This is a genomic window from Xanthomonas sp. 4461, from assembly GCF_024806475.1.
Taxonomy (GTDB): Bacteria; Pseudomonadota; Gammaproteobacteria; order Xanthomonadales; family Xanthomonadaceae; genus Xanthomonas; species Xanthomonas arboricola_F.
In genome coordinates this window covers 1-115,343 of record NZ_JANTYV010000006.1, presented here as the reverse complement: position 1 = coordinate 115,343, position 115,343 = coordinate 1, and the positions used below count along the sequence as shown (strand labels likewise).

Here is a 115,343-nt window from a genome sequence, read left to right as displayed (position 1 = left end):
CTTCGGGCAGGTCCGTGCGCAGTTCATGATGGTGTGGCAGCGATACAACTTGAACGGGTCCTCGAGATCGTCCAGCCGCGCACCGGTGTCCTCGTCGCGCGAGTCGATGATCCAGCGGTACGCCTGCAGCAGGATTGCCGGACCCAGGTAACGCTCGCCATTCCACCAGTAGCTCGGGCAGCTGGTCGAGCAGCACGCGCACAGGATGCACTCGTACAGGCCATCGAGCTTGCGGCGGTCTTCCGGCGACTGCAGCCGCTCGCGATCCGGCGGCGGCGGGGTCTGGGTGCGGATCCACGGCTTGATCGACGCGTACTGCGCATAGAAGTGGGTCAGATCCGGAACCAGATCCTTGATCACATCCATATGCGGCAGCGGGTAGATCGGCACTTCGGCCTTGCCGCAGGCATCGATCGCCTTGGTGCAGGCCAGCGTATTGGTGCCGTCGATGTTCATCGCGCACGAGCCGCAGATGCCCTCGCGGCACGAACGACGGAACGCCAATGTCGGGTCGATCTCGTTCTTGATCTTGATCAGCGCGTCCAGCACCATCGGGCCGCACTTGTCGAGATCGATCTCATAGCTATCGGTGCGCGGGTTGGCGTCGCCATCCGGATCCCAGCGGTAGACCTTGAAGGTGCGCGTGTTCTTGGCGCCCTGCGCAGGGTAATGCTTACCCTTGCCGATCTTTGAATTCTTGGGGAGGGTGAACTCTGCCATAGCTGCTCTCGTTGGCTCAGGCGGTGCGCGGTGCGAACGACAGCCGCACCGTGCGCATGAAGGTAAAGACGATGGATGCCGCCACCGAAGCGGCGGTGCAGCGACCGGCCTGTTGCCGGCGCTGCTCCTGCGTGGTCGAACGCTCCGGCCGCTGCAAGCACCTGCCGCGGCGCCAGGACAACCCGGCGACCGGCTTCGTTACAGCGAGGGAGCCTTGTATGCGCATCGATCAGTAAACGCGCGGCTTCGGTGGGACGACGTCCACGTCCTTGCTCAGCGTGTACATGTGCACCGGGCGATACTCGAACTCGCACTTGCCCTTGTCGTCGACGGTGACCAGCGTGTGCTTCTGCCAGTTGACGTCGTCGCGGTCCGGGAAGTCCTCGTGCGAATGCGCGCCGCGGCTTTCCTTGCGCTGCTCGGCCGAGTTGATCGTCGCCACTGCGTTGAGCAGCAGGTTGTTCAACTCGTAGGTCTCGATCAGATCCGAGTTCCAGACCAGCGAGCGGTCGGACACCTTGACGTCTTCGAAGGTGGCGAAGATCTCGGCCATCTTGTCCACGCCTTCCTTCAAGGTCTTGCTGGTGCGGAACACTGCGGCGTCGGACTGCATGGTGCGCTGCATGTTGTCGCGGATCACCGAGGTCGGCGTGGAGCCGTTGGCATAGCGCAACTTGTCCAGCAGCCCCAGTGCCTTGTCGCAGGCATCGGACTGCAGCGTCTTGTGCGGCTGGTTGGGCTTGACCGTCTCGGCGCAGCGGTTTGCCACCGCACGGCCGAACACCACCAGATCCAGCAGCGAGTTGGAACCCAGGCGGTTGGCACCGTGCACCGACACGCAGGCGGCTTCGCCGATCGCGTACAGGCCAGGCACCACCGCATCCGGGTCGTCGCCCTGCTTGCGCACCACTTCGCCGTAGAAATTGGTCGGAATGCCGCCCATGTTGTAGTGCACGGTCGGCAGCACCGGGATCGGCTGCTTGGTCACGTCCACACCGGCAAAGATGTGGGCGCTTTCGGCGATGCCGGGCAGCTTTTCGTTGATGACTTCCGGGCCGAGGTGGGTCAGGTCGAGCAGGATGTGATCCTTGTGCTCGCCAACGCCGCGGCCTTCGCGGATCTCCACCGTCATCGAACGCGACACCACATCGCGCGATGCCAGATCCTTGTAGTGCGGTGCATAGCGCTCCATGAAGCGCTCGCCGTTGCTGTTGCGCAGAATGCCGCCTTCGCCGCGTACGCCCTCGGTGATCAGGCAGCCCGCACCGTAGATGCCGGTGGGATGGAACTGCACGAACTCCATGTCCTGCACCGGCAGGCCGGCACGCATCACCAGGCCGCCGCCATCACCGGTACAGGTGTGCGCGGAGGTGGCGCTGAAGTAGGCACGGCCGTAGCCGCCGGTGGCCAGCACCACGCCGTGGGCGCGGAACAGATGCAGCGAGCCTTCGGCCATGTCCAGGGCCAGCACGCCACGGCAGACACCTTCTTCGTCGAAGATCAGGTCCAGCGCGAAGTACTCGATCATGAAGCGCGCGTTGTGCGCCAGCGACTGCTGATACAGCGTGTGCAGCATCGCGTGGCCGGTACGGTCGGCTGCCGCGCAGGTGCGCTGCGCCGACGGGCCTTCGCCGTACTTGGTGGTCATGCCACCGAACGGGCGCTGGTAGATCTTGCCCTCTTCGGTGCGCGAGAACGGCACGCCGTAGTGCTCCAGCTCGATGATGGCCGGAATCGCTTCGCGGCACATGTACTCGATCGCGTCCTGATCGCCCAGCCAATCGGAGCCCTTGATGGTGTCGTAGAAGTGGTAGCGCCAATCGTCTTCGCCCATGTTGCCGAGCGCGGCGGAAATACCGCCCTGCGCTGCGACGGTATGCGACCGGGTCGGGAAGACCTTGGTCAGGCAGACCGTCTGCAGGCCTTTCTGGGCCAAGCCGAACGTGGCACGCAGGCCGGCGCCGCCGGCACCCACCACGACCATGTCGTACTTGTGTTCAGTGATCTTGTAAGCGGACATCTAATCTGGATTCCTGTTCTGTGTGCCCGATGACTCAGGCACCGCCCAGCGCGATGCGCGCCACTGCGAAAATGCTGACGATCGCGCCAAGCACGGCGATGAACTTCACCGTCGTCTGCAACGCCAGCGCCAGCAACGAATTGTGGATGTAGTCCTCGAGCACGACCTGCAGGCCAAGCTGCGCATGCCAGAACATCGCCACCAGGAAACCGACCAGCAATACGGCGTTCCATGGCTTGGACACCGCGGTGACTGCCGTCATGTAGTCGGAACCGAGCAGGCTCAGCACGAACGCCACGAACCAGATCGCCAGCACGACCAAGGCGGTCGCGGTCAGCCGCTGCATCACGAAATGTTCGGTGCCGGTCTTGGCCGCGCCCAGCCCGCGTACGTTCTTCAACGGGGTGCGATAGCGGCTCATGCGGAAGCTCCAGTGAGGACATACGCCCAGATCGCAGCGGTCAGCACCAGGCTGGCGATCACCGACGTCCAGCTGCTGCGGATGAAGGCGGGAATGCTGAAGCCGCGGCCGAAATCCTGGACGATGTGGCGGATGCCGTTGGACAGGTGATAGGTGAAGGCCCATGACCAGGCGAACAGGAACAACTGGCCGTACCAGGCACCCAGATGCTGGGTGAGGCAATTCCAGTGGTCCTCACCGAGCATCAGCAACAACAGCGAGACGGCGATGACCAGCGCGCCTCCGGAAAGGATGACGCCGGTGGCTCGATGCAGGATCGAGGTCGCCATCTGGATCTGCCAGCGATATACCTGCAGATGTGGAGAAGTGGGACGTTCGCGGATCGCCATTCGCTGGGCTCGTTTTCTCGGCTGGGCGGCACTAGGCCGCTGTGGCTAGAAGCTGCTCAAAAATCGATGCAGCGTCCATTTTTTTCCCAGTCGCCGTAGCGCGTTGGCTCGGGGCCGTCGCGTCCACCAATCTCCTTCGGCAGTGGCTTCTTCTCGGGAATATGCTCCTGAGGGGAAGGCTGCGTCTCGGAATCCTGCGCTGGGGTGGGGGTTGGATGGCCTATCATAGTGGTCTCACAACGTTGCGATTTTAGTCCTCCCCATCCATGGCTGACAACCTGAATCTTATTCCACAGGGTTTTGGCTCCCTGCACGATATGCAATACGTCCGACTCGTTGGCGCGGATGCAGTGGCGTTTGCGCATGCCCAATTCGCCAATGACGTGCAGGCGCTGGCGATCGGGCAGTGGCAGTGGAACGCGTGGTTGACGGCGAAGGGGCGCGTGATCGCCATCTTCGCACTCCTGCGTGAGGACGACACCAATGTGCTCATGCTGTTGCCTGACGGCAACGCCGGCGAGATCGCCGCGCAGCTCGGCCGCTTCGTGTTCCGGCGCAAGCTGAAAATCAACGCCGTCGCGCTTGTGGCGTATGGCGGCTTCCAGGCACCCGAGCACGCGCGAGGCGCGCAGGCCGATATCGAAGCGCAGCGTGTCGCGCTGGATATGGGCAGCGCCGGCTTGCCGCGCACGCTCTTGCTCATCAGCGACCACGCATTGGCGGCGCCTATCGAATTGCCCAACATGGACGTGCAATGGCGCCGTGCGGATCTGCAACTGGGCCTGGTTCGGCTGCCGGATGCACAGCGCGAACAATGGACCCCGCAGCAACTGGCACTGGACCGCCTGCAGGCTTTCAGCGTCAAGAAGGGCTGCTACCCGGGTCAGGAGATCGTTGCGCGCACGCATTTCCTGGGCAAGGCCAAGCGTGCGTTGCAGCTCCTGGAGACTGGAGAGGCCGCCCAGGCAGGCGATAGCGTCGAACTGGACGGTACCGCCATCGGCACGCTGGTCAGCGTTGCCGGCGATCTGGCGCTGGCGGTGTTGCCACTGGACTTGGCCGTGGACGCGGCTATCGCCCTCAACGTGGGCGCGCACGCCGCGCACCCGCGCGCCATCGTTCCCGGGCTGGAGCGTTAAGCCGGCTCCAGCCGCTGCCCGGTTGCCGGGTCGAAGAAATGCAACGCGTCGCTGCGCAATGCCAGGCGCAGCGGTTGCCCGACCGCCGGCAGCGCCTGCGGCGCCACGCGGATCACCAGCGGCTGCCCGCCGCGATCGAGATTGAGGAAGATCTCGTTGCCGACCGGCTCGATGACCTCTACCTGCGCATCGAAACCCAGGTGCGCATCGCTGGACGGCTGCAGATGCTCGGGGCGTACACCGACAATGACGTCCTGGCCGAACCAGCGGCGATCAACGCGTGCGGCGCCCAGCGGCACCCGCCAGCCGTCGGCCATCACCAGATGCAGGCCGTCCTGCTCATCCAGCCGACCCTGCAGCACATTCATCGCCGGGCTGCCCAAGAAACCGGCGACAAACAGGTTGGCCGGACGATCGTACAGCGCCATCGGGCTGTCGATCTGCTGGATCACGCCGTCCTTGAGCACCACGATGCGCTGGCCCAGCGTCATCGCTTCGACCTGGTCGTGGGTGACGTAGATCATGGTGGTGCCGAGCTTGCGGTGCAGCTGTGCGATCTCGGTGCGCACGCTGTGGCGCAACTTGGCGTCCAGATTGGACAGCGGTTCGTCGAGCAGGAACACCGACGATTCGCGCACCATCGCCCGCCCCAGCGCCACGCGCTGGCGCTGGCCGCCGGACATCGCCTTGGGCAGCTTGTCGAGCATCGGGGTCAGGCCCAGCAGCTCGGCGGCGTTATTGACGCGCTCGGCGATGACCTGCTTCGGGTGACCACGCAGCTTGAGGCCGAAGGCCAGATTTTCCGCCACGGTCATGTGCGGATACAGCGCATAGCTCTGGAACACCATGGCGATGTCGCGGTCCTTCGGTGCCACGTCGTTGACCACGCGCTCGCCGATCTTGAGCGTGCCCGCGCTGATGTCCTCGAGCCCTGCGATCATGCGCAGCAAGGTCGACTTGCCGCAGCCTGACGGTCCGACCAGCACCATCAGCTCGCCATCGGCCACCTCGAAGCTTGCGCCCTGCACCGCCACCTGGCCGTTTTCATAGACCTTGCGGACACCTTCCAACTGCACTTTCGCCATCGTTCGGCCTCAACGTGTTGTATGCGCCCTGCCCTCGGCCCTCCCGATGGCAATGACGACCGACCCGTCTGCGAGGAAATCCCCTGCAAACGAATGCATTGGTTTATTCTGACATGTAATCGTTTTCACATGGCAACATCGATCTCGGAGGAACCATGCCGCTACCGACCCACGCCGCTGTTTCCGGCCACGTTACCTGCGCCGCGCGGGCGGGCATTCCGCCACGCATGTGCAGGTATGCCGCCCAGGCGCTAACCGCTGACCACCAGTTGCTGCAACAATCGGGGATTGGGCGTCAGCGTCCATCCCCCGCTGCGCGCACGCAAGTGTCGCCCAGGAACAGACGTACCGACCGCCGGGTATCCGGCGCCTTTCCGACAAGCCGCTGATAACGATGTCCCCAGAATCTGAAACTCGGTCCATGCACAACACCCTGATCCTGTTCGGCGCCACCGGCGACCTCGCCCAGCGCTATCTCTTCCCCTCCCTGCTGCGCCTGTTCGTCGACGGCCTGCTGCCGGAGGACTTCCGTATCCGCGCGCTGGCATTGTCGCCGCACGATACCGAGGCCTTCCGTGAAGTGCTGCGTCCCCGCCTGACCGAAGCGCTGCCGATTGCCACCCAGGAGCAGATCCAGACCCTGCTGCAGCGCGTGGACTACCGCTCGGTGGACCTGCGCAATGCCGAATCGGTGGCCGATGCGGTCCGCGAGCTTGCGTCCCGCCAGATCGTAAGCTACCTGGCGATCCCGCCGGGGCTTTACATCAGCACCTGCCAGGGTCTGGCCCTGGGTGGCGCGCTGGCCGCACCGCACCGGCTGATGCTGGAGAAGCCGATCGGCCACGACTCGGACAGCGCCCGCGAGATCCTGCAGTCGATCGGCGCGCTGATCGACGAAGACCGCGTATTCCGTCTGGACCATTACCTGGGCAAGGCGGCGGTGCAGAACCTGATCGCGCTGCGCTTCGGCAACACCCTGCTGGAGGCGGTCTGGAACCGCACCTATATCGAGTCGGTGCAGATCCTGGTTGCCGAAAGCGAAGGGGTCGACGGGCGCGATGCCTATTACGCCCGCTCCGGCGCGCTGCGCGATATGGTGCAGAGCCATATCCTGCAGCTGCTGTGTCTGGTGGCGATGGAGCCGCCGGCCGCGCTGGATGCCGACCGCATCCGCGACGAAAAGGTCAAGGTGCTGCGTGCGCTGCGTCCGATGACCGCCGAGCACGCCGCCCATGACAGCGTGCGCGGCCGCTACACCGCCGGCACCATCAATGGCCAGCCGGCGCAGGCCTACCACCCGCCGGAAGGCAGCGACGTGGAAACCTTCGTCGCGGTGACCGCGCATATCGATAATTGGCGCTGGGCCGGGGTGCCGTTCCATCTGTGCACCGGCAAGCGCCTGGCCGAGCGTTCCACCCGTATCGTGGTGACGCTCAAGCCGGTGACGCATTGGTTGTTCGAGCGCCCGGACCGGCAGAACGCAGTGCCCAACCGGCTGACCTTCCAGCTGCAACCGCAGGAAAACATCGAGCTCGGCCTGATGAGCAGCCTGGCCGGCCCGGAATGGGGTGCGATCGAGCTGCAGCCGCTGGAACTGGAATTGTCGGTGCCGACCGGCCTGCACCGTCGCATCGCCTACGAGCGCCTGTTCGTGGATGCCTTCAACGGCAACCCGGCGCTGTTCGTACGCGACGACGAGGTCAAGGCAGCCTGGTCCTGGATCGACAGCGTCAGCGACGCCTGGGCCGCGGCGCAATTGCCGCTGCAGCCCTACCCCGCCGGTAGCTGGGGCCCGGACACCGCCACACCGTTCCTGCCTCCTGCCACCGACGCACAGGGAAACAACGCATGACCGCTCCTTCCAAGCCGGTGCTGGTTGCCGATATCGGCGGAACCAATGCGCGCTTCGCGCTGGCCGATGTCGACGCCTCGGTGCCGCTGCTGGACGACACCTCGCGTGAGTTCGCGGTGGTGGAGTTCGCTTCGCTCGGCGAGGCCGCGCGGTATTACCTCGACCAGATCGGCGTGCAGGCCACCCAGGGCGTGTTCGCCGTCGCCGGCCGCGTCGATGGCGACGAAGCGCGCATCACCAACCATCCGTGGGTGATCTCGCGCACGCGCACCGCCAGCATGCTCGGTTTCAGCACCCTGCACCTGATCAACGATTTTGCCGCGCAGGCCATGGCGATCAGCCTGCTGCGCCCGCAGGACGTGGTGCAGGTGGGCGGCGCCAGCTGGCGCCCGGCGCCGATCGATCAACCGCGCAACTACGGCGTGATCGGCCCCGGCACCGGCCTGGGCGTGGGCGGGCTGATCATCCGCAACGGGCGCTGTTTTCCGCTGGAGACCGAAGGTGGCCACGTCAGCTTTCCTCCCGGTACGCCGGAAGAAATCCGTGTGCTGGAAATCCTCTCCGAGCAGTTCGGCCGGGTGTCCAACGAGCGGCTGATCTGCGGCCCCGGCCTGGTCAACATCCACCGCGCATTGAGCGAGATCGCCGGCATCGACCCGGGCCCGCTGGAACCCAAGGACATCACCGCACGCGCTGCTGCAGGCGACCCGCGCTCGGCGCGCACCATCGATCTGTTCTGCGCCATCTTCGGCGCGATCGCCGGCGACATGGTGTTGATGCAGGGCGCCTGGGATGGCGTGTTCCTCACCGGCGGGCTGGTGCCCAAGGTGCTGGATTCGCTGCAGCATTCGGGCTTTCGCCAGCGTTTCGAGCACAAGGGCAGGTTCTCCGCAATCATGTCGCGGGTGCCGTCGCTGGCGGTCATGCATCCGCATGCCGGCCTGCTGGGCGCGGCAGCGTATGCGGTGGATGCGCAGCGTCAGCATCCGGGAGAGCAGCGATGAACCTGCAGGACAACCCGCGCATCACACTGGTGCGCTACGAAGACCCGGCCGAATGGACCGAAGCGGTCGCCAGCGAGATGGCCGATCTGCTGGAACAGGAAATCTCGCGCCGCGGGCAGGCCCGCATGTTGCTCTCCGGCGGCACCACGCCGGCGCCAGTCTATGAATCGCTGGCACATCGCCCGCTGGATTGGTCGCGGGTGGAAGTGGGCCTGGTCGATGAGCGCTGGCTCTCGCCGCAGGATCAGGACAGCAATGCCTGGCTGGTCAACCACAGCTTCCTGACCCATGCGCCGGCTGCGACCTTCATCCCGTTGGTGCGTCCGGGCAAGCAGTTGCCCGAGTGCGTGCACACCGCCAACCTGCAGGCCACGCATGCCGAGCCGGCTTGCCTGGCGGTGCTGGGAATGGGCGGCGACGGACACACCGCTTCGTTGTTCCCCGGTTCGACCGATCTGCCCAAGGCGCTGACCAGCCCACAGCCGTATGCGTCGCTGGACGCGACCGGTTGCCCAGGCGCGAACCAGTGGCCGCTGCGGATCACGCTGACACCTGCCGGGCTCGCCGCGGTCCCTACGCGCCTGCTGCTGTTGCGCGGCAAGCAGAAGCTCGACGTGCTGCAAGCCGCGCTCGCCGGCGAAGACATCGGCGAGTACCCGATTCGCGTTGCGCTCCAGCAGCCCGGGCCGCGTCTGCGGGTGCATTGGTGTGCGTGAATGCGAGTCCCTCGCAACAACCCGCACATCCTTGTGCGGGGATTCTAACGTGCGAGTCCCTCGCAACAGCCGATTTTGTGCGAATCCCTCGCAACAGCCCGCACATCCATGTGCGGGTATCTAAGAAAAGAACAGCGTGATTACCTTCCCCGTTTCTCATAGCCGGTAGCCAATGAGCCTGCATCCGAACATCCAAGCTGTCACCGACCGTATCCGCAAGCGCAGCGCGCCGTCGCGCGCGGCGTATCTGGCCGGTCTCGATGCCGCCCTGCGTGAGGGTCCGTTCCGTAGCCGTCTGAGCTGCGGCAATCTTGCGCACGGCTTTGCGGCCTCCGAGCCGACCGACAAGTCGCGCCTGCGCGGTGCGGCCACCCCCAATCTGGGCATCATCACCGCCTACAACGACATGCTGTCGGCGCATCAGCCGTTCGAGCATTACCCGCAACTGATTCGCGATGCCGCGCGTACGCTCGGCGCCACCGCGCAAGTGGCCGGCGGTGTGCCGGCGATGTGCGACGGCGTCACCCAGGGCCGCGCGGGCATGGAGCTGTCGTTGTTCTCGCGCGACAACATCGCCCAGGCTGCAGCGATCGGGCTCAGCCACGACATGTTCGACAGCGTGGTGTACCTGGGCGTGTGCGACAAGATCGTGCCTGGCCTGTTGATCGGCGCGCTGGCGTTCGGCCATCTGCCGGCGATCTTCATGCCGGCCGGCCCGATGACGCCGGGTATCCCGAACAAGCAAAAGGCCGAAGTGCGCGAGCGCTATGCCGCCGGCGAAGCCACGCGCGCGGAGTTGCTGGAGGCCGAGTCGTCGTCGTACCACTCGGCCGGCACCTGCACCTTCTACGGCACCGCCAATTCCAACCAGGTGCTGCTCGAAGCGATGGGCGTGCAGTTGCCCGGCGCCTCGTTCGTCAACCCGGAATTGCCGCTGCGCGATGCGCTGACCCGCGAGGGCACCGCACGGGCCCTGGCGATCTCGGCGCTGGGCAATGACTTCCGCCCGTTCGGCCGCCTGATCGACGAGCGCGCCATCGTCAATGCCGTGGTCGCGCTGATGGCGACCGGCGGCTCGACCAACCACACGATTCACTGGATCGCAGTGGCGCGTGCCGCCGGCATCGTGCTGACCTGGGACGACATGGATCTGATCTCGCAGACCGTGCCGCTGCTGACCCGCATCTACCCGAATGGCGAGGCCGACGTAAACCGCTTCCAGGCCGCAGGCGGCACCGCGTTCGTGTTCCGCGAGCTGATGGACGCCGGCTACATGCACGACGATCTGCCGACCGTGGTCGAAGGCGGCATGCGTGCCTACGTCAACGAGCCACGCCTGCAGGACGGCAAGGTCACCTATGTGCCAGGTACAGCGACGACCGCCGACGACAGCGTGGCGCGGCCGGTCGGCGATGCATTCGAATCGCAAGGCGGCCTGCGCCTGCTGCGCGGCAACCTGGGGCGCTCGCTGATCAAGCTGTCGGCGGTCAAGCCGCAGCACCGCAAGATCGAAGCGCCTGCGGTGGTGATAGACACCCCGCAGGTGCTCAACAAGCTGCATGCGGCCGGCGTGTTGCCGCACGATTTCGTGGTGGTGCTGCGTTACCAGGGCCCGCGCGCCAACGGCATGCCCGAACTGCACTCGATGGCCCCGTTGCTCGGCCTGCTGCAGAACCAGGGCCGCCGCGTGGCGCTGGTTACCGACGGCCGCTTGTCCGGTGCCTCGGGCAAGTTCCCCGCCGCAATCCACATGACGCCGGAAGCCGCGCGTGGCGGCCCGATCGGGCGCGTCCGCGAAGGCGACATGGTGCGCCTGGACGGCGAAGCCGGCACGCTGGAAGTGCTGGTCTCGGCCGAGGAATGGGCATCGCGCGAGGTTGCCCCCAACACCGCCGTGGCCGGCAACGACCTTGGCCGCAACCTGTTTGCGATCAACCGCCAGGTCGTCGGCCCGGCCGACCAGGGCGCCATCTCGATTTCCTGCGGCCCGACCCATCCGGACGGTGCGCTTTGGAGCTACGACGCCGAGTACGAACTCGGCGCGGATGCTGCTGCAGCCGCTGCGCCACACGAGTCCAAGGACGCCTGACCCTTTTCCCTCTCAGCGGCCGCCCCGACGGTCGCCGTCTAACGGAGTTGCAATGACGATTGCCCAGACCCAGAACACCGCCGAAAAGCTGCTGCGCGACGCCGGCATCCTGCCGGTGGTCACCGTGGACACGCTGGACCAGGCGCGCCGCGTCGCCGATGCGCTACTCGAAGGCGGCCTGCCCGCGATCGAACTGACCCTGCGCACCCCGATCGCGCTGGAAGCGCTGGCCATGCTCAAGCGCGAGCTGCCCAACATCGTGATCGGCGCCGGCACCGTGCTGAGCGAGCTGCAACTGCGTCAGTCGGTGGATGCCGGTGCGGACTTCCTGGTCACCCCGGGCACGCCGGCACCGCTGGCGCGGCTGCTGGCCGATGCGCCAATCCCGGCCGTGCCCGGCGCGGCCACCCCGACCGAACTACTGACGCTGATGGGCCTGGGCTTCCGGGTCTGCAAGCTGTTCCCGGCCACCGCCGTGGGTGGTCTGCAAATGCTCAAGGGCCTGGCTGGCCCGTTGTCCGAGCTCAAGCTATGCCCCACCGGCGGCATCAGCGAAGCCAACGCGGCGGAGTTTCTGTCGCAGCCGAACGTGGTCTGCATCGGCGGCTCGTGGATGGTGCCCAAGGACTGGCTGGCACAGGGTCAGTGGGACAAGGTCAAGGAAAGCTCGGCCAAGGCGGCGGCGATCGTGCGGCAGGTGCGTGCGGGCTGATTTCTGAGCGCCGCATCCAGCGAGTTGAAAAGCCGAGCTGCGTTGGAAAGCTGATTTGGTGACAAAACGCTGGTTGGCTGAGGAAAGCCTGGTTGGTCAGCGCTTTCAGGTGATTGAGTAAAAGCGCAGTCTGGTTACGCTTTGAATTTGGCTGAGGAAGCCTGATTCGCTGGCGCCTTGATCTTGTGCGTGGGAGCGGCCCGCGGGCGCCGGGGCAGGACACGCCGTGAACCCATCCATGGGGGCTCTTACACGCGCCTTGTCGTGTAAGGTCCTGCCCCGGCGCCCGCGGACCACTCTTCGAATGTTCCTGTGTTGGCGGAACGGAGAGCAGAGATCGCCGCAGGGCATGCTCGACCTAGGCTTTGATCGTTGCCTCGGCTATCGAGGCAAAGGCCTCTTCGCATCCCTCTTGAAGGCGGCGGATTGAGAGAGTAGTAGAAACCGTGTGCTTCTAAGTGGTTGGCGTCAGGGCGGTTTATCTGAGAGCTGCGAAGTCGAAGGCCCAGAAGACGTGCAGCGAACCTGGCGGATGATTGGCATGTACCAAATCGAGCACTGAATCGGCTGTCGTTGTTCGTCGCTCAAAGTCACGGCAACGACTCGCCGGGGCGGCAGCGTGGCCGGGGATTGGCGGAGAGCGGCACATGGATGTGCCGCGGCGGCGAGTCAGACAGGATGTCTGACCGAGCCGAGGAGCCGATCCCCGGACGCGCTGTCGCTCTCACCGAAGCCAGCGAATAACAGCCGGCTGATTGGCAGTGCCCGGAGAACCCGTACCCTTTCCCCCAACCCCCGCTCCGCGCCCCGGCCCGCGCTTGCGGCGCGGGCGCTCCAAGACACGCGCGCCCATGGCGCGCAAGCTGTGCCTCCTCGCCCCGACGGGAGAGGGGCTGAGGCGGCCCGTGACGTTCAAGACACAAGCACTACAAGCACTGGCGTCTTAGGCGCACCGTGACACGCCAGCAGATCCCTGCTCTGCTTGCTGGTGTTATCGAGAATCGCGGGCCGCTGAAAATAAGACGGACAATTCGCTTGCCTTGACTAGGTCGTGGCAACGACATGACGAGGCGGCAGTGCGGCCGGGGATCGGCGGAGAGCGGCACTCAGGATGTACCGCGCGGCGAGTCAGACAGGATGTCTGACCGAGCCGAGGAGCCGATCCCCGGCCGCGCTGTCGCTCTCACCGAAGCCAGCGAATGACAGGCGCGTACTTGGCGACCCGTACCCTCACCCCCATCCTCCGCTCCGCGCCCCGGCTCGCGCTTGCGGCGCGGGCGCTCCAAGGCACGCGTGCCCATGGCGCCCACGCTGTGCCTCCTCGCTCCGGCGGGAGAGGGGCGTCAGGCGGCTCATGAGGTTCAAGGCCCGAGCACGACGTGACAGCGGCGCCGTCGGCGCACCGCGACAAACTTCAGCCAGGTTGAATGATCAAGACTCCAGCGCTGCGCTCGCCGGGGGCGTGTGCGGCATCCCGCGCGCACGTCGTACCAGCGCTGCTGCGCCGCTGCTCATGTCGTCGAGAATCGCGTAGATCGTCGGCAGAAACAGCAGGCTCACCACCGTGGAAAACGCCAGGCCGCCGGCGATGGCGCGCGCCATCGGGAAATACGGCGGGCCGTCGCTGAACATCGTGGTGCTGGTCAGCGAGATCGGCACCATCGCCAGGATCGCGGTTCCCATCGTCATCATGATCGGGCGCAAGCGCTCGCGTGAGCCTTCCACCAGCGCCTGCGTGCGGCCCATGCCACGGCGACGCAAATTGTTGATGTGCTCGATCATCACGATGCCGTTGTTCACCACCACGCCCATCAGCACCAGGATGCCGATGAAGGACATGATGCCGAACGAGGTGCCGGTGATCCAGAACAGCCAGAACACGCCAAAGATCGAAAACAGCACGCCGCTCATGATGGCTGCCGGGAACAGCAGCGACTCGAACACCGCCGCCATCACCACGTAGATCATCACCAACGCGATTATCAGATTGAATACCATCTGGCCCATCGCCTCGCCGTCGTTCTGGTAATCGCCGCCGTCGAAGGTGTAACTGTAGCCGGCCGGGAAACTCATCGCCTTGAGCGGCTTTTCCATCGCCGCACGTGCTTCCGGCACGGTGACTTTTTCGGCCAGATTGGCCTTGATGGTCACTGTGGTCTGACGATTGGTACGCCCGATCTGGGTGGCGGCCGGGCGAATCTGCACGTCCACCAGGCTCAGCAACGGCACGCTGCGGCCATCTTTTGTGCGCACGGTGAAGCCGGCCAGGTCTTCGGGCTTGCTTTGCTCGGCGCCGGCAAAACGCACCCACACCGGCACTTCATTGTCGCCACGACGGAATTCGCGCAACGGCGTACCGCGCAATGCCAGACCCACGAAACTGGCCACCTGCTCCGCACTGAAGCCGAATGCAGCCGCGCGTTCGCGGTCTACCCGAATCGCCAACTCGCTGGTGCGGTCGCCGGTATCCACATGCACGTCGCGCAATTCCTTGCGTTGCGCCAGCAGCGGAATGACGTCGTCGGCCAGCGACTTGAGCGCTTCGGTGGAGTCGCCAACCAACTGCACCTGCACGCCCTGGTTGCCGCTGCCGCCATCGCCCTGGTTGCCGATGCTGTAGTCGGCGCGCGCAGAGCGCGGCAGTTCCTTGCGAATCTTTTCCAGCAACGGCGGCAGATCCTTCACCTTGCTCGCGTCGAAGGTCACCACCGTATTGCTGCCTTCCACTTCGCTGAACCACGAATAGATCTGCGTGATGTGGTACTTGGCGCGATTGGCTTCGAGATAATTTTCCACACGGCCGATCTCTTCGCCCAACTGCTCACGGGTGTAGGAGCCTTTCCACTGATACTGGATGAAGGCCTCGTTACCCCCATCGCCGCCGAACATGTCCACCTTGGTCAGCTTCATCGGCACCAGGCTGATGGCGCTCACCAGGATGATGCCGGTCACGCTCCAGCCGCGATGGGCCAGCGTCCACGCCAGTACCCGCGCATAGCGGCGTTGCAGTCTGGCGATCACGCCATGGTCGGAAGTCACCATGGGCGGCGTCTTCATGCGCGCGGACAACATCGGAATCAGGCTGATCGCCACCAGCCACGACGCCAACAGCGACACCGAAATGGTGATCGCGATCTGCGCCATGAAGATGGAGATGTTGTTGGTCTCGCCGAACAGGTTCGGCACGAAGACGATGCAATGGCACAAGGTGCCGGCGCTGAGCGCGATCGCCACGCTGCGGGTGCCGAGCAGCGCCGCCAGTTGCGGCTGCCCGGGCATGCGCTCGCGTTCCTGGTAGATGCTTTCCACCACCACCACCGCGTTGTCCACCAGCATGCCGACCGCCAGCAACAAGCCCATCATGGTCAGGATGTTGAGCGTGACGCCGACGAAATACATGAAGCCCAGCGTGATCGCAAAGCAGATCGGGATCGCCAGCGTCACCATCAGCGTCGATGGCCAGTGGCGCAGGAAGAAGAACAGCACCGTGATCGACAACAACAGGCCCACCGCGCCGGCTTCGGCCAGTTCGGCCAGCGACGAGGTCACCGCCTTGCCCTGGTTGTCGATCACCTTGATCTGCACGTCGCGCATCGCAGGCTCGGCGCGAATGTCTTCGACCTCTTTCAGCGCAGCCTTGGACACTTCCACCAGATTGGCACTGCGCTCCTTGTAGACATCCAGGCCGATCGCCGGGCGCCCGTCCAGCCGCCGCCCGTAGTTCATGCGCGTGGGCTTGAGGCGTACCTGTGCAATATCGCCCAGGCGCAAGCCCTTGGCATTGAGTACGAGCTCACGCAGCTCCTGCAGATCGCGCAACTCGCCGATCGGCTGCACGCGGATGCGCTGCCCGTTGTCGTCGATCTGCCCGGCGGACACCGAGAAATTGAGCTTGCCCAGCCGCTCGCTCAGGTCATTGAGGCTGAGATCGTGCGCGGTCAGGCGATCCGGCGCGATGGCGATCTCCACCTCGTTGGGCGGAGCCCCGGAAATTTCGACCTTCGCCACGCCGGGAATGCGTTCGATGCGCCGCTTGAACTCGCGGTCGAGCATGTCGTACGCACCGGTCAGGTCGGTCTGGCTGGCCAGGCGCACCTTGAGCACCGGCTCGTCGCTGCTGGACCACTTGAAGATATGGAAGCGCTGCAGATCGTCCGGAAAATCGTCGCGAATGGCATCCAGCCGCTCGCGGGCATCCGATGCGGCGATGGCGATATCGCGGTCCCAGTCGGAGAACTCGATGAAGATGTTGGCACCGTCGGCGGTAGCGGTGGAGCGCATGCGCTTGATGCCGGTCATCGTGGCCAAGGCTTCTTCGGCCGGCCGCACCAGGTTGCGCTCCACCTCGTCCGGGGTGGAGCCGGTATACGGCAACTGCACGAACAGGAACGGCGCCGAGATATCCGGCAACGCCTCCAACGGCAATCGGAAGGCGGCGATCAAGCCCACCACCACCAACGACACGAAGCACATGATGGTGGTGACCGGACGACGAATGCTGAAAGCCGCAACGCTCATAGCGCCTCCAGCCCGTCGGTGGTCTCGTGTGCCCGCGCCTGCTGCCGCGCCATGCGCCGCCCGCGCTCCAGGTAGTAGGCATCGGCGCGGCGATCCAGCAGGTCGTACACCACCGGAATCACCAGCAGCGTCAGCAGCGTGGACACCAACAAGCCGCCGATCACGGTGATCGCCATCGGTGCGCGCACTTCCGCGCCCTCGCCCATCGCCACCGCCAGCGGCAGGAAGCCGAACAGGGTGCACAGCGTGGTCATGATGATCGGCCGCAAACGCGAACGCGCCCCCTCGATCAGCGCCTCGCGCTTGGGCACGCCCTCTTCGCGCAACTGGTTGACCTTGTCGATCAGGATGATGGCGTTCTTGGTCACCAGGCCCACCAGCAGGATCAAGCCGATGAACACCACCACCGACACCGGCTTGCCGGTCATCAGCAGCGCCAGCACCGCGCCCACCATCGCCAGCGGAATGGTGAACAGGATGACGAACGGATGCAGCAGCGATTCGAACTGCGACGCCATCACCAGATAGACCAGGAAGATCGCCAGCCCGAACGCGAACAGCAGCGACTTCACGGACTGCGCCAGCTCCTCGCCCTGCCCGCCGATATGCATGCCCACACCCGCAGCCAACGGGTCCTTGCGCACCAGCGTCTCCACTTCGCGCACCGCACCGCCCAGGTCGATGTCCTTCAGGCTGGCCGACACGATGGCCACGCGGGTCTGATCGGCGCGATGGATCTCGCTCGGGCCGGTCGTCGCCAGCACCTCGGCCACCGCAGCCAGACGTACCGGCCGGCTGCTGCCCGGATTGACGATCAGCTGGCGAATCGCATCCACACTCGCACGGTCGCTGTGCTGCGCACGCACCAGCACATCGATCTTGCGATCACGGAAGCTGTAGCGCGTGGCGACATCGCCACGCACCTTCTTGACGATGACATCGGCGATCTGGCGCGTGGTCAGCCCCAGCGCACCGGCGCGCTCCTGATCGAAGCGGATCTGGATTTCCGGAAAGCCCTCTTCCACCGTCGACTTGACGTCGGCGTAGTGTCCATTGGCGCGCAGCATCGCGGCCAGTTTTTGCCCTGCACGCTCCAGCTCGCCCAGATCCTGCCCGCGCAATTCCACTTCCAGCGGCGTGGAGAAGCTGAACAACGCCGGCCGTGCGAAATCCACCTGCGCGCCGGGATGCCCGACCATGCTGCTGCGCAACCGCTGCGTCGCCGCCGCTTCCACTTCCGGGCTCCCGCCGCCAGCCATCACCACGGTGAGCTTGCCGATGTTCTCCCCGCTTTCGGTGGGGTTGGCATCCAACCGCGTACCACTGCCGCTCACGCCATACAACGAGGCGATGCCCGGGTCCTTGTCGTGCGCCAGCTGCAACTCGCGCACCAAGGCATCGGTCTGCGCCAACGGCGTGCCGGATGGCAGCTTCACCGTCATTTCGAAGCGATCCTGCGCCAGCTGCGGGATCAGGTCCGCGCCCAGCATCGGCACCAGCAACACAGTGCCGACAAACGCCGCCGCCGCCAGTCCCAGCACCAGACCGGGCCGCCGCAACGCCGCCGGCAGCATCTCCAGATAGCCGCGTTCGGCACGGCCGTACGGCGCCATCGCCAGGTCGCTGGCCTTGCGCATCACCGGCGACACCACCCGCGCGAGGCCACGCCATAGCTTGACCACTGCCCACGCTGCACCGAAGAACGCATAGCGCACGCTTGCGCCCGCACCGCGCCGACCGGCAGCCATCGGCTTGAGCCAGCGTTGTTCGGGCTTCCAGTCCGGATGGCCTGGCTCATCCGGGAACGCCATTGGCGGAGCGCCCTTGAGCGAACTCAGCATCGGGATCAGCGTCATCGACACCACCAGCGAGATCGCGATCGCGATCGCCACGGTCATCGCCTGGTCGCGGAACAGCTGCCCGGCAATGCCCTCCACGAACACCAGCGGCAGAAACACCGCAATCGTGGTCAGCGTGGAGGCCATCACCGCCATGCTCACTTCGCGGGTGCCGGCGATCGCCGCATCCAGCACGCTCAAGCCACGTTCGCGCGCCTTGGCGATGCTTTCCAGCACCACGATCGAATCGTCCACCACCAGGCCGGTGGCCAGTGCCAGCCCACCCAGCGACATCACGTTGAGACTCAGGCCCAACTGGCCCATGAAGAAGAACGTGGTGATGATCGACACCGGCAGCGACAGGCTGATCACGAAGGTGCTCCAGCCATCGCGCAGGAACAGGAAGATGATCAGGATCGCCAGCACGCCGCCGATTACCGCATCCTTCTTGACGTCGCTGATCGCGTGCTCGATGAAGTGCGACTGGTCCTCGATGGTGGTGATCTCCACATCGCCGGGCACGCTCGCCTGCAACTGCTCCAGCCGCTTGCGCAGCGCTGCGGCGGTGGAGACGGTGTTGGCGTCGCCTTCCTTGTAGATCGCCAGCTCCACCGCCTCCTTGCCGCCCAGGCGGATGATCGCCTCGCGCTCCTTGTAGCCCTGGCGCACGTCGGCCACATCCTTCAGCCGCACCGGCATGCCGCCGGCGATGCTGCTGCTGGACGCCGACGAGGTGCTCTGCACTTCGGCCGCCGCCGCCAGGGCCGCCTGCGAACCGGTGGATGCGGCAATCGCATACATCTGCTGCATCGCCGCCTGCGCCGCGCTGCTGCTGCTGCTCTGCGTGGTGACCAGCATGTTGCGGATCTCGTCCAGATCCACGAACTGGTTGACCGTGCGCACCAGGTAGCGCTGCGAACCTTCTTCCAGCCGGCCGCCGGAGATGTTGACGTTCTCTTCCTTGAGCCGGGTGATCACGTTGTCGATCGGCAGGTTGAGCTGGGCGAGTTTTTGCTGATCGATATCGACCTGGATCTCGTCTTCCAGGCCACCGCCGACCTTGACCGCCGCCACACCGGCCACCGGTTCGAGCTTCTTTTTCAGGTCTTCGTCGGCATAGCGGCGCAGGCCGGTGAGCTGACGGATGGCATCGGTGTCCGACGCCGGCGCCTGTTTGGGCGACAACGCCAGGCGCATGATCGGTTCGGTGGAGGGATTGAAGCGCAGCAGCACCGGCGGCTTGGTTTCCAGCGGCAGCGACAGCGCTTCCATCTTGTCGCGCACTTCCAGGCTGGCCTGGTCCATGTTGGTGCCCCAGGCGAACTCCAGCACCACATCGCTCTGCCCGGTGCGCGAGATCGACTTGAGCTTGCGCAGGTTCTTGACCACACCGACGGCTTCTTCCACCGGCTCGGTCACCAGCGTTTCGATTTCCGCCGGCGCCGCGCCGGTGTATTCGGTGCGTACGGTCAGCGTGGGATAGCTCAGATCCGGCAGCAGATTGACCTTGAGGCTGCGCAGTGCGATCAGGCCGAACAACAGCATGGTCACGGTGATCATCGCGATGGTCACCCGCCGTCGTGTGGCGAAGACCACCAGCCCGCCGCCGGGCAATGGCGCATGCGGGTCGTGCACGGGTCCGTGCGGGTTGCCGTGATCGCTCATGAGCGCTTCCCGTCGCTGCCGGTTGCCGGCGCCGCAGCCGCCACCGGCTTGCGGTCGGGCTGGCCGATGACCTGCACCGCAGTGCCGTCGCGCAGCGCCACCTTGCCGGCGGTCACCACCTGGTCGCCTTCCTTCAGGCCCTGCCGCACTTCCAGCCACGGGCCTTCGGCGTAACCGAGTTTCACCGGCACCCGCGCTGCCTTGCCGTTGCGCACCACGAATACCGCCGGCTCGCCGTCGTCCAGCAACGCCAGACGCGGGATCACCAGGGCATCCTTGCGCTGGTCGTAATCGATGCGGATGCGCCCGAACATGCCCGGCTGCAGCGACTCGGCGCCCTTGCCGAACGCACACACCACGCGGAACGTCCCGCTCCCCGAATCCACCACCGGCGCAATGCGATCCACCTTGCCCACGAACTGCTGGCCCGGCAGCGCATCGGCCAGCAGGGTCACCGGCTGGCCGGATTTCAATGTCGCCAGTTCGCGTTCGGGCACGTTGAGCGTGGCTTCCAGCTGCGAGTCGTCGACGATGCGAAAGATCGGTGTATTGATCTGCACGAAGTTGCCGGTCTTGATCGACCGCGAGGCGATCACGCCGGAAATCGGCGCCTGCACCGTGGTGTAGGACAGCTCCAGCGATGCCAGGCGATGCTGCGCACGGCTGTTTTCCACATCGAACTTGAGCTGGTCCACATCGGCCGCGCTCACCAGCTGCTGGCCGACCAGTTGCGTCGCACGGCGGTAGCTGTTTTCCAGCTTGCGCAGCTGCGCTTCGCTCTGTGCGACGGCCAGATGCGCGCGGTCCGGGTCCAGTCGCACCAGCGCCTGGCCGGCCGACACCTTCTGGCCTTCTTCCACCATCACCGCCAATGCCACGCCGGACGTCTTGGCCACCACCTGCGCCTCGGCGCGTGGCTCCAGCGCGGCGGTACCCGTATAGCTGGCAGCCACAGCGCGACGCGCTGCCTTGGCGGTTTCCACCGGCACCGCGTCCACGGCCTTTTTTTCTTCTGCGGCCTTGGCCTCTCCATCGCCGGTCTTGCAGCCGCCCAACAGCAGGCTGGAGATCAATACTGCGGCGCAGATTCCGCTGCGGCCGGGCAAGAAGAAGAGTGGCGACATCGTCGTGTCCTAGTGGATGCGTGAACAGGTGTTGTAGGCAAGTAGACCACCCGAACATGCATGTCGCCAATGCGCCAAAGGTCATGGTCTGTTCAACTTCGCGTATTCACCCCGTTTGCGCCACGCCAAATCGCAGGCATACTCGGTCCGGTTCCGTCACGCCCCCACGTGCGGACGCTCAATCAGTCTTCCGGATACGAAACCATGCGCCCGCAGCCGCTCGCCGCTTGTCTCGCTCTGGTCGTCTTCCTGCCGTTTGGGGGCGCATCAGCGACACCGTCAGTCACGCCAGCAGTCCCGGCCACGCCGGCGCCTGCCGCCGCACCTGCTGCCTCCGCGCCCGCAGCCCCGACCGGCAATCCCTCCAATGGCCGTCTGCTGGCGTATACCTGCCAGGGCTGCCACGGCGTGACCGGCTACAAGAACGCCTATCCCAGTTACCGCGTGCCCAAGATCGGCGGCCAGTCCAGTCAGTATCTGACCCAGGCATTGACCGAGTACCGCCAGGGCAAGCGCAAACACCCGACCATGCAGGCGCAGGCGCAGAGTTTCTCCGAGCAGGACATCGCCGACATCTCCGCCTTCCTGTCCACCCTCAAGTAAGCGCCCACATGCCGAACGCCCTGCACGCTCCGCGTCTAGCCATCGTCCTGGTCGCTGCCCTGATGATGGCGGCCTGTTCCCAATCCCAGGTCGAATCCACCGATCACTCCGCCGGCGATGCCGGCCATGCCAGCGGCGAACACGGCTCTGGCTCCTCTGCCGGCCTGCCCACCGGTCGCGCCGACGCTGGCGACAAACTCGCGCATGCCAAGGGCAAGGCTACCGGCCAGAGCTGCGTGGATTGCCATGGTGCCGATGGCAATGCGCCGATCGACCCCAGTTATCCCAAGCTCGGTGGCCAGTACGGCGACTATCTTGCGCATGCGCTGCAGGCCTATCGCAGCGGCGATCGCCAGCACCCGCTGATGACTGCGCAGGCCACCGCATTGAGCGATCAGGACATCGCCGACCTCGCCGCCTACTTCGGCGCTCGGCCGACGCAGCTGCGCGATCTGCATGGCGTCAAGTAAGTGGCAGGCAGCGCTGCCGAGCGCACGCGCCGTCTCAACCGGAATGAAAAAGCGCTTGCGCGAACATTAACAGGTCGCTATCATTTCGTTCTCAGTTTCGTGGGGCCATAGCTCAGCTGGGAGAGCGCCTGCATGGCATGCAGGAGGTCGGCGGTTCGATCCCGCCTGGCTCCACCACTTCAGACATTAGGCCGTCTGAAATGACAACTCAGGTTTTGATACGCGTCCCCATCGTCTAGAGGCCTAGGACACCACCCTTTCACGGTGGACACCGGGGTTCGAATCCCCGTGGGGACGCCAATCATCCAAAAGCCCCGGTCATGCCGGGGCTTTTTCTTTGCATGATGCCTGGTCGGTACGCGCATGCGTCGCCCCTCTGCCCCGTGTCGCGCAAAGCCTCATGATTGCGACACCTCGCATCACGACCAACACAGCGATACGCCTGGATGCATTCGTAAAAAGACAGGCAAGTTCGCGGGTTGTACTGACGAAGAAGTCATGCAGTTGGCACACACTTTTGCCGCGAAGCGCGGCGGGTGGCCGAAGTCGCGCCCGGCCATCGCACCTGTTGAATGCAGCCCGCACAGGCAAGGACGCGCTGCATGATGTGCAGCACGCTTTGCCACGAATACCCACGCCCGGCGAATCGCAACCCTGGCGCGCAGGGCGTTTCGCCAAAGTGCCGGCGCGGTCGCATGCACTCGTATACGCCCATTGCGGTGCTGGAATGCGCAAGGAGTGCTTCGCCGTCTCTTCCCATCCAGGCGCAGACCTCTCAGAAGCCCCGTCACCGAGGCTCACCCCGTACGAAAAAAGTTGCCGCATCGCTTTGCAAACGACGATGAGTTCGCTATGATTGCCGGCTCGCAGCAACGCGGGGCCATAGCTCAGCTGGGAGAGCGCCTGCATGGCATGCAGGAGGTCGGCGGTTCGATCCCGCCTGGCTCCACCACTTCAGACATTAGGCCGTCTGGAATGGACAACGAGGTTTTGATACGCGTCCCCATCGTCTAGAGGCCTAGGACACCACCCTTTCACGGTGGACACCGGGGTTCGAATCCCCGTGGGGACGCCAATCATCCAAAAACCCCGGCTTTCCCGGGGTTTTTTTATGCATTGCTGTTCACAGCATACGCAAGACAGCGTTCGGCTGAAGCGGGTTATTCAACCCCTGCAAGTGCGGCTGGGTGCGTGCATGCGACACGCGCATGCTCATCACCATCCAGCACGCTCAGGCCTGCCCGTCGTCCAACGCCTTGCGACCCTCGTGGGTCAGATCGATATCTCCGTCCTCGGCTTGCGTGGCATAGCCCGCACGTACCGCCCAGTTGCCCTCCTCGTCGGATACCGGCTTGGTGTCGTGGATGTCGCGAAGAATGCGCAACTGCTGCGAAGAATCGAAATCCATGAGGGCCATCCGCTTGAAAGAGACCTCCACGGTACGCACCGGGCGTGATGACTGCGTGCCTGCAACGTCATCCGGTACCACTGTTACGCGCAGCGAAAACTTGGTTCGGTGAGGCATGACGACTGCCACCAAACGATGGATCGATACCGACGACAGACAACGCAACGACGCCTGCGCAACGGGGCAACGTTGATGCCGCCCACCACGGACGGACGCTTCACCAGTACTCGTCGCGCACTTCGCGACAGGGTGAAAGCGCTCGCCTGCAAGGCAAGCCGGCATACAGCAAAAAGCCCCTCCGGATTGCGCCGGAAGGGCTTTGCTATTACTGCAACATCTTGGTGCCGAAGGTGGGACTCGAACCCACACGCTTTTAAGGGCGGCGGATTTTGAGTCCGCTGCGTCTACCGATTCCGCCACTTCGGCGTGGCCGCGCAGTATAGCGGCTTGCGAATGAAACGAACAGTGTCAGGACGCTCCTGACGAATTCAGGTGCAAGCGGCATCGGCAGCGCCGTGACCGACCAGCCCCGATATACTGGCCGACTTGGTGAAGGAGTAAGCAATGTCGGTGTTGCGTGGAGTTCGGGTACTCGTGGTCGAAAACGATGACATGAATGCCATGCTGCTCGAGTTGCAGCTTGTCCACGCCGGTGCGGCTGTGGTCGGTCCTGTCGGCGAGGTGCAGGACGCGCTGCAGTTGATTCAGGACGATGCGCCGGATATCGCCGTGCTGGACTATCGCCTGGGCAATGGCCAGACCAGCGAGCCGGTTGCCCGCCTGCTGTCGGAGCGCGGCATTCCCTTTGTACTGGCAACCGGCGTTGCCAGCGGCAGCATTCCCAGTGGCTTCGAACGCGGCGTCATTCTGACCAAGCCCTATCTGTCCGAAGAACTTGTCGGTGCGCTGTCGCGTGCGCGGCAGCTGAGCGGCGCCAGCAGCTGACCGTCCCTGGTTGCCTGGTCGCCATCTGACCGGGTGTCGGCTGCAGTTGCCAGCTGAGCGGTTGTCACTAGAATCAGGCATCGAAGATTTGCAGGTGGTTGCTGGATGGAGAATGCCGCCTCGCCGTTTGCCGGTCTGTTACCGCAGACGAGCGAAACCGCAGCATTGGTCAGGGCATCGGCATGCGTGGCCGACCCACTGCTCTGCAGCAGTCAGGCACTGCGCACCGCGCTGTCGGTGTGCCTGCACGCAGCGCACCCGATGCTGCTGGTCTGGGGCGAGCACGCACACTGCATCTATAACGACGCCTGCATCGCTTCGTTCGGCCCACGGCACCCTGCTGCATTCGGCCAGCCGCTTGCCGAGCTGACGACAAGCGACAGCCCCGGCAACACGCCCGGCGGCGCGGGCACTGCATTGAATCTGTCGACATGGTCGTGCAGTCCGATCCTGGATGCCGGCCAGCAGGTAGGTGCGTTGTATGTGGCCACTGCGTCCGCACGCAGTGCGCCCGAGTGGCGTAGCGCTGCGGTGTCGCTTGCAGCGCCACCAGCGCTCGACCAATCGCCGGCCTTCATGGCGGTGCTGCGGGGGCCCGACTACATCATCGAGAACGTCAACCAACGCTTCCACGATCTCGTCGGCGAGCGCCCATTGCTGGGCCGCCCCTTGCTGGAGGCGATGCCGGAGATCGCCGATCAAGGCTATCTCGGCCTGCTCGACGAGGTGCGTCGTAGCGGCCGGCCCTTCATCGGCGAATCGATGACGGCCTATCTGCAGCGCACACCCGGCAGCATGCTCGACGAAACCTTCGTGGACTTTCTGTACCAGCCGATGCGCGACAGCGACGGCCGCGTCGATGCGATCCTGGTGCACGGGTTTGATGTCACCGCGCAGCGGCGCGTGGAAGGGCGCGACAGTTTTCTGCTGATGCTCGAAGACGCCTTGCAACACGTCTCCGACCCACGGCACGTCATCGACACCAGCGTGCGCCTTCTGGGCGAACATCTGCAGGCCAACCGCTGCGCATTCGGACTGGCGACCGAAGACGGCAGCATCATGCGTGTCATCAGCGACCATGTGCAGGCCATGCCGAGCCTGCAAGGCGACTTTCCGATGGAAGTGGCCCAAGGTCTGCGCGATGCACTGCTGGCAAACCGGCCCTGGTTCACCACCGATGCGATGGCACCGGGTGCGCCGGACTATGTGGCCGAGCAGTATCGCCACTCCGGCCTGCGCGCATCGTTGGCGATACCGCTGCATAAACATGGCCGTCTGGTCGCGGCGATCGGGGTGCATCAACGCGCACCGCGACGTTGGTTGTCGAGCGAGATCGAGCTGGTGCGGCTGGTGGCGGCACGCTGCTGGGAGTCGATGCAGCGGGCCAAGGCGCAGCAGCAACTGGCGGCCAACGAAGCGCGTCTGCGTCGGCTTGCCGACACCTTGCCGCAGATCATCTTCATCGCCGGACCGGATGGGCAGCCGCACTACTTCAATCAACGCTGGTACGAGTACACCGGGCTGGATCCGGCCAACAACGAGAGCGCGGCATGGCATCGGGCCCACACCGCCGATGGCCTGCGGTTGTCTGTGAAAACGTGGCAGGACGCACTGCTCGACACCCGTGCCTACGAGATCGAATGCGAATTGCTGCGGCACGACGGCCAGGCGCGTTGGCATCTGGCACGCGCCCTGCCCGTCCGTGGCGACGACGGCCGCATCAGCGAATGGATCGGCACCTATACCGACATCCACGATCGCCGCACCTTCGAGCAGCAATTGCGCGAGAGCGAAATCCGCTTCCGTGCGCTGTGCGAGACGGTGCCGGCAATGATCTGGATGTCCGATGCGCAAGGCGCCTGCGTGTACTGGAACCCGCGCTGGTACCACTTCACCGGACAAGCCGAAGACCAGGCGCTGGATCAGGGCTGGTGGGACGTGATGCACCCGGACGATGCCGGGCGCGTACGGTTGGCGTTCGAACAGGCACTGGAACGGCGCGGCGAATTCCTGGCCGAGTACCGCGTACGCCGCCACGACGGTCAGTACCGCTGGTGCATCGATACCGCCTCGCCGCATTTCGCCACCGATGGGCGTTTTCTCGGGCATATCGGCTCGCTCACCGATATCTCCGAACGCAAGCATATCGAAGATGCCACCGCGTCCGACCGCGCGATCCTTAGCCTGATCACCACCGGCGCGCCGTTGCCGGTGGTGCTGGATGCGATTGCATTGAGCGTGGAGGCGCGCGGTGAGATCGGCTTGTATTGCTCGGTGATGGTGCTGGACGAAGTGCGGCACACCTTGAGCTTCGGCTCAGCGCCGCACTTCCCAATCGCGTATCACGGCAACTTCGAGCCGGTCCCGATCGGTCCGGTTGGCCCGCCCTGCTCCCGCGCCGCGCATCTTGGCCGGCAGGTCATCTGCGCCGATCTCCAGGCCGAGCCAAGTTTCGGCCCTCATCATGCGGTGTCGGCGATGCTGGGCATCGTGGCGTGCTGCGTGACGCCGATCTTGTCCAGCGATGGTCAGGTGTTGGGCACGCTCAACATCTACTACGACCGCCCATATCTGCCGTCGCTGCGCGAACAGGCGATGGCGCGCTCTGCATCACACCTGGCCGGCATCGTGATCGAACGCACGCGCGTGGATGCCAAGCTCAAGCTGTCGCTGCAGGCGGAAACCGCTGCGCGCGGTCAGGCCGAACACGCCAGCCGGGTCAAGGACGAATTCCTGGCCACGCTCAGCCACGAATTGCGCACGCCGCTCAACGCGATTTTGGGGTGGTCGCGACTGATGCAGTCGCAGAGCTTCGCGCCGGAGAATCTGGCAAAGGGCCTGGTCATCATCGAGCGGAGCGCGCGTGCGCAGACGCAGATCATCGACGACCTGCTGGACATGAGCGCGATCCTGTCCGGCAAGATTCGTCTGCAGTCCGCGCATTTCGACATTGCCGGATTGGCGCACAGCACCGTGGAACTGATGCAGCCGGCCGCACTGGCGCGCGACATCGCGTTGGAACTGGACGCACCGGCTGGTAGCGAGCTGTGGTTCTTTGGCGATGCCGGGCGCGTGCAGCAGGTGCTCACCAACCTGCTCAGCAATGCGCTCAAGTTCACCGCACCCGGTGGCAGCGTGCGCGTGGGCCTGGATGTGGAGGACGGGCGTCTGCGGCTATGCGTGCAGGACAGCGGGATCGGCATTGCGCCGGACTTCCTGCCGCACGTGTTCGATCGGTTTCGGCAGGCAGATGCCGGCACCACACGCCGGGTTGGCGGCCTCGGGCTGGGGTTGTCGATTTCTCGCCAGTTGGTGGATCTGCACGGCGGCAGCCTTGGCGCCTCCAGCGCCGGTGAAGGCAAGGGGGCGACATTCACCATCGTGCTGCCGTTCCAGCATGGGGTCAGTGGCCTGCGCCCGCAATCGGTGGATTCGAGCCAGCATGGGCCGCTTCCGGCCGATTGCCATGGGCGGCTGGACGGCGTGCGGGTGCTGCTGGTCGACGACGATCAGGATTCGCGCGAGGCGGTGCTGCAGTTTCTGTTACTTGCCGGCGCACAGGTGCAGGCGGCCGGCTCGGTGGATGCGGCCGAACACTGTCTGGCCGCTGCGGCCTTCGACGTGCTGGTCAGCGACATCGCGATGCCGCTGCGCGATGGTTACGATCTGATCCGCAGCGTGCGTGCCGGTCGCGCCGATCTGCCGCGGCATATCCCGGCAATCGCACTGACTGCCTACGTGCACGAAGAAGACCGCGACCGTGCGGTGGCGGCCGGTTTCGATGCGCATATGGGCAAGCCGGTGGAGCCGCCCGGACTGGTCGATCTGATCGAAGGCTTGGTGGTGCCGATGCGCGCGGTGCCGTGAGCGGCGTGAGATCGCCCGACAGCGGCTGACTAAAAGAATGCAGGCAGGGAGAAGGAAGAATGCCAACGCCCTGATCGCGAGTGCACACTATCTTGCGGGAGCGCACCGCCTGGCAGCCGGCACGTTTCAATTGCCGCCCGACTGCATTGCAGGCTGCATGTGCACAACGTGATTCGAGTCGTAGCGTCGCTCGTTGGATGCAGTCAAAAGCGCAGGTCGTCGAGGGTGCGGTGCCCTCGCCGCTCGCGGGACACGCCGTGAATCCATCCATGGGACTCCGTGGCGGCATCCATGCCGCCACGGAGTTCCGCAAGCGACGAGGACACCGCAGCAACGAGTTGGCTGGTCGCGTTATTGAAAACAATGCGCACAGACCATCTCGACTGGTCCTTAGTCCGCCCACCGTCGTGGGACCTTATGCGACATGGATGCCGCAGAAGAGCCTTATCTGCTCGGATTCTGGCGTTTGGGTGTCGAGAGCCGGCGTAGGCAACTTTGAGCAACTGGATCGTTACCGATCGTCGTGTAGCTGGGTGCCCCCGCCGGTTTCTCCCCTGTGTCGCCCGAACGGTTGCCAGAGTTGCAACGCGTGGATGTAAGGCTGGGCAGGGGCGAGTCACAGGGACGTGTGTCCCGCGATGGTGGGCGGGCAAGGCCCCTGCAGTCACGTTGCACTCAGCCGCTCACGACTGATCTGCAACGTTGCTGCCCCATCACTTCAAGCCAGTCGCCACGCTAGGCAGCACGACTCAGGTGCGCTTGGCGCGGGCGAATGCGGCAGCCAGTGCGTTATCGGCCGGGGGAGCGGTGGTGCGCGGCTTGCTGTTGCCCTGCGCCGGTCCACGTCCACCACCACCACCGTCGCGACGGCCCTGCCCCGGCCCGCCATTGCCGCGCGTATCGCGCGACTGCGCCGCGCCATCGGCCGCCGGCGGCGTGTCGGACAGACGGCAGGTCAGTGCGATGCGCTTGCGCGCCACGTCCACTTCCAGCACCTTGACCTTGACGATGTCGCCGGCCTTGACCACATCGCGCGGATCCTTGACGAAGGTATCCGACAACGCCGAGATATGCACCAGCCCATCCTGGTGCACACCGATATCGACGAAGGCGCCGAACGCGGCCACGTTGCTCACCACACCTTCCAGCACCATGCCCGGCTTGAGGTGCTTGATGTCCTCGATGCCTTCGGCAAACTGCGCGGCCTTGAACTCCGGGCGCGGGTCGCGGCCGGGTTTTTCCAGCTCCTTGAGGATGTCGCGCACGGTCGGTACGCCGAACTGGTCGTCGGTGAACAACTCCGGCTTGAGGCCGCGCAGGAAGCTGCCGTCGCCCAGCAACGCCTTGATCGGCTTGCCGGTGTTGGCCACGATGCGCTCCACCACCGGATAGGCTTCCGGATGCACCGCCGACACGTCCAGCGGCTCGTCGCCATCGGCGATGCGCAGGAAACCGGCGCATTGTTCGAAGGTCTTGTCGCCCAGACGCGGCACCTTCAGCAGGTCCTTGCGGCGCTTGAACGGGCCGTTGTCGTCGCGATGGCGCACGATATTCTCCGCCACCGTGCCGGACAGGCCGGACACGCGCGACAGCAGCGCCGCCGAAGCAGTGTTGACGTAAACGCCCACCGCGTTGACGCAGTCTTCCACCCGCGCCTCCAGCGCCTTGGCCAGGCGGTACTGATCCACGTCGTGCTGGTACTGGCCCACACCGATCGCCTTGGGCTCGATCTTGACCAGCTCGGCCAGCGGGTCCTGCAGGCGCCGCGCGATGGACACCGCGCCGCGCAGCGAGACATCCAGCTCGGGGAATTCCTTGGCGGCGAACTCGGACGCCGAATACACCGACGCACCCGCCTCGCTGACCACGACCTTCTGCAACTTGGTCGCCCCGCACAACGCAATCGCCTCGCCGGCCAGTTTGTCGGTCTCGCGGCTGGCGGTGCCGTTGCCTATCGCGATCAGCTCCACGTTGTGCTGCATGCACAATTTCTTGATGGTCTGCAGCGACTGGTCCCACTGCCGCTTGGGCTCATGCGGATAGATCGTCTCGGTGGCCACCAGCTTGCCGGTGGCATCGACCACGGCGATCTTGCAGCCGGTGCGGATGCCCGGATCCAGTCCCAGCACCACGCGTGGACCGGCGGGCGCGGCCAGCATCAGGTCCTTGAGGTTGTCGCCGAACACGGCAATTGCCTCGGCCTCGGCTTTTTCGCGCGCCTGGTTGAACAGGTCCAGCAGCAGGTGCATGTGCAGCTTGGCGCGCCAGGTCAGCCGGCAGGCGTCCAGCAACCAGCGGTCGGCCGGGCGGCCCTGGTTGGAAATGCCGGCGCTGCGCGCCACGCGGCCTTCGGCATACTGATGCCCGGCTTCGGCATCGGTACCCGGGTCCAGATCCAGGTACAAAAACTCCTCGCGGCGCGCGCGAAACAGCGCCAGCAACCGGTGCGAGGGAATCTTTGCCAGCGACTCGGCATGGTCGAAGTAATCGCGATACTTGGCCCCGGCCTCTTCCTTGCCCTCGGCCACGCGCGCGCGGATCACCCCGTTGTCGTTGAGCCAGCTGCGCAGTTCGCCGACCAGCGCGGCATCTTCGCCCCAGCGCTCCATCAGGATCGCGCGCGCGCCCTCCAGCGCAGCCTTGCCGTCTGCCACACCCTTGTCGGCGTCGATGAATGCGGCAGCGGCGACGTCCGGTGTCTGCGTCGGATCGGCCAGCAAACCATCGGCCAACGGCTCCAGCCCGGCTTCACGCGCGATCTGCGCGCGCGTGCGGCGCTTGGGCTTGTAGGGCAGATACAGGTCTTCCAGCCGCGACTTGGTGTCGGCAGCGGCGATCTCGTTGCGTAGTTCGTCGCTGAGTTTGCCCTGCTCGCCAATGCTGGACAGGATCGCCGCGCGGCGGTCTTCCAGCTCGCGCAGATAGGTCAGGCGCGTTTCCAGGTTACGGAGCTGGGTATCGTCCAGGCCGCCAGTGACTTCCTTTCGGTAGCGGGCGATGAACGGCACGCTGGCGCCTTCGTCGAGGAGGGCGATGGCGGCGCGCGCCTGGGCGGGTTGGGCACCGATCTCATCGGCGATGGTGCGAGCAATCTGCTGGGCAAGCTGGCTATCGTGCATGACGGCGCGGCATGAACCGCTTCACTGAAAAAAAGCATTTTCGCAGTGCGGGCCCGTCACGGAAACCCGTTGACAGCGCCGTCGTAAACCTATGCCGCCGCGCTCAGCTGGCGCGGTGCGCGTAATGGGTGGCGGCGCGTTCGACCAGAATGCTTTCGTGCAGGGATTCCAGTGCCATGACGCGGATCTTGCCGACGTCCTTCAGCGGCACCATCCGTTCCACATAGACCTCCGGGCCGGCGTCGGTCATCGCCCGCGACTTGCTGAACCCGTAAGGCACAACGCCCTTGTCGCCATCTTTGCTGCCACCGACGTACAGGACAATCGACATGCCACACCCTCTTGTTGCAGTTGCTGCGTTGGGGCGCGAGCATAACGAGCGCGCCGTGAGGAGCTTTCCACGCACGTTAACGCCGGCTGTTTGCGGTTTGGTGACGGCCTCCAGGCAAGGCTCGCCTCACGGCGACTTCACCGCGCTCGGCTGTCCAATCGCGATCCCCAGTTCTCACGACATCGCATGGACCTCAAAAGTGGCTACCCGTTCTGGTCGATCCGAAACGGATTGATGCGTGCCTATCCACGCCTGGAGCAAGACATCCACAGCGAGGTGGTGATTGTGGGCGGCGGAGTGACCGCGGCGCTGATCGCGCACGAACTGCTGCGCAATGGCCATGAAGTGGTGGTGGTCGAACAACGCGAAATCGGCTGGGGCAGTACCTCGGCCAGCACGGCGCTGCTGCAGTATGAAATCGATACGCCACTGATCGACCTGGCCAAACAGCATGGCATGCCGGCTGCCGCGCTTGCCTACGGCGCCTGCGCGCAGGCCATCGTCGATCTGCAGGATCTGTGCGACAGCGTTGGCGGTTGCGATTTCACCCGCCAGGACAGCCTGTATTACGCCAGCCGTGCACGCGATCTGAGCGACCTGCGTGACGAGCTCGACGCACGCCAGACGCATCGGCTGCCGGTGGAATGGGTCGACCGCGAGGCGTTATGGCACGATTACGGCGTGCGCTCGGACGGCGCAATCCTCAGCCGCCTTGCCGCCAGCGTCGACCCGTATCGCCTCTGCTACCGCCTGTTTGCCGAATGCGAGCAATACGGCGCACGCATCTTTGATCGCACCACCATCGCCGCCATCATCCCGCACGATCAACACGTCCAGTTGCGCACGCGCGATGGCATCGTGCTGCACGCCAAGCACGTGATCCTGGCTGCAGGCTATGGCAACCAGCAGTGGCTGTCGCAGCGCGTGGCACGCAATCGCAGCAGCTATGCCTTCGTGACCGACCCGCTGCACGACAGCGAGATCGGCGCACTCAAGCACACCATGATGTGGGAGACCGCACGCCCGTATCTGTACATGCGCAGCACCCCCGATGGCCGTGTGGTGGCCGGTGGCGAAGACGACAACGTGGACATCCCCGCACGCCGCGATGCGCGCGTGCAGGGCAAATTGAAGACGCTGCTGAAAAAGATCAGCAAGACCATGCCGGACGCGCGTCTACGCCCGGTGTTTTCGTGGGGCGGCACGTTTGCCGAAACCGCGGACGGCCTGCCCTTCTTCGGCACGCATGCCGAGCAAGGCCCACGCGTATCGTTCGCGATGGCCTACGGCGGCAACGGCATCACCTACAGCGCAATCGGCGCCGGCTTGCTGCGTGCGCAACTGGAAGGAAAGCCGCACCCGTTGTCGGAACTGTTCGGATTTTCGCGCTTGGGTTGAGAGGGGATGCCGTCTTGCAGCGCAGCCGCTGAGTGTGTGGCTGTCACCACGAGGGACTGACACAGATCGCGAGCAGTCGGCAGGCGGGCATGGATGGCGCACTCATGACCAGGATGGGCGCAGGCCTGGCGGTGAGCGCGGAAGCGTTGCCAGCCACTGCAGATCCATTGCAGTGCCTAAGACCACCACGGCCACCAACCGCGGCCGTGCATTGCATAAGCGTCGGCCGCCCGCTCCAGCGGATTGCGCACATGGATGCCGCCGCAGATGAGATACACCGGCAGGAACAGCGGCCCGAGCAGCATGTATTGATAGACATGTGCACGCTCGTGATCGCCCAGGCGCACCGGCGGATGCTCGCAGCGGCCGGCCGCGTGCGCATAGGTGCTGCATTGCAGATCCAGCGATGCGCCCTTGAGCAGGATCACATTGCCCAGCGTCATCGCCCCGCCCGGCCCCCAGGGCCAGCCATGAAAAACAAGCGCGAGCTCGTGGCCCGACCAGCGCGGACGCGCGCCAAAACAACTGCCGACCGCACCGATCAATAGGCCAAGCACGGTGTTGGGCAGCGTCCACAACGCGCCCAGCAGCAGCCATGCCGATCGTGCCTGCCGCAACCGGCTCAGTCGGCCTGATTGGGGATCAGCAGCCACAGGATCAGGTAGACCAGGATGCCGGGAAACGCAGCCGAGGCGATCGAGACGATCACGAACAGGATGCGCAGCAGCGTTGAGCTCCAACCGAGACGGCGCGCGATGCCGCCGACGACGCCGGCGATCATGCGGTCATTGAGGGAGCGGGACAGTGCAGTGGTGGCCATGGGAAGGCTCCTCGAAACGTAGCGCGCAGTCTAAAAAACCGCGCGGCAGCGGGCCGTGATGGGCGGCGATCGCACACGGATCGGCGGTTGCACGCGGCGCGTCAGGCGCTGCGGTCGCGCTCCTGCAACCAGCGATGGATCGCCACCGGCACCTCGCGCTGGGCACGTCCGGACACGTAGATCCCGATGTGCCCGCCGCGAAAACTCAGCTCGCTGTAGTCGTCGCTGCCAACCAGCCCACGCAGTGCACGCGAGGCATCGGGCGGCACCAGATGGTCGTGTTCGGCGTAGATGTTGAGCACCGGCATGTCCACGTCCTGCAGATCCACCGCCTGCCCGCCGATGCTCACCTGGCCGGTGACCAGCCCGTTGCGCTGGTAGAACAACGTCACGAATTCGCGGAACGCTTCGCCCGCCAGATCCGGCGAATCGAAGATCCACTTTTCCATGCGCAAGAAGTCCTCCAGCGCCTGCTTGTCGTCGAGGATGTCGAGCAAGCCGACGTATTTCTGCAGGTTGAGCCGGAACGGCTTGAGCATCAGGTAACTGGCGTTCATCAGATCGGCCGGCACGTTGCCCATGGTGTCCACGAACAGATCCACATCGACCATGCGCGCCCAGTTGGACAGCATGTTGTCGGGCGTGTGGAAATCCACCGGCGTCACCATGGTGATCAGGTTGCGCACCTTGTGCCGTTGCAGCGCGGCGTAGCACAGCGAAAAGGTGCCGCCCTGGCAGATGCCCAGCACGTCCACCGCATCCAGCCCCGATTGCGCACGCAGGTGATCCACCGCGCCATCGATGTAGCGAAGCAGATAGTCTTCGAGCGTGAGGTAGCGCTCGGAGCGATCCGGGTAGCCCCAGTCCAGCACATACACGTCCTGGCCGTGACTCAGCAGGCCCTTGACCAGCGATCGATCGGCCTGCAGATCCACCATGTACGGGCGATTGACCAACGCGTACACGATCAGCAGCGGCGTCTTGGCCACCGGCGCCTGCTCGCCGACAAAGCGATACAGCACCACCTTGCCGTCGCGCCAGATTTCCTCGCGCTCGGTCACCCCGTAGTCGACGTCTTCCACACCGGGCAGCAGTTTCAGGCCTTCGCGCAGCTTGCGTTGCAGCGACAGGGTTTCCTGCATCAGGTCTTCGGCGCTGAATCCCAACGGCCCTTTCATGCCTTGGCTCCACGTGGCGGGCGTGCGGACGGCTTACCGGCGGACGCCTTGCCGGACGAGGGTTTCGATGCGGCTTTCGCTGTCGCGGGCTTTTTGGCCGCAGCTGCTGCAGCTGCGGTCTTCCTGGCCGCAGGTTTCCTGGGGGCGGTCGTCTTTGCTGCATCGGTTGCAGCGGCCGGCTTGCGCGCAGCGGCGGATTTGGGCGCCGCTGCGCGCCTTGGCGGGCGCGCGGCCTGCGGCTCGTCCGGGGTGGCGTCGGCAGGCTTGCCCGCCGTCCGGGTGCTGGCGGCGGCGGTACGCAGCATCCGTCGCACCGCGCGCTCCAGTTCTGCGATACGGCGATGGGCGGCATCCATCTCCGAGCGCGTCGGCATCCCGAAGCGCTCGCTGAGTTGCTCTACTTCCTCCTGCAAGGCCGCGCGCAAGCGCATATGCGCGTTGGCGAAACCGCCGTACACGTCGCGGAACTGATCCGACAACGCGACATCGGCATAGGATTCTTCGGCCGCCTCGATCCACAGATCGAACAGGGCGCGCGCGCTGGTCAGCTGGCTGCCGCTGCTTTCGTGCTCGCTCAACTTGGTGGTGAACCGGGTGAAGGCCTGCTCGATCGCGGCCTTGAGTTGCTCGCCATAGGCCTGCGACTGCGCCTGATAGTCCTGTTGCGCGCGCGCCAGTTTCTGCAGGCGCGCCTGATGATTGCGGTTCAAGCCGAAGGCTGGCATGTCCAGCCACGGCGCGTTTTCCTCGCGCCATTTGCCCAGGGTCTGTGCCGCCTCCTGCAACCACGGGTCGAAGCCACCCGGGCCGCCGCCGCGCAGCGAGCCCAGCGTCCACTGCATCAGTTGTTCGCCCTGCCCTTGCACCGCACGCCGCCAGGCATCGGAGACTTCATTGGCGGAGGTATCGCGGCCCGCGAACTGCCCGGCCACCTGTTGCATGGTGCCGAACCAGCCGCCAGCCTGGGTCCGAAAGCGATCGATGGCTTCCTGCGCCTGCGGCGCGGCCTGGGTGGGCAGCAACTGCGACCACCAGTCCACCGCCTTGCGCCAGTCCTGCGGGGCGTCGCCGCCGGGCGCCGGCGGTGGCTGCGCGGCGGACCCGGACTGGCCGTGGCGCATGGCGTCTCCCCAGGCGGCCCAATACTGGCGAGCCTTGTCCTCGACATTGCCGTTGTCCGAACCGCTGCTAGCCATCATGCCCTCCTGTGACGATCCACCGAGCCATCCTACCGCGTGAGACCAGGCGTGCCGCTCAGGGTTTGGGAATCCGCAACGTCTTGCTGATCATCAGCGAGCCGGAGATGGCGAACAGCAGCACCAACGGATGGAACTGCCATGGCCCGAGCTGCCACTGGCCCCACCACAGGGATTGGCCGATGTGGCCGGTGCTGGCGGCGACCGCGAGCAGGATCACCAGCACCAGACTGGTCGGAATCGGCGTGCCTTCGAAGTACGGCACCTTGTCGGCCTCGCCGGCGATCTCTTCGGCGGTCACGTTGTAGCGCGCCAGCCGGCTCACGCCGCAGCAGACGAAATAGCTCAGGACCAGCCAGTCCCAGCCGCCACGCATGCCGCAGGCGTAACCAAGCGCCGCCGGCGCCACGCCGAAGGAGATCACGTCGGCCAGCGAATCCAGCTCACGGCCAAGGGTGGAGGACGCCTTGCGCCAACGCGCGACGTGCCCGTCCAGCGCGTCGAAGACGAATGCCAGCGGAATCAACGCCATGCCCAGCAACAGGTCGCCCCGGTGTCCTTCCTGCAGGAACCGCATCGCGGCGAAAACCGCCCCGGTCCCGCAGAAGGCGTTGGCGAGCGTGAACCAGTCCGCAAGTTGGAAATCGCGCAGCATCGAAAAATGGCGTTTCATGCGGAACCTGATCAGAGCGAGGCGCAAAGGGTAACGCGCGCGCGCCATGCAGGCGATCGTTTCGCCCTCGTCCGCTAGGCTGGCGATCAGCGTGGCCGCTCCTGGCCGCGCATCACAGAGAAGGACTCCCGATGCGCAGCATCCTGATCACCGGCGCGGGCAGCGGCATTGGCGCCGGCATCGCCACCCACCTGGCAAGCGACGGCCACCATCTGCTGGTCAGCGACATGGACCAGACCGCTGCCGGGCACACGGCCCAGCGCATACGGAACGCGGGCGGCTCGGCCGAGGCCCTTGTGCTGGATGTCACCGACGACGACAGCATCGCGCGTGCGCTGTCCAGCGCCTCGCAGCCCCCGCAGGTGCTGGTGAACAACGCCGGCCTGCAGCAGGTGGCTGCGCTGGAAGACTTCCCGATGCAGCGTTGGGCGCTGCTGGTCGAGGTCATGCTGACCGGTGCGGCTCGGCTCAGCCGTGCAGTGCTGCCGGGCATGCGCGCGGCAGGCTATGGCCGTATCGTCAACGTCGGCAGCATCCATTCGCTGGTCGCCAGCCCCTACAAGAGCGCGTATGTGGCCGCCAAGCATGGCCTGGTCGGCCTGTCCAAGGTGATCGCGCTGGAAACCGCCGACTGCGACATCACCGTCAACACGCTCTGCCCCAGCTATGTGCGCACGCCGTTGGTGGAGCGCCAGATCGCCGACCAGGCGCGCACGCGTGGCATTGCCGAAGAGGCGGTGATCCGCGATGTCATGCTCAAGCCGATGCCCAAGGGCGCCTTCATCGAGTACGACGAGCTGGCCGGCACGGTAGCGTTCCTGATGTCGCATGCGGCCCGCAACATCACCGGGCAATCCATCGCCATCGATGGCGGCTGGACCGCCCAATAAACGCACTGGCGAAATTTTGACCAGCCAGCGCAAGCGTGTTGCGCCGCAAGGGGGCTGCGCACTTGTCCACAGACTTGCGCAGCGTCCATCCACAGGGCATGTGGAAAACTGTGCGGGCAATCGCGCCTTGCTGATGACGAAGATCGCCGACGGCACCGGTGAGCCCGGCGAGCGCGACGTGGCATGCCGGCGGCCCGACGCGCGGCGGCCGTGCAGGACAGCCCAACGGCAATCGATCAGACCCGCGAATAGCTCCACGATTGCATGCGCCCGTCGCGATACGGCATCACCCCATGGAAGGGGCGCGGGTCGCCATCGAACACCAGCGGCAGGAAGTTGCGGTCGCCCTCCCACATCGGCACCTGGTCCATCTGCGCAAGCGGCACCCATTCCAGCGTGCCTTCCGGATTGGAGGTCTGAGGGGTGCCGTCGAAGCTGCGGATCAGGAACACGAACCCCAACCAATCCTCGCCCTGCTTGCCGAACCCGGGCCAGCTGATGGTGCCGCGCAATTGCATGTCACCGCACTCCACGCCGGCTTCTTCGCGGATCTCGCGCCGCATGCAGGCCAGCACGTCTTCGTCCGGCTCCACCTTGCCGCCGAGCCCGTTGTATTTGCCCAGGTGTTGATCGCCGGGGCGGGCATTGCGGTGGATCATCAGCACCTGCGTGCCGTCCGTCGACAACAGATAGCCAAGCGTGGCGACAATCGGGGTATAGGGCATGGCGCGCGATCTGCAACGAAGCGCATCAGTATGACCGATGCCACGCATCCCGCGTGGCGCAGGCAGCGACCGGCTGGCGTGTTGTCGTGGCACAGGTGCATCGGCTGCGCTTGGCGCGGGCCGCCAGGCCCGACCCGCTTGCAGACGACTTGCCCCCCCTAGCCAACGGCCGCGCTCGCTGACGACGGGCAGGCACCCGCTGCTGATTGCGCTTAACCGACAATTGCCTGCGCGCTGGGCCGCGGCGGCGCCACGTAGTCGGTGTCCAGCCGCAGGGTGGCAACTCCATGGCCGCGTTCGGCCAGGTATTCCAGCCACTTGCCCAGGAAGGTATTCATGCGCATGCGATGGCTGATCAGCTCGGCCGGCGGCGGAAACATGCCCATCACGTCCTGCCAGCGACGGCCCACGTAGCAATGGGTGGTCTCGGCCTGGCGTGCATCGCGGTACAGACGCACATATGCAGACGGGTCCGGCTCACCGGTCACCGGATCGCACAGGTCGTAGGTCAGGCGCAGCTCGACGGTGTAGCGATGGCATTCGATCACGTCCAGCCGCAGGTTCAGCCCATCGCCGATCGACGACACATATGACCCAGGCGCCAGATCGGCCGGCGCAAACAGGCGGGTGAGATGCTGGAAGTTTTCTGCGTACAACCCCATCAGCCAGCCGAAACGGCTCAGACGGGGGATGATTTCGAGTTTGCTCAATGCTTGGGCCATGCACCGATCCTACACGCTGCGCTGCCGCACGGGCAGCATTGACGAGAGCCCAATGACAGGCCTACCTTGGCGGAGCACTGCCCCGCCCGCTTGATTTCCATCGCACTGCCAGCAAGCCGTCAGCGGCGTCGCGGCAGCACCCGGATGGTGGACGCCGCCCGGTTGCCCAACCCCTTGCCCAGCCCGCAAGCCCGCCGCGCCAATCCGGGCTCAGAACATCTCGCGCTGCAGCCCCAGGGTCGACAACACCTTGCTGGAGATTTCTTCGATCGACGTGTTGGTGGTGCTGAGCGTGGGAATGCGCTCCATCTGGAACATGCGCTCGGCAGTTGCAACCTCGCGTCGGCAGGTCTCGGCCGCGCTGTAGCGCGAGTTGGCACGACGCTCCTGGCGGATCTGCTGCAGACGCTCCGGGTCGATGGTCAGGCCGAACAACTTGTTGCGGTAGTTGCGCAAGCGCGGCGGCAGGCGTTCGTTTTCCAGATCTTCTTCGGTCAACGGATAGTTGGCGGCGCGGATGCCGTAATGCAAGGCCAGATAGATGCACGTTGGCGTCTTGCCTGCACGCGATACCGCTACCAGAATCACATCGGCCTCGTCGTAGTTGAGCGCAATACCGTCGTCGTGGCTCAACGCGAAGTTCATTGCATTGATGCGGCGATGATAGGTCTCGAAATCGACCATGCCGTGCGCGCGGCCCACGCGCGAGTGCCGCGGCGCGTTGAGCTCGCGCTCCAGCGGCTCGATGAAGGGCGCAAACACATCCAGCATCAGCGCACCGCTTTCGGCCAGGATCATGCTCAGCTGCGGATCGACGCAGGAATTGACCACCACCGGACGCACCTGGTAACGCTCGCCGGCAGCGCGCACCCGCATCGCGGCGTCGCGCGCTTTTTCTGCATCGTCAATGAACGACATGCGGTCGGTGACGAAGTTGAATCCGCTGAACTGGGTGAGCAGGCTATGCCCAATCGTTTCAGCGGTGATACCGGTTCCATCGGAGACGTAAAACACCGGCCGAATTGTTGACATCAAGACCACCTCTTTGAACTGGTGTCCAAAAGTTACGGGTTCATGCTTGTGCAGGCTCCGCTGTGCACTGCATCATAGCGGCTTCTTCCTACGGTCGCGGCCATTCAGCCCGCTCGGGCGATGGCCTTACGGAGCATCGCGCTTGAACGAGAATATCCTGTGGTTGCATGAGCTACGCCTGGCCGACCTGGCCCGCGTAGGCGGTAAGAACTCCTCGCTCGGCGAGATGATCGGCAACCTGGCCGGGCTGGGCGTTTCGGTTCCCGGTGGATATGCGACCACTGCCGAAGCGTTCAAGGACTTCATCGCGCACAACGATCTGTCCAAGCGCATTTTCGACAAGCTCGCAACGCTGGACGTCGAAGACGTCACCGCACTCACCGCGGCCGGCAAGGAAATCCGCGGCTGGGTGATCGATGCACCGCTGCAGCCGGAACTGGACCGCGACATCCGCACCGCCTACGAGCAGTTGTGCGCAGAAAATGGCGGCGGCGACGTCGCGGTGGCCGTGCGTTCTTCTGCCACTGCAGAAGACCTGCCGGACGCCTCGTTCGCCGGCCAGCAGGAAACCTTCCTCAACGTGACCGGCGCCGACGATGTCGTGCACAAGGTCAAGGAAGTGTTCGCCAGCCTCTACAACGATCGCGCGATCGCCTATCGCGTGCACCACGGCTTCAAGCACGAAGACGTGTTCCTGTCGGCCGGCGTGCAGTTGATGGTGCGCTCGGGCGTGGGCGCGGCCGGCGTGTTGTTCACGCTGGACACCGAATCGGGCTTCCGCGACGTGGTGTTCGTCACCTCCAGCTTCGGCCTGGGCGAGATGGTCGTGCAGGGCGCGGTCAACCCGGACGAGTTCTATGTCTACAAGCCCACGCTCACTGCAGGCAAGCCGGCGATCCTGCGCCGCTCGCTCGGTAGCAAGGCGATCCGCATGGTGTACTCGGATGTGCCCGGCGAGCGCGTGCGTACCGAAGACACACCGGTGGAGCTGCGCAGCACCTTCTCGATCAGCGACGAAGACGTGCAGGAGCTCTCCAAGCAGGCGCTGGTGATCGAAAAGCATTACGGCCGCCCGATGGATATCGAGTGGGCCAAGGATGGCGTGAGCGGCAAGCTGTTCATCGTGCAGGCGCGCCCGGAAACCGTGAAGTCGCGCAGCCATGCCACCCAGATCGAGCGTTTCTCGCTGGAAGCCAAGGACGCCAAGATCCTGGTCGAGGGCCGTGCGGTGGGCGCCAAGATCGGCAGCGGCGTGGCCCGGGTGGTGCGCTCGCTGGACGACATGAATCGCGTGCAGGCCGGCGACGTGTTGATCGCCGACATGACCGACCCCGATTGGGAGCCGGTGATGAAGCGTGCCTCGGCCATCGTCACCAACCGTGGCGGCCGCACCTGCCACGCGGCGATCATCGCGCGCGAACTCGGCGTGCCGGCCGTGGTCGGCTCGGGCAACGCCACCGATGTAATCAGCGACGGCCAGGAAGTGACGGTCAGCTGCGCCGAAGGCGACACCGGCTTCATCTACGACGGCCTGCTGCCGTTCGAGCGCACCACCACCGACCTGGGCAACATGCCGCCTGCCCCGCTCAAGATCATGATGAACGTGGCCAACCCGGAGCGCGCGTTCGACTTCGGCCAGCTGCCCAACGCCGGCATCGGCCTGGCGCGTCTGGAAATGATCATCGCCGCGCATATCGGCATCCATCCCAACGCGCTGCTGGAATACGACAAGCAGGACGCCGACGTCCGCAAGAAGATCGACGCCAAGACCGCCGGCTATGGCGACCCGGTGAGCTTCTACGTCAACCGCCTGGCCGAGGGCATCGCCACGCTGACCGCCTCGGTGGCGCCGAACACGGTGATCGTGCGTCTGTCGGACTTCAAGTCCAACGAGTACGCCAACTTGATCGGCGGTTCGCGCTACGAGCCGCATGAAGAGAACCCGATGATCGGCTTCCGTGGCGCCAGCCGCTATGTCGATCCGTCCTTCACCAAGGCCTTCGCGCTGGAGTGCAAGGCGGTGCTGAAGGTGCGCAACGAGATGGGCCTGGACAACCTCTGGGTGATGATCCCGTTCGTGCGTACGCTGGAAGAAGGCCGCAAGGTGATCGAGGTGCTTGAGCAGAACGGGCTCAAGCAGGGCGAGAACGGCCTGAAGATCATCATGATGTGCGAGCTGCCGTCCAATGCGTTGCTGGCCGACGAGTTCCTGGAGATCTTCGACGGTTTCTCGATCGGCTCCAACGACCTGACCCAGCTGACCCTGGGCCTGGACCGCGATTCGTCGATCGTGGCGCACCTGTTCGACGAGCGGAATCCGGCGGTCAAGAAGCTGCTGTCGATGGCGATCAAGTCGGCGCGCGCCAAGGGCAAGTATGTGGGCATCTGCGGCCAGGGGCCGTCGGATCACCCAGAGCTGGCCGAGTGGCTGATGCAGGAAGGGATCGAGTCGGTGTCGCTGAATCCTGACACCGTGGTCGATACCTGGCTGCGTCTGGCCAAGCTGAAGAGCGAGGGCTGATGGGTATGTTGGGTGCGGTACTGGCGGCAGCAGCGGGAGCTGCTGCAGCAACCACCAAGACGGTAGTCGCTGTCCCGAAGCAACCGACGGGCTGGGATAAGGTCGACTGGGCGCAAATCCTGCTGAACTGGGGAGTTGCGCTTGTCATTCTGGTCGTGGGCATGTGGCTGGCAAAGCAGCTCAGCCAATGGCTGCACCGCGCTTTGACCCGCGCCCGCATCGAGATCACGCTGACCAACTTCCTGCGCAATGTGGTCTACGCATTGCTGCTGGTCCTGGTGTTCGTCAGTGCGCTGAGCAAGATCGGCGTACCGCCAACCTCGTTGATTGCGGTGCTCGGTGCGGCAGGCCTGGCGGTCGGTCTGGCGTTGAAGGATTCGCTGTCCAACATCGCAGCAGGTGTGATGCTGATCGTGCTGCGGCCGATGCGCGACGGCGACCACGTGGTGATCGCCGGCCAGGAAGGCATCGTGGACGAGATCCGGATCTTCCAGACCCGGCTGCGTAGCTTCGACGAACGCATGATCACCCTGCCCAACAGCACCATCACCACCGCGCCCATCGTCAACTACAGCACCCTGCCCAACCGTCGCCTGGAAGTGACCGTGGGCGTGGGCTACGGCGATGACCTGAAGAAAGCCCAGCAGCTGTTGCTGCAGATCGCCAAGGACAATCCGAACATCCTGCAGTCGCCGGCACCGTTCGTGCAAGTCACCAACCTGGGCGAAAGCACGGTGGATCTGATGTTGTTCGCATATGCGACCAACGGCAATTTCGGCGCGGCCAAGAGCACCACGCTGGAACAGATCCGCAACCAGCTGCTGGAGAACGGGCTCAACATTCCGTATCCGCAGCGCGACCTGCACGTGTATCACCACGATGCCGACGGCAAGCCGATCGGGGATCTGTTGCGCAAGGGCATCGCGGACGATGGCGATCTCACCAAGGGGCCGCCGTTGGCGCGCTGAGCGTCCAGGTCACCTGTAAGGAGCAAAAGGCCGCATCGAAGGATGCGGCCTTTTGTGTTGCGTCACCGCGCACTGCGCTGTTGCTGCGATTTCGACGGCGGCCTTGGCATGAGCGCGATCGAGTCTGGGTGCGCCAGATGCACTGCGTCCTGCAGCAGGATCACCCCTGCGCGCCGGCCTCGGTATCGCCGCCGAGCGCACCCATGAACTGGCGGTAGTGACGCAGTTCGTCGATGGAATCGCGCACATCGCTCAGCGCGGTGTGCGCCGAGCTCTTGGCAAAACCATTTGCCACCGTCGGTGCCCAGCGGCGCGCCAATTCCTTGATGGTGGACACGTCGAGATTGCGGTAGTGGAAATAACGCTCCAGGCGCGACATCTGGCGGTGCAGGAAGCGGCGGTCCTGGCAGATCGAGTTGCCGCACATCGGCGAGGCGCCGGCGCGGATCCACTCGCCCAGAAACGCCACCGTCTGCGCTTCGGCCTGCGCATGGGTGACCTGGCTGTCGAGCACGCGTTGCCACAGGCCGGAACGACGGTGCTGGTTGCGGTTCCACTCGTCCATCGCTTCCAGGGTGGCCAGCGGGTGGGCGATGGCCAGTTCCGGCCCTTCGGCAAGCACGTTTAACTGCGCATCGGTCACGATGGTGGCGATCTCGATGATCGAATCGCGATCGGTATCCAGGCCGGTCATTTCCAGATCGATCCAGATCAGTCGGTCGTTGCCCGCAACGTTGTCTGCCATATCACCGTCCTGTGGAGGCCGTTGCCGGCCGGGGTACTGAAAGGGCGCGCATCATACCGCGGCCGTGCCGCTCAGGGCACGAGCGGCGGCTTGCCACGCTTGGCGCGAAAATAATTGGTCAGCCGCAGGCTCGCCTCTGCCGCCAGCACGCCGCCCGCCACCTGCACGCGATGGTTGTGACGCGGGTCGGCCAACAGGTCGAAGACACTGCCGCAGGCGCCGGTCTTGGGGTCGCTGGCGGCGAACACCACGCGGGCGATACGTGCATGGATCATGGCCATGGCGCACATCGCGCACGGCTCCAGCGTGACGTAGAGCGTGCAGCCGATCAGGCGGTGATTGGCCAGGCGGCGCCCGCCTTCGCGCATGGCCACGATCTCGGCATGCGCGCTGGGGTCGTGACTGGCGATGTTGTAGTTCCAGCCCTCGCCCAGCACGTTGCCATCGGTGTCGATCAGCACCGCCCCGACCGGGATTTCGTCATAGTCGCGTTCGGCACGCTCGGCCAGCTGCAGGGCGTGCTGCATCCACTGCGTATCGATGGCCGCCTGCGACGTACCGACCAGCGGTGCGGCCGGCGCACTCACGTCGCCGGACCGCCCTGGCGATCGAGAAACGCGGCGAACGCGGCAACGGTGGCCTCGCTGACATGGTGTTCGATGCCTTCGGCATCGCGACGTGCGGTGGCTTCGTCGATGCCTAGTGCGAGCAGGAAGCGCTCGACGATCTGATGCCGCTGGCGGCTGGAGGCTGCCAATGCCTCGCCGGCCGGGGTCAGGAACACGCCGCGGTACGGGCGCTGCACCACCCAGCCGTCGCGTACCAGGCGCTTGAGCATCTTGGCCACGGTGGGCTGCGCCACGCCCAGGCGCGCGGCGATGTCGACCTGGCGCGCCTCGCCGCCGTCGACCAATAGATCGGAGATCAGCTCCACATAGTCCTCGACCAGCTCGGCGCGGCGCGCTTCGCGCACCTGACGGAAGCTCTCCATATGCACCTGCGCATCGATCAGGGACGGCGTAGCCGCCGCCAGCTTTTCGCTCTTGCCCACCCGCATCCTCGTCGTCGCGTCCGGCATCGGTGCCGGGTGCGTAGTGTGAAGCACGCGGCCGATCAATACGATTGAGTTTGCCAATGCTCAACAGCATAGCACTTGCTATATCATCCATCCCACCGCCCTCGCTGCCTCCCCTGCATGTCCGCCGATACGCTTTCCCCTGTGCGCTCTCCTGCCTCCACCAACGGCGGGCTGGGCGACCACCACGCCAGCGTGGCCGTGCCCAGGAACGGCCATTGGTGGTTCCGTCTGCTGGCCTTTCTGGGTCCGGGCTACATGGTGTCGGTGGGCTACATGGATCCGGGCAACTGGGCGACCGATCTGGCCGGCGGCTCGCAGTTCGGCTATCTGCTGCTGTCGGTGATCCTGCTGTCCAATGTCATGGCGATCGTGTTGCAGAGCCTGTCGGCGCGGCTGGGCATCGCCACCGGGCTGGATCTGGCGCAGGCCTGTCGCGCGCGCTACCCGCGTGGCGTGAACCTGGCGCTGTGGGGGCTGTGCGAGCTGGCGATCGTCGCCTGCGATCTTGCTGAAGTGATCGGCACCGCGATCGCGTTGAAGTTGTTGTTCGGTATTCCGCTCACCATGGGCGCGATCATCACCGCGATCGATGTGGTGCTGGTGCTGTTGCTGATGAATCGCGGCTTCCGTGCACTGGAAGCGTTTGTGATGGCGTTGCTGCTGATCATCTTCGTGTGCTTCGGCATCCAGATCGCGCTGGCGGCACCGCCGATCGCCGCCGTGCTGGGCGGCTTCATTCCGCGTGCGCAAGTAGTCACCGATCCACAGGCGCTGTATCTGGCCATCGGCATCATCGGCGCCACCGTGATGCCGCATAACCTGTACCTGCATTCGTCGATCGTGCAGACGCGCGCCTACCCGCGCACCGACGATGGACGTCGCTCGGCACTGCGCTGGGCAGTCACCGACAGCACCGTGGCGCTGATGTTTGCGTTGTTCATCAACGCGTCGATCCTGATCCTGGCGGCAGCGGTGTTCCATGCGCAGGGCCGCACCGACGTGCAGGAAATCGAACAGGCGCATGCCTTGCTCGCGCCGATGCTGGGCGTGGGGCTGGCCTCGACCCTGTTTGCGATCGCCCTGCTCGCCTCCGGGGTCAACTCGACGGTCACCGCGACGTTGGCCGGACAGATCGTGATGGAAGGCTTCCTGCAATTGCGCTTGCCGCCGTGGGTGCGCCGCTTGCTCACCCGTGGCATCGCCATCGTGCCGGTGGTGGTGGTGACCTGGTTATACGGCGAGGCAGGCACTGCGCGGCTGTTGGTGTTGAGCCAGGTGGTGCTGTCGATGCAGTTGCCGTTTGCGGTGATTCCGCTGGTGCGCTTTGTCTCGGACCGAACCCTGATGGGCGCGCTGGTGGCGCCGGCCTGGCTGGTACGCATGGCCTGGGTGATTGCGGCGGTGATCGTTGTCTTGAACGGCAAGCTGCTATGGGACACCGCACTGCACTGAGTGGCGGGCATAACCGGCATGGTCGATGGGACACGGCATCGGCGCGCGCTGCAGAGCCAGTCGGCGGTGCACGCTGAGGCTTTGATCAGCGCCGCACTGCGTTCATGCGAGGTGGATGTCCGGAAAGATCCACAACGGCACATCGACTGCAGCGAACGAGCTGATCTGCAACACGGGGGATAACCGCTGTAGAGCGCACGCAGATGCAATCTGCGCTGCAACGCAGGCGGTCTACTGCTCGCATGCACCGGCACGCCCGTGGCCTGCTCGCGCTGCGTGGCGCAGGCCCATGCGAGCGCGATGCGATCGCATCGTGCCACCGCCGGGCTGCATGCCCCTCGCCCCCAGGAGTGTTTATGGATCCGTTCGAGGCGCATCCGGCCGACGCCGGACGCCGCAGTTTTCTCATCACCGGCACGGTCGCCGTGGCAGCGTTGTCATTGCCAGCGCTCGCCACTGCCGCTGCTCCCGCACGCGCCCCCGCTGCCACCCCGTCCCACTCGTCCACTCACGGAGTCAACCCGATGTCCAATTTCGTCAAACGCCCCGACGGCGCCAACATCTTCTACAAGGATTGGGGCAAGGGCCAACCGGTCGTCTTCGCACATGGTTGGCCGCTCAGCGCCGATGCCTGGGACCCGCAAATGCTGTTCATGGGTCAGCACGGCTATCGCGTGATCGCGCACGACCGCCGCAGCCATGGCCGCTCCTCGCAGACCTGGGACGGTAACGACATGGACACCTATGCAGACGACCTGGCTGCAGTGATCGACGCGCTGGACCTGAAGGACGCGATCCTGGTCGGCCATTCCACCGGCGGTGGCGAAGTGGCGCATTACGTTGGCCGCCATGGCAGCAAGCGCGTGGCCAAGGTGGTACTGGTCGGCGCAGTGCCGCCGCAGATGGTCAAGAGCCCGACCAATCCGGGCGGCCTGCCGATGAGCGTGTTCGACGGCATCCGCGATGGCGTGGCCAAGGACCGTTCGCAGTTCTATCAGGACCTGACCACGCCGTTCTTCGGTGCCAACCGTGACGGCAACAAGGTCACCCAGGGCATGCGCGATTCGTTCTGGCTGCAAGGCATGCTGGGAGGCCACAAGGGTCAGTACGACTGCATCAAGGAATTCTCCGAGGTCGATTACACCGCCGACCTGAAGAAGATCGATGTGCCGGCGCTGGTGGTGCATGGCGACGACGACCAGATCGTGCCGATCGATGCGTCGGGCAAGTTGTCGGCCAAGATCATCAGCAACGCCGAACTGAAGATCTACGCTGGCGCGCCGCATGGCTTGACCGTCACCCACGCCGATCAGTTCAACAAGGATCTGCTGGCCTTCGCCAAGAGCTGATTTTTGCTTCACTGCGTCAGGCAAAGGCCGGCTCGTGAGAGCCGGCCTTTCGCTTTGGTGCGCGGGAATGCGTTGCGATCAGGCTGGCGGCCTCAGCGTCGATGGCTTGTTGCCAGTGGCGCCCGTGCCGGGCATCAATGCGTCTCGTGCAGGCGCGCTGCGGGTCCGTGCCGTGCTCGCAAGATGCCGAACCAGCAAGCGGTGTGGCAACGGTGCAGCTTCGCAGCATGGTCGCAACAAGGCGCAACGGACCAGCTCCAGGCATGGACTGGCCAGCCACCGGTCAGCGCAGCAGCCAGTACCCGGAAGAAACCGCCACGCAGCGCGACCACCAGCAACGCGACGCTCAGCCGTGGCGGTGCCAGCAATGGCAGGTCAGGCAGCCGGCAGCCGATATCGATCAGCAACGCACGCGATACGCCGACCGGTGAAAGACACGCGCCCTGCCCTGGCAGACCGTGCGGCCGATCGGGCCGCCGCCAGCAAGCAAGCAGGTTGCGCCCGGTCCGTGTGGCCGGCAGGCGCTCCAGCACTGCGTCTGCGCAAGCCGTTGCCAGCGCCGGCAACCGTCCTCACGCGCGGCAGGCACGGCCGATCTGGCAGCCGAAAGCGACGTCCATTTCAGCGCCGGGCCGATCGGGAGCGTCGCGCTGATGAAGTTCTCAGATATCCGCATGCGCATGCGGCGGCACCGCCACACCGCCGCCACCGACGAAGTGGCGCACCACCGGCGCGCGCTCGCCTTGATGCAGTGCGCGGATCTGCTCCTGCAGCTGGCGGTCGTCGCCGGTGACGCGCTCGTGCTGGCGCAGATGTTCCAGCCACGAGGCGACGATGAAATATTCCAGTTGCACGCCGGGTGTTGCCGCGTCTTCGGCGATACCCCAGACCACCGCACCATCACGGCGCCGCGCGTTGCCCAGTTGCGTCATCAGCTGCAGGAAGGTCACGCGCGCGTCGGCAGCGATGCGGTATTCGACCGTCACCAACACCGGGCCGCGATCGTGTTCGACCGCATCCGATTGCGCCGGCACAGGCCAGTGCCCGCCGGGGGCGAGGTCCAGCTGTTCGGTGCCGGCAATGCGTGCGCGCTTGACCAGCAGCGCCGCGATCACCGCACCAACGGCGGCAATCTGCAGGGCGGTCGCGATCGAGGTGCGCTGCGCCAACGCGCCCCAGACCAGCGAGCCGGCCGCCATACCCGCAGAAAACACTACGATGTACAGCGACAATGCACGTGCGCGCACCCAGGCAGGCACCGCCGTTTGTGCGGCGATCTGCAAGGACGACAGTACGCTGATCCAGGCCAGGCCGTTGACCACCATCACCACGCACAGCACTCCGATCTGACGCGACAATGCCAGCCCCAGCAACGAGGCTGCGCACACGATGGTGGCCACAAACACCAACAGGTCGCGGTCGTAGCGCGCACGCAGGCGTGGCAACAGCAATGCGCCACTGATCGCACCGATGCCGATGCAGCCCAGCAAGATGCCGTAGCTACCGGCGCCCAACTGCATGTCGCGACGGACCACCAACGGCAGCAATGCGGTCAGCGCGCTGGCGAACAGGAAGAACCCGGCGGCCTTGATCAGCACCGCCTGCAAGCGCCCGGCGCGTGCGGCGTAGCGCAGACCGGCACGCAGGCCCGCACCGAAGCTCTCCGGCGGCAAGGCAGAGACGTGCGCATCGCGACGCCAACGCCACAACACCAGCAGCATCAGGCCGAAGGTCACACCGTTGAGCAAAAATGCCCACGGCGGCCCGAATTGCGCCACGATCAAACCGCCAACCGCAGGGCCGATCGAGCGGGCGATGTTCATGCCGATCGAATTGAGCGCCACCGCCGAGGCCAGCATCGGCCGCGGCACCAGCTCCGACACGATTGCCGCCTGCGCAGGCATCGCCATTGCCGCGCCCATGCCCATCGCAAAGGTCAATGCCACCAGTACCCATGGGGTGAGCAACTGCAAATGCGATAGCAAGGCCAACGCTGCGGCCACCAGCAACATCCAGCCCTGGGTGAGCATCAGGTAGCGGCGGCGGTCGACGATGTCGGCCAGCGTGCCGGCCACCAGTGCGAACAGCACCACCGGCAAGGTGGTGGCCGACTGCACCGCCGCCACCATCAACGGCGAGCCGGTCTGTTCGGCCATGACCCAGGACGCGGCGACATCGTTGATCCAGGTGCCGATGTTGCTGCCTAAAATGGCCAGCCATAACGCACGAAAGATCGGCTCGCGCAGCGGCGCCCAGGCACCGCTATCGGCGGGTGCGGCAGAAGAAGTCATCGCGGCAAGGCTCCAGTGAACGGGGTGAAACAAACAAGGTGACGGGCCAGGATGCGCCGGCAGGCGCATCGCTACGGTGTCGATCTCAGAACGCGAAACACGCGCAACCCAACCCACCCCAGAAGCCGCGCAAATCATCGCTGGGCGCAGCATGCTGCGCTGCATGTCCATGCGGCCCGTGCGCGCGACAGCCATGACCATGCACGTGCGTGGCGCTGGCAAGCCCGCTGACCGCACCACCCACGTGATAGCCGCCGAAACGATTGACCGGCGACCAGTCCGGCATCGCCGGCGGCAAGGTGGGCGCCAGTGCGGCGAAGTCGCCATCGCCATGGACGACGCGACCACCCAGCACGGTCAGCACGCTGGTGATGTCGGCAATGGCGGCATCGTCGACGCGGAAGTAATCGTCCGACAACACGATGAAATCGGCCAGTTGCCCCGCCGCCAGCGTGCCCTTGTGGCTCTCATCGCCGGAGAACCACGCGCTGCCCTGCGTCCACAGCCGCAACGCCTGCTCGCGGTCGAGCAGGTTCTCTTCGCCGTACAACGCCAGGCCGCCCACCGTGCGTCCGGTGACCAGCCACGACAGCGCCACCCACGGGTTGTAACTGGCCACGCGCGTCGCATCGGTGCCGGCGCCCACCGGCACGCCGGCGGCCAGCATGCGGCGCACCGGTGGCGTGTGCCGCGCAGCCTGTACGCCATAGCGCTGGACAAACGCTTCGCCCTGATACGCCATGCGGTGCTGCACGGCGATGCCGCCGTTCAAGGCGCCGATGCGGTCGATGTTGCGTGGCGTGATGGTTTCGGCGTGGTCGATGAACCAATGCAGGCCATCGAAGGGAATGTCGGCATTGACCTTTTCGTAGACATAGAGAATGCGCGCGATGCTTTCGTCGTAGGTGGCATGGATACGGAATGGCCAACGCTTCTCGACCAGCAACCGCACCACCTGCTCCAGCTCGGGCTCCAGTTCCGGCGGCAGCTCCGGGCGCGGCTCGCTGAACTGCTCGAAATCCGCCGCCGAGAACACCAGCATTTCGCCTGCCCCGTTGTGCCGCAACAGATCGTCGCCCTTGCGCACCGGCAGCATCTCGGTCCAGCCGCGGAAGTCGTCGACTTCCCTGCCTTTGTTCTGGGTGAACAGGTTGTAGGCGATGCGCACGCTCAACTGGTCGGCCGCATGCAACTGCTCGATGACCTGGTAGTCCTCTGGATAATTCTGGAAACCACCGCCGGCATCGATCACCGAGGTGATACCCAGCCGGTTGAGTTCGCGCATGAAATGGCGGGTGGAATTGGCCTGATACTCCAACGGCAGACGCGGGCCCTTGGCCAGGCTGGCGTAGAGAATCAGCGCATTGGGCTTGGCCAGCAGCAGGCCGGTGGGGTTGCCCAGCTTGTCGCGCTCGATGCGCCCGCCGGGCGGATCGGCAGTGGCCTTGTCGTAGCCGCAGGCGCGCAAGGCCGCGCGGTTGAGCAGGGCGCGGTCATACAGATGCAGCAAAAATACCGGTGTCTCCGGTGCGAGTGCATTGATCTCGTCCAGGGTCGGCAAGCGCTTTTCGACGAACTGATGTGCGGTGAATCCACCGACCACACGCACCCATTGCGGCGCTGGCGTACGGTCGACCTGCGCCTTCAACATCGCCATCGCATCGGCAAGCGAGCGCACGCCATCCCAGCGCAGCTCCAGGTTGTAATTGAGCCCGCCGCGAATCAGATGGGTGTGGCTGTCGTTGAGGCCAGGCAACAGGCGCCGGCCTTGCGCATCGATGCTGCGGGCGCCAGCTGCCAGCGCCATGATCTGCGCGTCGTCGCCCACCGCCACGATGCGTCCATCGGCCACTGCAATGGCGGTGGCGCTGGGCTGACGCGGATCGAGCGTGGTGATGCGTGCGTTGCGAACGACAAGATCGACCATCTCAGACTTCCTTGAAGCAGACGAAGCGCCGGGCAAGGCGCCCAACGCAAGACCGGCGGCGGCGCCCTGCATCCACAGGCGCCGCCCGGCATCGTGATCCTTCGGCGCACCGCTCATGCGGCACCACGCCTGCGCAGCCCATCCAGCGACCATGCGCCACCGCCGGCGGCGGTCAGGGCCAGCAACAGCAACAGCCACATCAGCGGATATTCCATGCCACCGTGCATCCAGAACCAGCCCTTGGGCACGGCCACCACGACGGTGGTGGCCATGAACACGGCCGCCAGCGCGGCACTGACGCGCGTCCATAAACCCAGCAGCACCGCCAGCCCCGAGAGCGTCTGCACCAAGGCCAGCAGCAACGGCAGCGGCGGTGCGGACGGAAACCCGAATTGCTGTAATTCAGCAGCAAATCCAGCCAGCCCCGGCCCACCGAACCATCCCAGCAACTTGCCCAGACCATGCGGCAGCAGGAAGCCGCCGCCGGCAATGCGCAGCATCAGCAATGCCGATGCAAGACCGGCGCTGCTGCGTGGTACCGATGCGTTCAATGCCCGCCTTCCTGCGCGCCGAACATGGTCTTGGCGTACTGAATCCCGATGCCGTAGCCGCCTGCATGCGCACGCGCGATGCCGGTAGTGAGGTCGTAGGTGTCGCTGCGGGCCCAGTCGCGCTGCAATTCCAGCAGGTACTGCACACTGGTGATGGGCGCGGCGCCGGCCTGCACCATCCGCGTCACCGCGCGCTCGTGCGCTTCGTCGCTGACATCGCCGCAGGCATCGGTGATGACGTAGACCTCGAACCCCTGCTCGATCGCCGACAGCGTCGGGCCGACGATGCACACGCTGGTCCACAGCCCAGCAATCACCAGACGCTGCTTGCCGATGGCGTTGACGCGATCGATCACGCCCTGGTCTTCCCAGGCATTCATGCTGGTGCGGTCGAACACCGGCTCGCCGGCAAAGATCTCCGGCAGCTCGGGAAACAACGGGCCGGAGAACGATTTCTCTGCGACGGTGGTCAGAATCACGGGCACCTTGAAGCCCTTGGCGCCCTTGGCAATCAGCGACACGTTGTTGCGCAGCGCCGAGATGTCGATGGTATGCGTGGCGAACGCCATCTGCGATTGGTGGTCGATCAGGATCAGCGCGTGATCGCCGGGCGACAACAGGGACTGACCGGGGACGGCGGTGGCGGTGGTCATGCGTGATGCTCCAGGGAGGATGAAGAAGAACCAGCGGCGTGCCGATGCGCACGCGGTGCGGTGCGCGCGGCGCAGGGGGCGTTGGCCACTTGCGCGGCAAAGCGCGCCGGCGTGCAGCCGGTGGCATTGCGGAAGCTGCGCACGAAATGGCTTTGATCGAAGAAGCACAGATCGGTGGCGATCTGGCTGATGGTGTGGCGGCCTTCGCGCAACATCGCCTGCGCGCGTTCGAGGCGACGACGCCGCAAGTACTCCATCGGACTGGCGCCCAGCGCATCGCGAAACACGCGCGCAAAATGGAAGCGGCTCATGCAGGCAGCGCCGGCCAGTTGCGTCACGCCAATGGGCTCGTACAGATGCGTATCGATGTACTGCAGCGCTCTTGCCACGGCACGTGCGCGTGGAGCATGCGGTGCGTTGGTGGCGTTGCCTGCATGCAGATCGGGGCGACCAGCGGCAGTCAGACGTGCCATGCGGCGTCTCCGGCGGGGAATGACGCCATGGTGGGGCGAACATGCCGATCGCCCCACCCCTGATGGTGAGGCCGATCGCTCACTCTTTCGGGTGAGCAGCATGCGTGCTGCGACAAGCACGCATGGGATCGCATGGGTGCATCGCCATGGCCTGCACCCGCGCATGCAGGCCGACGCAGCGGCGAGACCGCGCGGTTGTTTCTGTCGCGCCTTGCAGTATCCAGGTCGGAATCCGCACGACACGCAAACCAAGCGAACGCCAGCGCATGGCACGACACGCTACAAGGCAGCGTCATCGCTGCTGCAGCCAACCGATGGTATCCGGCTCAGCGCACACCGCATCGCAGCGACACGCACGCACCCCACGCCACATGACGATCCATGCGTAGCCGATTTCCTGCCCGACCTGCCTCCCCCGAAAGAGGTGGTGGTGCTTGGCCCCGATCTCGCCCGACAATGCTGCAATGCCGCGCGAGCCCCCCATCCGCCTCCACCTGCTCTGGCGCCTGTGCGCAGCGGTGATCGTTGTGCTGTGCAGTTACGGGTGGCCGTGCACCCCCGTGTATGCCGAAGGCATCGCCGCAACGCGTGCTGGGCTGCTGCAATTCCACCACACCGCCTGGAGCACCGAGCGCGGCGCACCGGCCGATATCTGGGATATCCAGCAAGCCGATGCCGGGCCATTGTGGCTGGCGACCGGATTTGGGCTGTTTCAGTTCGATGGCGACCGTTTCGCGCGGCAGGCGGCGCCGGACGGCGAGGCCTATGCATCGCACAACATGACCGCGCTTGCGCTGGCGCCGGACGACACCGCCTGGATCGGCTACTTCAACGCCGGCATCGATCGCCTTGCCGACGGTCACCTGACGCACTTCAGCCCGGGCAAGGACGTGCCTGCCGGCATGGTGTTCCGCATCGAGCACGATGGCAGTGGGCGCTGGTGGGCCGCCATCGATGGCGGTTTGTGCTGGTTCAATGGGCAACGCTGGCAGCGTGCAGGCGCCGACTGGGGCTACACCGCCGAGCGCGCGCATTGGCTGCTACGCGATGTGCGCGGCACGCTCTGGGTCAGCGACGGCACCCAGATTCTGTCGTTGCGGCCTGGCGCCAAACGCTTCGAACCCAGCGGCCAGCAGGTGGGCCTCTACGTCACCATGGCCGAAAGTCCGGACGGAGCGATCTGGGTTGCAGACCCGTACCGCGGCGTGTTTGCGTTGACCGATGCGCATGGCGACGTGCTGCCCGCCGCGGCCCGTGCCCGGCTGCAATTTCCCGGGCTGTTCGCGCGGCGCATCCGGTTCATGCGCGATGGCGCGCTATGGGGCAGCGACTATGCGGCGCATGGTCTGTTCCGTATCGCCTTGCCCACATCGCCCACGCCGGTGCTGGAACGCTTCGGAACCGTACAAGGCCTGACCTCGGCCACTGCCGGCCCCTTGCTCGAAGACCGCGAAGGCAATCTGTGGGCCGGCACCAATCTGGGCCTCAACCGGTTCCGGCATCGCGCGTTGCTGCCGTTGGCGTCCTTGCTGCCGGGCCAGGCGATGGCGGTGGCAACCTTCAATCCCGCCCCGGGCACCGCCGCACGGCCGCTCCTGGCCAGCCTGCGCGATGGCCGGCTGCTGGCCTTGAGCCGCGATCGCCTCGAAGGCTTGCAGCATGGTGCGTCCCACCACATCCTGGATGTGCCGGCGACCGCCAATGGCTGGGTGCTCGGCGAGCATGCCTTGCTACGTCTGCAGGTCGGCCGCGTGCAACCGGTGGCGCTGCCGTTCGGCCTGCCGACCGGCGCCATCCGCGCCTTCGTCGTGGACAGCCGCAACCATCCCTGGGTCTGCCCGGATGCCGGCGGCCCCTACGCCTTCGACGGCAACGCCTGGCAGCCGCTGCCCACTCTGCAGGACAGCCCGTGCACGGTGCTCGCCAAGACGCGCGATGGCGGCGTGTGGGTGGGCACCATCAAGGGCGATGTGCGCCTGCTGCAGGGCCGGCAGGTGACGCGCTACAGCACAGAAAATGGCCTGTCGGTGGGGCCGATCACCGCCATCTGGCAAGGCCCATCGCTCACGCTGGTCGCCGGCGAAACCGGGCTGGCGGCGCTGGGCGCCGACGGCCGGTTCCGGCAAGTGGCCGATCAGACCAATCCGCTCCTGCAAGGCATCACCGGCATCGTGCAGGACCGGCACGGCACGCTGTGGTTGAACGGCAACCGCGGCGTGGTGCAGATCGCTCAACCTGCGCTGCTGCGCAGCGTGCAATCGGGCGTGGTCAGTCCGGCGCTGCGCCTGTACGACATCATGGACGGGTTGCCCGGTGTCGCCCAGCAGGCCACACCGGTCCCCACGGCCATCGCCGCCGACGACGGCCTGTTGTGGTTCACCACCAACCAGGGCCTGGCCTGGCTGGACCCCGAACAGACCTACCGCAACCCCACCGCGCCGGAAGTCTCCATCACCGACGTGGTCGCCAACGACCGCCCCTACCCGCGCACCGCCGGGCTGCGCCTGCCCAGGTGGACGCACCGCCTGCGCATCGGCTACGACGCTGTGAGCCTGACCCGGCCGGAACGCGTGCGTTTCCGCTACCGGCTGGAGGGCGTGGACGCGCAATGGCAGGACGCCGGCAACCGTAACGAGGCGTTCTATACCAACCTCGCGCCCGGCCGTTACCGCTTCCGCATTGCCGCCGCCAACAACGATGGCGTATGGAACGCGCGCGGCGACACCCTGGACTTTGTCATCGAAGCGGCCTTCGTGCAGACCTGGCAGTTCAAGGTGTGCGTCGCGCTCGCCCTGCTGCTGACGCTTGCGATGCTGTGGCGCATGCGCACCCGGCATGTTGCCGGACGCCTGCGTGCACGACTGGAAGAGCGCTACCGCGAACGCGAACGCATCGCGCGCGAGCTGCACGACACCTTGTTGCAGGGCACCCAGGGGCTGATCCTGCGGCTGCATGCCGCCAGCCGCTCGTTGCCGCAGGACGACCCGCGCCGGCTGGAGCTCGAACAGGCGGTCGACCTGGCCGAGAATGCGCTGGTCGAAGGCCGCGACCGCGTCAACGGCCTGCGCGACAGTTATTCGCTGCGCCAGGATCTGGCCGCCGCACTGCAGCGCGCACGCGAGGCCAGCATGCCACCGCCGTCGGCCGACCTGCAGGTGTCGGTGGAAGGACGCCCGGTGGCGCTGCGCCCGCTGGTGGCCGACGAAGTGTTCCAGCTTGGCCGCGAAGCATTGGCCAATGCCGATCGCCATGCCGACGCCACGCGCATCGCGCTGGAACTGCGTTACGGTTCACGTGACTTCGTGCTGCGCATCCGCGACGATGGCTGCGGCCTGGATCCGGACGTGCTGCATGGGCATGCGCGCACCGGGCACTGGGGGCTGACCGGCATGCAGGAACGCGCCAAACGCATCGGCGCCAAGATGCAGTTGTGGTCGCGTCCAGGCAGCGGCACCGCAATCCAGATCACGCTTCCGGCCCGCACCGCCTATGCGACGCCACCGCGCTGGTGGTGGCGATTTCGACCTGCACGATCCACGGAGAGCTCCAATGGCTGAGATGGTCAAACCGACCGACGTGCTGGTGGTAGACGATCATCCGCTGCTGCGCGACGGTCTCAGCGCCATGCTCGCCGCCGAACACGACATGCGTGTGGTCGGCGAAGCCGAAGACGGCGAACAGGCCGTGGCCTGCTACGCCAGCCTGCGCCCGGACGTGGTGCTGATGGATCTGCAGATGCCGCGCGTGGATGGCGTCGAGGCCATCCAGCGCATCCGCCGTGTCGACCCCGCCGCCAAGGTCATCGTGTTGACCACCTATACCGGCGATGTGCGTGCGGTGCGCGCACTGCAGGCCGGCGCCTGCGGCTACCTGCTCAAGAGCGCGCTGCGCCGCGAGCTGGTGGACACCATCCGCGACGTGCGCCGCGGCCAGCGGCGGCATGTGCCGGCGTCGGTGGCCGAAAACATCGCCGCCCACGTGCTCGACGACGCACTATCCGCCCGCGAGACGGAGGTACTGAGCCTGGTGGCCACCGGATGCTCCAACAAGCAGATCGGCAACGCCTTGAGCATTTCCGAAGAGACGGTCAAGGCGCATATGAAGAACATCCTGGCCAAGCTCGACGTGCGCGATCGCACCCATGCGGTTACCGTTGCCCTGCGCCGGGGAATCCTGTCGCTGGAAACCTGAGCCGCCTGCAACCTGGTAGGTCGCAAGCGTCGGTCGCTCTTCAATCGCCGCTTCACCCGGTCATCGCGGTAGCGCGGCGACGGCAGGCGGGGATGCCAAGCCCCCCGCGCGCATCGGCCGGCTCACCCGTCGCGCCGCGATGGATCGCCCCATGGAGGGCTCCCCCACCCCGCTGCCCACCACGCTCGCCAGCGCCAAGTCTGTAACCCGGTCCACCATTATTGAACGCAAGGCGCACAAGGCGATCGACACGCACTGTCAAATCGATCGGCTTGAGCTATCTTATGCCCCGCCAAGCGGCATGGGGGCCGCTTCAGCATCTTGTCTGACAGCCGATAACGGCTAGGTCCGACCGCCGCACAGCGCTGCGGCGGCACTCGATTCAATCACTAAACGCGTTCAGGGGAATTGCGATGCTTCGTCACTCTTTGCGGGTGCGCCTGCTGTTGCCGGTGCTGGCCTTGGTGCTGGTCGTGGTGGTGGCCCTCACGGTCATTCTGGCCATTACCGAAGCGAACCGGGTCAAGTTCGAGACCGGCGACGCGATCGAGCGCCAGTCGGTGTCCTTGCAGACCTTGTTCGCCGTCACCCGCTCGATGATGCTCGACCGCGTCAATTCCTCGATGCGCCAGTTGCGCAAGGAAGCCAATGCGCAGGGCGCCCCGAGCATCGGCAGCGAAATCCGCGTCGCCGACCGCAACGCCAACGACCTGCTGCTGGGCCAGCGCTCGCAGGCAAACGCCTTCACCATGCTGGACGACGTCACCGCCATCCACGAAGGCACCGCGACATTGTTCTCGCGTACCGGCGATGAGTTCGTACGCATTTCCACCAACGTCAAGAAGGACGACGGCAGCCGCGCCATCGGCACCGTGCTCGACCCCAACGGCCAGGCTGCCGCCAAGCTGCGCAACGGCGAGAGCTTCTACGGCGTGGTCGACATCCTCGGCAACCCGTATGTCACCGGCTACGAGCCGATCTTCGCCGGCAACGACAAGCGCGTCATCGGCGCCTGGTACGTCGGCTACAAGGCCGACACCCAGGCCCTGGAAAACGTGGTCAGCAGCCGTCGCGTGCTCGATTCCGGCTTCATCGCCGTGTTCGACAGCAAGAACAAGCTGCGCTTCCAGTCCACCACCGGTGCCACCACCGACACCGCCACCATTGAGCGCATCGTCAAGGACAGCCCGGACGACTGGGTCGTGACCAAGCAGGAAGTGCCCGACTGGGGCTTCACCCTGGTCTCGGCCTATCCCAAGAGCGACGTCAATGGCGTGATCGTGCGCCAGTCGCTGTGGATCGCCGGCATCGGCCTGCTGGTCTGCGCCCTGTTGCTTGGCCTGCAGTGGGCCCTGATCTGGAACCGCGTGCTGCGCCCCATCCAGCATCTGACCACCGTGGCCGAAGAACTGAGCCTGGGCAAGTGGAACCACACCATCGAAGAGGTCAACCTCAAGGATGAAATTGGTACCCTGGCGCGTGCCATCTCCCGCCTGTCCAACAGCGTCCGGTTGGCCATGGAGCGCCTCAGCAAACGCTGAGCCGCTCCGCCCGATTTCGTACCAGATGATGCAAGGAAGACGCCATGTCCAATGAATTCCGTCCGCTGATCGAGGTCCTGCGCGAGCTCAGGGCGCTGGCACTGAAGAAGGCGTCCGGCTTTCTGTTTGTCGTCACCGAAGAAAACCATTCCTGCATCGTCCGCCTCAATGCCGGGCAGATCGAAGAAGTGGTCTTCCGCATGCTGCGCAATGACGAGGCGGTGCAACGCCTCACCATGGTCGGCGCCGCGAAGGCCCGCTTCCAGACCGACCCCGGCGCCGGCCTGGGCAAGCCATCCTTGCTGAGCGAAGACTCGCGCCAGTGGTTGATGGGGGGGTTCGAGCAGGATCTGGGCGGTGCACCGGCCCCGGTGCGTGCCCCGGCTGCGCCCGCACCTGTTTCGGCGCCCGCGCCGGCGGCATCACCTGCCCCTGCACCGTCAGCCAATGGCGGCGCCGGCGCGCCGGACGAGCGCGTTCGCGATGCACTGGAAAAAGTCGCGCTGAACTATCTCGGCCCCATCGCCGGCATGTTGTGCGATGAAGCCTGGGAAGCCTCCAGCGATATCGAGCAGGTGCTCAGCCAGCTCGGCGCCAATCTTTCCACGCCGCAGGAAGCGCAGAAATTCATGGCCGACGCGCGCGTGGCACTGGCCAAGCTGCGCTGAGGCGAGGCCAAGCTGCCGACGGTGCACCAAACCATCCAGTGCTGATCTAGTCCTCGTCCACTACTTCAACCCATCGCTGTCTCCTTCGAAAAGTAATACTTGAGCAGGAAATCTGCGGGCATTACAGACCAGGCACCGCGTCGGCGGCTTGTGCACTGATTGCGCAGGATTGAAATACGGCCAGCTGCCTGGACACGGCGCGTCCCGCCCTATGCGCTGCGCGGTGCAGCCGCCCATTGAGCGATGAAGTCGCCGATAATTTCTGCGATGCCGCTCTTGATCGTGCTTAAGCGGAGGATGGGGATGCCACTTTTCGCCAGAATTCCGTTCTTCAAGGCGTCCCGCGCCGCCTGTTCTGGCCGGTCATGGGAACCACCATCGACCTCGATCACCCCTAAAGGCACCTTGCCCACCTTGAAATAGATGACGAAGTCGCAGCTGGCACGTGCCATGAAGGCTCGTTCGCGCTGCGTTAAATCCGGATTACTCGGCGATGCGACCTGATCCAGCTTGATCTGATCGTGGTACATCAACGACCGGTATACCGATGCGGAAAGCGCCTCGCGCAGTAACTGCGCTGCGATCTGTTCGGACTTGTAGCGCGAGTCCTCCGGCCTCAAGCGCGCGTTCAAGCGCGCAAGGGAGTGGTCGTACTCGCGATACAGCAGATCGAAGGCTGACACCACCGGCGCACGCACAATCTGCTCGTCCTGCGCGTAATAGCTGACGTAGCGCATCAGAGCCGCGATCTGGCCGTTGTTGCCGATGAACACTTCGTCGCCCGTCACCAAGGTGAAGCGGTGCCTGGCTCGCGACACCGCTACGTTGATCATGTGCGGGTCGTCAACGAAATCCAGCCGCTCGCGTTGCTGGTTGTAGCGCTTCTTGTCCAGCACGGTGGAGAACACGATCTCGTCGCACTCCCGGCCCTGGAACTTGTGCACGGTGTCCTTGACGAAATCCTCCGGCAAGCAGGTACCCGAGAGATCAACCTGCGCTCGGAACGGGGCGATAAAGCCACGGCCGTCGCGGTCCATCCCGACGGGCTCGCCCTCGTCGTCAAGCAACTTGAGCAGGGAATCCAGCTCCCTGAGGTTGGTGTTGTTACGGGTATGGTTCCCCCTGGCAGTCACCACCAGGCGTAGAGGCGACTCACCTTTATCTTCGGTCATTGGTACCAGTGCATTGTCGTAGAACTGCTGGTTGCAGAACTGGATGATCCTGGGGTGGCAGCGATAGTGCTCTTTCAACAGCGTCCTGGGTATCGCAGCCCCGAATACATTGATGCACGAATCGAGCAAACTGTATCGCTCGCAATCGTAGGCAGCGGCGGGCGCAGGCAGGCCGAGAGCAACCGGAATGTGCGCCAACTGGCGGTTATCGCCGACGACGATCAGGTTCTTTGCGCAGCCCAGAGGTAGGATGCCCGGCACAATGTCCTGCAATGAAGCCTCGTCGATGATCACATAATCGAGGATTGCGCCAGACGCGATCGAATTGACAAGGGAGTGCGTACCGCTGCCCAGAATCGGGAAACGCCGCAGAAAGGCATCGAACTGTTGTTGATGCCGGTACGTGTTGGCATCGAAGCTGTCCGAAGACCGCACCTGAGCTTGCAGATGTTGCTTCAGGTGACGCATCGATGCCGCCTTCAACGTCTCCAGCGAAACATCGAAATCAGCCAGTGCCAGCGAGTCGCGGCACTTCTGCAACTCCGCTTCCTTGTCTCGTGACGCCTTGTCGTAATAGTGCATCTGCAGGGCATGGAAAACGCTCAGGCGCGCATCGCCATCGGTGAACGGCTTGGTGCGGAAAATCTTGAACTTGAACAGCAGCTCGATGCGATCTTTGAGGCGGATGCGCTGCTCACCGAGATGGGCCAGGTAGGCCATCAGATCCGTGGTCTTGGGCGGCGACAGTCCGTACTTGTCCAGCGAGACGGTCACCTGCACACCGCTTTCTGCTTGCCACTCCTGCAGATAGCGCCGCTCGACGGTCAGCTCGTCTAGCTCGACCTGCAGTTGCGCCACCCGATTGCGATCGTGTAAGTGCTGTTTCACGCGGTCGAGCAGGACCTGGACTTCCTCCAACGACGGCGCAGGCTCGGATTCGATGGATGGCCACGGTGCTAGATCGGCGAAGAAGTCCTTGCGGTTGTTCTGGTTACCGAGCTTGGCGACCAGGTGACCCAGGCCGCACTTCTCCAGCTTCTCGTAGACGTTTTCCACCGCCGCATTGTTGTTGGACAGTACCGCCACCGTCTGCCCACGCAGCAGGATATTGGCGAGGATGTTGAGGATGGTCTGGGTCTTGCCGGTCCCTGGTGGGCCCTCGATGACGCTTACCTGCGCACGAAACGCCTGCTCGACCGCCGCAAGCTGGCTCTCGTTCAACCCGAACGGATAGATCAGCCCCTGACCTGCCGCTAGTACGCCGTTACGCCCCGTGCAATAGGCCTGCAAGGCAGTGTCGGCACTGGCGGGCAGTTTTCCCAATTGGTGCACGACATTTGCAGCGATTTTGCGGTCAGTCTCGGATTTCGCGCTATCGCGCCGGGCATTCGCCACGACTGAGAAGTAATGGAAGATCGGCGTATCTTTTATCGCCGTTGGCGCGACAAGACCGATACCTTCCATCTTATAGACGTAGGGCCTATTGGTGCCCGGATAGTGCACGACCGCATACCGTTCGTCATAGATCGTCACCTTGGAGATGGGCTTGACGATCGTGCTACCTGGTTTTGTCATTAACATCGCGCCCAACTCGCGCGTTGGAGAAACGCGACAGTTGCCAAGTGGGCGGGTGTAGGTTTTTTTTGAAGGGTAATGACAAACCAGTTGCAGGGCTTTGTACTTGTCGCTCCAGCAAATCACCCAATCACTGATCTTCGCAGTCTTATCTTCGCCATCCACATGGATAGAAACCATACGTCCCTTATGCGTGCGCGAACGGCATCTTGATTTCGCTTTGCGGCGAACATCCAATGCAATTCTCTGTGCCGATAAGGATTTATCTTGCCATTACCGCCTTGTGGAAAAATATGGCTGTATGGTCAGCAAGAGGCAATCTGTGACGCAAGGCAATTAGCGCGCAGCTGCAAACCGGCGCGCGGGACTCTTCTATATTTCTCAGGCACTGCACCATTGCATGCCTTCAGCGCCACGGCGCCACTTCAGTATGCACGCCCACCGGAATGTCGATCAGAAGCGCTCCGGCGCTGAAAGATTGTTGGCGTCGAGCAAGTTTTCGCGAGCTAGCATCAGCGAGAGGCCGCCACAGCCCCCTGCCCGACCTTGGCAGCCTGTGGGCAGCAAGGTCGGGAGTGTCGTTCTGGCTAATGGATAGTTCCTCCACGCTACACCATCGGTGCGCTCAAGCCGCTGCCATCACCGGCTTGCCGCAGTTCGGCTGCGCCATACAGGCGATCCATGCTCTGGCCGGTGATAGCCACCACTAGCTCTGGTGACGTACTTTTTTAAAACAATACGTTACGAGGATTTTTCGATAGTCTGCGATAGCCCGCCCGAAGGACCAGTCTCACTCCCACTCGATCGTCGCCGGCGGCTTGCCGGAGATGTCGTAGACCACGCGCGAGACGCCGCGCAGTTCGTTGATGATGCGGTTGCTCACCGTGCCGAGGAAGTCGTACGGCAGGTGCGCCCAGTGCGCGGTCATGAAGTCGATGGTCTCCACCGCACGCAGCGCGATCACCCACTCGTAGGCGCGTGCATCGCCGACCACGCCAACCGACTTGACCGGCAGGAACACCGCGAACGCCTGGCTGGTCTTGTCGTACAGGTCGGCCTTGCGCAGTTCATCGATGAAGATCGCATCGGCCTTGGCCAGCAGTTCGGCGTATTCGCGCTTCACTTCGCCCAAGATGCGCACGCCCAGGCCCGGGCCCGGGAACGGATGGCGGTACACCATCGTGCGCGGCAAGCCGAGTTCGACACCGAGGCGACGCACTTCGTCCTTGAACAGTTCGCGCAGCGGTTCGACCAGGCCCAGCTTCATGTGTTCCGGCAAGCCGCCCACGTTGTGGTGGCTCTTGATCACGTGCGCCTTGCCGGTCTTGCTGCCGGCCGACTCGATCACGTCCGGGTAGATCGTGCCCTGCGCCAGCCACTTGGCATTGGCCAGCTTGTTGGACTCTTCATCGAAGATGTCCACGAACAGGTTGCCGATGATCTTGCGCTTGGCTTCCGGGTCGCTCACGCCTTCGAGCTTGGCGAAATAACGGTCTGCCGCGTTGACGCGAATCACCTTGACGCCCATGTGCTCGGCAAACATCGCCATCACCTGGTCGCCTTCCTGCCAACGCAGCAGGCCGGTATCGACGAACACGCAGGTCAGCTTGTCGCCGATCGCCTTGTGCAGCAATGCGGCGACCACCGACGAATCCACACCGCCGGACAAACCCAGGATCACTTCGTCATCGCCCACCTGCGCGCGCACGCGCGCAATCTGGTCGTCGATGATGTTGGCGGCGGTCCACAGCGTCTGACAGCCGCAGACATCGACCACGAAACGACGCAGCAAGGTCTGGCCCTGCAGCGTGTGGGTAACCTCGGGGTGGAACTGCACGCCGTACCAGCGCTTGTCCTCGTTGGACATCGCCGCCACCGGAATGCGGTCGGTTACGGCAGTAATGGTGAAGCCGGGCGGCACTTGCGACACGTGGTCGCCATGGCTCATCCACACGTTCAACCGCGATGCGCCCGCATGGTCGGTCAGGCCGGAGAACAATGCATCGGCCGCGACGACATCCACCTCCGCATGGCCGAATTCGCGTTGATCGGCCGCTTCGGTGGCGCCGCCCAGCTGCGCAGCCAGGGTCTGCATGCCGTAACAGATACCGAACACCGGCAAGCCGCTGTCGAACACTTCCTGCGGCGCCACCGGCGCGCCCGGCAAGGTGGTCGACTCCGGGCCACCAGACAGAATGATGCCTTTGGCACCGAAGCTGGCAATCTCGGACGGATCGTGATCCCAGGCCCAGATCTCGCAGTACACACCGATTTCGCGAATGCGCCGCGCGATCAACTGCGTGTACTGCGCGCCGAAATCGAGGATGAGGATCTTGTCGTTATGGATGCTGGTCATTGAGAGCCGGGAATCGAGAATCGGGATTGGGGAATCGCAACAGCAAACGCGGCGCCAGCCGCTATCGGACGAGGAACCGCCGGGCTTTTACGATTCCCGATTCGCGATTCCCCATTCCCGATCATCCAGCGCGATAGTTCGGCGGCTCTTTGGTGATCTGCACGTCGTGCACGTGGCTTTCGCGCTGGCCGGCGCCGGTGATCTTGACGAACTTCGGCTTGGTGCGCATGTCTTCGATGGTGGCGCAGCCCACATAGCCCATGGTCGCGCGCAGGCCACCGATGAGCTGATGGATGATGCCGCCGACCGGGCCGCGGTACGGCACGCGCCCTTCGATGCCTTCCGGAACCAGTTTGTCGGCGTCGGAAGCATCCTGGAAATAGCGGTCCTTGGACCCCTTCTCCATCGCGCCCAGGCTACCCATGCCGCGGTAGCTCTTGTAGCTGCGGCCCTGGAACAGTTCGACTTCGCCCGGCGCCTCTTCGGTACCGGCCAGCAGGCCGCCGACCATCACCGTGGACGCACCGGCGACCAGCGCCTTGCCGATATCGCCGGAATAGCGGATGCCGCCATCGGCGATCAACGGAATGCGGTCCTGCAACGCTTCGGCCACCATGTCCACCGCGGTGATCTGCGGCACGCCGACGCCTGCGACCACGCGCGTGGTGCAGATCGAGCCCGGGCCCACGCCGACCTTGACCGCATCGGCGCCGGCATCCATCAAGGCCAGCGCGGCATCGCCGGTGACGATGTTGCCGCCGATCACCTGCAGGTGCGGATAGGTCTTCTTGACCCAGGCCACACGGTCGATCACGCCCTGCGAATGACCGTGCGCGGTATCGACGATGACCACGTCGACGCCGGCAGCGGCCAGCAGTTCGATCCGCTGTTCGGTATCGCCGCCAACACCCACGGCCGCGCCGACCAGCAGCCGCGTGGCGGCATCCTTGGCGGCGTTGGGGTTGTCGGTCTTCTTCTGGATATCCTTGACCGTAATCAGGCCGCGCAGCTCGAAGCTGTCGTTCACCACCAGGATCTTTTCGATACGGTTGCGATGCAGCAGCTCGAGCACTTCCTCATCGCTGGCGCCTTCGCGCACGGTGATCAGGCGATCCTTCTTGGTCATGATGTGGCGAACCGGATCGTCGAGCTTCTTTTCGAAGCGCATGTCGCGGCTGGTCACGATGCCGACCAGTTCGCTGCCGTCCACCACCGGCACGCCGGAGATGTTGCGTGCGCGCGTCAGCGCGATCACTTCGCCGATTGTGGTGTCCGGGCTCACCGTGAACGGCTCGGTAATCACCCCGGACTCGAACTTCTTGACCTTGGCCACTTCGGCAGCCTGCTGCGCCGGGGTCAGGTTCTTGTGGATGATGCCGATGCCGCCCAGCTGCGCCATGGCCACGGCCAAGCGGTGTTCGGTCACCGTGTCCATCGCGGCCGACAGGATCGGCAGTTTCAGACGCAGATCGCGGGTCAGCCGGGTTTCCAGGCTGACATCCTTGGGCAGGACGATCGAATGAGCGGGGACGAGCGAAACGTCGTCGTAGGTGAGAGCTTCAGCCTGGATGCGGAGCATCGGCGGACCCGAGTTTGGGGAAGCGCGGCATTTTAACGCATTAGGGCCGCAATTGGGGAGTCTGGGGTCGGGAGTGGCAAAGACGCCGCCCTGCACCGCCCCGCAGTTCGTCAGGATGCCGATGGCCCGCAGATCCCGCACGCGATCCGGATCGGCCGACGCATGCACTTGGCCGTCGCCTTTAACGAATCCCCAATCCCTAATCCCCAATCCCGGCCGCATCAGCGGCCTCGATGGTGTTCTGCATCAGCGTGGCCACCGTCATCGGCCCCACCCCGCCCGGCACCGGGGTGATCCAGGCCGCGCGCCTTGCTGCCGCATCGAAGCCGACATCGCCAACCAGGCGTCCGTCTTCCAGGCGGTTGATGCCGACATCGATCACCACCGCACCCGGCTTGACCCACTCGCCGGGAATCAGCCCGGGGCGGCCCACGGCCACCACCAGAATGTCGGCATTGCGCACGCTGGCCTCCAGCACATCGGCCGGGGTGAACTTGTGGCAGCTGGTGACCGTGCAACCGGCGATCAACAGTTCCAGCCCCATCGGCCGGCCGACGTGATTGCTCACGCCAACAATGGTCGCGTTGCGTCCACGCACCGGTTGATCGGTATGTGCGAGCAAGGTCACGATGCCGCGCGGCGTGCACGGGCGCAGGCCGAATTCGCGCAACGCCAGATGCCCCACATTTTGCGGATGGAAGCCATCCACATCCTTGCGCGGATCGATCCGTTGGATCAGCCGATTGGCATCGGGAATCCCCGGCAGCGGCAGCTGGATCAGGATGCCGTGGATCTTGGGATCGGTGTTGAGTTCGTCGATCAGGGCCGCCAGCTCGGCCTCGCTGGTGCCGTGCGGCAGGTCGTAATCGAACGCTGCGATACCCACTTTTTCCGCCGCGCGCCGCTTGTTGCGCACATACACCGACGACGCCGGGTCGCCGCCCACCAGCACCACCGCCAACCCGGGCCGCGCCTTGCCCGCCGCCACGCGCGCATCCACGCGCAGCTTCAGCCCGTCGAGCAGGTCCTCGGCAATGCGGCGACCATCGAGAAGGCGGGCCGAAGCGGAGGCAGCTGGCGCGGAAGCGGTCATGGGGCGTCAGGTGTAGAGTCGAAGGCCGTCTATTGTCCCCGATTCCGTCATGACCGACACCACCTCGCCCACCGATTCGACCACCACCGCCATCGAAGCGGCCGCATTCCGCCGCTTGCTGCAGCATCTCAACCAGCAGCGCACCGATGTGCAGAACATCGACCTGATGATCCTGGCCGGCTTCTGCCGCAACTGCCTGGGCGACTGGTACCGCGAAGCGGCCGAGGCACAGGGCCAGCCGATGAGCAAGGAACAGGCACGCGAGGCGGTCTACGGCATGCCGTTCGCGCAGTGGAAGCAGCAGCACCAGAAAGACGCCACTGCCGAACAGCTCGAAGCATTCGCTGCGGCCCAGCGCAAACACGGCTGATCGTTGGTCGGGACGCGCGGTTGGCGTGACTGCTGCGCGTCCGCTGCGCCTGTCTCGAACCTGCGCGCCATCGGGCGGCAGCGCTGCTCCTTGAGGCGGTTCGCAGCCGTGGCTGGGGGTGACATTGGTGTTGAGTGCGCGGCCTCACCTGACTGCTTGCTGTTGGCGATGTCTTGTCGATCACGTCAGGAGCTGGAGACGTTGGTTGTTTGGGAAAGTCGGACGCCGTGGGTAGATGTAGTGCAGAGCACATGATCTGCGTACTGGCTGCAGGCCCCTTGCCCGCCTACCACTGCGGGACACGCCGTGAATCCATCCGTGGAGGCTCTTATGCGGCCCCCATCCCGCATAAGGTCCCGGGGCTGCAGGTGGGCAAGAGCCAATCGAGATGGTCGCTGTGCATGGTTGCAAGCAAGCATGAGTGCAGTCGTCTGACTGCTGACGCTTCATCGCAATGCTGGAGTACCGCCAGCTGTTGACGTGGCTGCTACGTGGCCACCGACCAAGGTCCTGGCGCGGTAAGGGCGCCCGCGCACGACGACTCGACATCACCATCGGGCCACTCCAACAAGCACCAAACAACTGCACTACCGCAAGCCAGGTTCATACACCCGCACAGCCGGTTCCCGCGCAGCCCCCCACACCCACCTGACGATTGCGAGGTGTTGTCAGGCGCGGTTGGTCTCTGCTGCGGTCTCTGCACTGGCCTGCGGCAACGCATCGCGGTTGAGCGACCGGCTCTCCCGGCGCGGCGGCGTGAACGGCGTGGGCTTGGGCACCGTCGGCGTGATGTTGCCGAACATCAACCCTGCCCCGGCACGGACATTCCCCGCGGCGATTTCCAGCTCCAGCCGCTCCGCATCGCGGCGGCGGATCTCGCGCGCGATCGTGCCGGCCTCGTCCTCATCCACGCCCAGCTCGACCAGCGCCATCTGGCCGAAGGTCACCGCCGACTCGAAGGTTTCGCGGATCTGGTAATCCACACCAGCCGCGATCAGTTGCAGCGAATGCTCACGATCGAACGAACGCACCAGCAGGCGCGCATGCGGAAACTCGCGGGTCGCTAGCTCGACGATGCGGTTGGCCGCTTCGCGATCGTCGATGCATACCGCGATTGCACGCGCACTGTGCGCGCCGGAGGCGTGCAGCACATCGAGCCGCGTGCCGTCGCCGTAATAGATCTTGAAACCGAACTCTTCTGCGCTCTGGATCATCTCGATGTCGTTATCGATGATGGTCACGTCCACGTCGCGCGCCAGCAGCGACTGGCTGGCCACCTGGCCGAAGCGGCCGAAGCCGATGACCAGCACGCTGCCGGTCTGACCGTTGGCCGCTTCCACTCCCTCCAGCGACACCTCCGGCGCGGGCGTCAAACGCCGCTGCACCAGGACGAACAACGGCGTCAGCGCCATCGACAGCACCACGATGGCAGTGAGGGTGGCATCGACCTGCGCATCGATCACGCCCGATGCCGAGGCCGCGGCAAACAACACAAAGGCGAACTCGCCACCCTGCGCCATCAGCACACCACGGTCCATTGCCTGGCGATGATCACTGCCCATCACCCGCGCCACCGCATAGATGCAGATCGCCTTGCCCACCATCAGCGCCAACACGCCGACGAGGATGAGCCGCCAGTCGGCTGCGACCACGCGCAGGTCCAGGCTCATGCCCACACCCAGGAAGAACAGGCCCAGCAGGATGCCGCGGAACGGCTCGATATCCGCTTCGATCTGATGGCGGAAGGTGGATTCGGACAACAGCACCCCGGCGAGGAAAGCGCCCATCGCCATCGACAACCCACCTAACTGCATCAGCAGCGCCGCGCCCAACACCACCAGCAGCGCCGCGGCCGTCATCACCTCGCGCGCCTTGGACGCAGCCAGGACCCGGAACAGCGGATTGAGCAGCCAGCGCCCGGCAACCAGCAGGCCGACGATGCAGGCCAGGCCGATGCCGATGTCGTGCCAGCGCTGCGACGCGGCCTGAGGGTCGCCACTGGAACCCATCCACGCCACGATCGCCAGCAGCGGGACGATCAGCAGGTCCTCGAACAACAGGATCGCCACGATCTTCTGCCCCGAAGGCAAGGCCACGTCGCCGCGCTCGGCCAGCAACTGCATCACCACCGCCGTCGAGGTCAGCACGAAACCGGACGCGGCCACGAAGGCGACCGGTGGCGGAAAACCCAGCAACATCCCGATACCGGTCAGCACCAGTGCGCACAGGCAGATCTGCACGGTGCCCAGGCCGAAGATTTCCTTGCGCAGGCTCCACAGATGCGACGGCCGCATCTCCAGCCCGATCACGAACAGGAACATCACCACGCCCAATTCGGCGACATGCAGGATCGCCTGCGGGTCGTCGAACAGGCCCAGTCCGAAGGGCCCGATCGCCAGCCCCGCTGCCAGATAGCCGAGCACCGAGCCCAGGCCCAACCGGCGAAAGAGCGGGATAGCAACAACCGCAGCGCCCAGCAGAGCGACAACGTTGATCAGTTCACTGGCTTGCGCAGATTGGCTCATGCCTGGATTCTAACGACACGCACGCGCCGACGCCTTGCATCTGCTTGCTTGTTGCACCGGCCAGCCCGGATGCCGACGTTTCCACGAAGCCTCCCCCTGTGATCGGGGCGCCAAAACGACGAACGACGCCAGCTGGCGTCGTTCGTGATGAAACATTCGTGGCGCGATCAGCCGCGCGCGTCGGCCTGGGCCAATGCGTTGCGCAGGATTTCCTTCGCCGGCCCACCATGCTTCTCATGCTCGAGCGCAAAGTGGACGGTCGCCTCGATCAAACCGATGTGCGCGCCGCAATCGAAACGACGGCCTTCGAAACGGAACGCGTCGACCTGCTCTTTCTTCAACAACTCGGCAATGGCATCGGTCAGCTGGATCTCGCCGCCGGCACCTGCACCGGTGGCTTCGAGCAACTCGAAAATCTTCGGGCTGAGCACATAGCGACCGACCACGGCCAGATTGCTCGGGGCCACTTCCGGCTTGGGCTTTTCGACGATCGCATTGATGCGACCCTTACGGCCATCGAATGCGTCGGTGGACACGATGCCGTAGCTGGCGGTCTTGTCGTGCGGCACGTCTTCCACGGCGATGACGCTGCCACCGGATGCTTCGGCCACATCGGCCATCTGGGTCAGCGCGGCGTCGCCACGGTTCCACATCAGATCGTCCGGCAACAGCACCGCGAACGGCTCATCGCCGACCACGGCCTTGGCACACAACACCGCATGCCCCAGACCCAGCGCCTCGGCCTGCGTCACGAAAATGGCGCGAACCCCTTCCGGCAGCGCATGCCGCACCAGCTCCAGCTGCTCCAGCTTGCCCGCACGCTCGAGCTTCTGCTCCAGCTCGTAGGCCTTGTCGAAGTAGTCGGCGATCGAGTGCTTGTAGCGATTGGTCACGAAGATCAACGTATCGCAGCCGGCCTGGATGGCCTCGTCGACGGCGTACTGGATCAATGGTTTGTCGATGATTGGCAGCATTTCCTTCGGCACCGTCTTGGTCGCCGGAAGAAAGCGGGTCCCAAGACCTGCGACGGGGAATACGGCCTTGCGAATACGCTGGCTCATTACAGTCTTCTGACCTCACGTGCGGGGAATGGAACGACCGTATCAGATCGCGCGTCGACTTTCCGTCGAGCAGCCGCAAAATCCGGCATCAGGCTACCCAGCACAGTCTCCATTGCCTTGATGTCATAGCGATTAACCGCCTCGCGCAGACGCGTCACCAGCTGCAGCACCTGCTCGTGCGAGAACTCGCGCACGCCGGCTTCCAGGATCTTGGGATGCGCGGTCGGGCGGTAGTCTTCGTCGGAGTAGAACAGCGTCTCGTGCAGCTTCTCGCCCGGACGCAGACCGGTGTAGAGAATCGCCACATCCTTGCCCGGCTGCTTGCCGGCAAGACGGATCATCTGCTCGGCAAGCAGCCGGATCGGCACCGGCTCGCCCATGTCCAGCGTATAGATCGCGCCATGCGAGGCCGAGGCAGCTGCCTGGATCACCAACTGGCAGGCCTCGGGGATGGTCATGAAGTAGCGCGTCACATCCGGATGCGTCACTGTGACCGGGCCACCCTGGCGGATCTGCTCGCGGAACAGCGGCACCACGCTGCCGGCCGAATCCAGCACATTGCCGAAGCGCACGGTGATGAAGCGCGTTGGCGCATCACGCGCGTCAAGACTCTGGCAGATCATCTCCGCGTAGCGCTTGCTAGCGCCCAGCACATTGACCGGCTCGACCGCCTTGTCGGTGGAAATGAACACGAACGTCTCGATGCGTGCACGCTGACAGGCACGCGCCACGTTCTCGGTCGCCAGCACATTGTTGCGCACGGCCTCGCGCAGCTGCTCTTCCAGCAAGGGCACCTGCTTGTACGCGGCGGCATGAAACACCGCGTCGGGGGCGGCGGTATTCAATGCGTGCGCTACCACGGCCGGGTCGCCGCAATCGCCGAGCACCCGTACCACTTCGATATCCGGGAACAATCGACGCAGGTCCGAATCGATGGTCAACAGCGCCAGCTCGTCGATTTCCAGCAGCACGATACGCCGCGCCCCATGGCGCGCGCACTGACGGCAGACCTCCGAGCCGATCGACCCGCCGGCACCGGTCACCATCACGGTCTTGTTGGTCAACCAGTCGCGGATCAGGCGCCAGTCCGGCGTCACCGGCTTGCGATTGAGCAGGTCCTCGATGGCGACCTCCTTCAATTCGCCGGGCAGCGAGCGGCCTTCCAGCACATTGATCAGCTTGGGCACCATCCGGAACGGCAGGCCGGTACTCTCGCAGATCGCCACCACGCGCTGCATGCCGGATGCATCGAGCGACGGGATCGCGATCACCAGCAGCTTGGCGGCGGTCTCTTTCGCGATCGACGCGGCCTGATCCAGATTGCCCAGCACGTTGAGGCCCTGAATCTTTGCGCCATGCAGGTTGTTGGCATCGTCCAGAAAGCCGACCGGAACGAAGGTGCCGGTGCGGCGAAGGTCGCGCACCAGACCTTCGGCAGCCCGCCCGGCGCCCAGGATCAGCACGCGTTGCGCCGCATCTCCGGAGTGCGCAATCTGGTAGTCCTTCCAGGCGCGATACAGCAGGCGTGGCGTCCCCAGCAGCGCAGACAGCGCAAACGGATAGACCACCAGGACCGACAACGGCACGCCGTCCAGGCGGTCGTACGACAGCGCCAATACGATCGCCACCAGGCCGAGAAAGCTCGACTTGAAGATGTTCCACAGGTCGGGCACCGACGCGAAGCGCCACAGCCCGCGGTACAGCCCCATCTTCCAGAACACCAGGCCCTGTGCCACCAGGACCACGGCAGTGCGCCAGTCCCACAGCGGAAGATCCGGCGCCTCGCGCAACATCGAGTAGCGGCCCGCATGCAGCAGCTGCCAGCACACCCAGACCATCAGAAGGTCGTGCAACACGACTGCCACTTGCGGCAGCGCCTTGGTCAAACGGTCACGCCAGGAAATCATAAGAATCCATTATTCAGGAATTGCGCAATCCATCGCGCAGAAAATACCAGCTGGCACTCGCACCCAGGCCCCACACCACTGCCGCCCAGACTTGCTGACCGAACACATCATGACGAAGTAACACAGACAAGCAGACGGCAGCGAGGCTGAAAGCGAAATAAACGGCGGTTACCGGAACGTGCGTCCCAAGCCGGCGCGCCAGACGTTGATAGACGTGCTGGGCGTGAGGCTCCCACCAACGCTGCCCGGCGAGCATGCGAGACAGCAGCGTGAAGCCGGCGTCGACAAGGAACGCCGTCAGCGGCAACCAGCCGATCCACCAGCTCATCTGCCCGCCCGCCACGCTCAGGACAAGCAACGCAGCCAGCACATAGCCAAGCGCACCGCTGCCACCGTCGCCAAGGAAGATGCGCGCGCGCGGAAAATTGAACGGAACAAACCCCAGGCATGCTGCCGCCACCGCCAGGCCGGCCAACGACCAACCCGCCGGAGCCACCAACGCGAATGCCAGCGCAGCCAGCGCGGCCTGCGTGGCGGCCAGTCCGTTGATGCCGTCCATGAAGTTCCAGACGTTGATCAACACCACCGACGCCACCGCGCTGAGAATGCCGTCCACGACGTTGCCCGTGGAATAAATGACCAGCGCCCCAAGCGACGCGGAGGCGGCCAGATGGATCGCAAACCGCAGCCTGGCCGACAACGGCCGATGGTCGTCCCACCAACCCACGCCCGCCACCAGGATCAAGCCGATCGCGAACCAGCCGACCACCATGCGCGCCGCCGGCCACAGCAGGCTTGCCGCCACGCACCCCGACAGAATTGCAGCGACGATCGCCATGCCGCCGCCGCGCGGGGTGGCGACCACATGGCTGCGTCGCTCACCGGGTTCATCGAGCAGACGACGATGCAAGGCATAACGGCGCAGCAGCCACGTTCCCAGCGCCGCAACGCTCACGTGCAAGGCGCACCAGAGCCAGATGTGAGGCATCAGCGCCGATCACCGCTTCGGGAACCACAGGCACGGGATCGACGCATGTGCGATGCAGGCACAGAAAAGCAGCACGGCGGCAAGCCGGCCCGGCCAAGCATGAAATTGACGGGCAAGCCACGGCGTGGGGATCGCGGCTGCATCTGCACCGCCGCAGAACTGCAATCTACGACACAGTGTGATCGCCACCGACGCAGGCTGCGAAGGCGCACCACCCCAGCGTCCAGTGGACCCAATGCACACTGCCGAAAAGACAAAGACACGCCTTACACCACCGCGTAGTTCAACAGCGGCTTGACGGTGCCCCACTCCTTGCAGCTCGGGCATTGCCAATGATGAGTCTTTGCCCCGAACCCGCAACGGGTGCAGCGGTAGCTGGGGTTACGCACCAACAGCTGATCGGTGATGTGCTTGAGATCGTTCAAGGTGCCCACCGGGTCGCTGCCTTCGGCAAGCGTCAGATCGATCAGCGCCGACTCGCCGCGCACCGATGGCCGGTCCTTGAGCTGACGACCGAGATAGGCCAGTGCGGGCGCAACTCCGTCCTGCGCTTCCATCAACTGGGTCAGCGCCAGCACCGGCGCGATACCGCGATAGTGCTCGGTCATCTCCGACAGGAAATTGCGTGCACCGGCGATGTCGCCCACCCGCCGATACGCAGCCATCAAGGCAGGAATGATTTCCGGCAGGTATTCCGGGTCGTGGCGTGCGGCACGCTCGAAGGCGCGCACGGCGGCCTCGTCATGGCCGCGCTCGGCTTCGATACGCCCCTCCAGGATGCCGGCGCGCACGGACGTGCCGTCGGCCTGGTACGCACGCGCAATCGCCTGCAAGGCTTCATCGGCCTTGCCCAGGCCACGGTATCGATCGGCCAGTTCGCATTCGAACTGCGAGATCAGCTTGCCCATCGGCTCGCCGGTGACTTCTTCGTAGCGGGTGGCGTTGTCGATCGCCTTTTCCCAGTCGCGCTCGGCCTGGTAGATCCCGATCAGGTGACGCAGGGCCTGCGGCGCACGCTGATCCAGCTGCGCAAGCTCGGTGAAAACCGTTTCGGCGCGATCCAGCAGGCCGGACTTCATGTAGTCCTCGCCCAGCGCCAGCAAGGCCTGCACACGCTGCTGGTCGGTCAGGTCGGCGCGCTGCACTAGCCCCTGGTGCAGCCGGATGGCACGATCGACTTCACCGCGGCGTCGGAACAGGTGACCCAGCGCGACCTGGGTCTCGAAGGTTTCCTTATCCAGTTCGGCGATATGCAAAAACAGCTCGATCGCCTTGTCCGGCTGCTCGTTGAGCAGGTAGTTCAGACCACGGAAATAGGTGCTGGACAGTCGGCTGACCTGGGTATCGCCATGACGCTGACCACCGCGGCGGCCGACGATCCAGCCACTGAGCGCTGCCAGCGGTAAAAACAGGAAAAACCAGAACCACTCGGTCAGGAAGTCCATACGTGCTTAGAGTCCATCGAGAGGGCGCGGCTCGACTGCGGCAGGCGTGACGGGCCTTGCATCGGCGCGGCTGACCGCAGCAGCCTTGTTGGCCTGACGCAGCTTGGAATAGAGAGGAATGACCACACTGACCAGCACCATGCCGGCACCGATCAACACACCGACCAGCAGCGCGACGATGATCGCCACCCCGGAACTGGTGTGGACACTGGAAAACAGGAAATCGAGAGTGATGTCCTGGGAATTGACCGCACCGATAATCAGGCCGACCAACAGGAAAGCCAGCATCACCAGCAAGCGAAACACCTTCATCGCGCGACTCCGTCGGGAAGGCGCCTAGCTTAACCGAGCCGACATAAACGCAGCGCTAGAGCCGTCGTCACTCGGCGGCATCGGCCAGATCGACCGGGACCACGGAGCTGACACGCTCGCGCAATTCCTTGCCCGGCTTGAAGTGAGGAACATGCTTGCCCGGCAGCGCAACCGATTCTCCGGTCTTGGGATTGCGGCCCAGACGTGGCGGACGGTAATGCAGCGAAAAGCTGCCGAACCCGCGGATTTCGATCCGATCACCATCGGAGAGCGCTTGCCCCATCATTTCCAGCAGTGACTTCACCGCCAGATCCACGTCGTCCGACTTCAGATGCGCTTGGCGTCGCGCCAGGATTTCAATCAATTCGGACTTGGTCATGGGAACTTGCTTTTTTCGACTGACACATCGGAATCGGCCCGGGCATGCCCGGGCCGATCCATCACGCTCTTGTGAGCGCTACGCGCTTACTCGGACTTGTTGCTGTTCAACTGTGCACGCAGCAGCGCGCCCAGCTGAGTCATGCCGCCCGACGCAGCGGAGGACTGGTATTCCTCCAGCGTTTCGCGCATTTCGGCATCGTCCTTGGCCTTGATCGACAGCTGCAGGGTGCGGCCCTTGCGGTCCATGCCCACGAACTTGGCTTCGATCTTGTCGCCGACCTTCAGATGCTGGGTCGCATCGTCGACGCGCTCGTTGGCGATATCGCGTGCAGCGACGTAGCCTTCGATGCCATCGGCCAGGTCGATCGTGGCGCCCTTGGCATCCACTTCACGCACCACGCCTTCGACCTTGGAACCCTTCGGGTTGGAGGCCATGTACTGACCGAACGGGTCCTGCTCCAGCTGCTTGACGCCCAGGCTGATGCGCTCGCGCTCCGGGTCCACTGCCAGCACGACGGCTTCCAGCGTGTCGCCCTTCTTGTAGTTGCGCACAACATCTTCGCCGGTGGTGTTCCAGCTGATGTCGGACAGGTGCACCAGACCGTCGATGCCGCCGTCCAGACCGATGAAGATGCCGAAGTCGGTGATCGACTTGATCTGACCGGACACCTTGTCGTTCTTCTTGTGGGTGGCAGCAAAGGTTTCCCACGGATTGGCGGCAACCTGCTTCATGCCCAGCGAGATGCGGCGACGCTCCTCGTCGACATCCAGCACCATCACCTCGACTTCGTCACCAACCTGCACAACCTTGGACGGGTTGACGTTCTTGTTCGTCCAATCCATCTCGGAGACGTGCACCAGACCTTCGACGCCTGGCTCGATCTCGACGAACGCGCCGTAATCGGTGACGTTGGAGACCTTGCCGAACACGCGGCTGTTGGCCGGGTAACGACGGGCGATGTTGTCCCACGGATCTTCGCCCAGCTGCTTCAGGCCGAGGCTGACGCGGTTACGCTCGCGATCGAACTTCAGCACGCGCACGTCCAGCTCGTCGCCGACGTTGACGACTTCGGACGGATGGCGCACGCGCTTCCAGGCCATGTCGGTGATGTGCAGCAGGCCGTCGATACCGCCCAGGTCCACGAACGCGCCGTAATCGGTCAGGTTCTTGACGACACCCTTCAGGATCGCGCCTTCCTGCAGCTTGTCCATCAGCTGCTCGCGCTCTTCCGAGTGCTCGCTCTCGACCACGGCACGACGCGAGACCACCACGTTGTTGCGCTTGCGGTCCAGCTTGATCAGCTTGAACTCGAGTTCCTTGCCTTCCAGGTAGGCCGGGTCGCGCACCGGGCGCACATCCACCAGCGAACCGGGCAGGAACGCGCGGACATCCTTGATGTCCACGGTGAAACCACCCTTGACCTTGCCACTGATGCGGCCGGTGATGGTTTCGTTCTTTTCCAACGCCTCTTCCAGCTCGTCCCACACCATCGCGCGCTTGGCTTTCTCGCGCGACAACACGGTCTCGCCAAAGCCGTTTTCGATCGAGTCCAGCGCAACCTTGACCTGGTCGCCCACACCCACATCGATCTCGCCAGCGTCGTTACGGAACTGCTCGATCGGCACGATGCCTTCGGACTTCAGGCCAGCGTTGATCACCACCACGTCGCCGCGCACTTCCACGACGGTACCGGTGACGATGGAGCCCGGCTTCAGCTTCGCCAGATTGGCTTGACTGGCTTCGAACAGTTCAGCAAAAGATTCTGTCATTTGGATTTTACTCAGTTGAACACACGGGCGCCGGTCGTCGGGTTGCGACAGAGACGGACCGCCCAGCCTGTTGGTCGACCCCAACAACGAGTCGGTTTAGAAGTAGTAGAACCGCCACGCAGGATGCGCGACGGAGCTTGGAACGCCTTACGGTCGGCGGGACCTGCCCGCTTGCGGAACGCTTACGACGACGTGCGGGCGGACAACACCCCGACCACACGCTGGACGACATCCTCGATCCCTATGCCGCTGGTATCGATCAGCACGGCGTCTTCGGCCGGCCGCAATGGCGCCACCACCCGCTGGGCATCTCTGGCATCTCGGGCCATGATCTCGCGCAGCAGGTCGTCAAAGATAACCGAAACACCCTTTTCCATCAACTGTTTATGGCGACGGCCCGCACGTTCTTCGGCACTGGCGGTCAGGAAAACCTTAAATGCGGCATCCGGGAAGATCACCGTCCCCATGTCGCGCCCATCGGCGACCAGGCCGGGAGCGCGCCTGAATGCGCGTTGGCGCTCCTTCAGCGCGCTGCGCACCTCGGGAATCGCCGCAATGGCCGAAGCCAGGGCGCCGGTGGTTTCCAGGCGCAGTTCGCCGGTCGCGTCCACCCCATTGACCAGCACCCGCAGCCCCGCCTCGCCCGCATCGTCGAACTCGACCCTGGTATCGAAGGTGCAGCGCACCAGCGCGGCCGGGTCGGAGACATCCAGATCGGCCCAGCTCGCCGCCACACCCACCGCGCGATACAGTGCGCCCGAATCGAGGTAGTGCCAGCCCAGCCGGGCAGCCACGATGCGGCTGACCGTGCCCTTACCGGCGCCGGAGGGACCATCGATGGTGAGGACGGGCGAGAGGTCGGTCATTCAGGTTTCCGGGAGGTCATCAGGCGGTAGTGTAGCGCCGCTCGCAGCGATTGCGATGCAACCACTTGAAAGCACGACGAAAAGCCGGTTAGAATCGCCGGCTTAATTCCGGGTGCAGCCTCGATCGCGCGCACTCTTCCATCGAATCCAACCGTTTACGCCGAGGTGTGCCATGAAAGTCCTGTCCTCCCTGAAGTCTGCGAAGACCCGTCACCGCGACTGCAAGGTGGTCCGCCGCCGCGGCAAGGTCTTCGTGATCTGCAAGTCGAACCCGCGTTTCAAGGCGCGTCAGCGCTAAGTAATTACTGCGCGTGCCAGACCCGAGAAAGCCGCCTCCGGGCGGTTTTTTCTTGGCCGGTGCCCGATGCGCCGCCGTCCCTGGCGCGTTGAGACGCGACCTGCGGCCACATGCTGACGCGGCCGCCGGATCGGTATGCACCGCGCCGACGCCTGCTGTGGTTTTTTGCTGTAATCACCGTCCGAATCTTGTCCACTGGGGAGTAGATGACATGCGCAACCGTTTGTTAGTCCTGCCGCTGATCGCGCTGATGGGGATCAGTGCCGCCGCGTCTGCCGAAACGCTGCTGGTCGATCGTGCACAGCAAAAGCCCGCCGCCGCCCTGCCCCTGCGCGGCGACAGCATGAGCCAGGTCGAAGGCCGCTACGGTGCGCCGCAGGAAAAGCTCGACCCGCGCGGCGGCCAGAAGCGCCAGTGGCCGACGATCCACCGCTGGGTGTATCCGGCATTCACCGTGTACTTCGAAAAAAGCAAGGTGATCGATGTGGTGGCCAACCAGGCCGACGCCAACGAGATCGGGCCGAAGCCGCCTATCAAGTAGGACTTGAGATCACCTCGGCCAGTTTGCAGACATCGCGCTGCAGGTCCGGCCCAATGCGTCGCATCACAACGTCGCTGGTCCGTCAGCACTCGGACATGCGTTGCTGCGAATCTGCATCAATGCCTGGCGCGGCAACCTGCGCCAGGATCGCAAGAGCCTGCACTCGGGTGCGGGGTATCGATGAACGTCCGGGCCGCTGCCCGGACACCAAGATGAGTATCGCCTGGCATGACCGACCGTCTTCGCTTTCCCGCCGAGTGGGAACCCCAATCCGCCGTGCTGCTTGCGTGGCCGCATGCCGGTACCGATTGGGCCGAGCGCCTGGCAGATGTGGAAGAGACCTACATCGCGCTGGTTACCGCGATCTCCCGCTTCGAACCGGTGGTCATCTGCGTGGCCGATGACGATCTGCAGATCTATGCCGAAGCGCGGCTGCGTTCGGCGCGGGTGGACATGACGCGCGTGCGGTTTGTGATCGCCGCCTACAACGACACCTGGCTGCGCGATTCCGGCCCGATCACGCTGCGCCAGGATGGCGGCTTCCGCCTGATGGATTTCCGCTTCACCGGCTGGGGCGGCAAGTTCGAGGCCGGCCTGGACGACCAATTGGTGAGCTCGCTGGAAGCGGCACAGGTCTTCGTGCCCGCCCCGGTACAGACGGTGGATTTTGCGCTGGAAGGTGGTGCGATCGAGACCGACGGCGCCGGCACCCTGCTCACTACCTGGACCTGCCTGCACGAGCGTCACCCGCAGCGTACCCGTGAGTCGCTGAGCAGCGATCTTGCTGCATGGCTGTCGCAGGATCGCGTGCTGTGGCTGGACCACGGCTACCTCGAGGGCGACGATACCGACGCGCATATCGACACGCTGGCGCGCTTTGCCGGCCCGGATGCGATCGTCTACCAGGGCTGCGATGTTCCGGGCGATTCGCACTACGCCGAACTGCAGGCGATGGGCAACGAGCTGGCAGCGCTGCGCACCGCCGACGGGCAGCCGTACCGCCTGTTCGTGCTGCCGTGGGCCGAGCCGATCCTGGATCAGGGCCGTCGCCTGGCCGCGTCGTATGCCAACTTCCTGATCGTCAATGGCGCGGTGCTGATGCCGGCGTATGGCGACAAGGCCGATGCGACCGCGCAGGCAGTGCTGGCCGAAGCGTTTCCGCAGCACGAAATCGTGCCGGTGCCGTGCCGTGCGCTGATCTGGCAGAACGGCAGCCTGCATTGTCTGACCATGCAGCTGCCGGCCGGCCTGCTCGCCGCCTAGGCGTTGCGTTCGACGCGGCTGCACACGCTGCGTCGTTTCTTGTTCCGGCCGGCAGGCCGGTGTTATGCCATGGCGCGCTACCTTAGTGCGCACCTTTGCAGGATGAGATGCCATGTCCGGTCACGTTCTTTCTGTCGCGCTGATTCAGGAGCGCAACCACGGCGACGCCGAGGCCAACCTGGCCATCATCGAATCGCGCGTGGCCGAAGCCGCCGCACAGGGCGCCAAGCTGGTGCTGCTGCAGGAGCTGCATAACGGCGCGTATTTCTGTCAGCACGAGTCGGTGGACGAATTCGATCTGGCCGAGCCAATCCCCGGCCCGAGCACCGAGCGCCTGAGTGCGCTGGCCAGACAGCACGGCGTGGTGCTGGTTGCCTCGTTATTCGAGCGCCGTGCCGCCGGCCTGTATCACAACACCGCAGTGGTGTTCGAAACCGACGGCCGCCTGCTCGGCAAGTATCGCAAGATGCACATCCCCGACGACCCGGGCTTCTACGAGAAGTTCTACTTCACGCCGGGCGATCTGGGCTTCACGCCGATCGACACCTCGGTGGGCCGCCTGGGCGTGCTGGTGTGCTGGGACCAGTGGTATCCGGAGGCCGCGCGCCTGATGGCGCTGGCCGGTGCGGAACTACTGCTCTACCCCACCGCGATCGGCTGGGATCCGGACGACCAGCAGCCCGAGCAGGAGCGTCAGCGCGATGCGTGGATCCTGAGCCATCGCGGGCATGCAGTGGCCAATGGCGTGCCGGTGCTGTCGTGCAACCGCGTCGGCCATGAGCCCTCGCCGCTGGGCGCGTCCGGCATCCAGTTCTGGGGCAACAGCCATGTGCTGGGACCGCAAGGTGAGTTCATCGCCGAAGCCGGCCAGGACCCGACCGTGCTGATCTGCGATGTCGACCTGCAGCGCAGCGAACATGTGCGGCGCATCTGGCCGTTCCTGCGCGACCGTCGCATCGACGCGTATGGCGACCTGCTCAAGCGTTACATCGACTGATCGCATGCCCGTCGAGCTGCGTGCAGTCCGCGATGCGGACATCCCGGCGATCACTGCGATCTATGCGGAGCAGATCGCCGGGTTCAATACCTACGAATACAGCGCGCCGTCGAGCGCGGAAATGCATGCGCGCATGCGCGCGATCGTGGATGCCGGTTACCCGTATCTGGTGGCAGAACATGATGGCGCCGTTGTCGGCTACGCCTACGCCAGCGCCTATCGCGCACGTGCGGGCTATCGCTGGACGGTGGAGAATTCGATCTATCTCGCTGCCGACATGCAGGGCCGCGGGATCGGCAAGGCGCTGCTGGGCGAGCTGATCGCACGCTGCGAGCAGCGTGGCGATCGGCAAATGATTGCGGTGATCGGCGATGCCGGTAACCAGGCATCGCTGCGGCTGCATGAACGTTTTGGATTTCGCACGGTCGGAGTGTTCACCGGTATCGGCCGCAAACAGGGTCGCTGGCTGGACGGCGTGCAGATGCAACGCGCGCTCGGCCCAGGCGACACCGTCCCCCCTTCTGATGAATGACCCCATGACCGAGCAGACTCCCCACCTTCTGGACGATGCACTGTCCGGCCAGCCGCACCGCATCGTCGAACGCGACGGCGTGCGCTACACCTTGCTGGGGACTGCCCACGTCTCGCTGGCGAGCGTCGCCGCGGTGCAGCGGGCGATCGGCAGCGGCCGCTACGATGCGGTAGCGGTGGAACTGGACGCGCAACGGCTGCAGGCGCTCAGCGACCCGGACGCACTGGCCCGGCTGGATCTGGTGCAGGTGATCCGCAAGGGGCGCGTGGCCTTGTTTGCCGCCAACCTGGCATTGGCCGCCTATCAGCGCCGGCTGGCCAAACAGCTCGGCATCGAGCCTGGCGCGGAATTGAAGGAAGCGGTGAATCTGGCGCGTGCGCAGGGGCTGCCGGTGCACCTGATCGATCGCGAAGTCGGGCTGACCTTCAAGCGTGCGTCCGGGCGGTTGGGATTCTTCGGCAAGATGAAACTGGCTGGCGGCCTGCTCGGCGGCCTGTTTGCGGCCGACGAAGTGGGCGAAGAGGAAATCGAGAAGCTCAAGCAGGGCGACATGCTGGAGGCAAGCTTCGGCGACTTCGCCAGCGAGAGCCCGGAGCTGTACGAGACGGTGATTGCCGAGCGCGATCGCTACATGGCCACGCGCCTGCGCGAGGAAGCCGGTGCCGGTCAGCACGAAGTGCTGGCGGTCGTCGGCGCCGGACATCTGGCCGGGCTTGCGCGGCATCTGGAACAGGACACCGATGCGCCCGGCCCGCTGCGCGAGTCGCTGGAATACGTGCAGCAGCGCAAGCGCGTTCCCTGGATCACGCTGGGCATCCTGGCGGTGATCATCACCGGCATCGGCATCGGCTTCTGGCGCGGCGGCCTGAGCATGGGCACCGACCTGTTGCTGCAGTGGGCGATGTACACCGGCGGCCTGGCCGCGCTGGGCTGCCTGCTGGCCGGCAGCCACCCGCTGAGCATCCTGACCGCAGCACTGGTGGCACCGTTCAAGCCGTTCCGGCTGAGCGTACCGACCGGTGCCTTCGCGGCGTTGGTCGAAGTGCATATGCGCAAGCCGGCTTATGGGGATTTCCTGTCGCTGCGCGACGATGCGCAGACCCTGCGCGGCTGGTATCGCAATCGCGTGTCGCGGGTGGTGCTGACGTTTCTGCTGACCAACTTCGGCAGCATGGCCGGGGTGTGGCTGGCCGGCGTGCAGATCTTCAATCGCCTGCATGGGTGATTGAAAACCCTGTGGTCCATTGACGCAACGTAGGAGCGCACCTGGGCGCGACGGGCGTTATCGATAATGCGAGTCGCGCCCGGGTGCGCTCCTACGACGATAGCGTTACGGGGCAGCTGGCTGATCGGGCGCCAGCTGCAAGCGTACCCACACACCGTAGTGATCCGATGCCCAGCGGCCCTCGGCGTAAGGCGTGTCGAACAGGATGCGGGCCTCGCGGGCGAGCAGGCGGTTCTGCTGGAAGAAGACGTGGTCGATCCGCGCCGGCGTGTCGAAGACATGCAGATTCAAGGTGCTGACCGAGGCATCGCTGTTGCGGTGCACGCTGCCATAGCTGTCGCCATAGCCCTTGCGTAGCGCCTCCAGATCCAGCGCGTCGGCGGCAGTATTGAAATCCCCGGCGATCACCACCGGCGCCTGCGCGCTGGTGGCAGCAATGAAGTCGAGCAGGTCCCCGACCTGGCGCGTGCGCGTTGCGGTGCCGCGCGCATCGGCGCGTTCGTTGAGATGGGTGACGTAGACATTGACCGGCTGGCCGTCGACATCTACCTGCAGGTGCGCGGCAACCCGGTAGTCGTCCAGCGGTTGCAGCAGGCGCTGATGCCGCGCCAGCACCTTGCGCCGGCTCAGTAACGCATTGCCGTAGCGCTTGGGGGCGCCGGCAGGATCGACCGAGGCGAAGATCACCTCGTACCCCAGCTTGCGCGCCAGCCAGGCAGCCTGGTTTTCCACGCTGCCGCGCCGCTCGATGACCTCCTGCAAGGCGATGACATCCGGCGCCAGTTGCTTGAGTTCCTTGGCGATGTAGGCGCGGCGCGCGGGCCAGTCTTCGCGATCGTGATGCAGGTTGAGCGTGACCAGGGTCAGTCCGCGCGCAGACGGGACTGAAACTGCCTGCCCTGCCCGGTCGCCGGTAGCCGTAGCGCCGCCCTGCCTTGACTGCACGGCAGCGGTCGATGGCCCAGCTTGACGCCGCTGGCCTGCCTGCGCGTGTGCGCAGCACACCGCCAGTGCGAGGACGACGGCACCCAGCCTGGCGCAGCGCCGTTGCGGTCCTGCCCGTCCCGGCCAAGGCGCAGGCGTCATTGCGTGGCGCGCTCGGCCCGCCGCACCGCGCCGGGCACATCGATCTGCACGGTGGCCGGCATCTGCTGGATCCGCAGCTCGCCATTTTGCCAATCCACGGTTTCGCCGTTGACGCTGGCCTTGCCGGGTTCGCCCTGATACGGCCAGACAAACACCACGCCACCTGGCGGCATCAGCAGGCCGGGTTGCAACTGCAGCGACAGCTGCTTTTCGGTGCGCTGCAAGGTGTAGTTGAGGCGGCCGTACGGGGTGCGCAATTCGGCAATGCCGATGCCCTTGCCTTCGAACCAGCGCGTCGGCGTGCCGGCGGCGATCACGATGCTCTGATCCGACTCGCGCATGTACGCGAACATGTCCAATACCGAACGGACGAAATCCGATGCCACCCAGGCATGCGGCAGGTCGCCGACGAAGAACGGCGTGCGCGGCGTGCGAGAGACCACCTCGGCCCACTGATTCCAGGGCTGCGGTGCGCGATCCTTGAAGAAGAATGCGGTCGCGTCCCAGGCGCGCTCGCGCCAGCCCAGCCGCACGAACGCGGCGACGTTGCGCCACTCGTACGGGGTGTAGTCCTTCCACTCGCGCTTGCCGTCGCGACGGTCGGAGAACTCTTTCCAATAGCGTTCGAAGGTGTTGGCCAGCAGGTCCTGCGGCAGGCGCTGCTGCTCGCCGCCCGGCGTCAGCGCGATGGTGGTCGAGGTCGCATCGAAATCGCCGAGCTCGGCCGAACCGGGCAGGAAATCGAGCTTGTGCTCACGCACCGCCGCACCCAGCGAGGCGATCAGGTCGCCGCTGAATTCGTCGCGGGCAGCGCTGAAACGGGTGACGTCCTCCGGCCTGTCGAGGGCGCCGGCCAGCAGGGTGGCGTCCTTGTAACCTCGCAGTGCCCAGAAGTTGTCCCAGTACGAATGCACTGGCTTGGCCGAATAGCCCTCATGGCTGATCGACACCGGCATCATTCCGTAGAAGGCCGGGTTGCGCATGAAGTTGTCTTCGGTGCGCTCGCTGGCGCGCAGCTTTTCCATGTAGTCGAAGGCACCGGCGACATGCGGCCACATCTTCTCCAGGAACGGCCTGTCGCCGGTGTAGCGATAGTACTCGGCGATGTTGTAGATCAGCTCGCCATGGCTGTCGTTTTCCGGCACCGGGTCGCTGCCGCGGTCGTCCACGCAGCACGGCACCATGCCGTCGGCAAACTGATACGGCGCAAACCAGTCGACGTAGTCGCGCACCACATCTTCGCGGCCGAGCCGCAGCAGGCCTTCGGAGATCATTGCGCCATCGCGGATCCAGCTGCGCGAGTACGAGCGTGTGCCCGGCTGCAGACGCGGACCGATGCGCGAGATCAGCATGTGCGCCAGCGCGGTACGCAGCGTATCGACCACCGGCTTGCCCTCGGCCGGCACGCTGATGCGCACGCGATCGAGCTTGCCACGCCATTGCTGGGCCACCTGCTGCTGCGCCTGCTCGGCATCGAAGCCGGCCGGAAGTTGCGCAGCACCGGTCTGCGGAATCACCACGGCCACTTCACGTTTCTGGCCGGGTTCCAGCGTCCAGCGATACAGCAGCACGCCCGACGCCAGGCCGGTTTCGTCCTTGACCTGGGTGACGGTGGGCGGCGTGGCAGCGGTGAGATGGCTGACATCCAGACCGCTGTCGAAGGCGCTGGCAAAGCCGGCATCCGGCCGCTGCACGGCGAACACGCGCGGCTTGCCGTTGACGCTGACCTGCGCGCCGTCCACCGCCAGTTGTTCGATCCGGCTGACGCCACCCAGGGTATTGAGGAACTGCGCCGGCGGGTTGACCTGGAACGGCCGCACTGCCAACGCCAGGGTGAAGTCGCGCGCCTGCTTGCCGGTGTTGTGCAGCTGATAGCGGGCGACCAGTTGCGCCTGATCCGGGGTGCCCTGCACGAACGCGGTGACGCGCAGGTTCATCAGGTCGTGATGCCAGTCGACGCTGGGGATCGGCAGGTAATCGTCCTGCAGGCTTTGCTCGCTGCTGACGTCGGACCAGTGCAATACTTTGCCGCCGGTGACCACGAACGGTTCGATGCTGAAGCCGCCCTTGCCCACTTCCACCGCGCCGTCCTCGCCGATCAGGCCCTGCTCGGTGCCGCCATCCAGACCCAGGATGGTCCAGTACGGCTGCTCGCCGGAAAACCCCCGTGGATAACTGCCGCGCGGCAACTGGCCGGCCAGCGATTTGATGAAGTCGTTGGGCGTTGCCGCAAATGCCAGCGGCTGCAGCTGGACCTCTTTGATGCCGTAGCGCCAGTTCGGGCCGTCCTTCAGGTCGAAACGCAGGTAGCGCGCTTCGGTGTCCGGCAATGCCAGCCAGTCGGTACCACCGGCGCCGGCGGTGACGGTGCGCAGATCGCGCCAGCTGCGGCCATCGGCCGATGCACGCACTGCGTACTGCGAGGCCTGCAGGCCGGGCACCCACTGCACCACCGCGCCTCCGAATTCGCGCACCTTGCCCAGATCCAGCGTGACAGTCTGTTGCTTCACCGCGCCGCTGAGCCAGAAGGTGTCGGGCTTGCCATCGGCCAGGCGTTGTTCCAACGCCGGCGCCGTGTCGGTGATCGCCTCGGCCTTGAGCGGCGAGGTGTCTTCCGGCGGCAATGGGGTGAGCGTCAGGCGATCGAAGCACACCGTGCCCTTGCCGCCGACCTTGTTGTAGATGGTGAACTCGACATCGGCGCTGCTGCGCAGCTGCTTGTCCGCACCCGGTCCCCAGGCCTTTTCGATGTTGCGCTTGCGGTAGTTGAAGGTGGTCCAGTTCTTCGGGAAATTGAAGCCCGGCCGGTTGACCCACCACACGTTGTCGCCGCTGGCATCGATCAGCTTGAGCTGCAGATCGTTGGACGGCGATTCGCCACGCAGCGAAAACCCGATGCGATAGTTCTCGGGGTAGTCGAGCGGCAGTGTGCGGCGGATGCCGACGTAGCCGGACACGCCGTTGAAGTTGTAATCCAGGCACAGCGCATGCCCACCGGAGGGCGTTGCCACCGGGCGCAGCGAGCCGCTGACCTGGTTGGATACCACCAGACGCCAGGCGCCGATGTCGTTGAAGCCGTCGAGCACGCGCTCCTGCGCCTGCGCCGCGCCCGCAGACGTGACGAAAGCGGCCATGGCACACAGTCGCAGGAACACTGGTTTCACCCCTTCACACTCCCCAGCAGAAGACCTTGGATGTAGTAACGCTGCAGCGCCAGGAACAATAGCAGCACCGGAATCACCGTCACCACCGCGCCGGCCATCATCAATTCCACGTCCATGATGTGCTCGCGCGACAACGCCGCCAGCGCCACGGGCAAGGTGTATTGCTCCTGGTCGGTCAACACGATCAGCGGCCACATGAAATCGTTCCACGAGCCCATGAAGGTGAAGATGGTCAGGGTGACCAGCACCGGCTTGAGCATCGGCAGCACGATCTGGAAGAAGATCCGCATCTCGCTGGCGCCGTCGATGCGGGCGGCCTCGATCAACTCGTCGGGAATGCTGCGCGCGTACTGGCGCACCAGGAAGATGCCGAACACGGTGGCCAGTGCCGGCACCACCACCCCGCCGATGTTGTTGACCAGGTGCAGCTGCTTCATCAGCAGGAACAGCGGCAGCATCGCCACTTGCGCGGGAATCACCAACGCGGCCATCAGGATCTTGAAGATGCGCTCGCGGCCGACGAACTGCAGCTTGGCGAAGGCATAGCCGGCCATGGTGTTGATCAGCAGCGAGCCCAACGTGATCAGCCCGGACACCAGCAGGCTGTTGGCGAAGTTGCGCGCCATGCCGGTGCGCGCAAACAGCTCGTGGTAGTTGGCGGTGGTGAACGCCGACGGCAGCATCGGCGGCGGAAACCGGCTGGCCTCGCCAGTGGGCATGAACGACACCGACAGCATCCATAGCAGCGGCGCCAGGCTGATCAAGGCCAGCACCAGCAAGCCGCCGTTGATCAGCACGCCGTTCCAGCGCGATTCGCCGACATCACGACTCATATCAGGTCCTTCTTGCGGCCGAAGCGCAGCATCACGGTGGTCACCGCCAGGATGATCAGGAACAACAGGAACGCCACCGCCGACGCGCGGCCGAGGTTCCACCATTTGAAGCCTTCCTCGAACATGAAATACAGCACGCTGACGGTGCTCTGCAGCGGGTCGCCGCGGGTCATCACGTAGGGCTCGGCAAACAGCTGGAAATAGCCGGAGATGGTGATCACCCCGACCACCATCAGCACCGGGCCGAGCATCGGCAGGGTGATATGCAGGAATTGCTTCCAGCGTGAGGCGCCATCGATGCGCGCGGCCTCATACAGATCCTGCGGAATCGCCTGCAGCCCGGCCAGGAAGATCACCATGTTGTAGCCGAAGTTCTTCCACACCGCGAACAGCATGATGGTCGGCATCGCCCAGCGCGGATCGCCCAGCCAGTCGATGGGGGCGATGCCCAGATGGCTCAGGCCGAAGTTCACCAGGCCATATTTGATATGGAACAGGTAGCGCCAGATCACCGCCACCGCCACCAGCGTGGTCACCACCGGCGCGAACAAGGCGGTGCGGAACAGCGCCTTGAAGCGCGAGGCCTTGGCGTTGAGCAGCAAGGCCGCTCCGAGCGACACGCCGATCGACATCGGCACGCCCAGCAACACGAAGTAGGTGGTGTTCCACAACGACTTCCAGAACAGCGGCGTCTGCAGCAGATCGATGTAATTGCCCAGGCCGACGAAGCGCAGGTGGCTGCTGTCGGCCAATGCGTACAGGTCGAAGTCGGTGACGCTGAGCACCAGCGCGGCGAACACCGGCACGCCGAAGAACATGCCCAGCACCAGGATCGACGGGGCGGCGAATACCCAGCCGGCGACGGAATTGCGCTTCATCATCGTGCCGCCTCCTTGTCCGCTGCTGCGGCTGGCGTTGTGGCCGGCGTCGCGGCTGGTGGTGCGTCTGCCCCACCAGCAGGTGCAGTGGATTCACCAGCGGGGCCGACATGCCCGCCCTCCTGTTCGAAGATCCAGCGGCGTTTGGCCAGAATCTCGTCCACGCGTTTGTCCAGTTCCTGCACGGCGGCCTCGTGCGATTGACCGCCGCGCACCACGCGCTCGGTCACCAGGCGCATTTCCTGCACGATGCGCTCCCACTCCAGCACCTTGGGCGTGGCCTTGACCCGCTCCAGCTGGTCGCCGAAGGCATGCGCCAGTTCGTCGTTGGCCAGCGAGGGCAACTTCCAGGTGCTGCGACGCGGCGGCAGGTCGCCGATGATGGCGTGGAAGCGCGCCTGCACCTGCGGCTGCGACAGGTATTCGATCAGCTTCCAGCTGGCGTCCTTGTGCTGGGACGACTTGAAGATCACCAGGCTGGAGCCGCCGGCAATGCCCGCGCCCAGGCCGTTGGGACCCGGCAGCGGCGCGGTGCCCCACTTGCCTTCCATGCCCGGCGGCTGGCGCAGCTTGAACTCGCGCACGTTCCACGGGCCGGACAAGTAGAACGCGTAGTAACCGTTGAAGAATTCGTACCAGACGTTGGAGACCTGGGTCTCGGACACCTTCGGCGCCCATCCGTTCTGGTACATGGTGTCGTAGAAGCCCAGCGCCTTGCGGAAGCCTTCGCCGCGGAAGTTGCCGTAATTGTCGTGGTCGCGCAGCAGGCGGTCGTCCTGCTGCAGCGCGAACGACAGCTGCTGCTCGAACTCGTTGAGCGGCATCAGGATGGCGTAGCGGTCCGGGCCGACCTTGCGCTTGATCGCTGCCATCACCTGTTCCATCTCGGCCCAGGTCTTGGGCATCTCGTCGTAGCCGGCTTCGCGCAGCAGATCCTTGCGATAGAACAGCAGCCGCGTGTCCACATACCACGGCACGCCGTACAAGGTGCCGTCGACCAGATTGGTGTCCCATACGCCGGGGAAGTAATCCTGCGGGTCGACGATGCTGGAGCGCGCCACGTACGGCTGCATCGGCTCCAGCGTATCCAGCAGGGCGAACTCCGGCAGCCAGGTGTTGCCGAGTTGGCACACGTCCGGCAAGCCATCGGCGGCGAAGGCGGTCAGCAGTTTCTCGTGCGCCGCCGTCATCGGGATGTTCTGCACATCGACCTGGATGTCCGGGTTCTGCTTCTCGAAGTCGGCCACCAGTTCGGCAACCACTTCGGCCTCCTTGCCCATGGCCCAGAAGCGCACGGTGGTCTTGGCGGGATCGGAGCGGTCACATCCCGCCGCACCTGCACACAGGGCGGCGGCCAACATCAACAGTTTCAAAAGGCGCACGGATTACTCGGGTTTTTGGCGTTGCGAGGGGTCTTGCTGGGCCTGGGCGGCGGCGGCACGCGATTCGGCCATGCCCAGCGAGCGTGCGGCGGCCTTCTGCTCGTCCTTTTGCGGCAACGGCTGCGGCTCGCCCTCGGGGGTGAGCCAGCCGCCGGTGAAGCCGGCGCGTTCCAGACCGGCGCGGATGTAGGGGTTCTTCTTCATCACCGTCCAGACGAATTCGTTCTGGTAGTTGGCGATCATCGCCAGGATCGGGCCCTGGTCGATGGCGATGTAGTCGCTGGCCACCCAGCCGCGGTCCGGCACCATGCGCCCGGTCTTGAGCGGGATGTCGTAGTTGAAGCTGGGGTTGAACGAATCCAGGAAGCCGTAGCTGGAATACAGGAAGTCGCCGTAGCGCTTATGCATCTCTTCGGTGGCGGGGATCACTACTTCCGGGGCGAATACGATCGATGAGATCGCCGCCGATGGCACGATGGTGCCGTCGTCGAAGTTCTCGCGCAGGCCGGCGCCGCGCGAGGAGTAGTGGCGGAACTGGCGCTGCTCGCCACGATATTCCTGGCTGGTGTTCTGCGGGCCGTCGCCAGCGGTCAGGCCCCAGACGTTCTCGCCGTAGTCCTTCCACTTCATCGGGTTGTCGATGGCGTAGTCGCGCTGGGCCAGGGTGGCGCGGCGGCTGTTGAGGAAATAGTCGATGCCGCGTTCGCGCATGTACTGGTCCTGGATATCGCGGAAGTCGATCCAGACATGGCTGTACTGGTGGCCAAACAGCGGGCCGAAGGACAGGTACTCCTGCCCCTGGTAGACGCCCCAGTCGTTGTTGTAGGTCCGCGTCCAGCTGGTCCACGCCTCCGGATCCACGCCATGGGTAGGCGAGCCCAGCGCGAGGATGTACAGCATCATCGCTTCGTTGTATCCCATCCAGTCGTGGTCGATGAAGCCGCTCTCGGGGAACCAGCCCATCGAGATCAGTGGTGCGCGTTGCTGCAGCCAGCGCCAGTCCACGCGCTTGTACAGCGTGTCGGCGATCTGGCGGATTTCTTTTTCGCGCGGGTCGTCGCCGTCGTAATACGACTGGGTGAACAACACGCCCATCATCAGCAGCGCGGTGTCCACGCTCGACAGCTCGACCCAGCTGTCGTAGCGGTTGCCCTGCTGCATATCCAGAAAGTGATAGTAGAAGCCCTTGTAGCCGGCCCTACCGGTCCGCTGCGGCCCCATGGGCGCATCGCGGAAGAATTTCAGTGTGGTCAGGGTGCGATCGATCGCCTGATTGCGGCTGACCCAGCCGTTTTCGATGCCGATCGGATACGCGGTCAGCGCAAACCCCACCGAGGCAATGCTGGCGAACGGACGCGATGGAAAACGATCCGGCGCCAGTCCGTTGAGTTCGTTGGTGGTGTCCCAGAAGAACTGGAAGGTGCGTCGCTCGATGTCCGAAAACAAGGGCGGCAATGGCGGTTTGACCGGCTTGGGGGGGATTTGCGCTTCGATCAGGATCACTTTTACGGGTGCCTTTTTTTCAGCGACCTTGGGCTCCTCGGCCTGCTTGCAGGACGCCAGCAACAGCGCTCCCAGCATGAATGGAACGATCAACCACCGCGATGTGTTGCCCCTGTTCATCCGCCCCCCACTTGTGTAATCGATTACATCCCGCACGCCAACCTACCCTATCCAAGCGCCGAGTTCGACCGCCCTGGCCTGCGCCAGGGCGGTCGGGTCCTCACCAGTTCAGGCCAAAGGCCAGCCGGAAGGTCCGCATCGGCGATGCCAGCACGCCGGTTGGCGTGCCGTAAGCCGTGTTCAAGTCACCGAGTGTCCCGGTCTCGCCGTTAAAGTCGGCGTAGTTCACCCAATTGAACACGTTGAGGATATCCGCACGGACGTTGAATTTGACACCGCCGCCGGTATCCCATTCTTTATTGGCCGCAATGCTGAACTCCTTGTAGCCCAGCGTGCCGTCCGGCTTGAACTGGACGATGTAGCACTGGTCGTTGCCGGCCACGCAGTTCTGCCCGTAGCGCGCGGTCTGGCTGGCCAGCGACAGCTTGCCGGACAGCTTGACCTCGTACGGCAGCTCGTAGATGCCGGTGACCACCAGACGGTTCTTGGCGATGCCACCGGCCTCGCGCCAGCCGTAGTCTTGGACGCGCTCGCGATCCAGCGCGTAGTGCTCGCCGAACTGGCGGTTCTCCTTGGCATCGGAATAGGTGTAGGCCACGGTCAGGCCCCAACCGGATTCCTCATCGAAGGGCTTTTCGACCTGCAGGGCGAGCTGGTTGTTGCGGGTCTCCACGCCATTGGTGCCCAGCACGATCGCGCTATAGCCGTCCGGGCCGTCGTTCGGCGAACCGGAGGTGGTACCCGGCAGGAAGAACGAGCCGTCCGGCAGACGGTTGCCGCGCACGAACGCGAAACCGTCGTGGCTCTCGATGCGGCTCAGGGTCACGTCGGTGAACCAGTCCTGGCCCCATAGCGGCACCATGTTGCGCATGCCGATGCTGAATTGGTCGGAGTACGGGGTCTTGATGTTGTTGTCGATCAGATAGATTTCCCGCCCGCCGCCGCCAGCGCTGGTCGCCGCCAGTGCATCGAGCCCTTCCTGGGTGTTGTAGGCCGGATTCCATGCGGTGCACGGGTCGCCCAGGCAGGCCTGGCCGTTCTGGGCGTTGGGGTTGGTGAAGTAGTAGCTATAGGACTTGAACGAATTGTTGAGCTGTTCGAGCGCCAGGTAATCGAAGATGTTGCGGTCGTAGGCACGGCCGGCACCGCCGTAGATCACGTGGGCCTGGTCGCCAAACAGGTCGTACGAGGCACCAAGACGCGGCTGCCAGGCATTCTTGAACGCCTTGCGGTTGTTGCCGGTGCTGATGAAGTTGTTGATGTCGTAGTTGGCATTCTGCAGGTTCGGCCAGTTCTGCAACGCACCGGCTACATCGGACGGCGTGACGAAGTCCAGGAACGCAGGGGTTTCTTCGTAGTCGTAGCGCACGCCCAGGTTCAGGGTCCAGTGCTCGTTGACCTCCCAGTCGTCCTGCAGATAGATGCCGTACTGCTTGTTCTTGGACACCACCGAACCACCACCTTCGACCAGCGGCGCACCGAAGCGCACCCGGTACGGCGTTTCGAGATCGCCGAGGATGTTGTAGTAGTACTGCGGGTTGGCCGGATTGAACTGGGTCGAATCCAGATCGATGCTCTTGAACTTCACGCCCATCTTGACAGTGTGCGCGCCGTGCCATTCCAGGCTGTTCAAGGTCAGGTCGTCCTGGAAGGTCCAGCCCTTCTGCCCCTTGCGCTGGAAGCTGCTGCCGGCGCCCGCGGACAGCACTTCGTCCTCGATGCCGCGCACTGGCGCATAACTCAGCACATAACCGGTGCCGTTGTTGATCGGCGCCTGGTTCCAGAACGCGCTCTCGTAGCTGAGGTTGGCTTCGTTGAGGAAGTTGGCACCGCTGTACTGCCAACGCAGGTTGGCGCGCTTTTCTTCCTGGCCGTTGATGCTGCCGTGCTCGAGGGTCGAGGTGCCGCCGACATCGTTGAGCTCGTCTTCCTTGCGGTACTTGCCACTCAGCTCGAACAGGTTGTTCTCGCCGATGGTCCAGTCGATCTTGCCGAAGTACAGGTCTTCCTTGAACGGGGTGCTGTAGGTGGCAACCAGCGGCTGCAGCTGCGCAGGCAACTGGTCGACGCGGTCGGAATAGATCGAACCGGGGATCACCACGTTGGGGGTGGTGTATTCCTTGGCCTCATAGGCGATGAAGAAATGCGCCTTGTCCTTGAGGATCGGGCCGCTGAAGGTGGCGCCGTACTGGGTCTCCTCGAAGTCGTCGCGCACGCCGGCCTTCTTCTCCAGCGGGCTCTCTTCGCGCCAGCCGTCGTTGCTGGTGTCCCAGAAGAAGCTGCCGTGAAAATCGTTGGTGCCGGACTTGGACGAGGCCACGATGGCCGCGCCGCTGACCTGGTCGAACTCGGCCTTGTAGTTGGAGGTGATGACCTTGTATTCGCCGATCGCCGACTGCGGGAACGGGTTGCCGCGGCTGGAGTCCTGGCCGCTGACGCCGCCGGTGAGCACGTAGTTCTTCTGGCTCACGCCGTCGATATAGACGTTGGTGCCTTCGGCCGAGGTGGCGCCCGAACGGACCTTGGTGGTGCCGTTGGCATCGCGGGTGAACTGCACGTTCGGCACGGTGTCGGCCAGTTCCAGGAAGTTGCGCGTGGCACGCGGCAGGTTCTGGATCTGCACGTTGGAGATGTACGTGGCGTTCTCGGAGGTGCGCGTTTCCACCAGCACCGGCGGCGCCTTGACCTGCACCGCGTCCAGCGTGGTGGCGTTACCAGCTTCGGCCGTGGCCGGCTCGCCGCCGACGCCCAGGTTCAAGGTCGCCGTCTGGCCGACCTGCACGGTCACATTCTGCGAGCTGGTCTGACCATTGGCGGTGACGTCGATGCGGTACGAGCCCGGCGGCAGACCGCCGACCGAATAACCGCCGTTGCTGACCTGTACGGTGCGGGTCAGGCCGGTCGCCAAGTTGGTGGCCGTCACCTGCGCCTGGGCGGCGGGAGCGGAGTCGACGCTGACCTGGCCGCGGATGGTCGCGGCAGTGCTCTGCGCAAATGCAGGCGCGGCGCCCAGCAGCAGGCAGCTGGCCAGGGCACAGCTGAGCAGCTTGCGCGCCGGGCGGGCGGAATGGGGGTGGTGGTGGCGCATTGGTCCCTCCAGGGATCGGTACAGATTGTTGTTGTGGTGTTGCAAACCAGCAGGAACGACCGCTGCGGGGGAGCAGCGGGAGCGGACAGAACGTCCGCGAAAGTCAGGGGCCGGACTCGCCGGCGCCGCAGGAAGTCCGTATCACCAGCTCGGGCGTCAGCAGTTGGCGGCTACCGTCGTCATGGCCGGGCAGTTCCACCAGCCGCATCAATCGGGTCATCGCCTGTTCGCCCAGACGCGCGATGCTGACCCGCATCGTGGTCAGCGCCGGGTGGACGAAGCGCGCCAGCGGAATGTCGTCGAAGCCCGCCAATGCCACATCGCCAGGTACCGACACCTCGGCCTGCGCAAACGCGTACAGGCAGCCGAGCGCGGTCATGTCGTTGGCGGCAAACACCGCATCGGGCAATGCGCCGCCGGCCAGCATCGCCAGCCCGGCGCGATGCCCGGAGGCTTCGTCGAAGTCGCCGGCATACTCGATTCCCTGCGCCTGGTCGCCGAATCCGGCAATCGCGTCGCGGAAACCGCGCAGGCGTTCGCGCGCATCGAAATTGAGCGAAGGCCCGCCGATGAAGGCGATGCGCCGGTGGCCCGCACCCAACAGGTGCTCGGTCATGGCCATGGCGCCGGCATGGTCATCGATGCTCAGCACCGGATAACCGGCGCCGGGCAGATGGGCATTGATCAGCACGGTGGGCAGCGACTGCGGCAGGTTGTCGGTGAGAAATCCCGGCTGCTCGGCATACGGAGAGAGCACCAGCAGGCCGTCGACGCGCCCGCGCATCGACCGCAGCGCCCTGCCCTGGGCTTCCGGGTCGCCGTGATAGCTGGACACCAGCAGGTGCTGGCCGGCAGCGCGCGCCGCGCCGTCGATGCCGCGGATCAACTCGGAAAAGAATTCGCCGTACAGGTCAGGCAGCACCACGCCCAGGGTCTGCGACCGCCGGCTGCTCAGGCTACGGGCTGCCGCATGCGGGCTGTAGCGCAGCCGTTCGGCCACGTCCATGACCTGCTGACGCACGGGCCCGGCAACGTTGTCGTGCCCATTGAGCGCACGCGACACGGTGGCGACAGAGACCTGCGCTTCCCGAGCGACATCTTTGATGGTGACCGCACCCTTGGCCATTCGTGTCGCCCTCCGCGACCGACTTCCCAAAACTGGCGCGGACTGTAAGCGTTTTCATAAGCAGGCGTAAACCCCTATCTTCACAACCGTGAAAACGCTTACAGATCAAGCATCTGCAAGTGATGAATGCGTGAATGAATGTGCTGCGACGCAACAAACCCGCACCCACGTCTCCACAAACGAAGGTGAACGGCGATCACGGTTGCGGATGGCTGGGCCTGCTCATGGATCGGGAGCGGAGGATGGCTTGCCAATCGGTCGGTCGCTCCGGCGCTGCCCAACTTTGCAATGTCCTCTTGCGCAGGAGCGCACCGGGGCGCGACGGCTTTACCGGTAAGGCCCGTCGCGCCCACGTGCGCTCCTACGACAGCGGTCTGTCGGATTGGCCTACACAGCCTCGCCCGGCGCGATCGCCTCGATCGACAAGGCGTGAATGTCGGTCTGCATCATCTCTCCCACCGCGGCGTAGACCGCGCGGTGACGCGCCAGCGGCGGCTTGCCGGCGAAGACGGCGCTGACCACGCGCACATTGAAATGGCCGCGGCCGTCGCGGGCGCCGGCGTGGCCGGCATGCCGATGGCTGTCGTCCACCACCTCCAGCTCGGTCGGCGCCAATGCCGCTTGCAACGCTTGGCGAATCCGCTCGACCCGGCTCATGGCAAGACCCGGCGGAACGGCCGGACGTCCGTGCGCACGTAAACGCCGGCGGCCACATAGGGGTCGGCATCGGCCCAGGCGCGTGCGTCCTGCAAGGCGTCGAACTCGGCAATCACCACACTGCCGCTGAAACCGGCCGGACCCGGATCTTCGGCATCAATGGCCGGGCACGGGCCTGCCACCAGCAACCGCCCTGCCGCAGCCAGCGCCTGCAGGCGCGCCAGATGCGCCGGTCGCGCCTGCTGCCGCGCGGCCAGTGCATCGGCCCCGTCATACCCTTCGATTACGTACCACACATGCCACCTCATCCAGGACTTGAAGATCACCGCCGAGATTCTAGCCGCGTCAGCGCTAGACACCGCCCCCGCGCACGCATTACCCTTGGCGCTACTGCACACGCAACCGGACGCAGCGGCCCGTCGGCCCAGGCCCCATGCCTCATTCGACGACCGAATCGCTGCCCACCGCCGGCTCGCGTAGACGACCTCCTCGCTATTCCGTCGCCGCCTGCCACGCGGCGCCTGATGATATGCGGACCGGCGGATGTGAATTTGTGGGATCGTGCCGAAGCAGGCACGACATTGATCGCAATAACTCAAGGCAAAGCCCTGCAGGCGCGGCTTAAGACCGCGGCCGGCGACCGTAAGACCCGATGTCGACCTGATGAATTCCGAACTCGCGCACGTCGCGACTCCGCCAGCCGCAAGCGCTCATCCACAGCAGCAGGAAATGCCGCTGGCGGTGGTGCATGGGCAACCGGTACTGCAGATCCCCCAGGATCTGTATATCCCGCCGGATGCGCTGGAAGTGATTCTGGACGCGTTCGAAGGTCCGCTCGACTTGTTGCTTTACCTGATCCGCCGCCAGAACCTGGACATCCTGGATATCCCCGTGGCCGAGATCACCCGGCAATACGTGGACTACATCAATGTGATGCAGGAGCTGCGCTTCGAACTCGCGGCCGAATATCTGGTGATGGCCGCGATCCTGGCCGAGATCAAATCGCGCATGCTGTTGCCGCGCCCACCCAGCCAGGACGGCGAAGAAGAAGACCCGCGCGCAGAGCTGGTGCGCCGCCTGCAGGAATACGAGCGTTTCAAGCAGGCCGCCGAAGACCTGGACACCCTGCCCCGCATGGGCCGCGACAGCGCCCCGGTGCAGGCGCATCTGCCCGAGCGCGCCGCGGTCAAGCTGCCGCCACCGGTGGAACTGAAAGAAATGCTGATGGCGCTGTACGACGTGCTCAAGCGCGCCGAGCTGTTCACCGGCCATGCGATCAAGCGCGAGGCGCTGAGCGTGCGCCAGCGCATGGGTGATGTGCTGAGCCGCCTGGACGACGGCAAGTTCTACCGTTTCGAATCGCTGTTTACTGCCGAAGAAGGCAAGCTCGGCGTGCTGGTCACCTTCCTGGCGCTACTCGAATTGGCCAAGGAGCAGTTGCTCGACATCGTGCAGGAAGCGCCGCTGGCGCCGATCTACGTGAAGTCGCTGGCGTTGGGCAATACCAATGCGCCGCTGCAATTCTCCAGCGAATTCGATGACAGCGACGCTGCCAACGAACCTATCTGAAGCCGATCACCGAATGGATCAAGCGCTGATCACCCGTATTATCGAAGCCGCCCTGCTGGCCAGCAGCCAGCCGTTGACGCTGGCGCAGCTGCAGGGGCTGTTTCCCGAAGAAGAGCCGGCGCCGCCCGGCAGCGTCGAGCGCGCGCTGGAACTGCTGCGCGAGGGTTGCACGGAGCGCGGCGTGGAGCTGGTTGAGGTGGCCTCGGGCTTCCGTTTCCAGGTCAAGGCCGATGTGCACGGCTGGGTCGCACGCCTGTGGACCGAACGCCGCACCAAGTACACCCGCGCCACGCTGGAGACCCTGGCGCTGATCGCCTACCGCCAGCCGATCACCCGCGGCGAGATCGAACAGGTGCGCGGCGTGGCGGTCAGCAGCAACATCATCCAGGCACTGGAAGAACGCGAGTGGATCCGCGTGGTGGGCCACCGCGACGTGCCAGGCAAGCCGGCGCTGTTCGGCACCACCAAGGGCTTCCTGGATTACTTCGGGCTCAAGCGATTGGACGAGCTGCCGCCATTGTCTGAGTTGAAGGACATTGCCGAGCTGGAACCGCAGCTGCCGCTGGACCGCGACGGGCAACTGGATGGCGCGGTGCCGGCATCGGCGGCGATGGATGCGGAACTTGCCGAAGCGGGTCCGGATGCGGATGCGGAGCTGGCGGATGCGGAGGGGGCTGGTGCAGCGACCGACGCGGCAGCCGGCGTGCGGTCGGAGGCGGATGTTGGCGCGGATGCCGACCCGAGCGACGATGCGCCGGAACACCGCGATGCGGACGTTTTGCCAGCAGCGGACAGCACGCCCGACGCAACCAGCGACACCGATGATGCAACGCACGTCGATGCCGAAATGGATGTCGATGTCGACGGTCAGGCTGCCGGCACCGCAACTGCAGTCGACGAAGAAAACGAACACCACGCCGACGCGGCCGATGACGATGCCAGCACGGATGCGTCGCGTAAGCAGACACCGCAGCACCCCGAGCCTGTCTCGGCGCAGGACCCGAACACGTTGAACCCAGACGACGCCCGTGAGGGCGACCCCGACACCGCGCCGGGAACGCGCGCGGATGCAGTGAACGAAGACGAAGACAACGCCGTCGCGACGACGACCGTGGCTGTTGACGAAGCCGATTCCGACCCAGAGGCCGACCCAGAGCGCGTCGGCCGGAGCCAGACACATGAGTGACACCCCTCGCAAGCTGTCGTTGAACAAGCTTTCCCTCAAGCGCGACAGCGCGCCCGAAGCGCCCAAGCTGGAAGAGCGCCTGCACAAGGTGCTGGCCCAGGCCGGCCTGGGCTCGCGCCGCGCGCTCGAACAGCGTATTGCCGATGGCCTGATCAAGGTCAATGGCGCCGTCGCGCAGACCGGCATGTCGGTGCGCAGCGGCGACAAGATCGAACTGGATGGCCGCAGTTTCGTGGCCAGCGCGCTGACCGAACCTTCGCGCGTGCTGATCTACAACAAGCCCGAAGGCGAAGTGACCACCCGCGAAGATCCAGAAGGCCGCCCGACCGTGTTCGAGTCGCTGCCGGCACTGAAGGGTTCGCGCTGGATCGCCATCGGCCGCCTGGACATCAACACCACCGGTCTGTTGCTGCTGACCACCGACGGTGAGCTGGCCAACGCGATGATGCACCCCTCCTACGAGGTCGAGCGCGAATACGTGGTGCGCGTGCGCGCCCCGGAAGGCGAGGAAAAGGTCTCCGACGCCATCATCGAGCGCCTGTCGCGCGGTGTGCTGCTGGAAGACGGCGGCGCCAAGTTCGACGAGATCGAGCGCATCGGCGGCACCGATTCGCACGACTGGTTCCGTGTGGTGGTCAAGGAAGGCCGCAACCGCGAAGTGCGCCGGCTGTGGGAATCGCAGGGCTGCCAGGTCAGTCGCCTCAAGCGCAGCCGCTACGGCAAGATCTCGTTGCCGCGCGAACTGCTGCGCGGGCAGTCGGTGGAAGTGGCGCAGGACAAGGTCGATGCCTTGCGCGCCGAACTCAAGCTCGAAGAAGGCGCGCCGTCGGCATTGACGCTGCAGCCGGTGATCGGCCAGCGTCGCGCTGCCAAGTCGACCGTGCACGTCTCGCGCGATGGGCGCAGCAACGCCTACGTCAACGGCCAGACTTCCGGCGCCGATGAAGGCCGCGAGCTGCGTCGCTTCGACAACCTGCGCGAGGATCGTGGCGGCCGCGGTCGCGGCAAGCCCGGCGGCTTCAAGGGCGGCCTCACCGTCAGCGGCGAAGCGGCCGCCAAGCAGTCGCAGCAGCGCCCGTTCAAGCAGCGCGGCCCGGCCAAGGGGGACCGCTCGTTGCCGGACGGCAACCCGGCCGCGTTCCGTAGCTGGTACGTGCCCGATGGCGTGAGCACCGGCCCCAGCGGTCACCGCAATGCCGGCCCCAGCGGCCCCGGCACCGGCCAGGCGCGTCCTTATGCCAAGAAGGGTCCGGGTGGCGCGCGTCCAGGTGCCGGCGGCCCAGACAATGCACGTCCCGGCGCAGGTGGCCCCGGGCGCGGCGGTGCCGGTGGCGGACAGGGCCAGTCGCAGGGCCAGGGTCAGCGCAAGCATCCGTACGGGCATCCGGGCAATGCACCGAGCTTTCCGTCCGATCATGCCAATCCGGGCTTCAGCCCGTACGGCGCGGCGCGTCCAGCAGGTCGCCCGACCGGTGCACGCGCCGGCGGCCCGGGTGGTAACCGTGGTCCGGGCGGCAATCGCGGTCCCGGTGGCCCGGGTGGCGCACCGCGTGGCGCAGGCGGCCCGGGTGGGCGCCCGCCGGGCGGCGGCAACCGTCGTCCGCCAGGCGGCGGCAATCGCGGCCGCTAAGATGCGGCACGCGCAATAAGAAAACGGCCCTGCAAAGGGCCGTTTTTGTTTGTGCACTCAATGGCGCTGCGCGTCATGTTCAATTGCAGCGGCAGTGAAGCGACGATGACCTCGCATCCATGCGACGGGGGTCCGACTCGTCAGGCCCATCGCAGCGACGCAGGCAGCAGTCGAACGCCACGCGCCACTGGCACGATGCGCAAGCGCGTGAACTGGCGCAAGGCACACCGCAAACCATCGATCATCAGACGCGCACGGATGGGGCGAAGACCCGCACAGCAGCTCAGACGCTGCGCAGGTAGCTGTCGCGCCCATCTGACATCAAGCGCAGCAGGCTACCGGCTGCGCTTACTTGCGGCGTTCGATGACGAAGTTACCGACGTTGATGCCCAGATCGACGCCCTCGCCCGTACCCGCCAGGGCCAGCGAGATATCACCCTTGGTGACCACCTGCGCGGTACTGGACTTGACCACGCCGGCATGCGCCTCGGCAGCGGCGTAGGTGCCGAACAGATCATTCAGGCTGTAAGCGCCGGAGAACGAACCGCGGCCGCCGGTGATCTTGGATTTGCCAACGGTCAGGCCGCCACCCTTGCTGGAGATCTTGACCGGAATGACCGCGCCGTTATCGCAGGTGATGGTGCCGGTGCCGCTGGCGGTCTTGTAGAACACCGACCACCCGGACAGGTTGAACTTCAGCTGGCAATCGATGTTGCCGGCGGCCTGCGCCTGCGGCGCCAGCGTTGCCGCGCCGAGCAGGGCGAAAAGAGACAGTGACTTGATCATGTGTGCGTAGCCGATGGTGGACGTGGCGCGAGACTAGCAGCGCCGACGTAGCAGCCGCGACAAGGTCACGACAGCTCTCCAACCCGCGTTCAGCGAATGATTATTCCGGCGCGCGTATGGCAGCGCGCTGCAGAAGCAGCGCCGGCATGGGATCATTCGTGCATGTCACACATCGCCCACAGACTCTTCTTCGCCGCCCTGCTGCTGCCTTCGCTCGCGCATTGCAGCGACACGATTCCGACCCGGGGCTACACCGTCGTCAACAGTTATCCGCACGACACCGCCGCCTTTACCGAGGGCCTGTTCTATCTCGATGGATACCTGTATGAGAGCACCGGCGAACTGGGCCAGTCCAGCGTGCGCAAGGTCGAGCTGGAGACCGGCCGCGTGCTGCAGCAAGCCAATACCCCCGCGCCCTACTACGGCGAAGGCATCGTGGCCTGGGGCGACCGGCTGATCCAGTTGACCTGGCGCAACCAGCAAGGCTTCGTCTACGACCTGGCCACGCTGACACCGCGTTCGCACTTCGCCTATGCCGGCGAAGGCTGGGCGTTGACCAGCGACGAGCGCAGCCTGTACATGAGCGATGGCACTTCCCGCATCCGCCGGCTGGACCCGCAAACGCTGCAGCAGACCGGCACCATCAAGGTCACCGCCCGCGGCAAGCCGTTGGACAATCTCAACGAACTGGAATGGGTCAAGGGCGAGCTGTGGGCCAATGTCTGGCTCACGACCCGCATCGCGCGGATCGACCCGGCCAACGGCAAGGTGATCGGCTGGATCGATTTGAAGGCGCTGGTGCCCGATGCCGACACGCTTACCGATTCCAGCAACGATGTACTCAACGGCATCGCCTACGACGCCAAGCACGATCGACTGTTCGTCACCGGCAAGCGTTGGCCGAAGATCTACGAGATCAAGCTGGGTGAGTAGCCGGGATTGGGGATTTGGGATTGGGGATTGGCAACGGCGGGTGAGCGGAAAGTTATGCCTTGCCTGCTTGCACCAATCCCTAATCCCCAATCTCTAATCCCTGATCTCAAAGGCATCGGCATCCAGCATTGCCGGGAAGCGTGCGCGATGCTCGGCCAGGGCCGCAGCGCTGAGGGTGGTGGTGACCACTTGCGGCTGCTCGCGGATTTCCACCTGCGGCTGGCCGAGAAAATCGATCACCGCGCTATCGCCGGCGTAGTGCAGCTGATTGCCATCCACGCCGACGCGGTTGACCGCCGCCACGAAGCACAGGTTTTCGATCGCGCGCGCGCGCAGCAGCGTTTTCCAGGCATATGCGCGTGCAGACGGCCAGTTGGCGACGAACAATTGCAGGTCGAAATCCAGCTGACCCGGCCGCTCGACATCGAAGCGGTTGCGGCAGAACACCGGGAACCGCAGGTCGTAGCAGACCTGCGGATTGATCCGCCAGCCCTTCCATTCCACGCACAGGCGATCGCGCCCGGCCGCATAACGCAGATGCTCGTTGCCGAAGCGGAACAGATGGCGCTTGTCGTAATACTGCAGCGCTCCGTCCGGCGTGGCCCACAGCAGCCGGTTGAATACGCCTTCGGGCGTGCGCAATTGCACGCTACCGGTGACGGCAGCACCCAGCCGCGCCGCCTGCGCACGCACCCAGGCCACGGTCGGCCCGTCCATGTCCTCGGCCTTGTCGATGGCGTCGTTGGAGAACCCGCTGGTGAAGGTCTCCGGCAGGATCACCAGATCGGTCTGCCCGGCCAACGGCTGCAGCAATGCGCCGTAGTAATCGCGATTGCCAGCCGGATCGTGCCAGCGGGTGTCGCCTTGGATCAAGGAGATGCGAAGGTCGTGCATTGAAGGCTCGGGAATGGGGAATCGGGAATCGGACAGCGGTTTGGTGAGCACGTTATGTCATCGGGCCAAGTGCAGATTCGGATCGAAAAGCGACCAACCGCTCTTACGATTCCCGAATCCCCATTCCCGAATCCCAGCTGTTCAGAGCTTCTGCAACCGCGCGATCGCCGCATCCAAGGTTGCATCGTTCTTGGCGAAGCACAGCCGTGCCAGTCGTTGCCCTTGCGGCGCGGTCTCGTAGAACGGCGACAGCGGAATCGCGGCCACGCCCTTCTCCACCGTCAGCCACTTCACGAATTCGGTGTCGGGCAGATCGCTGATCGCCGAGTAATCCACCAGCTGGAAATACCCGCCGAGCACAGGCAACGGCTTCAGGCGCGTGGTCAACAACTGCTCGCGGAAACGGTCGCGCTTGGCCTGATAGAACGCGCCAAGTTGCTCGTCGTGCTCGGGCTGGTCGCGGATCATCGCAGCGAACGCATGCTGGGCCGGGCCGAAGCTGGTAAAGGTGTTGTACTGGTGCACCTTGCGGAATTCGGCGCTCAGTGCCGGCGGCGCGATGGCGTAGCCGATCTTCCAGCCGGTGCAGTGATAGGTCTTGCCGAAGCTGGAAATCACGAACGCGCGCTCGCGCAATTCCGGCCAGCGCAGCACCGATTCGTGGCGGTGGCCGTCGAACACGATGTGTTCGTAGACCTCGTCGGAGAGCAGGAAGATATCGGTGCCACGCAGCAGTTCGGTCAGCGTCTGCAGGTCGGCGGCCGAGAGCATCGCGCCGGACGGGTTATGCGGCGAGTTGATCATCAGCAGGCGCGTCTTGGGCGTGATCGCCGCGCGCAGCGCGTCCCAGTCCACGGCGAAAGTCTGCGGGTGCAGCGCCACATGGACCGCGCGCGCGCCGGCCAGATCGATTGCCGGCTCGTAGCAGTCGTAGGCCGGGTCCAGCACGATGACCTCTTCGCCCGCGCGCACCACCGCGTGAATGGCATTGAAGATCGCCTCGGTGGCACCGCTGGTGACGGTGATCTCACTGTCGGCATCGACCTGCGCGCCGTAGCAGCGCTGCGCCTTGCCGGCGATGGCCTGGCGCAGGGCCGCCACGCCGGTCATCGGCGGGTACTGGTTGTGGCCGGCGCGCATGGCCGCCTCCAGTTCATCGACCAGGCGCTGCGGCACCGCGAAATCGGGGAAGCCCTGGCCCAGGTTGACCGCGCCGTGCTCGGCCGCCAGTTGCGACATGACGGTGAAGATGGTGGTGCCCACCTTGGGCAGCTTGGTCGTGAGGGGCATCGCGCCTGTCCGGTCAGCAATCGGGGACCGCGAGTGTACGCAAAGCGGCCGCGCGGGTGCGCCAGGCCCGGCGCAAAACAGCGTTCCCGGACACATCGCGCCGCTGAAGCGCGCCCGTGCCGCGGCCATCGTCGCTACAATGCGCGCCCTGCCCGCCCTTCCTTATGCCGTCCTGCGACGGGAGCCCGCTGCGCCGATGATCGAACCGCTGCACACTGCGCCTCCGCTGCTGGCGGCGCGCGCGCTGGCTTTCAGCCGCAACGAAGAGCCGGTCTTCGGCCCGCTGGATTTCCATGTCGATGCCGGCGAAGCCCTGCTCGTGCAGGGCGACAACGGCGCCGGCAAGACCACCTTGCTGCGGGTGCTGGCCGGCCTGCTGCATATGGAACAGGGCCAGATCCAGATCGACGGCAAGACCGCCCGGCGTGGCGACCGCAGCCGCTTCATGGCCTACCTGGGGCATCTGCCCGGCCTGAAGGCCGATCTGAGCACCCTGGAGAACCTGCATTTCCTGTGTGGACTGCATGGACGGCGTGCCAAGCAGATGCCCGGCAGCGCGCTGGCGATCGTCGGGTTGGCCGGCTACGAAGATGCCCTGGTGCGGCAGTTGTCGGCCGGGCAGCGCAAGCGCCTGGCGCTGGCGCGACTGTGGCTGTCGCCTGCACCGTTGTGGCTGCTGGACGAGCCCTATGCCAACCTCGACCTGGATGGCATCACCCTGGTCAACCGGATGATCTCCGCGCATCTGCGCGGTGGTGGCGCGGCGCTGGTCACCACCCATGGCGCCTATGCGGCCCCGCCGGTGCGCACCCGCATGCTCACCCTGGAGGCTGCGGCATGAGCACGCCGTCACCACAACCCTCGTTGCTGCAGGCCGCGCGCGCGCTGCTGCGCCGCGATCTGCAATTGCTGTGGCGCCGTCGCAGCGACGCCCTGCAGCCGGCATTGTTCGCGTTGTTGATCGTGGTGTTGTTTGCGCTTGGCCTGGGCGGCCGCCCCGACTTGCTGGCGCAGGCGGCACCGGCGGTGCTGTGGCTGTCGGTGCTGCTGGCCGGCCTGTTGTCGCTGGACGCGCTGTTCCGCAGCGACGTGGAAGACGGCTCGATGGAGCAATGGTTGCTGGCACCGGTGCCGCTGGCGTGGTTGATCGCCGTGCGGGTGCTGCTGCATTGGGCGACCAGCGCGCTGCCGTTGATCGCAGTGACACCGTTGCTGGGCGAATTGCTGCACCTGCCACATGACCAACTACCGGTGCTGCTGGCATCGTTGGCGCTGGGCACACCTTTATTGAGTCTGCTCGGCGCCGTGGTTGCGGCACTGACGGTGACGATGAAACGCTCTGGTATTCTCGTGGCGTTGCTGGCGTTGCCGCTGTATGTGCCGGTGCTGGTGTTCGGCGCCGGCAGCGTTGCAGCCAGCGGGCAAGGACAGGATGCGGTGGGTGCGTTGTTGTTGTTGGGCGCCGGGTTGGTGATCGGTATCGTGCTGGCACCGTTGGCGGCAGCGGCGGCGATCCGGATTTCGCTCAGCTGATCGATGTTGCAGATGCGCCGTTGATGGGACACCGTAGGTCGTACGGCGGTGTCGTACCGAGAGCTGTCTCCATGCAAGAAGCCATCGCCATGCCAAGAGCCATCGCCATCGCATGAACGTCGTCGTCCGCTGGTTCCATCAAGTCGCCTCACCTCCGATCTTCGACCGATTTACCGCGCGCTGGGCGCCTTGGTGCTACGCGCTGGCCGCAGTGTTGCTGGGCGCAGGCATGTGGCAGGCGCTGTTTGCAGTGCCTGCCGATTACCAGCAAGGCGATAGCTTCCGCATTCTGTATATCCATGTGCCGAGCGCGTGGATGAGCTTGTTCGTGTTCGGGTTGATGGCGGTGTATGCGGCGATCGCGCTGATCTGGCGCATCAAGGTGTGCGAGATCCTGGCGATGGCCTGCGCACCGATCGGCGCGGCGTTCACCGTGATCACACTGCTGACCGGCAGCATCTGGGGCAAGCCGATGTGGGGCGCCTGGTGGGACTGGGACCCGCGGCTGACCACCGAGCTGATCCTGCTGTTCCTGTACCTGGGCGTGATCGGTCTGTACCAGGCCATCGACGACCGTCGCCAGGCGGCACGTGCGGCGGCGTTGCTGGCGATCGTCGGCGTGGCGCTGCTGCCGGTGATCCGCTACTCGGTGGTGTGGTGGAACTCGTTGCATCAGGGCCAGAGCATTCGTCTGCTCGGCCCATCCACCATCGATGCCAGCATGCTGCTGCCGCTGTGGTTGATGGTGATCGGCACCAAGTTCTGGTTCGCCGGGTCGCTGCTCACCCGCGCGCGCGCCGACAACCTGCGCCGCGAGGCCGGCAAGGCCTGGATCGTGCGCGATGCCGAGGGCGCGGCATGAGCTATCTGCCTTACGTGATCGCCGCTTACGCGGTGTTCGTGCTGGTGCTGCTGTGGGACCTGATCGCCGGCCGCTGGCAGGTGCGTCGCGCCCTGAAGATCGCGCAGGCGCGCCGCCTGCGCGAGCGCAAGCGCAGCGTGCCCAGCGATGCGGAGCTGAGCCGATGAACCCGCAACGTCGCCGCCGGCTATGGCTGGTGCTGGCGTTGGTGCTGGCCGCCGGGCTGGCGACCGCGCTGGTGGCGATGGCCCTGCAGCGCAATGTGGCGTATCTGTACACGCCGTCGGAGGTGATGCGCGGCGACGCCGGCGACCACGCCCGCTTCCGGCTTGGCGGCATGGTCGAGAAAGGCTCGTTCAAACGCGCTTCCGGCTCGCTGGAAGCGCAGTTCCGCGTCACCGATGGCGATGCGCAGCTGGCGGTGCGCTATGACCGCATCCTGCCTGACCTGTTCCGCGAAGGTCAGGCTGTGGTCGCCACCGGCCGCATGCAGCAAGGCGTGTTCGTGGCCGAAGACGTGCTGGCCAAGCACGATGAGACCTATATGCCGAAGGAAGTGGCCGACAAGATGGGCAGCGCGCACCGCAAGCATCAGGTGGCCCCGGGCAAGGTGATGCAGTGACGGTCCGAAGCGATGGCGGCCGACATGAGGACCGGCAAACCCAGGCAATGGAGCCTCATCGCAGCGGCGCGGATCGTACCGTGGCGGCGGCTTGCCGGCCGTTGATCCCCTCGCTCCGGCTCCGCCAGGCAGCACGTCGCTGCGCGGGCGCGCTGACCAAAGAACGTGACACGACGACAGGACCGGCGGGTTCCAACAGTGGGCGCGGCGCGGCGACGGGAAACCCGTGTTCCGCCAACGCCCTTGTGTCCGGCCCTCTCCGGCGCTTGATGGCCGGTCCCCGGCAACGCGCTGCGATGCCCTGCTGCCAACATCGAGTTCTGCATGCTGCCTGAGCTCGGTACCTTTCTGCTGGTGCTGGCCTTGCTGGTCGCGTTGATGCAGGCCGCATTGCCGCTGGCCGGCGCGCAGCGCGGGCACAGCAGCTGGATGGCGGTGGCGCGCCCGGCGGCGTTGGTGCAGCTTGGCCTGATCGCTGCGGCCTTCGCGCTGCTGACGCATGCGTTTTTGGTGCAGGATTTTTCAGTGCGCTATGTCGCCGAGAATTCCAACAGCCTGTTGCCGGTGATCTACCGCTACTCGGCGGTCTGGGGTGCGCACGAAGGATCGCTGCTGCTGTGGACGCTGGTGCTGGCGCTGTGGACCGGCGCGGTGGCGCTGTGGTCGCGGCAGTTGCCGGCGCAGGTGGTCGCGCGCGTGCTGGGGGTGATGGCACTGATCAGCATCGGCTTCCTGGCGTTTTTGCTGTTCACCTCCAATCCGTTCGCGCGGCTGCTGCCGGTGCCGCTGGAAGGCGCCGACCTCAATCCGCTATTGCAGGACCCGGGGCTGATCATCCATCCGCCGATGCTGTATTGCGGCTACGTCGGCTTTGCGGTGCCGTTCGCCTTCGCCATCGCCGCGTTGCTGGAAGGACGCATGGACGCGCGCTGGCTGCGCTGGACGCGGCCGTGGACGAATGTGGCATGGTCGATGCTCACCGTGGGCATCGCGCTGGGCAGCTGGTGGGCGTACTACGAACTGGGCTGGGGCGGCTGGTGGTTCTGGGACCCGGTGGAAAACGCCAGCTTCATGCCGTGGCTGGTCGGCACCGCGTTGCTGCATTCGCAGGCGGTCACCGAAAAACGCGGCAGCTTTGCCAGCTGGACCTTGCTGCTGGCCATTGCCGCATTTGCGTTGTCGTTGCTGGGAACCTTTCTGGTGCGCTCGGGCGTGCTGACCAGCGTGCATTCGTTTGCCGCCGACCCGTCGCGCGGGCTGTTCATCCTGGTGTTCCTGCTGGTGGTGGTGGGCGGCGCATTGCTGCTGTACGCCATCCGCGCGCCGGGCATGTCCGCCAGCAACGACCCGCGACGCGCCTTTGCCGGCAGCTCGCGCGAAACCTTGCTGCTGTTGAACAATCTCCTGCTGACCTGCGCCTGCGCGATGGTGCTGCTGGGCACGCTGTATCCCTTGCTGGCCGATGCGCTTGGCCTGGGCAAGCTGTCGGTTGGGCCGCCCTACTTCGGGACCTTGTTCGTGGTGTTGATGGCACCGCTGGTGGCATTGCTGCCGTTCGGCCCGCTCACGCGCTGGCAGCGTGAGCAGGCCTCGCGTCCGCTGGCGCTGCTGGCACCGTGGGCAGGCCTGGCGCTTGCCGCAGGCGCGCTGGCCTGGTTCATGGCGCCGCAAGGCCAGCTGAAAACCGCGATCGGCGTGGCCGGTGCGGTGTGGGTACTGCTTGGCACGGCACGCTTCCTGTGGACCCGTCGCGCGGCCAAGGGGCGCAAGTTCACTGCAGAAATGCTGGGCATGGTGCTGGCGCATATGGGCGTTGCGGTGTTTCTGGCCGGCGCCTTGCTGGTGGAGTCGCTGAGCCTGCAACGCGAGGTCGCATTGGCGCCGGGCCAGCAGGTGCAGATCGGCCGCTACGCGCTGCACTTCGATACCGTGGAAGAACTGCGCGGGCCCAATTACGTCTCAGATCGCGCCAACCTGCAGGTGTTCAAGGACGATGCGCCGGTCGGCCTGCTGCATGCGGAAAAACGCCGCTATGCCAGCGGCGGACAGACCCTGACCGAGGCGGCGATCCGCCCCGGCCCGTTCGGCGACCTGTATGTCGCCCTTGGCGAACCGCTGGGCAACCAGGCCTGGGCGGTGCGCGTCCACCTCAAACCGTTCGTGCGCTGGATCTGGCTGGGGGCGCTGCTGATGGCGCTCGGTGGCCTGGTCACTGCGGCCGACCGGCGTTTTCGTCGTTCTCCGGAGATCCAAGATGGTTGAGTCACGTTCGCCCCGCCTGCCCACTGCGGTCCTCGTGGGCGCCATCGTGCTGCTGCTCGCACTTGCAGCGCTGCTGGTCTACGCGGTGGTGCGCTCCGGTCAGGACGATCGCGATGCCCTGCCCTCGGCGCTGATCGGCAAGCCGGCGCCGGAGTTCGCGCTGCCGCTGCTGCACGACCCCAGCATCGTGGTGCATGCGCGCGAGCTGCGCGGCGCCCCGTACATCATCAACGTGTGGGGCAGCTGGTGCCCGGCCTGCCGCGAAGAACACCCGGTGCTGAGCCGCTTTGCGCTGACCAAGCGCGTGCGCGTGATCGGCTACAACTGGAAGGACGAGCAAGCCGATGCGCTGCGCTGGCTGGAACAACTGGGCAATCCGTATCTGTTGGTGGTGGCCGACAAAGACGGGCGTACCGCGATCGATTTCGGCATCGCTGCCGCACCGGAAACCTTCCTGATCGACGGGCGCGGCGTGGTGCGCTGGAAGTACAGCGGCATGCTCACCCAATCCATCATCGACACCCAGCTGATTCCAATGCTGAGCAAGATCGAGCGCTCGCCCACTGCCGCCCCGGACCTGCACGCCAGCCCATGAAGCGCACCTGGCTGCTGACGCTGCTGCTGTTGCCCTGGCTGGCCCTGGCCCAACCGGTCGGCGACCCGGCGCCGCTGCAGTATCGCTCGACGGCCGAAGAAGCGCGCTTCCACGCGCTGACTGCCGAGCTGCGTTGCGTGCAGTGCCAGAACCAGTCGCTGGCCGATTCCAACGCGCAGATTGCGCAGGACCTGCGCCGCGAGGTCCTGGCCTTGATGCACGAAGGCCGCAGCGATGCGCAGATCCGGCAGTTCCTGGTCGCCCGCTATGGCGAGTTCGTGCTGTATCGCCCGCAGGTGGAATCACGCACCTGGCTGCTGTGGTTCGGCCCGCTGCTGGTGTTGTTGCTGGGGGCCGGCGCGGTTGTCTTGTTGGTGCGCCGACGCAGCGCTGCCGCGCCCGCGTTGCCCGCCGATGAGCAGGAGTGGTGATGGTCGGCTTCGTCCTGGCGGTTGCCGTGATCGCGCTGCTCGCCTTCGGTGTGGCGCTGCGCCCGCTGTGGCGCCAGACGCGCGGCCTGGCGGCCAGTGTGGCGCTGCTGTTGCTTGCCGCAAGCGCGTCGCTGTACTGGCTGGTCGGCACGCCGTCGGCGATCGAGCAGGTGGCCGACCGCCCGGCCACGCCACGCACCCTGGACGAGGCCATCGTGCAACTGCGCAGCGCCCTGGCGCGTAACCCCGACCAGGCCGAAGGCTGGGTGCTGTTGGGGCGCTCGCTGTCCAGCCAGCAGAAATTCGCCGAGGCCAGCGACGCGTTTGCGCGTGCGGTGGCGCTGCGCCCGGACGAGCCGGACGTGCTGGTAGCGGCCGCGCAGTCGCGCATGCTCGCCGACGACAGCGGGCGACCGGACCCGCAGGCCATGCGCCTGCTCGAACACGCACTGGCGGTGCAGCCGGACCATCAACGCGCACGCTGGTTTCTCGGCGTGGTGCAGCGCCAGGCCGGCCAGCCGGCCAAGGCCAGCCAAACCTGGGAGCCGCTGCTGAGCGTGGTCGACGCCGCCACTCGCCCCGGCCTGCTCGAACAGATCAACGCTGCGCGACAGGAAGCCAAACTGGAACCGATCAAGGCACCGGCTGCGCCTGCCACCGATGCGGCCAGCGGCAAACGCATCCAGGTGCGGGTGACGCTGGATGCCGCATTCGCCAAGCGCGCCGGATTGCCCGGCGATACCAGCGTCTTCGTCATCGCACGCGCAGCAGACACCCCGATGCCGGTGGCAGTGGAAAAACACGCGCTGAGCGAACTCCCGTTGACCATCACCCTGGACGATGGCGACAGCCCGATGCCGACGCGCGCGCTGTCGTCGCTGGAAAAGGTGCAGGTGCTTGCACGGCTATCGCGCAGTGGCAACGCGATGCGTCAGGCAGATGATGTCGAGAGCGTGCCGGTGATGGTTGAACTGTCGGCAGGCGTGCCAGTGGACCTGGTCATCGGCCGCTGATTGCTCGCCAGCCTGCGTTGCAAGGCCTGGGGGCAACGGACGAAGAGCGCCAACCAAACGCAGCGAGCAAGCGCAAGGCAGGTGTGGACGGCGCGGAGGAATTGAAGTGTTGCGCGTACGACATGCCGCACCGGGCAACCGCCGGGCCATCGGTGGGTCAGCCGCTATCGGCGTCGTCAGGACGATCCAGGCTCCCCTTGGTCGAATGTGTCCTGCAATGGTCCGCGAAAGGGCCCTGCAGCGGACGCGAAGACCTCAAGGGCGCGGTGCCCTCGCCGCTCGCGGGACACGCCGTGAACCCGTCCATGGGGGCTCGATGGCGGCATCCATGCCGCCAACGGTCCCGCAAGCGGCGAGGACACCGCACCAGACAGTTGGCTGGTGGTTTTGTTGAAGAACGAAACCACCGCATCGTGCGGTTTGCTGTGCTGAAACTTTGCGCACCGATCAACTCGACTGGTCCTTGTCCGCTCACCGTCGCGGGACCCTTGGCGGCATGGATGCCGCCACGGAGCTTACAGGGACGTACTTGCAGCGTGTCCCGCGATGGTGGGCGGGCAAGGGCCC

General features: G+C 65.1%; 95 protein-coding genes, 5 tRNA genes and 2 pseudogenes (1 of these 102 running past the window's edge). 45 read left to right on the top strand and 57 right to left on the bottom strand.

The features are described from left to right. The 6 genes in view from FHY19_RS19175 to FHY19_RS19150 are tightly spaced (at most 56 nt apart) and all read right to left on the bottom strand, a layout consistent with a single transcriptional unit that may run on beyond the window. On the bottom strand, positions 1–720 hold the 5' portion of the coding sequence (locus FHY19_RS19175) for a succinate dehydrogenase iron-sulfur subunit (RefSeq protein ID WP_046964080.1). 63 nt of this gene lie to the left of the window's left edge; the window shows 720 of its 783 coding nt (coding positions 1–720); the start codon lies at positions 718–720; the stop codon falls past the left edge of the window. A gap of 16 nt (positions 721–736) precedes the next feature. After that, positions 737–946 (bottom strand): hypothetical protein, encoded by a 210-nt coding sequence (locus FHY19_RS19170; protein ID WP_259167855.1) that lies wholly within the window; start codon positions 944–946, stop codon positions 737–739. A 3-nt stretch (positions 947–949) separates the two neighbouring features. After that, a complete protein-coding gene (gene sdhA, locus FHY19_RS19165; RefSeq protein ID WP_259167853.1) occupies positions 950–2,740 on the bottom strand; it encodes a succinate dehydrogenase flavoprotein subunit in 1,791 nt (596 codons plus the stop codon). A 34-nt stretch (positions 2,741–2,774) separates the two neighbouring features. Continuing rightward, entirely contained in the window at positions 2,775–3,161 is a 387-nt protein-coding gene (gene sdhD, locus FHY19_RS19160) for a succinate dehydrogenase, hydrophobic membrane anchor protein (protein ID WP_064630112.1), read from the bottom strand. Continuing rightward, positions 3,158–3,550, bottom strand: coding sequence for a succinate dehydrogenase, cytochrome b556 subunit (gene sdhC, locus FHY19_RS19155; RefSeq protein WP_104615640.1), 393 nt, complete (start codon positions 3,548–3,550; stop codon positions 3,158–3,160). The genes sdhD and sdhC overlap by 4 nt, the downstream gene beginning before the upstream one ends. Before the next feature lie 56 nt (positions 3,551–3,606). Next, entirely contained in the window at positions 3,607–3,915 is a 309-nt protein-coding gene (locus FHY19_RS19150; protein WP_259167852.1) for a DUF1674 domain-containing protein, read from the bottom strand. Between FHY19_RS19150 and FHY19_RS19145 the strand changes: the two genes are divergently transcribed. Then, the gene (locus tag FHY19_RS19145) at positions 3,817–4,689 is read left to right on the top strand and encodes a folate-binding protein (protein ID WP_259167850.1); all 873 of its coding nucleotides are present in this window, start codon (positions 3,817–3,819) and stop codon (positions 4,687–4,689) included. The genes FHY19_RS19150 and FHY19_RS19145 overlap by 99 nt on opposite strands. On the opposite strand, the gene ugpC is transcribed toward FHY19_RS19145, so the two are convergent. After that, positions 4,686–5,774, bottom strand: a complete 1,089-nt coding sequence (ugpC, locus tag FHY19_RS19140) for a sn-glycerol-3-phosphate ABC transporter ATP-binding protein UgpC (RefSeq protein ID WP_259167848.1) — start codon at positions 5,772–5,774, stop codon at positions 4,686–4,688. The two genes, FHY19_RS19145 and ugpC, sit on opposite strands and share 4 nt — an antisense overlap. A gap of 421 nt (positions 5,775–6,195) precedes the next feature. Here ugpC and zwf point away from each other — a divergent pair, with 421 nt between their 5' ends. The 5 genes from zwf (at position 6,196) to FHY19_RS19115 (ending at position 12,147) form a co-directional block, all read left to right on the top strand. After that, positions 6,196–7,626, top strand: a complete 1,431-nt coding sequence (gene zwf / locus FHY19_RS19135) for a glucose-6-phosphate dehydrogenase (RefSeq protein ID WP_259167846.1) — start codon at positions 6,196–6,198, stop codon at positions 7,624–7,626. Next, a complete protein-coding gene (glk, locus tag FHY19_RS19130; protein WP_046964087.1) occupies positions 7,623–8,630 on the top strand; it encodes a glucokinase in 1,008 nt (335 codons plus the stop codon). Before zwf ends, glk begins: the two co-directional genes overlap by 4 nt. Next, entirely contained in the window at positions 8,627–9,346 is a 720-nt protein-coding gene (pgl, locus tag FHY19_RS19125; RefSeq protein ID WP_259167845.1) for a 6-phosphogluconolactonase, read from the top strand. The genes glk and pgl overlap by 4 nt, the downstream gene beginning before the upstream one ends. 172 nt (positions 9,347–9,518) lie before the next feature. Then, on the top strand, positions 9,519–11,435 hold the full coding sequence (gene edd, locus FHY19_RS19120) for a phosphogluconate dehydratase (protein WP_259149249.1): 1,917 nt from the start codon (positions 9,519–9,521) through the stop codon (positions 11,433–11,435). 52 nt (positions 11,436–11,487) lie between these two features. Then, on the top strand, positions 11,488–12,147 hold the full coding sequence (locus FHY19_RS19115) for a bifunctional 4-hydroxy-2-oxoglutarate aldolase/2-dehydro-3-deoxy-phosphogluconate aldolase (protein WP_259167844.1): 660 nt from the start codon (positions 11,488–11,490) through the stop codon (positions 12,145–12,147). Between the two features lie 1,431 nt (positions 12,148–13,578). Here FHY19_RS19115 and FHY19_RS19110 read toward each other — a convergent pair. The 3 genes from FHY19_RS19110 to FHY19_RS19100 are packed head-to-tail and all read right to left on the bottom strand — an operon-like array spanning position 13,579 to position 21,292. Beyond that, a complete protein-coding gene (locus FHY19_RS19110) occupies positions 13,579–16,665 on the bottom strand; it encodes an efflux RND transporter permease subunit (protein WP_259167841.1) in 3,087 nt (1,028 codons plus the stop codon). Continuing rightward, on the bottom strand, positions 16,662–20,168 hold the full coding sequence (locus tag FHY19_RS19105) for an efflux RND transporter permease subunit (RefSeq protein WP_259167838.1): 3,507 nt from the start codon (positions 20,166–20,168) through the stop codon (positions 16,662–16,664). Before FHY19_RS19105 ends, FHY19_RS19110 begins: the two co-directional genes overlap by 4 nt. Continuing rightward, a complete protein-coding gene (locus FHY19_RS19100) occupies positions 20,165–21,292 on the bottom strand; it encodes an efflux RND transporter periplasmic adaptor subunit (protein ID WP_259167837.1) in 1,128 nt (375 codons plus the stop codon). Before FHY19_RS19100 ends, FHY19_RS19105 begins: the two co-directional genes overlap by 4 nt. Before the next feature lie 204 nt (positions 21,293–21,496). Between FHY19_RS19100 and FHY19_RS19095 the strand changes: the two genes are divergently transcribed. The 6 genes from FHY19_RS19095 (at position 21,497) to FHY19_RS19070 (ending at position 23,440) form a co-directional block, all read left to right on the top strand. Beyond that, entirely contained in the window at positions 21,497–21,895 is a 399-nt protein-coding gene (locus FHY19_RS19095; RefSeq protein WP_259167835.1) for a cytochrome c, read from the top strand. Between the two features lie 8 nt (positions 21,896–21,903). After that, positions 21,904–22,365 (top strand): cytochrome c, encoded by a 462-nt coding sequence (locus FHY19_RS19090; RefSeq protein ID WP_005995424.1) that lies wholly within the window; start codon positions 21,904–21,906, stop codon positions 22,363–22,365. A 101-nt stretch (positions 22,366–22,466) separates the two neighbouring features. After that, positions 22,467–22,542: transfer RNA gene (locus tag FHY19_RS19085), tRNA-Ala, on the top strand. Positions 22,543–22,589: 47 nt separating this feature from the next. Continuing rightward, positions 22,590–22,665: transfer RNA gene (locus FHY19_RS19080), tRNA-Glu, on the top strand. A gap of 576 nt (positions 22,666–23,241) precedes the next feature. Then, positions 23,242–23,317 (top strand) — tRNA-Ala (locus FHY19_RS19075). Between the two features lie 47 nt (positions 23,318–23,364). Beyond that, positions 23,365–23,440: transfer RNA gene (locus FHY19_RS19070), tRNA-Glu, on the top strand. A gap of 156 nt (positions 23,441–23,596) precedes the next feature. On the opposite strand, the gene FHY19_RS19065 is transcribed toward FHY19_RS19070, so the two are convergent. Together FHY19_RS19065 and FHY19_RS19060 are read right to left on the bottom strand one after the other, a co-directional pair. Then, a complete protein-coding gene (locus FHY19_RS19065; protein WP_259167834.1) occupies positions 23,597–23,773 on the bottom strand; it encodes a hypothetical protein in 177 nt (58 codons plus the stop codon). 339 nt (positions 23,774–24,112) lie between these two features. Then, positions 24,113–24,199 (bottom strand) — tRNA-Leu (locus FHY19_RS19060). A gap of 138 nt (positions 24,200–24,337) precedes the next feature. Between FHY19_RS19060 and FHY19_RS19055 the strand changes: the two genes are divergently transcribed. From FHY19_RS19055 to FHY19_RS19050, 3 genes and pseudogenes are all read left to right on the top strand, one after another. Continuing rightward, positions 24,338–24,718 (top strand): response regulator, encoded by a 381-nt coding sequence (locus tag FHY19_RS19055; RefSeq protein WP_046964096.1) that lies wholly within the window; start codon positions 24,338–24,340, stop codon positions 24,716–24,718. Positions 24,719–24,823: 105 nt separating this feature from the next. Next, positions 24,824–25,204 (top strand): annotated as a pseudogene (locus tag FHY19_RS22400) (histidine kinase); the annotation flags it as partial. Further along, the gene (locus FHY19_RS19050; RefSeq protein WP_326521158.1) at positions 25,202–28,585 is read left to right on the top strand and encodes a PAS domain S-box protein; all 3,384 of its coding nucleotides are present in this window, start codon (positions 25,202–25,204) and stop codon (positions 28,583–28,585) included. The pseudogene FHY19_RS22400 and the gene FHY19_RS19050, both read left to right, overlap by 3 nt. Positions 28,586–29,334: 749 nt before the next feature. Here FHY19_RS19050 and FHY19_RS19045 read toward each other — a convergent pair. Further along, a complete protein-coding gene (locus FHY19_RS19045) occupies positions 29,335–31,704 on the bottom strand; it encodes a Tex family protein (protein ID WP_259167831.1) in 2,370 nt (789 codons plus the stop codon). Positions 31,705–31,807: 103 nt separating this feature from the next. Then, a complete protein-coding gene (locus tag FHY19_RS19040) occupies positions 31,808–32,035 on the bottom strand; it encodes a hypothetical protein (protein WP_259149227.1) in 228 nt (75 codons plus the stop codon). 186 nt (positions 32,036–32,221) lie between these two features. Here FHY19_RS19040 and FHY19_RS19035 point away from each other — a divergent pair, with 186 nt between their 5' ends. Further along, positions 32,222–33,433, top strand: a complete 1,212-nt coding sequence (locus FHY19_RS19035; protein WP_259167830.1) for an FAD-dependent oxidoreductase — start codon at positions 32,222–32,224, stop codon at positions 33,431–33,433. 176 nt (positions 33,434–33,609) lie between these two features. On the opposite strand, the gene FHY19_RS19030 is transcribed toward FHY19_RS19035, so the two are convergent. From FHY19_RS19030 to FHY19_RS19010, 5 genes are all read right to left on the bottom strand, one after another. After that, positions 33,610–34,050, bottom strand: coding sequence for a hypothetical protein (locus FHY19_RS19030; RefSeq protein ID WP_259167828.1), 441 nt, complete (start codon positions 34,048–34,050; stop codon positions 33,610–33,612). A 5-nt stretch (positions 34,051–34,055) separates the two neighbouring features. Then, on the bottom strand, positions 34,056–34,253 hold the full coding sequence (locus FHY19_RS19025) for a PspC domain-containing protein (protein WP_259149222.1): 198 nt from the start codon (positions 34,251–34,253) through the stop codon (positions 34,056–34,058). A 101-nt stretch (positions 34,254–34,354) separates the two neighbouring features. Then, positions 34,355–35,431 (bottom strand): class III poly(R)-hydroxyalkanoic acid synthase subunit PhaC, encoded by a 1,077-nt coding sequence (locus FHY19_RS19020; RefSeq protein ID WP_259167827.1) that lies wholly within the window; start codon positions 35,429–35,431, stop codon positions 34,355–34,357. Further along, positions 35,428–36,630 carry a class III poly(R)-hydroxyalkanoic acid synthase subunit PhaE gene (gene phaE / locus FHY19_RS19015; protein ID WP_259167825.1) on the bottom strand — a complete coding sequence of 401 codons (1,203 nt, stop codon included), beginning with the start codon at positions 36,628–36,630 and terminating at the stop codon, positions 35,428–35,430. Before phaE ends, FHY19_RS19020 begins: the two co-directional genes overlap by 4 nt. Before the next feature lie 55 nt (positions 36,631–36,685). Further along, the gene (locus FHY19_RS19010) at positions 36,686–37,348 is read right to left on the bottom strand and encodes a CDP-alcohol phosphatidyltransferase family protein (RefSeq protein ID WP_259167823.1); all 663 of its coding nucleotides are present in this window, start codon (positions 37,346–37,348) and stop codon (positions 36,686–36,688) included. Positions 37,349–37,431: 83 nt separating this feature from the next. Between FHY19_RS19010 and FHY19_RS19005 the strand changes: the two genes are divergently transcribed. After that, on the top strand, positions 37,432–38,190 hold the full coding sequence (locus tag FHY19_RS19005) for a 3-hydroxybutyrate dehydrogenase (protein ID WP_259167821.1): 759 nt from the start codon (positions 37,432–37,434) through the stop codon (positions 38,188–38,190). A gap of 236 nt (positions 38,191–38,426) precedes the next feature. Here the strand turns inward: FHY19_RS19005 and FHY19_RS19000 are convergent, their stop codons facing one another. From FHY19_RS19000 to FHY19_RS18990, 3 genes are all read right to left on the bottom strand, one after another. Then, a complete protein-coding gene (locus FHY19_RS19000) occupies positions 38,427–38,915 on the bottom strand; it encodes an 8-oxo-dGTP diphosphatase (RefSeq protein ID WP_259167819.1) in 489 nt (162 codons plus the stop codon). 212 nt (positions 38,916–39,127) lie between these two features. Beyond that, positions 39,128–39,637 (bottom strand): DUF1249 domain-containing protein, encoded by a 510-nt coding sequence (locus FHY19_RS18995; RefSeq protein WP_046964107.1) that lies wholly within the window; start codon positions 39,635–39,637, stop codon positions 39,128–39,130. Between the two features lie 210 nt (positions 39,638–39,847). Further along, positions 39,848–40,669: a pyruvate, water dikinase regulatory protein gene (locus FHY19_RS18990; RefSeq protein ID WP_005995409.1), complete on the bottom strand. Its 822-nt coding sequence runs from the start codon at positions 40,667–40,669 to the stop codon at positions 39,848–39,850. Positions 40,670–40,811: 142 nt separating this feature from the next. On the opposite strand from FHY19_RS18990, the gene ppsA reads away from it, so the two are divergent. Then, positions 40,812–43,190, top strand: coding sequence for a phosphoenolpyruvate synthase (ppsA, locus tag FHY19_RS18985; protein ID WP_259167815.1), 2,379 nt, complete (start codon positions 40,812–40,814; stop codon positions 43,188–43,190). Beyond that, complete coding sequence (locus FHY19_RS18980; RefSeq protein WP_259167812.1) at positions 43,190–44,158, top strand: mechanosensitive ion channel domain-containing protein; 969 nt, start codon at positions 43,190–43,192, stop codon at positions 44,156–44,158. The genes ppsA and FHY19_RS18980 overlap by 1 nt, the downstream gene beginning before the upstream one ends. Positions 44,159–44,318: 160 nt before the next feature. Here the strand turns inward: FHY19_RS18980 and orn are convergent, their stop codons facing one another. From orn to mntR, 3 genes are all read right to left on the bottom strand, one after another. Then, positions 44,319–44,903 carry an oligoribonuclease gene (gene orn, locus FHY19_RS18975; RefSeq protein ID WP_005995404.1) on the bottom strand — a complete coding sequence of 195 codons (585 nt, stop codon included), beginning with the start codon at positions 44,901–44,903 and terminating at the stop codon, positions 44,319–44,321. Between the two features lie 71 nt (positions 44,904–44,974). Beyond that, positions 44,975–45,490 carry a tRNA adenosine(34) deaminase TadA gene (gene tadA, locus FHY19_RS18970; protein ID WP_259149200.1) on the bottom strand — a complete coding sequence of 172 codons (516 nt, stop codon included), beginning with the start codon at positions 45,488–45,490 and terminating at the stop codon, positions 44,975–44,977. After that, entirely contained in the window at positions 45,487–45,954 is a 468-nt protein-coding gene (gene mntR, locus FHY19_RS18965; RefSeq protein ID WP_259149199.1) for a manganese-binding transcriptional regulator MntR, read from the bottom strand. The genes tadA and mntR overlap by 4 nt, the downstream gene beginning before the upstream one ends. A 144-nt stretch (positions 45,955–46,098) precedes the next feature. Between mntR and FHY19_RS18960 the strand changes: the two genes are divergently transcribed. Continuing rightward, complete coding sequence (locus tag FHY19_RS18960) at positions 46,099–47,433, top strand: Nramp family divalent metal transporter (protein WP_259149198.1); 1,335 nt, start codon at positions 46,099–46,101, stop codon at positions 47,431–47,433. 524 nt (positions 47,434–47,957) lie between these two features. After that, the gene (locus FHY19_RS18955) at positions 47,958–48,782 is read left to right on the top strand and encodes an alpha/beta hydrolase (RefSeq protein ID WP_259152438.1); all 825 of its coding nucleotides are present in this window, start codon (positions 47,958–47,960) and stop codon (positions 48,780–48,782) included. 134 nt (positions 48,783–48,916) lie between these two features. On the opposite strand, the gene FHY19_RS18950 is transcribed toward FHY19_RS18955, so the two are convergent. The 6 genes and pseudogenes from FHY19_RS18950 to FHY19_RS18925 all read right to left on the bottom strand — a co-directional run. Next, positions 48,917–49,315: a hypothetical protein gene (locus FHY19_RS18950; RefSeq protein ID WP_259168162.1), complete on the bottom strand. Its 399-nt coding sequence runs from the start codon at positions 49,313–49,315 to the stop codon at positions 48,917–48,919. Positions 49,316–49,444: 129 nt separating this feature from the next. Next, a complete protein-coding gene (locus tag FHY19_RS18945; protein ID WP_259167806.1) occupies positions 49,445–51,073 on the bottom strand; it encodes an MFS transporter in 1,629 nt (542 codons plus the stop codon). 85 nt (positions 51,074–51,158) lie between these two features. Beyond that, positions 51,159–53,000: an amidohydrolase gene (locus FHY19_RS18940; RefSeq protein ID WP_259168141.1), complete on the bottom strand. Its 1,842-nt coding sequence runs from the start codon at positions 52,998–53,000 to the stop codon at positions 51,159–51,161. A gap of 113 nt (positions 53,001–53,113) precedes the next feature. Further along, complete coding sequence (locus tag FHY19_RS18935) at positions 53,114–53,551, bottom strand: DoxX family protein (protein WP_259167802.1); 438 nt, start codon at positions 53,549–53,551, stop codon at positions 53,114–53,116. Beyond that, the gene (locus tag FHY19_RS18930; protein ID WP_259149191.1) at positions 53,548–54,204 is read right to left on the bottom strand and encodes a hydrolase; all 657 of its coding nucleotides are present in this window, start codon (positions 54,202–54,204) and stop codon (positions 53,548–53,550) included. The genes FHY19_RS18935 and FHY19_RS18930 overlap by 4 nt, the downstream gene beginning before the upstream one ends. Positions 54,205–54,287: 83 nt before the next feature. Next, positions 54,288–54,677: pseudogene (locus tag FHY19_RS18925) on the bottom strand (AraC family transcriptional regulator); the annotation flags it as partial. A 464-nt stretch (positions 54,678–55,141) separates the two neighbouring features. Between FHY19_RS18925 and FHY19_RS18920 the strand changes: the two are divergent. The 4 genes from FHY19_RS18920 to FHY19_RS18905 all read left to right on the top strand — a co-directional run bounded on the left by FHY19_RS18920 (position 55,142) and on the right by FHY19_RS18905 (position 61,077). Continuing rightward, the gene (locus FHY19_RS18920; protein ID WP_259167798.1) at positions 55,142–58,234 is read left to right on the top strand and encodes a sensor histidine kinase; all 3,093 of its coding nucleotides are present in this window, start codon (positions 55,142–55,144) and stop codon (positions 58,232–58,234) included. After that, a complete protein-coding gene (locus FHY19_RS18915) occupies positions 58,227–58,868 on the top strand; it encodes a response regulator transcription factor (RefSeq protein ID WP_259167797.1) in 642 nt (213 codons plus the stop codon). The genes FHY19_RS18920 and FHY19_RS18915 overlap by 8 nt, the downstream gene beginning before the upstream one ends. A 413-nt stretch (positions 58,869–59,281) precedes the next feature. Continuing rightward, complete coding sequence (locus FHY19_RS18910; protein ID WP_259167796.1) at positions 59,282–60,409, top strand: Cache 3/Cache 2 fusion domain-containing protein; 1,128 nt, start codon at positions 59,282–59,284, stop codon at positions 60,407–60,409. Positions 60,410–60,453: 44 nt separating this feature from the next. After that, positions 60,454–61,077, top strand: a complete 624-nt coding sequence (locus FHY19_RS18905) for a hypothetical protein (RefSeq protein ID WP_259167794.1) — start codon at positions 60,454–60,456, stop codon at positions 61,075–61,077. A gap of 209 nt (positions 61,078–61,286) precedes the next feature. On the opposite strand, the gene FHY19_RS18900 is transcribed toward FHY19_RS18905, so the two are convergent. From FHY19_RS18900 to folD, 4 genes are all read right to left on the bottom strand, one after another. After that, a complete protein-coding gene (locus FHY19_RS18900; RefSeq protein WP_259167792.1) occupies positions 61,287–64,004 on the bottom strand; it encodes an AAA domain-containing protein in 2,718 nt (905 codons plus the stop codon). Between the two features lie 610 nt (positions 64,005–64,614). Beyond that, the gene (gene guaA, locus FHY19_RS18895; RefSeq protein ID WP_259167790.1) at positions 64,615–66,180 is read right to left on the bottom strand and encodes a glutamine-hydrolyzing GMP synthase; all 1,566 of its coding nucleotides are present in this window, start codon (positions 66,178–66,180) and stop codon (positions 64,615–64,617) included. Positions 66,181–66,301: 121 nt separating this feature from the next. Further along, positions 66,302–67,759 (bottom strand): IMP dehydrogenase, encoded by a 1,458-nt coding sequence (gene guaB, locus FHY19_RS18890; RefSeq protein ID WP_259149173.1) that lies wholly within the window; start codon positions 67,757–67,759, stop codon positions 66,302–66,304. Positions 67,760–67,958: 199 nt separating this feature from the next. Beyond that, on the bottom strand, positions 67,959–68,852 hold the full coding sequence (folD, locus tag FHY19_RS18885) for a bifunctional methylenetetrahydrofolate dehydrogenase/methenyltetrahydrofolate cyclohydrolase FolD (RefSeq protein WP_259167789.1): 894 nt from the start codon (positions 68,850–68,852) through the stop codon (positions 67,959–67,961). 49 nt (positions 68,853–68,901) lie between these two features. Between folD and FHY19_RS18880 the strand changes: the two genes are divergently transcribed. Then, positions 68,902–69,222: a DUF1244 domain-containing protein gene (locus tag FHY19_RS18880; protein ID WP_259167787.1), complete on the top strand. Its 321-nt coding sequence runs from the start codon at positions 68,902–68,904 to the stop codon at positions 69,220–69,222. A gap of 668 nt (positions 69,223–69,890) precedes the next feature. Here FHY19_RS18880 and FHY19_RS18875 read toward each other — a convergent pair. From FHY19_RS18875 to cmk, 9 genes are all read right to left on the bottom strand, one after another. Next, the gene (locus FHY19_RS18875; RefSeq protein ID WP_259167784.1) at positions 69,891–71,747 is read right to left on the bottom strand and encodes a monovalent cation:proton antiporter-2 (CPA2) family protein; all 1,857 of its coding nucleotides are present in this window, start codon (positions 71,745–71,747) and stop codon (positions 69,891–69,893) included. A 167-nt stretch (positions 71,748–71,914) separates the two neighbouring features. After that, complete coding sequence (gene galU, locus FHY19_RS18870; protein ID WP_046962674.1) at positions 71,915–72,808, bottom strand: UTP--glucose-1-phosphate uridylyltransferase GalU; 894 nt, start codon at positions 72,806–72,808, stop codon at positions 71,915–71,917. Then, complete coding sequence (locus FHY19_RS18865) at positions 72,808–74,715, bottom strand: nucleoside-diphosphate sugar epimerase/dehydratase (protein ID WP_259149161.1); 1,908 nt, start codon at positions 74,713–74,715, stop codon at positions 72,808–72,810. The genes galU and FHY19_RS18865 overlap by 1 nt, the downstream gene beginning before the upstream one ends. Before the next feature lie 13 nt (positions 74,716–74,728). Continuing rightward, entirely contained in the window at positions 74,729–75,703 is a 975-nt protein-coding gene (locus FHY19_RS18860) for a glycosyltransferase family 4 protein (RefSeq protein ID WP_259167782.1), read from the bottom strand. A 266-nt stretch (positions 75,704–75,969) separates the two neighbouring features. Next, the gene (gene lapB, locus FHY19_RS18855) at positions 75,970–77,148 is read right to left on the bottom strand and encodes a lipopolysaccharide assembly protein LapB (RefSeq protein WP_039409755.1); all 1,179 of its coding nucleotides are present in this window, start codon (positions 77,146–77,148) and stop codon (positions 75,970–75,972) included. A gap of 6 nt (positions 77,149–77,154) precedes the next feature. Next, on the bottom strand, positions 77,155–77,460 hold the full coding sequence (locus FHY19_RS18850; RefSeq protein WP_259149150.1) for a LapA family protein: 306 nt from the start codon (positions 77,458–77,460) through the stop codon (positions 77,155–77,157). 67 nt (positions 77,461–77,527) lie between these two features. Further along, complete coding sequence (locus tag FHY19_RS18845) at positions 77,528–77,839, bottom strand: integration host factor subunit beta (protein ID WP_046962676.1); 312 nt, start codon at positions 77,837–77,839, stop codon at positions 77,528–77,530. A gap of 86 nt (positions 77,840–77,925) precedes the next feature. Beyond that, positions 77,926–79,611 (bottom strand): 30S ribosomal protein S1, encoded by a 1,686-nt coding sequence (rpsA, locus tag FHY19_RS18840; RefSeq protein ID WP_016903550.1) that lies wholly within the window; start codon positions 79,609–79,611, stop codon positions 77,926–77,928. 182 nt (positions 79,612–79,793) lie between these two features. Next, on the bottom strand, positions 79,794–80,477 hold the full coding sequence (gene cmk, locus FHY19_RS18835; protein WP_046962677.1) for a (d)CMP kinase: 684 nt from the start codon (positions 80,475–80,477) through the stop codon (positions 79,794–79,796). 172 nt (positions 80,478–80,649) lie between these two features. Here cmk and ykgO point away from each other — a divergent pair, with 172 nt between their 5' ends. From ykgO to FHY19_RS18805, 6 genes are all read left to right on the top strand, one after another. Further along, a complete protein-coding gene (gene ykgO / locus FHY19_RS18830; RefSeq protein WP_005913193.1) occupies positions 80,650–80,775 on the top strand; it encodes a type B 50S ribosomal protein L36 in 126 nt (41 codons plus the stop codon). A 211-nt stretch (positions 80,776–80,986) separates the two neighbouring features. Next, positions 80,987–81,316, top strand: coding sequence for a hypothetical protein (locus FHY19_RS18825; protein WP_259148761.1), 330 nt, complete (start codon positions 80,987–80,989; stop codon positions 81,314–81,316). Positions 81,317–81,544: 228 nt separating this feature from the next. Further along, positions 81,545–82,579, top strand: coding sequence for an agmatine deiminase family protein (locus FHY19_RS18820; protein ID WP_259167779.1), 1,035 nt, complete (start codon positions 81,545–81,547; stop codon positions 82,577–82,579). Positions 82,580–82,691: 112 nt separating this feature from the next. Continuing rightward, positions 82,692–83,576 carry a carbon-nitrogen hydrolase gene (locus FHY19_RS18815; RefSeq protein WP_259167777.1) on the top strand — a complete coding sequence of 295 codons (885 nt, stop codon included), beginning with the start codon at positions 82,692–82,694 and terminating at the stop codon, positions 83,574–83,576. Positions 83,577–83,580: 4 nt separating this feature from the next. Further along, on the top strand, positions 83,581–84,108 hold the full coding sequence (locus FHY19_RS18810) for a GNAT family N-acetyltransferase (protein WP_259148756.1): 528 nt from the start codon (positions 83,581–83,583) through the stop codon (positions 84,106–84,108). 4 nt (positions 84,109–84,112) lie between these two features. Further along, entirely contained in the window at positions 84,113–85,333 is a 1,221-nt protein-coding gene (locus FHY19_RS18805) for a TraB/GumN family protein (RefSeq protein ID WP_259148754.1), read from the top strand. Between the two features lie 105 nt (positions 85,334–85,438). Here FHY19_RS18805 and FHY19_RS18800 read toward each other — a convergent pair whose 3' ends face one another. The 10 genes from FHY19_RS18800 to FHY19_RS18755 form a co-directional block, all read right to left on the bottom strand. After that, positions 85,439–86,365 (bottom strand): endonuclease/exonuclease/phosphatase family protein, encoded by a 927-nt coding sequence (locus FHY19_RS18800; RefSeq protein ID WP_259168140.1) that lies wholly within the window; start codon positions 86,363–86,365, stop codon positions 85,439–85,441. Positions 86,366–86,415: 50 nt separating this feature from the next. After that, the gene (locus FHY19_RS18795; protein WP_259167775.1) at positions 86,416–89,553 is read right to left on the bottom strand and encodes a discoidin domain-containing protein; all 3,138 of its coding nucleotides are present in this window, start codon (positions 89,551–89,553) and stop codon (positions 86,416–86,418) included. Positions 89,554–89,579: 26 nt separating this feature from the next. Continuing rightward, entirely contained in the window at positions 89,580–90,416 is an 837-nt protein-coding gene (locus FHY19_RS18790) for a carbohydrate ABC transporter permease (RefSeq protein ID WP_259167774.1), read from the bottom strand. Then, positions 90,413–91,297 carry a sugar ABC transporter permease gene (locus FHY19_RS18785; RefSeq protein ID WP_011258869.1) on the bottom strand — a complete coding sequence of 295 codons (885 nt, stop codon included), beginning with the start codon at positions 91,295–91,297 and terminating at the stop codon, positions 90,413–90,415. The genes FHY19_RS18790 and FHY19_RS18785 overlap by 4 nt, the downstream gene beginning before the upstream one ends. Then, positions 91,294–92,676 (bottom strand): sugar ABC transporter substrate-binding protein, encoded by a 1,383-nt coding sequence (locus tag FHY19_RS18780; RefSeq protein WP_259167772.1) that lies wholly within the window; start codon positions 92,674–92,676, stop codon positions 91,294–91,296. Before FHY19_RS18780 ends, FHY19_RS18785 begins: the two co-directional genes overlap by 4 nt. A gap of 3 nt (positions 92,677–92,679) precedes the next feature. Next, a complete protein-coding gene (locus FHY19_RS18775; RefSeq protein ID WP_259148744.1) occupies positions 92,680–94,299 on the bottom strand; it encodes a glucoamylase family protein in 1,620 nt (539 codons plus the stop codon). A gap of 100 nt (positions 94,300–94,399) precedes the next feature. Next, positions 94,400–97,387, bottom strand: coding sequence for a TonB-dependent receptor (locus FHY19_RS18770; protein ID WP_259167771.1), 2,988 nt, complete (start codon positions 97,385–97,387; stop codon positions 94,400–94,402). A gap of 103 nt (positions 97,388–97,490) precedes the next feature. Further along, positions 97,491–98,513, bottom strand: a complete 1,023-nt coding sequence (locus FHY19_RS18765) for a LacI family DNA-binding transcriptional regulator (protein WP_259167769.1) — start codon at positions 98,511–98,513, stop codon at positions 97,491–97,493. A 387-nt stretch (positions 98,514–98,900) separates the two neighbouring features. Further along, positions 98,901–99,170: a BolA family protein gene (locus tag FHY19_RS18760; RefSeq protein WP_259167767.1), complete on the bottom strand. Its 270-nt coding sequence runs from the start codon at positions 99,168–99,170 to the stop codon at positions 98,901–98,903. Further along, positions 99,167–99,466 (bottom strand): YciI family protein, encoded by a 300-nt coding sequence (locus FHY19_RS18755; RefSeq protein WP_046962706.1) that lies wholly within the window; start codon positions 99,464–99,466, stop codon positions 99,167–99,169. The genes FHY19_RS18760 and FHY19_RS18755 overlap by 4 nt, the downstream gene beginning before the upstream one ends. Before the next feature lie 367 nt (positions 99,467–99,833). Between FHY19_RS18755 and FHY19_RS18750 the strand changes: the two genes are divergently transcribed. Genes FHY19_RS18750 through FHY19_RS18740 form a run of 3 tightly spaced genes read left to right on the top strand, consistent with a single transcriptional unit; the run spans position 99,834 to position 103,555 of the window. Beyond that, the gene (locus tag FHY19_RS18750) at positions 99,834–100,739 is read left to right on the top strand and encodes a ScpA family protein (RefSeq protein ID WP_046962690.1); all 906 of its coding nucleotides are present in this window, start codon (positions 99,834–99,836) and stop codon (positions 100,737–100,739) included. Then, positions 100,678–101,925: an SMC-Scp complex subunit ScpB gene (gene scpB, locus FHY19_RS18745; RefSeq protein WP_259167766.1), complete on the top strand. Its 1,248-nt coding sequence runs from the start codon at positions 100,678–100,680 to the stop codon at positions 101,923–101,925. The genes FHY19_RS18750 and scpB overlap by 62 nt, the downstream gene beginning before the upstream one ends. Then, positions 101,918–103,555 (top strand): pseudouridine synthase, encoded by a 1,638-nt coding sequence (locus FHY19_RS18740; protein WP_259167757.1) that lies wholly within the window; start codon positions 101,918–101,920, stop codon positions 103,553–103,555. The genes scpB and FHY19_RS18740 overlap by 8 nt, the downstream gene beginning before the upstream one ends. Positions 103,556–103,903: 348 nt before the next feature. On the opposite strand, the gene FHY19_RS18735 is transcribed toward FHY19_RS18740, so the two are convergent. Beyond that, a complete protein-coding gene (locus tag FHY19_RS18735; protein ID WP_046962693.1) occupies positions 103,904–104,341 on the bottom strand; it encodes a hypothetical protein in 438 nt (145 codons plus the stop codon). A gap of 162 nt (positions 104,342–104,503) precedes the next feature. On the opposite strand from FHY19_RS18735, the gene FHY19_RS18730 reads away from it, so the two are divergent. Then, entirely contained in the window at positions 104,504–105,274 is a 771-nt protein-coding gene (locus tag FHY19_RS18730) for a glutaminyl-peptide cyclotransferase (RefSeq protein ID WP_259148736.1), read from the top strand. Between the two features lie 93 nt (positions 105,275–105,367). Here the strand turns inward: FHY19_RS18730 and FHY19_RS18725 are convergent, their stop codons facing one another. Both FHY19_RS18725 and FHY19_RS18720 read right to left on the bottom strand, forming a co-directional pair. After that, entirely contained in the window at positions 105,368–106,168 is an 801-nt protein-coding gene (locus tag FHY19_RS18725; RefSeq protein WP_259148735.1) for an amidohydrolase, read from the bottom strand. 141 nt (positions 106,169–106,309) lie between these two features. Then, positions 106,310–107,458, bottom strand: coding sequence for a pyridoxal phosphate-dependent aminotransferase (locus tag FHY19_RS18720; RefSeq protein WP_259167755.1), 1,149 nt, complete (start codon positions 107,456–107,458; stop codon positions 106,310–106,312). Between the two features lie 196 nt (positions 107,459–107,654). On the opposite strand from FHY19_RS18720, the gene ccmA reads away from it, so the two are divergent. The 9 genes from ccmA to FHY19_RS18675 all read left to right on the top strand — a co-directional run bounded on the left by ccmA (position 107,655) and on the right by FHY19_RS18675 (position 114,776). Further along, on the top strand, positions 107,655–108,299 hold the full coding sequence (ccmA, locus tag FHY19_RS18715) for a heme ABC exporter ATP-binding protein CcmA (protein ID WP_259167753.1): 645 nt from the start codon (positions 107,655–107,657) through the stop codon (positions 108,297–108,299). Next, complete coding sequence (gene ccmB / locus FHY19_RS18710; protein ID WP_039420296.1) at positions 108,296–108,991, top strand: heme exporter protein CcmB; 696 nt, start codon at positions 108,296–108,298, stop codon at positions 108,989–108,991. The genes ccmA and ccmB overlap by 4 nt, the downstream gene beginning before the upstream one ends. Before the next feature lie 112 nt (positions 108,992–109,103). Beyond that, entirely contained in the window at positions 109,104–109,853 is a 750-nt protein-coding gene (ccmC, locus tag FHY19_RS18705) for a heme ABC transporter permease CcmC (RefSeq protein WP_259167751.1), read from the top strand. Beyond that, a complete protein-coding gene (locus FHY19_RS18700; RefSeq protein WP_259148723.1) occupies positions 109,850–110,020 on the top strand; it encodes a heme exporter protein CcmD in 171 nt (56 codons plus the stop codon). Before ccmC ends, FHY19_RS18700 begins: the two co-directional genes overlap by 4 nt. Next, complete coding sequence (gene ccmE, locus FHY19_RS18695; protein ID WP_259167747.1) at positions 110,017–110,475, top strand: cytochrome c maturation protein CcmE; 459 nt, start codon at positions 110,017–110,019, stop codon at positions 110,473–110,475. Before FHY19_RS18700 ends, ccmE begins: the two co-directional genes overlap by 4 nt. A 324-nt stretch (positions 110,476–110,799) precedes the next feature. Next, the gene (locus tag FHY19_RS18690; protein WP_259167745.1) at positions 110,800–112,737 is read left to right on the top strand and encodes a heme lyase CcmF/NrfE family subunit; all 1,938 of its coding nucleotides are present in this window, start codon (positions 110,800–110,802) and stop codon (positions 112,735–112,737) included. Continuing rightward, positions 112,730–113,332 carry a DsbE family thiol:disulfide interchange protein gene (locus FHY19_RS18685; RefSeq protein ID WP_259167743.1) on the top strand — a complete coding sequence of 201 codons (603 nt, stop codon included), beginning with the start codon at positions 112,730–112,732 and terminating at the stop codon, positions 113,330–113,332. Before FHY19_RS18690 ends, FHY19_RS18685 begins: the two co-directional genes overlap by 8 nt. Continuing rightward, positions 113,329–113,763, top strand: a complete 435-nt coding sequence (locus tag FHY19_RS18680; protein ID WP_259167742.1) for a cytochrome c-type biogenesis protein — start codon at positions 113,329–113,331, stop codon at positions 113,761–113,763. The genes FHY19_RS18685 and FHY19_RS18680 overlap by 4 nt, the downstream gene beginning before the upstream one ends. After that, positions 113,763–114,776: a tetratricopeptide repeat protein gene (locus FHY19_RS18675; protein WP_259167741.1), complete on the top strand. Its 1,014-nt coding sequence runs from the start codon at positions 113,763–113,765 to the stop codon at positions 114,774–114,776. Before FHY19_RS18680 ends, FHY19_RS18675 begins: the two co-directional genes overlap by 1 nt. Positions 114,777–115,343: the final 567 nt, after the last annotated feature.

What these genes read in the sequence shown, in the direction of transcription:
- FHY19_RS19170 (WP_259167855.1), bottom strand. Translation starts at nt 946, where the DNA reads ATGCGCATACAAGGCTCCCTCGCTGTAACGAAGCCGGTCGCCGGGTTG.
- sdhA (WP_259167853.1), bottom strand. Translation starts at nt 2,740, where the DNA reads ATGTCCGCTTACAAGATCACTGAACACAAGTACGACATGGTCGTGGTG.
- sdhD (WP_064630112.1), bottom strand. Translation starts at nt 3,161, where the DNA reads ATGAGCCGCTATCGCACCCCGTTGAAGAACGTACGCGGGCTGGGCGCG.
- sdhC (WP_104615640.1), bottom strand. Translation starts at nt 3,550, where the DNA reads ATGGCGATCCGCGAACGTCCCACTTCTCCACATCTGCAGGTATATCGC.
- FHY19_RS19145 (WP_259167850.1), top strand. Translation starts at nt 3,817, where the DNA reads ATGGCTGACAACCTGAATCTTATTCCACAGGGTTTTGGCTCCCTGCAC.
- FHY19_RS19150 (WP_259167852.1), bottom strand. Translation starts at nt 3,915, where the DNA reads ATGCGCAAACGCCACTGCATCCGCGCCAACGAGTCGGACGTATTGCAT.
- ugpC (WP_259167848.1), bottom strand. Translation starts at nt 5,774, where the DNA reads ATGGCGAAAGTGCAGTTGGAAGGTGTCCGCAAGGTCTATGAAAACGGC.
- zwf (WP_259167846.1), top strand. Translation starts at nt 6,196, where the DNA reads ATGCACAACACCCTGATCCTGTTCGGCGCCACCGGCGACCTCGCCCAG.
- glk (WP_046964087.1), top strand. Translation starts at nt 7,623, where the DNA reads ATGACCGCTCCTTCCAAGCCGGTGCTGGTTGCCGATATCGGCGGAACC.
- pgl (WP_259167845.1), top strand. Translation starts at nt 8,627, where the DNA reads ATGAACCTGCAGGACAACCCGCGCATCACACTGGTGCGCTACGAAGAC.
- edd (WP_259149249.1), top strand. Translation starts at nt 9,519, where the DNA reads ATGAGCCTGCATCCGAACATCCAAGCTGTCACCGACCGTATCCGCAAG.
- FHY19_RS19115 (WP_259167844.1), top strand. Translation starts at nt 11,488, where the DNA reads ATGACGATTGCCCAGACCCAGAACACCGCCGAAAAGCTGCTGCGCGAC.
- FHY19_RS19110 (WP_259167841.1), bottom strand. Translation starts at nt 16,665, where the DNA reads ATGAGCGTTGCGGCTTTCAGCATTCGTCGTCCGGTCACCACCATCATG.
- FHY19_RS19105 (WP_259167838.1), bottom strand. Translation starts at nt 20,168, where the DNA reads ATGAGCGATCACGGCAACCCGCACGGACCCGTGCACGACCCGCATGCG.
- FHY19_RS19100 (WP_259167837.1), bottom strand. Translation starts at nt 21,292, where the DNA reads ATGTCGCCACTCTTCTTCTTGCCCGGCCGCAGCGGAATCTGCGCCGCA.
- FHY19_RS19095 (WP_259167835.1), top strand. Translation starts at nt 21,497, where the DNA reads ATGCGCCCGCAGCCGCTCGCCGCTTGTCTCGCTCTGGTCGTCTTCCTG.
- FHY19_RS19090 (WP_005995424.1), top strand. Translation starts at nt 21,904, where the DNA reads ATGCCGAACGCCCTGCACGCTCCGCGTCTAGCCATCGTCCTGGTCGCT.
- FHY19_RS19065 (WP_259167834.1), bottom strand. Translation starts at nt 23,773, where the DNA reads ATGGATTTCGATTCTTCGCAGCAGTTGCGCATTCTTCGCGACATCCAC.
- FHY19_RS19055 (WP_046964096.1), top strand. Translation starts at nt 24,338, where the DNA reads ATGTCGGTGTTGCGTGGAGTTCGGGTACTCGTGGTCGAAAACGATGAC.
- FHY19_RS19045 (WP_259167831.1), bottom strand. Translation starts at nt 31,704, where the DNA reads ATGCACGATAGCCAGCTTGCCCAGCAGATTGCTCGCACCATCGCCGAT.
- FHY19_RS19040 (WP_259149227.1), bottom strand. Translation starts at nt 32,035, where the DNA reads ATGTCGATTGTCCTGTACGTCGGTGGCAGCAAAGATGGCGACAAGGGC.
- FHY19_RS19035 (WP_259167830.1), top strand. Translation starts at nt 32,222, where the DNA reads ATGGACCTCAAAAGTGGCTACCCGTTCTGGTCGATCCGAAACGGATTG.
- FHY19_RS19025 (WP_259149222.1), bottom strand. Translation starts at nt 34,253, where the DNA reads ATGGCCACCACTGCACTGTCCCGCTCCCTCAATGACCGCATGATCGCC.
- FHY19_RS19020 (WP_259167827.1), bottom strand. Translation starts at nt 35,431, where the DNA reads ATGAAAGGGCCGTTGGGATTCAGCGCCGAAGACCTGATGCAGGAAACC.
- phaE (WP_259167825.1), bottom strand. Translation starts at nt 36,630, where the DNA reads ATGATGGCTAGCAGCGGTTCGGACAACGGCAATGTCGAGGACAAGGCT.
- FHY19_RS19010 (WP_259167823.1), bottom strand. Translation starts at nt 37,348, where the DNA reads ATGGCGCGCGCGCGTTACCCTTTGCGCCTCGCTCTGATCAGGTTCCGC.
- FHY19_RS19005 (WP_259167821.1), top strand. Translation starts at nt 37,432, where the DNA reads ATGCGCAGCATCCTGATCACCGGCGCGGGCAGCGGCATTGGCGCCGGC.
- FHY19_RS19000 (WP_259167819.1), bottom strand. Translation starts at nt 38,915, where the DNA reads ATGCCCTATACCCCGATTGTCGCCACGCTTGGCTATCTGTTGTCGACG.
- FHY19_RS18995 (WP_046964107.1), bottom strand. Translation starts at nt 39,637, where the DNA reads ATGGCCCAAGCATTGAGCAAACTCGAAATCATCCCCCGTCTGAGCCGT.
- FHY19_RS18990 (WP_005995409.1), bottom strand. Translation starts at nt 40,669, where the DNA reads ATGTCAACAATTCGGCCGGTGTTTTACGTCTCCGATGGAACCGGTATC.
- FHY19_RS18980 (WP_259167812.1), top strand. Translation starts at nt 43,190, where the DNA reads ATGGGTATGTTGGGTGCGGTACTGGCGGCAGCAGCGGGAGCTGCTGCA.
- orn (WP_005995404.1), bottom strand. Translation starts at nt 44,903, where the DNA reads ATGGCAGACAACGTTGCGGGCAACGACCGACTGATCTGGATCGATCTG.
- FHY19_RS18960 (WP_259149198.1), top strand. Translation starts at nt 46,099, where the DNA reads ATGTCCGCCGATACGCTTTCCCCTGTGCGCTCTCCTGCCTCCACCAAC.
- FHY19_RS18955 (WP_259152438.1), top strand. Translation starts at nt 47,958, where the DNA reads ATGTCCAATTTCGTCAAACGCCCCGACGGCGCCAACATCTTCTACAAG.
- FHY19_RS18945 (WP_259167806.1), bottom strand. Translation starts at nt 51,073, where the DNA reads ATGACTTCTTCTGCCGCACCCGCCGATAGCGGTGCCTGGGCGCCGCTG.
- FHY19_RS18940 (WP_259168141.1), bottom strand. Translation starts at nt 53,000, where the DNA reads ATGGTCGATCTTGTCGTTCGCAACGCACGCATCACCACGCTCGATCCG.
- FHY19_RS18930 (WP_259149191.1), bottom strand. Translation starts at nt 54,204, where the DNA reads ATGACCACCGCCACCGCCGTCCCCGGTCAGTCCCTGTTGTCGCCCGGC.
- FHY19_RS18920 (WP_259167798.1), top strand. Translation starts at nt 55,142, where the DNA reads ATGCCGCGCGAGCCCCCCATCCGCCTCCACCTGCTCTGGCGCCTGTGC.
- FHY19_RS18915 (WP_259167797.1), top strand. Translation starts at nt 58,227, where the DNA reads ATGGCTGAGATGGTCAAACCGACCGACGTGCTGGTGGTAGACGATCAT.
- FHY19_RS18910 (WP_259167796.1), top strand. Translation starts at nt 59,282, where the DNA reads ATGCTTCGTCACTCTTTGCGGGTGCGCCTGCTGTTGCCGGTGCTGGCC.
- FHY19_RS18905 (WP_259167794.1), top strand. Translation starts at nt 60,454, where the DNA reads ATGTCCAATGAATTCCGTCCGCTGATCGAGGTCCTGCGCGAGCTCAGG.
- FHY19_RS18900 (WP_259167792.1), bottom strand. Translation starts at nt 64,004, where the DNA reads ATGGTTTCTATCCATGTGGATGGCGAAGATAAGACTGCGAAGATCAGT.
- guaA (WP_259167790.1), bottom strand. Translation starts at nt 66,180, where the DNA reads ATGACCAGCATCCATAACGACAAGATCCTCATCCTCGATTTCGGCGCG.
- guaB (WP_259149173.1), bottom strand. Translation starts at nt 67,759, where the DNA reads ATGCTCCGCATCCAGGCTGAAGCTCTCACCTACGACGACGTTTCGCTC.
- folD (WP_259167789.1), bottom strand. Translation starts at nt 68,852, where the DNA reads ATGACCGCTTCCGCGCCAGCTGCCTCCGCTTCGGCCCGCCTTCTCGAT.
- FHY19_RS18880 (WP_259167787.1), top strand. Translation starts at nt 68,902, where the DNA reads ATGACCGACACCACCTCGCCCACCGATTCGACCACCACCGCCATCGAA.
- FHY19_RS18875 (WP_259167784.1), bottom strand. Translation starts at nt 71,747, where the DNA reads ATGAGCCAATCTGCGCAAGCCAGTGAACTGATCAACGTTGTCGCTCTG.
- galU (WP_046962674.1), bottom strand. Translation starts at nt 72,808, where the DNA reads ATGAGCCAGCGTATTCGCAAGGCCGTATTCCCCGTCGCAGGTCTTGGG.
- FHY19_RS18865 (WP_259149161.1), bottom strand. Translation starts at nt 74,715, where the DNA reads ATGATTTCCTGGCGTGACCGTTTGACCAAGGCGCTGCCGCAAGTGGCA.
- FHY19_RS18860 (WP_259167782.1), bottom strand. Translation starts at nt 75,703, where the DNA reads ATGCCTCACATCTGGCTCTGGTGCGCCTTGCACGTGAGCGTTGCGGCG.
- lapB (WP_039409755.1), bottom strand. Translation starts at nt 77,148, where the DNA reads ATGGACTTCCTGACCGAGTGGTTCTGGTTTTTCCTGTTTTTACCGCTG.
- FHY19_RS18850 (WP_259149150.1), bottom strand. Translation starts at nt 77,460, where the DNA reads ATGAAGGTGTTTCGCTTGCTGGTGATGCTGGCTTTCCTGTTGGTCGGC.
- FHY19_RS18845 (WP_046962676.1), bottom strand. Translation starts at nt 77,839, where the DNA reads ATGACCAAGTCCGAATTGATTGAAATCCTGGCGCGACGCCAAGCGCAT.
- rpsA (WP_016903550.1), bottom strand. Translation starts at nt 79,611, where the DNA reads ATGACAGAATCTTTTGCTGAACTGTTCGAAGCCAGTCAAGCCAATCTG.
- cmk (WP_046962677.1), bottom strand. Translation starts at nt 80,477, where the DNA reads ATGACCGACCTCTCGCCCGTCCTCACCATCGATGGTCCCTCCGGCGCC.
- ykgO (WP_005913193.1), top strand. Translation starts at nt 80,650, where the DNA reads ATGAAAGTCCTGTCCTCCCTGAAGTCTGCGAAGACCCGTCACCGCGAC.
- FHY19_RS18825 (WP_259148761.1), top strand. Translation starts at nt 80,987, where the DNA reads ATGCGCAACCGTTTGTTAGTCCTGCCGCTGATCGCGCTGATGGGGATC.
- FHY19_RS18820 (WP_259167779.1), top strand. Translation starts at nt 81,545, where the DNA reads ATGACCGACCGTCTTCGCTTTCCCGCCGAGTGGGAACCCCAATCCGCC.
- FHY19_RS18815 (WP_259167777.1), top strand. Translation starts at nt 82,692, where the DNA reads ATGTCCGGTCACGTTCTTTCTGTCGCGCTGATTCAGGAGCGCAACCAC.
- FHY19_RS18810 (WP_259148756.1), top strand. Translation starts at nt 83,581, where the DNA reads ATGCCCGTCGAGCTGCGTGCAGTCCGCGATGCGGACATCCCGGCGATC.
- FHY19_RS18805 (WP_259148754.1), top strand. Translation starts at nt 84,113, where the DNA reads ATGACCGAGCAGACTCCCCACCTTCTGGACGATGCACTGTCCGGCCAG.
- FHY19_RS18795 (WP_259167775.1), bottom strand. Translation starts at nt 89,553, where the DNA reads ATGGCCGCTTTCGTCACGTCTGCGGGCGCGGCGCAGGCGCAGGAGCGC.
- FHY19_RS18790 (WP_259167774.1), bottom strand. Translation starts at nt 90,416, where the DNA reads ATGAGTCGTGATGTCGGCGAATCGCGCTGGAACGGCGTGCTGATCAAC.
- FHY19_RS18785 (WP_011258869.1), bottom strand. Translation starts at nt 91,297, where the DNA reads ATGATGAAGCGCAATTCCGTCGCCGGCTGGGTATTCGCCGCCCCGTCG.
- FHY19_RS18775 (WP_259148744.1), bottom strand. Translation starts at nt 94,299, where the DNA reads ATGAACAGGGGCAACACATCGCGGTGGTTGATCGTTCCATTCATGCTG.
- FHY19_RS18770 (WP_259167771.1), bottom strand. Translation starts at nt 97,387, where the DNA reads ATGCGCCACCACCACCCCCATTCCGCCCGCCCGGCGCGCAAGCTGCTC.
- FHY19_RS18765 (WP_259167769.1), bottom strand. Translation starts at nt 98,513, where the DNA reads ATGGCCAAGGGTGCGGTCACCATCAAAGATGTCGCTCGGGAAGCGCAG.
- FHY19_RS18760 (WP_259167767.1), bottom strand. Translation starts at nt 99,170, where the DNA reads ATGAGCCGGGTCGAGCGGATTCGCCAAGCGTTGCAAGCGGCATTGGCG.
- FHY19_RS18750 (WP_046962690.1), top strand. Translation starts at nt 99,834, where the DNA reads ATGAATTCCGAACTCGCGCACGTCGCGACTCCGCCAGCCGCAAGCGCT.
- scpB (WP_259167766.1), top strand. Translation starts at nt 100,678, where the DNA reads ATGCGCCGCTGCAATTCTCCAGCGAATTCGATGACAGCGACGCTGCCA.
- FHY19_RS18740 (WP_259167757.1), top strand. Translation starts at nt 101,918, where the DNA reads ATGAGTGACACCCCTCGCAAGCTGTCGTTGAACAAGCTTTCCCTCAAG.
- FHY19_RS18735 (WP_046962693.1), bottom strand. Translation starts at nt 104,341, where the DNA reads ATGATCAAGTCACTGTCTCTTTTCGCCCTGCTCGGCGCGGCAACGCTG.
- FHY19_RS18730 (WP_259148736.1), top strand. Translation starts at nt 104,504, where the DNA reads ATGTCACACATCGCCCACAGACTCTTCTTCGCCGCCCTGCTGCTGCCT.
- FHY19_RS18725 (WP_259148735.1), bottom strand. Translation starts at nt 106,168, where the DNA reads ATGCACGACCTTCGCATCTCCTTGATCCAAGGCGACACCCGCTGGCAC.
- FHY19_RS18720 (WP_259167755.1), bottom strand. Translation starts at nt 107,458, where the DNA reads ATGCCCCTCACGACCAAGCTGCCCAAGGTGGGCACCACCATCTTCACC.
- ccmA (WP_259167753.1), top strand. Translation starts at nt 107,655, where the DNA reads ATGATCGAACCGCTGCACACTGCGCCTCCGCTGCTGGCGGCGCGCGCG.
- ccmB (WP_039420296.1), top strand. Translation starts at nt 108,296, where the DNA reads ATGAGCACGCCGTCACCACAACCCTCGTTGCTGCAGGCCGCGCGCGCG.
- ccmC (WP_259167751.1), top strand. Translation starts at nt 109,104, where the DNA reads ATGAACGTCGTCGTCCGCTGGTTCCATCAAGTCGCCTCACCTCCGATC.
- FHY19_RS18700 (WP_259148723.1), top strand. Translation starts at nt 109,850, where the DNA reads ATGAGCTATCTGCCTTACGTGATCGCCGCTTACGCGGTGTTCGTGCTG.
- ccmE (WP_259167747.1), top strand. Translation starts at nt 110,017, where the DNA reads ATGAACCCGCAACGTCGCCGCCGGCTATGGCTGGTGCTGGCGTTGGTG.
- FHY19_RS18690 (WP_259167745.1), top strand. Translation starts at nt 110,800, where the DNA reads ATGCTGCCTGAGCTCGGTACCTTTCTGCTGGTGCTGGCCTTGCTGGTC.
- FHY19_RS18685 (WP_259167743.1), top strand. Translation starts at nt 112,730, where the DNA reads ATGGTTGAGTCACGTTCGCCCCGCCTGCCCACTGCGGTCCTCGTGGGC.
- FHY19_RS18680 (WP_259167742.1), top strand. Translation starts at nt 113,329, where the DNA reads ATGAAGCGCACCTGGCTGCTGACGCTGCTGCTGTTGCCCTGGCTGGCC.
- FHY19_RS18675 (WP_259167741.1), top strand. Translation starts at nt 113,763, where the DNA reads ATGGTCGGCTTCGTCCTGGCGGTTGCCGTGATCGCGCTGCTCGCCTTC.